This window comes from Hydrogenobacter hydrogenophilus, from assembly GCF_900215655.1.
GTDB lineage: Bacteria > Aquificota > Aquificia > Aquificales > Aquificaceae > Hydrogenobacter > Hydrogenobacter hydrogenophilus.
Genome location: NZ_OBEN01000001.1, coordinates 333378 through 445695, shown reverse-complemented (window position 1 = coordinate 445695; position 112318 = coordinate 333378). Strand labels below are relative to the sequence as shown.

Annotated in this window: 118 protein-coding genes and 4 tRNA genes (2 of these 122 only partly in view); 86 read left to right on the top strand and 36 right to left on the bottom strand. The window is 41.6% G+C overall.

Going from position 1 to position 112318, the window contains the following annotated elements:
• The 21 genes from CP948_RS02460 to CP948_RS02360 form a co-directional block, all read left to right on the top strand.
• Positions 1–776, top strand: the final stretch of a protein-coding gene (locus CP948_RS02460; protein WP_096600704.1) for a molybdopterin-dependent oxidoreductase family protein. It extends 811 nt beyond the left edge of the window; only the last 776 of its 1587 coding nucleotides appear in the window; the start codon falls outside the window, past its left edge; the stop codon is at positions 774–776.
• A complete protein-coding gene (locus tag CP948_RS02455; protein WP_096600702.1) occupies positions 773–1453 on the top strand; it encodes a CinA family protein in 681 nt (226 codons plus the stop codon). The genes CP948_RS02460 and CP948_RS02455 overlap by 4 nt, the downstream gene beginning before the upstream one ends.
• Positions 1446–2240, top strand: coding sequence for an acyl-ACP--UDP-N-acetylglucosamine O-acyltransferase (gene lpxA, locus CP948_RS02450; RefSeq protein WP_096600700.1), 795 nt, complete (start codon positions 1446–1448; stop codon positions 2238–2240). Before CP948_RS02455 ends, lpxA begins: the two co-directional genes overlap by 8 nt.
• The gene (gene glmU / locus CP948_RS02445) at positions 2237–3619 is read left to right on the top strand and encodes a bifunctional UDP-N-acetylglucosamine diphosphorylase/glucosamine-1-phosphate N-acetyltransferase GlmU (protein WP_096600698.1); all 1383 of its coding nucleotides are present in this window, start codon (positions 2237–2239) and stop codon (positions 3617–3619) included. Before lpxA ends, glmU begins: the two co-directional genes overlap by 4 nt.
• Positions 3616–4449, top strand: a complete 834-nt coding sequence (gene mtnP, locus CP948_RS02440; protein ID WP_096600695.1) for an S-methyl-5'-thioadenosine phosphorylase — start codon at positions 3616–3618, stop codon at positions 4447–4449. Before glmU ends, mtnP begins: the two co-directional genes overlap by 4 nt.
• A gap of 10 nt (positions 4450–4459) precedes the next feature.
• Positions 4460–4777 (top strand): 30S ribosome-binding factor RbfA, encoded by a 318-nt coding sequence (gene rbfA / locus CP948_RS02435; RefSeq protein ID WP_096600692.1) that lies wholly within the window; start codon positions 4460–4462, stop codon positions 4775–4777.
• Positions 4762–6987 (top strand): DEAD/DEAH box helicase, encoded by a 2226-nt coding sequence (locus CP948_RS02430; RefSeq protein WP_096600690.1) that lies wholly within the window; start codon positions 4762–4764, stop codon positions 6985–6987. The genes rbfA and CP948_RS02430 overlap by 16 nt, the downstream gene beginning before the upstream one ends.
• A gap of 40 nt (positions 6988–7027) precedes the next feature.
• Entirely contained in the window at positions 7028–7291 is a 264-nt protein-coding gene (locus CP948_RS02425) for a hypothetical protein (RefSeq protein ID WP_096600688.1), read from the top strand.
• Between the two features lie 2 nt (positions 7292–7293).
• Entirely contained in the window at positions 7294–11052 is a 3759-nt protein-coding gene (locus CP948_RS02420) for a pilus assembly protein (RefSeq protein WP_096600686.1), read from the top strand.
• On the top strand, positions 11037–11516 hold the full coding sequence (locus CP948_RS02415; RefSeq protein ID WP_096600684.1) for a GspH/FimT family pseudopilin: 480 nt from the start codon (positions 11037–11039) through the stop codon (positions 11514–11516). Before CP948_RS02420 ends, CP948_RS02415 begins: the two co-directional genes overlap by 16 nt.
• Entirely contained in the window at positions 11503–12096 is a 594-nt protein-coding gene (locus tag CP948_RS02410) for a prepilin-type N-terminal cleavage/methylation domain-containing protein (RefSeq protein WP_096600682.1), read from the top strand. The genes CP948_RS02415 and CP948_RS02410 overlap by 14 nt, the downstream gene beginning before the upstream one ends.
• Positions 12093–13007 carry a prepilin-type N-terminal cleavage/methylation domain-containing protein gene (locus CP948_RS02405; protein ID WP_096600680.1) on the top strand — a complete coding sequence of 305 codons (915 nt, stop codon included), beginning with the start codon at positions 12093–12095 and terminating at the stop codon, positions 13005–13007. Before CP948_RS02410 ends, CP948_RS02405 begins: the two co-directional genes overlap by 4 nt.
• Entirely contained in the window at positions 12953–13492 is a 540-nt protein-coding gene (locus CP948_RS02400) for a hypothetical protein (RefSeq protein WP_096600678.1), read from the top strand. The genes CP948_RS02405 and CP948_RS02400 overlap by 55 nt, the downstream gene beginning before the upstream one ends.
• A 20-nt stretch (positions 13493–13512) precedes the next feature.
• Positions 13513–13821, top strand: coding sequence for a dephospho-CoA kinase (locus tag CP948_RS02395; RefSeq protein ID WP_096600676.1), 309 nt, complete (start codon positions 13513–13515; stop codon positions 13819–13821).
• Between the two features lie 31 nt (positions 13822–13852).
• The gene (gene rpsO, locus CP948_RS02390) at positions 13853–14125 is read left to right on the top strand and encodes a 30S ribosomal protein S15 (RefSeq protein ID WP_096600674.1); all 273 of its coding nucleotides are present in this window, start codon (positions 13853–13855) and stop codon (positions 14123–14125) included.
• Positions 14122–16242, top strand: a complete 2121-nt coding sequence (locus tag CP948_RS02385) for a polyribonucleotide nucleotidyltransferase (protein WP_096600845.1) — start codon at positions 14122–14124, stop codon at positions 16240–16242. The genes rpsO and CP948_RS02385 overlap by 4 nt, the downstream gene beginning before the upstream one ends.
• Positions 16199–16270, top strand: a tRNA-Thr gene (locus CP948_RS02380). Before CP948_RS02385 ends, CP948_RS02380 begins: the two co-directional genes overlap by 44 nt.
• An 11-nt stretch (positions 16271–16281) precedes the next feature.
• The gene (gene dut, locus CP948_RS02375) at positions 16282–16722 is read left to right on the top strand and encodes a dUTP diphosphatase (protein ID WP_096600672.1); all 441 of its coding nucleotides are present in this window, start codon (positions 16282–16284) and stop codon (positions 16720–16722) included.
• A 1-nt stretch (position 16723) separates the two neighbouring features.
• Complete coding sequence (locus CP948_RS02370; protein ID WP_096600670.1) at positions 16724–16987, top strand: cupin domain-containing protein; 264 nt, start codon at positions 16724–16726, stop codon at positions 16985–16987.
• 13 nt (positions 16988–17000) lie between these two features.
• Positions 17001–17288 carry an isoamylase early set domain-containing protein gene (locus CP948_RS02365; RefSeq protein ID WP_096600843.1) on the top strand — a complete coding sequence of 96 codons (288 nt, stop codon included), beginning with the start codon at positions 17001–17003 and terminating at the stop codon, positions 17286–17288.
• On the top strand, positions 17282–17839 hold the full coding sequence (locus CP948_RS02360) for a diacylglycerol/polyprenol kinase family protein (RefSeq protein ID WP_096600668.1): 558 nt from the start codon (positions 17282–17284) through the stop codon (positions 17837–17839). Before CP948_RS02365 ends, CP948_RS02360 begins: the two co-directional genes overlap by 7 nt.
• Here the strand turns inward: CP948_RS02360 and CP948_RS02355 are convergent.
• Positions 17831–20014 (bottom strand): lipoyl protein ligase domain-containing protein, encoded by a 2184-nt coding sequence (locus tag CP948_RS02355; protein WP_096600666.1) that lies wholly within the window; start codon positions 20012–20014, stop codon positions 17831–17833. The genes CP948_RS02360 and CP948_RS02355 overlap by 9 nt on opposite strands.
• 93 nt (positions 20015–20107) lie before the next feature.
• On the opposite strand from CP948_RS02355, the gene rfaE2 reads away from it, so the two are divergent.
• Positions 20108–20590, top strand: coding sequence for a D-glycero-beta-D-manno-heptose 1-phosphate adenylyltransferase (gene rfaE2 / locus CP948_RS02350; protein ID WP_096600664.1), 483 nt, complete (start codon positions 20108–20110; stop codon positions 20588–20590).
• Here the strand turns inward: rfaE2 and CP948_RS02345 are convergent.
• Positions 20569–21138: a hypothetical protein gene (locus CP948_RS02345; RefSeq protein ID WP_096600662.1), complete on the bottom strand. Its 570-nt coding sequence runs from the start codon at positions 21136–21138 to the stop codon at positions 20569–20571. The two genes, rfaE2 and CP948_RS02345, sit on opposite strands and share 22 nt — an antisense overlap.
• A 35-nt stretch (positions 21139–21173) precedes the next feature.
• On the opposite strand from CP948_RS02345, the gene panC reads away from it, so the two are divergent.
• From panC to nusB, 3 genes are read left to right on the top strand one after another with little or no spacing between them, the layout of a single operon-like run.
• Complete coding sequence (gene panC / locus CP948_RS02340; RefSeq protein WP_096600660.1) at positions 21174–22043, top strand: pantoate--beta-alanine ligase; 870 nt, start codon at positions 21174–21176, stop codon at positions 22041–22043.
• The gene (gene ribH / locus CP948_RS02335; protein ID WP_096600658.1) at positions 22030–22494 is read left to right on the top strand and encodes a 6,7-dimethyl-8-ribityllumazine synthase; all 465 of its coding nucleotides are present in this window, start codon (positions 22030–22032) and stop codon (positions 22492–22494) included. Before panC ends, ribH begins: the two co-directional genes overlap by 14 nt.
• On the top strand, positions 22491–22904 hold the full coding sequence (gene nusB / locus CP948_RS02330) for a transcription antitermination factor NusB (protein WP_096600656.1): 414 nt from the start codon (positions 22491–22493) through the stop codon (positions 22902–22904). Before ribH ends, nusB begins: the two co-directional genes overlap by 4 nt.
• Here the strand turns inward: nusB and hisA are convergent.
• From hisA to CP948_RS02315, 3 genes are read right to left on the bottom strand one after another with little or no spacing between them, the layout of a single operon-like run.
• A complete protein-coding gene (gene hisA, locus CP948_RS02325) occupies positions 22891–23598 on the bottom strand; it encodes a 1-(5-phosphoribosyl)-5-[(5-phosphoribosylamino)methylideneamino]imidazole-4-carboxamide isomerase (protein ID WP_096600654.1) in 708 nt (235 codons plus the stop codon). The genes nusB and hisA overlap by 14 nt on opposite strands.
• Positions 23599–23607: 9 nt before the next feature.
• Positions 23608–24735 (bottom strand): aspartate aminotransferase family protein, encoded by a 1128-nt coding sequence (locus CP948_RS02320; RefSeq protein WP_096600652.1) that lies wholly within the window; start codon positions 24733–24735, stop codon positions 23608–23610.
• Positions 24736–24737: 2 nt separating this feature from the next.
• Complete coding sequence (locus CP948_RS02315) at positions 24738–26435, bottom strand: NAD+ synthase (protein WP_096600650.1); 1698 nt, start codon at positions 26433–26435, stop codon at positions 24738–24740.
• A 41-nt stretch (positions 26436–26476) separates the two neighbouring features.
• Between CP948_RS02315 and CP948_RS02310 the strand changes: the two genes are divergently transcribed.
• The 4 genes from CP948_RS02310 to pyrH all read left to right on the top strand — a co-directional run bounded on the left by CP948_RS02310 (position 26477) and on the right by pyrH (position 29831).
• The gene (locus CP948_RS02310; RefSeq protein WP_096600648.1) at positions 26477–27322 is read left to right on the top strand and encodes an Hsp33 family molecular chaperone HslO; all 846 of its coding nucleotides are present in this window, start codon (positions 26477–26479) and stop codon (positions 27320–27322) included.
• 84 nt (positions 27323–27406) lie between these two features.
• On the top strand, positions 27407–28237 hold the full coding sequence (rpsB, locus tag CP948_RS02305; RefSeq protein WP_096600646.1) for a 30S ribosomal protein S2: 831 nt from the start codon (positions 27407–27409) through the stop codon (positions 28235–28237).
• A gap of 14 nt (positions 28238–28251) precedes the next feature.
• Entirely contained in the window at positions 28252–29115 is an 864-nt protein-coding gene (tsf, locus tag CP948_RS02300) for a translation elongation factor Ts (protein WP_096600644.1), read from the top strand.
• On the top strand, positions 29115–29831 hold the full coding sequence (pyrH, locus tag CP948_RS02295; RefSeq protein WP_096600642.1) for a UMP kinase: 717 nt from the start codon (positions 29115–29117) through the stop codon (positions 29829–29831). The genes tsf and pyrH overlap by 1 nt, the downstream gene beginning before the upstream one ends.
• Before the next feature lie 12 nt (positions 29832–29843).
• On the opposite strand, the gene CP948_RS02290 is transcribed toward pyrH, so the two are convergent.
• Both CP948_RS02290 and CP948_RS02285 read right to left on the bottom strand, forming a co-directional pair.
• Positions 29844–30824 carry a sensor histidine kinase gene (locus tag CP948_RS02290; RefSeq protein WP_096600640.1) on the bottom strand — a complete coding sequence of 327 codons (981 nt, stop codon included), beginning with the start codon at positions 30822–30824 and terminating at the stop codon, positions 29844–29846.
• On the bottom strand, positions 30814–31461 hold the full coding sequence (locus tag CP948_RS02285; protein WP_096600638.1) for a response regulator transcription factor: 648 nt from the start codon (positions 31459–31461) through the stop codon (positions 30814–30816). Before CP948_RS02285 ends, CP948_RS02290 begins: the two co-directional genes overlap by 11 nt.
• A gap of 23 nt (positions 31462–31484) precedes the next feature.
• Between CP948_RS02285 and CP948_RS02280 the strand changes: the two genes are divergently transcribed.
• Complete coding sequence (locus tag CP948_RS02280; RefSeq protein ID WP_180764078.1) at positions 31485–31775, top strand: hypothetical protein; 291 nt, start codon at positions 31485–31487, stop codon at positions 31773–31775.
• On the opposite strand, the gene nadB is transcribed toward CP948_RS02280, so the two are convergent.
• Both nadB and CP948_RS02270 read right to left on the bottom strand, forming a co-directional pair.
• The gene (gene nadB, locus CP948_RS02275; RefSeq protein ID WP_096600634.1) at positions 31761–33266 is read right to left on the bottom strand and encodes an L-aspartate oxidase; all 1506 of its coding nucleotides are present in this window, start codon (positions 33264–33266) and stop codon (positions 31761–31763) included. The genes CP948_RS02280 and nadB overlap by 15 nt on opposite strands.
• Positions 33250–34227 (bottom strand): gluconeogenesis factor YvcK family protein, encoded by a 978-nt coding sequence (locus tag CP948_RS02270; protein ID WP_096600632.1) that lies wholly within the window; start codon positions 34225–34227, stop codon positions 33250–33252. Before CP948_RS02270 ends, nadB begins: the two co-directional genes overlap by 17 nt.
• 49 nt (positions 34228–34276) lie before the next feature.
• On the opposite strand from CP948_RS02270, the gene CP948_RS02265 reads away from it, so the two are divergent.
• Together CP948_RS02265 and CP948_RS02260 are read left to right on the top strand one after the other, a co-directional pair.
• Positions 34277–34762, top strand: a complete 486-nt coding sequence (locus CP948_RS02265; RefSeq protein ID WP_096600630.1) for a YceD family protein — start codon at positions 34277–34279, stop codon at positions 34760–34762.
• On the top strand, positions 34759–35280 hold the full coding sequence (locus CP948_RS02260; protein WP_096600628.1) for a CDP-alcohol phosphatidyltransferase family protein: 522 nt from the start codon (positions 34759–34761) through the stop codon (positions 35278–35280). Before CP948_RS02265 ends, CP948_RS02260 begins: the two co-directional genes overlap by 4 nt.
• On the opposite strand, the gene CP948_RS02255 is transcribed toward CP948_RS02260, so the two are convergent.
• Together CP948_RS02255 and CP948_RS02250 are read right to left on the bottom strand one after the other, a co-directional pair.
• On the bottom strand, positions 35258–38662 hold the full coding sequence (locus CP948_RS02255; RefSeq protein ID WP_096600626.1) for a translocation/assembly module TamB domain-containing protein: 3405 nt from the start codon (positions 38660–38662) through the stop codon (positions 35258–35260). The genes CP948_RS02260 and CP948_RS02255 overlap by 23 nt on opposite strands.
• Positions 38659–39294 carry a bacterio-opsin activator gene (locus CP948_RS02250; RefSeq protein ID WP_096600624.1) on the bottom strand — a complete coding sequence of 212 codons (636 nt, stop codon included), beginning with the start codon at positions 39292–39294 and terminating at the stop codon, positions 38659–38661. The genes CP948_RS02255 and CP948_RS02250 overlap by 4 nt, the downstream gene beginning before the upstream one ends.
• Positions 39295–39358: 64 nt before the next feature.
• On the opposite strand from CP948_RS02250, the gene CP948_RS02245 reads away from it, so the two are divergent.
• Positions 39359–40102: a DsbC family protein gene (locus tag CP948_RS02245; RefSeq protein ID WP_096600622.1), complete on the top strand. Its 744-nt coding sequence runs from the start codon at positions 39359–39361 to the stop codon at positions 40100–40102.
• Positions 40103–40105: 3 nt separating this feature from the next.
• Complete coding sequence (gene bioF, locus CP948_RS02240; RefSeq protein ID WP_096600620.1) at positions 40106–41233, top strand: 8-amino-7-oxononanoate synthase; 1128 nt, start codon at positions 40106–40108, stop codon at positions 41231–41233.
• On the opposite strand, the gene CP948_RS02235 is transcribed toward bioF, so the two are convergent.
• Positions 41220–44045, bottom strand: coding sequence for an AAA family ATPase (locus CP948_RS02235; RefSeq protein WP_096600618.1), 2826 nt, complete (start codon positions 44043–44045; stop codon positions 41220–41222). The two genes, bioF and CP948_RS02235, sit on opposite strands and share 14 nt — an antisense overlap.
• Before the next feature lie 52 nt (positions 44046–44097).
• On the opposite strand from CP948_RS02235, the gene CP948_RS02230 reads away from it, so the two are divergent.
• Genes CP948_RS02230 through CP948_RS02215 form a run of 4 tightly spaced genes read left to right on the top strand, consistent with a single transcriptional unit; the run spans position 44098 to position 51104 of the window.
• Positions 44098–45414 (top strand): UDP-N-acetylmuramoyl-tripeptide--D-alanyl-D-alanine ligase, encoded by a 1317-nt coding sequence (locus tag CP948_RS02230; protein ID WP_096600616.1) that lies wholly within the window; start codon positions 44098–44100, stop codon positions 45412–45414.
• Between the two features lie 26 nt (positions 45415–45440).
• Positions 45441–46754 carry a TolC family protein gene (locus tag CP948_RS02225; protein WP_096600841.1) on the top strand — a complete coding sequence of 438 codons (1314 nt, stop codon included), beginning with the start codon at positions 45441–45443 and terminating at the stop codon, positions 46752–46754.
• Positions 46751–47866 (top strand): efflux RND transporter periplasmic adaptor subunit, encoded by a 1116-nt coding sequence (locus tag CP948_RS02220; protein ID WP_096600614.1) that lies wholly within the window; start codon positions 46751–46753, stop codon positions 47864–47866. The genes CP948_RS02225 and CP948_RS02220 overlap by 4 nt, the downstream gene beginning before the upstream one ends.
• A gap of 1 nt (position 47867) precedes the next feature.
• Positions 47868–51104, top strand: a complete 3237-nt coding sequence (locus CP948_RS02215; protein WP_096600612.1) for an efflux RND transporter permease subunit — start codon at positions 47868–47870, stop codon at positions 51102–51104.
• A 1-nt stretch (position 51105) separates the two neighbouring features.
• Here the strand turns inward: CP948_RS02215 and CP948_RS02210 are convergent, their stop codons facing one another.
• Both CP948_RS02210 and CP948_RS02205 read right to left on the bottom strand, forming a co-directional pair.
• On the bottom strand, positions 51106–51495 hold the full coding sequence (locus CP948_RS02210) for a hypothetical protein (RefSeq protein ID WP_096600610.1): 390 nt from the start codon (positions 51493–51495) through the stop codon (positions 51106–51108).
• Entirely contained in the window at positions 51470–52015 is a 546-nt protein-coding gene (locus CP948_RS02205; RefSeq protein WP_096600609.1) for an RNA polymerase sigma factor, read from the bottom strand. Before CP948_RS02205 ends, CP948_RS02210 begins: the two co-directional genes overlap by 26 nt.
• A 64-nt stretch (positions 52016–52079) precedes the next feature.
• Here CP948_RS02205 and CP948_RS02200 point away from each other — a divergent pair, with 64 nt between their 5' ends.
• The 12 genes from CP948_RS02200 to CP948_RS02145 all read left to right on the top strand — a co-directional run bounded on the left by CP948_RS02200 (position 52080) and on the right by CP948_RS02145 (position 64926).
• Positions 52080–52406, top strand: a complete 327-nt coding sequence (locus tag CP948_RS02200) for a type II secretion system protein (RefSeq protein WP_096600608.1) — start codon at positions 52080–52082, stop codon at positions 52404–52406.
• Entirely contained in the window at positions 52378–54288 is a 1911-nt protein-coding gene (locus CP948_RS02195) for a motility associated factor glycosyltransferase family protein (RefSeq protein WP_096600607.1), read from the top strand. The genes CP948_RS02200 and CP948_RS02195 overlap by 29 nt, the downstream gene beginning before the upstream one ends.
• Positions 54289–54292: 4 nt before the next feature.
• Positions 54293–56269 (top strand): motility associated factor glycosyltransferase family protein, encoded by a 1977-nt coding sequence (locus CP948_RS02190; RefSeq protein ID WP_245810057.1) that lies wholly within the window; start codon positions 54293–54295, stop codon positions 56267–56269.
• Between the two features lie 81 nt (positions 56270–56350).
• The gene (locus CP948_RS02185; protein WP_096600606.1) at positions 56351–57304 is read left to right on the top strand and encodes a hypothetical protein; all 954 of its coding nucleotides are present in this window, start codon (positions 56351–56353) and stop codon (positions 57302–57304) included.
• Positions 57305–57365: 61 nt separating this feature from the next.
• Positions 57366–59129, top strand: a complete 1764-nt coding sequence (locus tag CP948_RS02180; RefSeq protein ID WP_096600605.1) for a hypothetical protein — start codon at positions 57366–57368, stop codon at positions 59127–59129.
• Positions 59084–59458 carry a prepilin-type N-terminal cleavage/methylation domain-containing protein gene (locus CP948_RS02175; RefSeq protein ID WP_096600837.1) on the top strand — a complete coding sequence of 125 codons (375 nt, stop codon included), beginning with the start codon at positions 59084–59086 and terminating at the stop codon, positions 59456–59458. The genes CP948_RS02180 and CP948_RS02175 overlap by 46 nt, the downstream gene beginning before the upstream one ends.
• Complete coding sequence (locus CP948_RS02170; protein ID WP_096600604.1) at positions 59455–60252, top strand: type II secretion system protein GspK; 798 nt, start codon at positions 59455–59457, stop codon at positions 60250–60252. The genes CP948_RS02175 and CP948_RS02170 overlap by 4 nt, the downstream gene beginning before the upstream one ends.
• Entirely contained in the window at positions 60236–60724 is a 489-nt protein-coding gene (locus CP948_RS02165) for a PulJ/GspJ family protein (RefSeq protein WP_096600603.1), read from the top strand. The genes CP948_RS02170 and CP948_RS02165 overlap by 17 nt, the downstream gene beginning before the upstream one ends.
• Positions 60725–60734: 10 nt before the next feature.
• The gene (gene mnmL / locus CP948_RS02160) at positions 60735–61676 is read left to right on the top strand and encodes a tRNA modification radical SAM protein MnmL/YtqA (protein WP_096600602.1); all 942 of its coding nucleotides are present in this window, start codon (positions 60735–60737) and stop codon (positions 61674–61676) included.
• The gene (locus tag CP948_RS02155) at positions 61673–62854 is read left to right on the top strand and encodes a cation diffusion facilitator family transporter (RefSeq protein WP_096600601.1); all 1182 of its coding nucleotides are present in this window, start codon (positions 61673–61675) and stop codon (positions 62852–62854) included. Before mnmL ends, CP948_RS02155 begins: the two co-directional genes overlap by 4 nt.
• Positions 62808–64082, top strand: coding sequence for a dihydroorotase (locus CP948_RS02150; RefSeq protein ID WP_096600600.1), 1275 nt, complete (start codon positions 62808–62810; stop codon positions 64080–64082). Before CP948_RS02155 ends, CP948_RS02150 begins: the two co-directional genes overlap by 47 nt.
• Positions 64075–64926 (top strand): prephenate dehydrogenase, encoded by an 852-nt coding sequence (locus tag CP948_RS02145; protein ID WP_096600599.1) that lies wholly within the window; start codon positions 64075–64077, stop codon positions 64924–64926. The genes CP948_RS02150 and CP948_RS02145 overlap by 8 nt, the downstream gene beginning before the upstream one ends.
• Here CP948_RS02145 and CP948_RS02140 read toward each other — a convergent pair.
• Positions 64927–65002, bottom strand: a tRNA-Ala gene (locus CP948_RS02140). It abuts the gene before it with no gap.
• A gap of 75 nt (positions 65003–65077) precedes the next feature.
• Here CP948_RS02140 and metE point away from each other — a divergent pair.
• The gene (gene metE, locus CP948_RS02135) at positions 65078–67384 is read left to right on the top strand and encodes a 5-methyltetrahydropteroyltriglutamate--homocysteine S-methyltransferase (protein ID WP_096600598.1); all 2307 of its coding nucleotides are present in this window, start codon (positions 65078–65080) and stop codon (positions 67382–67384) included.
• Positions 67385–68371 (top strand): ATP-binding protein, encoded by a 987-nt coding sequence (locus CP948_RS02130; RefSeq protein WP_096600596.1) that lies wholly within the window; start codon positions 67385–67387, stop codon positions 68369–68371. It begins immediately after the preceding gene.
• Here the strand turns inward: CP948_RS02130 and CP948_RS02125 are convergent.
• Both CP948_RS02125 and CP948_RS02120 read right to left on the bottom strand, forming a co-directional pair.
• The gene (locus CP948_RS02125) at positions 68363–69574 is read right to left on the bottom strand and encodes a bifunctional 3,4-dihydroxy-2-butanone-4-phosphate synthase/GTP cyclohydrolase II (RefSeq protein ID WP_096600594.1); all 1212 of its coding nucleotides are present in this window, start codon (positions 69572–69574) and stop codon (positions 68363–68365) included. The two genes, CP948_RS02130 and CP948_RS02125, sit on opposite strands and share 9 nt — an antisense overlap.
• A 4-nt stretch (positions 69575–69578) precedes the next feature.
• A complete protein-coding gene (locus CP948_RS02120; protein WP_096600592.1) occupies positions 69579–69788 on the bottom strand; it encodes a hypothetical protein in 210 nt (69 codons plus the stop codon).
• Between the two features lie 24 nt (positions 69789–69812).
• On the opposite strand from CP948_RS02120, the gene CP948_RS02115 reads away from it, so the two are divergent.
• Genes CP948_RS02115 through CP948_RS02100 form a run of 4 tightly spaced genes read left to right on the top strand, consistent with a single transcriptional unit; the run spans position 69813 to position 73277 of the window.
• The gene (locus CP948_RS02115; RefSeq protein WP_096600590.1) at positions 69813–71474 is read left to right on the top strand and encodes an ABC transporter ATP-binding protein; all 1662 of its coding nucleotides are present in this window, start codon (positions 69813–69815) and stop codon (positions 71472–71474) included.
• A gap of 56 nt (positions 71475–71530) precedes the next feature.
• Positions 71531–71965 (top strand): Fur family transcriptional regulator, encoded by a 435-nt coding sequence (locus tag CP948_RS02110; RefSeq protein WP_096600587.1) that lies wholly within the window; start codon positions 71531–71533, stop codon positions 71963–71965.
• The gene (locus CP948_RS02105) at positions 71944–72255 is read left to right on the top strand and encodes a 4a-hydroxytetrahydrobiopterin dehydratase (RefSeq protein WP_096600585.1); all 312 of its coding nucleotides are present in this window, start codon (positions 71944–71946) and stop codon (positions 72253–72255) included. Before CP948_RS02110 ends, CP948_RS02105 begins: the two co-directional genes overlap by 22 nt.
• On the top strand, positions 72252–73277 hold the full coding sequence (locus CP948_RS02100) for a lipoate--protein ligase (RefSeq protein ID WP_096600583.1): 1026 nt from the start codon (positions 72252–72254) through the stop codon (positions 73275–73277). Before CP948_RS02105 ends, CP948_RS02100 begins: the two co-directional genes overlap by 4 nt.
• A 28-nt stretch (positions 73278–73305) precedes the next feature.
• On the opposite strand, the gene CP948_RS09035 is transcribed toward CP948_RS02100, so the two are convergent.
• A complete protein-coding gene (locus tag CP948_RS09035; RefSeq protein WP_425479792.1) occupies positions 73306–73446 on the bottom strand; it encodes a hypothetical protein in 141 nt (46 codons plus the stop codon).
• A 487-nt stretch (positions 73447–73933) separates the two neighbouring features.
• Here CP948_RS09035 and CP948_RS02095 point away from each other — a divergent pair, with 487 nt between their 5' ends.
• The 4 genes from CP948_RS02095 to secD are packed head-to-tail and all read left to right on the top strand — an operon-like array spanning position 73934 to position 77234.
• Positions 73934–74260: a hypothetical protein gene (locus CP948_RS02095; protein ID WP_096600580.1), complete on the top strand. Its 327-nt coding sequence runs from the start codon at positions 73934–73936 to the stop codon at positions 74258–74260.
• Positions 74261–74264: 4 nt separating this feature from the next.
• Positions 74265–74711 (top strand): ribonuclease H-like YkuK family protein, encoded by a 447-nt coding sequence (locus CP948_RS02090; protein ID WP_096600578.1) that lies wholly within the window; start codon positions 74265–74267, stop codon positions 74709–74711.
• Positions 74708–75730 carry a 3-deoxy-D-manno-octulosonic acid transferase gene (locus CP948_RS02085; protein WP_096600576.1) on the top strand — a complete coding sequence of 341 codons (1023 nt, stop codon included), beginning with the start codon at positions 74708–74710 and terminating at the stop codon, positions 75728–75730. The genes CP948_RS02090 and CP948_RS02085 overlap by 4 nt, the downstream gene beginning before the upstream one ends.
• A gap of 10 nt (positions 75731–75740) precedes the next feature.
• Entirely contained in the window at positions 75741–77234 is a 1494-nt protein-coding gene (secD, locus tag CP948_RS02080; protein ID WP_096600574.1) for a protein translocase subunit SecD, read from the top strand.
• Between the two features lie 6 nt (positions 77235–77240).
• Here secD and pgeF read toward each other — a convergent pair whose 3' ends face one another.
• Together pgeF and proC are read right to left on the bottom strand one after the other, a co-directional pair.
• Positions 77241–77810, bottom strand: a complete 570-nt coding sequence (pgeF, locus tag CP948_RS02075) for a peptidoglycan editing factor PgeF (protein ID WP_245810055.1) — start codon at positions 77808–77810, stop codon at positions 77241–77243.
• Complete coding sequence (gene proC, locus CP948_RS02070) at positions 77807–78583, bottom strand: pyrroline-5-carboxylate reductase (RefSeq protein ID WP_096600570.1); 777 nt, start codon at positions 78581–78583, stop codon at positions 77807–77809. Before proC ends, pgeF begins: the two co-directional genes overlap by 4 nt.
• Before the next feature lie 43 nt (positions 78584–78626).
• Between proC and rpmB the strand changes: the two genes are divergently transcribed.
• Genes rpmB through CP948_RS02055 form a run of 3 tightly spaced genes read left to right on the top strand, consistent with a single transcriptional unit; the run spans position 78627 to position 80711 of the window.
• Positions 78627–78827 (top strand): 50S ribosomal protein L28, encoded by a 201-nt coding sequence (gene rpmB, locus CP948_RS02065; RefSeq protein ID WP_096600568.1) that lies wholly within the window; start codon positions 78627–78629, stop codon positions 78825–78827.
• Positions 78827–79990, top strand: coding sequence for a chorismate synthase (gene aroC, locus CP948_RS02060; protein ID WP_096600566.1), 1164 nt, complete (start codon positions 78827–78829; stop codon positions 79988–79990). The genes rpmB and aroC overlap by 1 nt, the downstream gene beginning before the upstream one ends.
• Complete coding sequence (locus CP948_RS02055; RefSeq protein WP_096600564.1) at positions 79974–80711, top strand: MlaE family lipid ABC transporter permease subunit; 738 nt, start codon at positions 79974–79976, stop codon at positions 80709–80711. The genes aroC and CP948_RS02055 overlap by 17 nt, the downstream gene beginning before the upstream one ends.
• Here the strand turns inward: CP948_RS02055 and mtaB are convergent.
• Genes mtaB through CP948_RS02020 form a run of 7 tightly spaced genes read right to left on the bottom strand, consistent with a single transcriptional unit; the run spans position 80708 to position 89711 of the window.
• Positions 80708–81940 carry a tRNA (N(6)-L-threonylcarbamoyladenosine(37)-C(2))-methylthiotransferase MtaB gene (gene mtaB / locus CP948_RS02050; RefSeq protein ID WP_096600562.1) on the bottom strand — a complete coding sequence of 411 codons (1233 nt, stop codon included), beginning with the start codon at positions 81938–81940 and terminating at the stop codon, positions 80708–80710. The two genes, CP948_RS02055 and mtaB, sit on opposite strands and share 4 nt — an antisense overlap.
• Entirely contained in the window at positions 81937–82134 is a 198-nt protein-coding gene (locus tag CP948_RS08970) for an Rrf2 family transcriptional regulator (protein ID WP_245810054.1), read from the bottom strand. The genes mtaB and CP948_RS08970 overlap by 4 nt, the downstream gene beginning before the upstream one ends.
• Before the next feature lie 35 nt (positions 82135–82169).
• Complete coding sequence (gene mraY / locus CP948_RS02040; RefSeq protein ID WP_096600560.1) at positions 82170–83249, bottom strand: phospho-N-acetylmuramoyl-pentapeptide-transferase; 1080 nt, start codon at positions 83247–83249, stop codon at positions 82170–82172.
• A 1-nt stretch (position 83250) separates the two neighbouring features.
• Positions 83251–83823 carry an RNA methyltransferase gene (locus tag CP948_RS02035; RefSeq protein ID WP_096600558.1) on the bottom strand — a complete coding sequence of 191 codons (573 nt, stop codon included), beginning with the start codon at positions 83821–83823 and terminating at the stop codon, positions 83251–83253.
• A gap of 42 nt (positions 83824–83865) precedes the next feature.
• Positions 83866–86901: a type I restriction endonuclease subunit R gene (locus CP948_RS02030; RefSeq protein WP_096600556.1), complete on the bottom strand. Its 3036-nt coding sequence runs from the start codon at positions 86899–86901 to the stop codon at positions 83866–83868.
• 1 nt (position 86902) lies between these two features.
• Positions 86903–88189 carry a restriction endonuclease subunit S gene (locus CP948_RS02025; protein ID WP_096600554.1) on the bottom strand — a complete coding sequence of 429 codons (1287 nt, stop codon included), beginning with the start codon at positions 88187–88189 and terminating at the stop codon, positions 86903–86905.
• A 1-nt stretch (position 88190) separates the two neighbouring features.
• Positions 88191–89711, bottom strand: a complete 1521-nt coding sequence (locus CP948_RS02020; RefSeq protein WP_096600552.1) for a class I SAM-dependent DNA methyltransferase — start codon at positions 89709–89711, stop codon at positions 88191–88193.
• A 39-nt stretch (positions 89712–89750) separates the two neighbouring features.
• Between CP948_RS02020 and CP948_RS02015 the strand changes: the two genes are divergently transcribed.
• The 7 genes from CP948_RS02015 to CP948_RS01985 all read left to right on the top strand — a co-directional run bounded on the left by CP948_RS02015 (position 89751) and on the right by CP948_RS01985 (position 94017).
• Positions 89751–90566, top strand: a complete 816-nt coding sequence (locus CP948_RS02015; protein WP_245810053.1) for a 4-(cytidine 5'-diphospho)-2-C-methyl-D-erythritol kinase — start codon at positions 89751–89753, stop codon at positions 90564–90566.
• Positions 90557–90629, top strand: a tRNA-Gln gene (locus CP948_RS02010). The genes CP948_RS02015 and CP948_RS02010 overlap by 10 nt, the downstream gene beginning before the upstream one ends.
• A gap of 26 nt (positions 90630–90655) precedes the next feature.
• The gene (locus CP948_RS02005) at positions 90656–91585 is read left to right on the top strand and encodes a ribose-phosphate diphosphokinase (RefSeq protein WP_096600549.1); all 930 of its coding nucleotides are present in this window, start codon (positions 90656–90658) and stop codon (positions 91583–91585) included.
• Positions 91586–91598: 13 nt separating this feature from the next.
• Positions 91599–92177, top strand: a complete 579-nt coding sequence (locus CP948_RS02000; protein WP_096600547.1) for a 50S ribosomal protein L25/general stress protein Ctc — start codon at positions 91599–91601, stop codon at positions 92175–92177.
• Positions 92177–92749, top strand: coding sequence for an aminoacyl-tRNA hydrolase (gene pth, locus CP948_RS01995; RefSeq protein WP_096600545.1), 573 nt, complete (start codon positions 92177–92179; stop codon positions 92747–92749). The genes CP948_RS02000 and pth overlap by 1 nt, the downstream gene beginning before the upstream one ends.
• Before the next feature lie 13 nt (positions 92750–92762).
• Positions 92763–93374 (top strand): segregation/condensation protein A, encoded by a 612-nt coding sequence (locus CP948_RS01990; protein WP_245810052.1) that lies wholly within the window; start codon positions 92763–92765, stop codon positions 93372–93374.
• 7 nt (positions 93375–93381) lie between these two features.
• The gene (locus CP948_RS01985) at positions 93382–94017 is read left to right on the top strand and encodes a class I SAM-dependent methyltransferase (protein WP_245810051.1); all 636 of its coding nucleotides are present in this window, start codon (positions 93382–93384) and stop codon (positions 94015–94017) included.
• On the opposite strand, the gene rpmA is transcribed toward CP948_RS01985, so the two are convergent.
• From rpmA to CP948_RS01970, 3 genes are read right to left on the bottom strand one after another with little or no spacing between them, the layout of a single operon-like run.
• Positions 94014–94265: a 50S ribosomal protein L27 gene (rpmA, locus tag CP948_RS01980; protein ID WP_096600543.1), complete on the bottom strand. Its 252-nt coding sequence runs from the start codon at positions 94263–94265 to the stop codon at positions 94014–94016. The two genes, CP948_RS01985 and rpmA, sit on opposite strands and share 4 nt — an antisense overlap.
• 2 nt (positions 94266–94267) lie before the next feature.
• The gene (rplU, locus tag CP948_RS01975) at positions 94268–94567 is read right to left on the bottom strand and encodes a 50S ribosomal protein L21 (RefSeq protein WP_096600541.1); all 300 of its coding nucleotides are present in this window, start codon (positions 94565–94567) and stop codon (positions 94268–94270) included.
• A gap of 49 nt (positions 94568–94616) precedes the next feature.
• Positions 94617–94850, bottom strand: a complete 234-nt coding sequence (locus CP948_RS01970) for an alpha-fetoprotein enhancer-binding protein (RefSeq protein WP_096600539.1) — start codon at positions 94848–94850, stop codon at positions 94617–94619.
• Positions 94851–94929: 79 nt separating this feature from the next.
• Between CP948_RS01970 and CP948_RS01965 the strand changes: the two genes are divergently transcribed.
• From CP948_RS01965 to CP948_RS01945, 5 genes are read left to right on the top strand one after another with little or no spacing between them, the layout of a single operon-like run.
• A complete protein-coding gene (locus tag CP948_RS01965; protein WP_096600537.1) occupies positions 94930–96309 on the top strand; it encodes a phosphoglucomutase/phosphomannomutase family protein in 1380 nt (459 codons plus the stop codon).
• Between the two features lie 3 nt (positions 96310–96312).
• Entirely contained in the window at positions 96313–96723 is a 411-nt protein-coding gene (locus CP948_RS01960; protein ID WP_096600535.1) for a molybdopterin-guanine dinucleotide biosynthesis protein B, read from the top strand.
• A gap of 9 nt (positions 96724–96732) precedes the next feature.
• Positions 96733–97917, top strand: coding sequence for a dihydropteroate synthase (gene folP / locus CP948_RS01955; RefSeq protein WP_096600532.1), 1185 nt, complete (start codon positions 96733–96735; stop codon positions 97915–97917).
• On the top strand, positions 97904–98668 hold the full coding sequence (cdaA, locus tag CP948_RS01950) for a diadenylate cyclase CdaA (RefSeq protein ID WP_096600529.1): 765 nt from the start codon (positions 97904–97906) through the stop codon (positions 98666–98668). Before folP ends, cdaA begins: the two co-directional genes overlap by 14 nt.
• Complete coding sequence (locus CP948_RS01945; RefSeq protein WP_096600526.1) at positions 98661–99047, top strand: hypothetical protein; 387 nt, start codon at positions 98661–98663, stop codon at positions 99045–99047. Before cdaA ends, CP948_RS01945 begins: the two co-directional genes overlap by 8 nt.
• Before the next feature lie 4 nt (positions 99048–99051).
• On the opposite strand, the gene CP948_RS01940 is transcribed toward CP948_RS01945, so the two are convergent.
• Positions 99052–99396: a HesB/IscA family protein gene (locus CP948_RS01940; RefSeq protein WP_096600523.1), complete on the bottom strand. Its 345-nt coding sequence runs from the start codon at positions 99394–99396 to the stop codon at positions 99052–99054.
• A 116-nt stretch (positions 99397–99512) separates the two neighbouring features.
• Here CP948_RS01940 and nuoH point away from each other — a divergent pair, with 116 nt between their 5' ends.
• Positions 99513–100523, top strand: a complete 1011-nt coding sequence (nuoH, locus tag CP948_RS01935; protein WP_096600520.1) for an NADH-quinone oxidoreductase subunit NuoH — start codon at positions 99513–99515, stop codon at positions 100521–100523.
• Here the strand turns inward: nuoH and CP948_RS01930 are convergent.
• On the bottom strand, positions 100492–101148 hold the full coding sequence (locus tag CP948_RS01930; RefSeq protein WP_096600517.1) for a lysophospholipid acyltransferase family protein: 657 nt from the start codon (positions 101146–101148) through the stop codon (positions 100492–100494). The two genes, nuoH and CP948_RS01930, sit on opposite strands and share 32 nt — an antisense overlap.
• A gap of 5 nt (positions 101149–101153) precedes the next feature.
• Positions 101154–103067 carry a threonine--tRNA ligase gene (gene thrS / locus CP948_RS01925; RefSeq protein ID WP_096600514.1) on the bottom strand — a complete coding sequence of 638 codons (1914 nt, stop codon included), beginning with the start codon at positions 103065–103067 and terminating at the stop codon, positions 101154–101156.
• A 23-nt stretch (positions 103068–103090) separates the two neighbouring features.
• Between thrS and murD the strand changes: the two genes are divergently transcribed.
• From murD to CP948_RS01890, 7 genes are all read left to right on the top strand, one after another.
• Complete coding sequence (gene murD / locus CP948_RS01920; protein ID WP_096600511.1) at positions 103091–104347, top strand: UDP-N-acetylmuramoyl-L-alanine--D-glutamate ligase; 1257 nt, start codon at positions 103091–103093, stop codon at positions 104345–104347.
• Positions 104348–104377: 30 nt separating this feature from the next.
• Entirely contained in the window at positions 104378–105532 is a 1155-nt protein-coding gene (gene sucC / locus CP948_RS01915; protein ID WP_096600508.1) for an ADP-forming succinate--CoA ligase subunit beta, read from the top strand.
• Between the two features lie 21 nt (positions 105533–105553).
• Positions 105554–106432, top strand: a complete 879-nt coding sequence (sucD, locus tag CP948_RS01910; protein WP_096600505.1) for a succinate--CoA ligase subunit alpha — start codon at positions 105554–105556, stop codon at positions 106430–106432.
• A gap of 74 nt (positions 106433–106506) precedes the next feature.
• Complete coding sequence (locus tag CP948_RS01905; RefSeq protein ID WP_096600502.1) at positions 106507–106725, top strand: ferredoxin; 219 nt, start codon at positions 106507–106509, stop codon at positions 106723–106725.
• Positions 106722–106922: a ferredoxin gene (locus tag CP948_RS01900; RefSeq protein ID WP_096600500.1), complete on the top strand. Its 201-nt coding sequence runs from the start codon at positions 106722–106724 to the stop codon at positions 106920–106922. The genes CP948_RS01905 and CP948_RS01900 overlap by 4 nt, the downstream gene beginning before the upstream one ends.
• Positions 106915–107673 carry an MBL fold metallo-hydrolase gene (locus CP948_RS01895; protein WP_096600498.1) on the top strand — a complete coding sequence of 253 codons (759 nt, stop codon included), beginning with the start codon at positions 106915–106917 and terminating at the stop codon, positions 107671–107673. The genes CP948_RS01900 and CP948_RS01895 overlap by 8 nt, the downstream gene beginning before the upstream one ends.
• A 62-nt stretch (positions 107674–107735) precedes the next feature.
• Positions 107736–108146 (top strand): YqaA family protein, encoded by a 411-nt coding sequence (locus CP948_RS01890; RefSeq protein ID WP_245810050.1) that lies wholly within the window; start codon positions 107736–107738, stop codon positions 108144–108146.
• Here the strand turns inward: CP948_RS01890 and CP948_RS01885 are convergent.
• Positions 108147–108218 (bottom strand) — tRNA-Ile (locus CP948_RS01885). It lies immediately after the preceding gene.
• A 61-nt stretch (positions 108219–108279) separates the two neighbouring features.
• On the opposite strand from CP948_RS01885, the gene CP948_RS01880 reads away from it, so the two are divergent.
• Positions 108280–108837: a Fe-S-containing hydro-lyase gene (locus CP948_RS01880; RefSeq protein ID WP_096600494.1), complete on the top strand. Its 558-nt coding sequence runs from the start codon at positions 108280–108282 to the stop codon at positions 108835–108837.
• On the opposite strand, the gene rimO is transcribed toward CP948_RS01880, so the two are convergent.
• Both rimO and CP948_RS01870 read right to left on the bottom strand, forming a co-directional pair.
• On the bottom strand, positions 108834–110096 hold the full coding sequence (rimO, locus tag CP948_RS01875; protein WP_096600492.1) for a 30S ribosomal protein S12 methylthiotransferase RimO: 1263 nt from the start codon (positions 110094–110096) through the stop codon (positions 108834–108836). The genes CP948_RS01880 and rimO overlap by 4 nt on opposite strands.
• Positions 110093–111004 carry an MBL fold metallo-hydrolase gene (locus CP948_RS01870; RefSeq protein WP_096600829.1) on the bottom strand — a complete coding sequence of 304 codons (912 nt, stop codon included), beginning with the start codon at positions 111002–111004 and terminating at the stop codon, positions 110093–110095. Before CP948_RS01870 ends, rimO begins: the two co-directional genes overlap by 4 nt.
• A 42-nt stretch (positions 111005–111046) precedes the next feature.
• On the opposite strand from CP948_RS01870, the gene CP948_RS01865 reads away from it, so the two are divergent.
• Both CP948_RS01865 and CP948_RS01855 read left to right on the top strand, forming a co-directional pair.
• Complete coding sequence (locus tag CP948_RS01865) at positions 111047–111976, top strand: histone deacetylase family protein (protein WP_096600490.1); 930 nt, start codon at positions 111047–111049, stop codon at positions 111974–111976.
• 213 nt (positions 111977–112189) lie between these two features.
• Positions 112190–112318, top strand: partial view of a lytic transglycosylase domain-containing protein gene (locus tag CP948_RS01855; RefSeq protein ID WP_096600488.1) — the 5' end (the start) only. It continues 255 nt past the right edge of the window; the window shows 129 of its 384 coding nt (coding positions 1–129); the start codon lies at positions 112190–112192; its stop codon lies off the right edge, out of view.

Sequence of the window (112318 nt, the reverse complement as noted above, 5' to 3'; positions counted from 1 at the left end):
CCATAGTGGGAGATGTGATGCCTTTTCCCTCTTACTCCCTCAAGGACCTGTGCGAAAGCATAGATGATTTTGATGCCCTTGTGGTTTTTGGCAACCCTCTGAGGCTTCTAAGAGATGAGCATTTGGAAAAGTTAAAAGATAAGTTTGTCCTTCAATTTACGCTTTTTCCTAACTTTACATCCCATCATGCTAACTTGGTCCTGCCTATGACTAACTTTACAGAAAGGGACTTTATAAATTACAGACACGGCTTTGGATTTTTAGCATATACCCCAAAGGTGCTAAACAGGCAAGAGTACATAAACCCTTACACCTTTTTGAGAGAAGTGTTTGAAAAAGATATAACTTTAGAAGAGTTTTTGAGCCATTACGGTATTGACTATCAAGAGCTTAAGACTTCTGATGAGGCCAAACTTAAACTTCCACCATTGGAAGAAGTTTTCCAGCAAGAAGAGAGAACAGAGCCGTTAAAAGAGGGCATCTATATCTACACGGACAACACACTTGTGGAAGATTTGGGACACTGGTACACATGGACTCACGACATGGAAAAGTACCAGATGGCGTATTTAAACGAAAGGACCGCAAAAAAACTCAAGGTAGAAGACAAAATCTTTATACGCGGGCATGAGTTTAAAGTTATCATCACTCCTAACATAGCGGACGATGTTGTGTTTATACCATTATCTTATGAGGAGTATCAACCTTTCCATCCGGGTGTGAGCGTAGGAAGGTTTCTAAAACATCCCTACTACAGGTTTGAGGTTTTGGAATGATAGCAACGGTTTGTAAGAAGAGAAAAGCTAAATCCTCTTACTTGCTTAGAACATTCGGGCTTGATGAGAACACCCTTAAAAGCTACAATTACAAAAAGTGGTTAGGAGGTGCGGACCTCTTTTTTCAGACCCAAGAAGAAAAGATGGTCGCTTACGAGAAGCTAAAGGACTTTGTTTATGCGGATGAGTTTTTGGAAATGGAAGAGGTGGTAGTTAGCATGCTCAAAAGGGTTGGACTCAAATTGGCAGTTGCGGAAAGCTCTTCTGGAGGGCTTTTGTCCGCAAGAATAGTGAATGTAGCAGGAAGTTCTGAGGTGTTCTTGGGTGGGTTCATTGCTTACGCAAATGACCTAAAAACTAAGCTTTTGGGTATTGATGAGAGCCTTATTAGAAAGTTTGGTGCGGTATCTAAAGAGGTGTGTAGGGCTATGTGTATAGGTGTACTTGAAGAAACAGATGCAGACGTATCTTTGGCTATAACGGGCATAGCAGGTCCAGGTGGAGGCACACAGAAAAAACCAGTGGGCTTGACTTTCATAGGCTTAGGAACGGATAGTGAGGTGATAGTGGAAGAACACAGACTAAAAGGTAGTAGGAATGAAAACAGATTCCTTTCTACACAGATAGCTCTTGATATGTTAAGAAGGTTTCTTAGGGAGAGGTACATCCGTGAGTAAGATACATCCAACAGCCATAATAGGTGAGGATGTTCGTATAGAGGAATCTGTGGAGATAGGGGCTTACAGCATTCTTGTAGGTGATGTGAGCATAGGAAAGGGTACAAAGATAGGAAACAGGGTGAGCATAAAGGGAAAGGTGAAGATAGGGCAGGACTGCAAGATATATGATGGTGTTGTCATAGGAGAAGAACCCCAGCATCTTAGGTATGCGGGAGAAGAAAGTGAGGTAATCATAGGAAATCGCGTAATAATAAGAGAGTATGCAACCATACATAGAGGAACATCCATAGGCATCATGAAAACCATTATAGAAGATGATGTAATGCTTATGGCTTACTCCCATGTAGCTCATGATTGTATTGTCAGAAGGGGCGTAATTATGGCAAACTGTGCCACCTTGGGTGGGCATGTAGAGGTGGGCGAGTATGCTTTCATAGGAGGCCTTTCTGCGGTCCATCAGTGGGCTAGGGTAGGAGCTTATGCCATGGTAGGAGGACTCTCTGGAGTTTCTTTGGACATTCCACCATACACAAGGGCATCAGGACAGCACGCACTTTTATACGGTGTGAATACTGTAGGCTTAGAAAGGAGAGGTTTCAAAAAGGAAGTTATAAAAGCCATAAAAAGAGCCTACAGAATACTATTCAGGAGTGGCATGTTAAAGAAAGAAGCCATAGAGGTCATCTTGAAAGAACTGGGAGAGTACGAAGAAATAAGGCATCTTGTAGAATTTATAAAAACCAGCAAAAGAGGAGTAGCAAGGGATGCAGGAGGCAGGTCATGAAAGCGGTTATACTTTCCGCAGGAATGGGGACCAGGCTCAAAAGCGAAAAGCCCAAAGTGCTACACACCATACTGGGAAAACCCATGCTTTGGTATGTCTTGCAGACGGTAAAAAACAGCGGTATAGAGGACATAGGCGTAGTTGTAGGTTATGGAGCTGAGGAAGTAAAAAAAGCCTTAGAAGATGAAACGGTCTCTTTTTATTACCAGAAAAACCCAAGAGGAGGCACCGCGGACGCAGTTATCTCTTCTGCAGACATGTGGAGGTCTTATGAAGGTTATGTTTTGGTCATTAACGGAGATGCACCTTTGGTAAGGTCTTCAACCCTAAAAAACATGCAAAGGTACATAAGCATGGTGGAAGAGTACGAAGGGGTAAAGCTCAGCGCACTGGTGCTCACAAGTTTTCTTCCTGATCCTACAGACTATGGAAGAGTGGTAAAAGACAGCGAGGGAAATGTAATAAAGATAGTAGAAGAAAAAGAGGCAAGTTTTGAGGAGAAAAAGATAAACGAGGTAAACGGAGGGGTTTATATTTTTTATGCACCTCACCTTCTTGAGTGTGTGTTCTCTGTAAAACCTAGCAATAGTGGAGAGCTTTACCTTACTGAAATCTTTAACCTTATGTATCAGAAAGGATACAAAACCAGAACCTTTATGGCTCAAGACCCTACAGAAATCTTGGGAGTAAACACCCGGTGGGATTTGGCAGTAGCGGAGAATGTAATAAGACTTCGGATACTTCAGCAGTGGGCAGAAAAAGGCAACACCATACACCAACCCGAAAGCGTGTGGATAGAGCCTGATGTGAGCTTAGAGGGAGATGTGGAGATACACCCAGATGTGATGCTCATAGGCAAAACAAAGATAGGCAAAAACTGTGTTATAGGAAAGGGAAGCATCATAGAAAATTCTTTGATAGAAGAAGGCGTGGTGATAGAGCCTTACTCAGTGATAAGAAACTCCAAGGTGCTCAAAAAGGCGCGCATAGGACCCTTTGCACACATAAGGGATCAAAGCACAGTAGGTGAGGAAAGTCAAATAGGCAACTTTGTGGAAGTAAAGAATTCCACAATAGAAAAAGATGTAAAAGCCAAGCACCTTGCCTACATAGGGGACGCTTACATAGGAAGTAGCTCTAACATAGGTGCAGGTGTAGTGTTTGCCAACTTTGACGGTAAGAGAAAGCACCAAACTCGTGTGGGAAGCAATGCCTTTATAGGTAGCAACTCTTTACTGATAGCACCCTTAAAGGTAGGAGACTTTGCTTTTGTGGCGGGTGGGTCTGTGGTGAACAAAGATGTGCCAGAGGGCTATCTTGCCATCTCAAGACCCGCTCTGAAGCTTTTAAAGGACAAAGGCAGGGAGAAATTAACATGATAGGCATAATAGGAGGGAGTGGTATTTATAACATAGAAGGCGCTCGCATTATAAAGGAGATAAACATCTCAACACCTTTTGGGAAACCATCTTCTCCAGTGGTAATAATGGACATAGAAGGCAGAGAGGTAGCCTTTCTCTCAAGACACGGTAGGGGACACATATACCCACCACACCTTGTGCCATATAGGGCAAACCTTTGGGCCTTTAGAGAAATAGGGGTGAGTAGGGTGCTATCCCTTTCCGCAGTGGGAGGTATAAACAGGAAGCTACAGCCAGGAGACTATGTGGTAATTAGTGACTTTATAGACTTGACCAAAAATAGAAAAAGCACCTTCTATGAGGGCATAAGGTCCATTAGGGTAGAGGGTGAGGACAAACCTGCAAAGCTACTCAGAGAAGGCAAGGTGGTGCACATAGATGTATCAGAGGCTTACTGCCCTCAGATGAAGACTGTGCTTTATAAAGTGTTAGAAGACTTAAACTTGCCCTTCCACGCAGAGGGTATATACGCATGCACGGAGGGACCAAGGTTTGAGACTCCTGCAGAGATAAGAGCTATAGAAAAGCTCGGTGGTGATGTGGTAGGTATGACAGGCTATCCAGAAGTGGTGCTCGCAAGAGAGCTCACCATGTGTTATGCATCTTTGTGCGTAGTTGCCAATCCCGCAGCTGGCATATCTGGTAAAAGACTCACCAGCCAAGAGGTGATAGAGCTTATGAAGAGCAAAGACCAAGAGATAAAGCTTCTGATAAAACGCTTTGTGTCTGAGCTTCCAGAGGAAAGAACCTGCAATTGTAAAAACGCATTAGAGGATGCAGAGGTTTAAATTAAGATAGATGAGTAGAAAAAAGGATAGACTCTCTAACCTTTTGAAGGAAGAAATAGCTTATATTCTCAAGCACGCACAGGACCCAAGGCTTGCCATGGTGGTCATCACAAGACTTGAGCTTTCTCAGGACCTAAAGCACGCAAAGGTGTACTTTACCACTATACCCGAAGGTGCGGAAAAGGAGGTAGAGAAAGCCCTTCAGTCCGCAAGGGGATACATAAAAAGCCAGCTTATGAAAAACCTAAGAATTAAGTTTGTGCCTGATTTGGTTTTCAAGTTTGATGCAGAGCTAAAAGCCTTTGAGAAGTTATGGGAAAAACTCTGATACTTCTCAAAGAGAGCCAGTATCAGCTTAAGCCACCAGGGGGAAAGCTTCTCTTTTCCACACACGAGGATCTAAAAGCGCAGGAGCTACCCCTTGTTTCCTCAGAAGAAGTGGACCACAGGATACCCTACCCACTCCTTAACCCACTACAGAGCCTTTTCTTCTACTACTACCAAAGTGGAAACGCCCTTGTGTGCGCACCCACCTCCGCAGGTAAAAGCCTCATAGCCTACCTCTTCATGAGAAACAAAGAAGGTAGAAAGGTATACACCGCACCCACCAAGTCCCTAGTGTATGAGAAGGCAGTGGAACTAAGAAGGTATTACTCTGTAGATGTCAGAACTGGTGATAGCATATTGGAGAGTTATAAAAGAGTAAAAGGGGAGGTGGTGGTGAGCACCTACGAAAACCTCGTTTATGCGCTGAGAAACTCCGCAGAGTGGGTACAAGAGATCTCCTGCATAGTCTTTGATGAGATACACCAGCTTACCAAAAGGTGGATACTGGAAGAAGCCATAGCCTACGCTTTAGACAGAGATATAAAACTACTGGGACTTTCTGCCACACTACCTTCTTACGAAGAAATAGCGGATTGGATAAGAGCGGACCTTACCATTTACAGCCATTGGAGACCTGTAGCACTCATAAGAGACACAAGACCCCTAAAAGACCTTCCCAAAACCAAAAAACACACAGATAGGGACTACCAAATAGCAGAAAGATTGCTCAGCGCCCTTTTTGAGCTTAGCAAAAGGGACGAGAAAGTCATACTCTTTGTGCCCCAAAAGAAATTAGGGTGGAAGCTCTTAGAGCTTGCCAAAGAAGAGAAGATAGGCATAATGAACAAAACCACACCCTTTGAACACCAGCAGGACAAAGAGCCCGAAATAGCCTTTCACAACGCAGATGTGCCAAAAGAAGAAAGAGAAGAGATAGAAAAAGCCTTCAGAGAGGGAAGCCTAAACAAGCTTGTGGCAACCCAAACCCTCGCCTATGGTGTAAATCTGCCCGCAGACCGTGTGATAATCTTGGTGCGCATGTTTCACGAAAGGGGAAAGCTAAGATGCATACCAGACACGCTGGACATACTCCAGATGGAAGGAAGGGCAGGAAGACTTGGCATAAAGGAAGTGGGATACTCTCACATTCTGACCTACGGAGGCACACCCGAAAAACTTGAAAAGGAAGTCTCAAAGGCACTAAAAGAACCCATACAGAGCTCCATAAATTTGGAAGCTCTTAGCCTCTTTGTGCTTCTTGGTTTTCTCTATGAAGGTGGCAATTATGAGAACTTCCTCACAAAGACCTTCTCTTACCGTAAGGTAAAAAAGGAAAACCTAAAGACGGTTATGGAATTCCTGATAAGCAAGGGCTACATAAACAAAGGAAAGCTCACCCCAAAAGCTATATACTGTGTTAGAAGCGGTATCCCACCCACACACTTTGAGGAGTTCCTAAGGAGGCTCTCTCTCAATATGGATCATCTCATCACCCTAAGACCCCTTTTGCACATGAAGAAGTTTGATTCCCTCTATGAGTTTGTCAAAAATGGCGAAAGCTTTATAGAAGACTACCATTATGTAGCTGGAAAGCTATCCCTGTGCGGTCAAAAGTGCCTTGCTGACAATACAGACCAGTTTATCTTCTACACCGAAGGATTGACCTTTAAGTATCCCAACATCTCAAGCCCACCCGGAGAGTTTTCTTACCTTGGTACTGACGCCTTGCACCTTCTTAGGATGCTCATGGAACTAAGCAAGTTGGGAGTCTGGAGGCTAAACCCTCAGGAGATGCTCTCTATAGCCCATTCAGTAAAGTACGGACTTACCATTGAGTATGCATCTCTGAGTGGTATAAAAGGCATAGGACACATAAGAGCAAACCTTCTTAAAAGAGTCTTGCAAGAAGATGGCATCCTGCCACCACCCATTGGCTCCAAAACCTCAGACCTGCTGGATCTTTTGGACATGCAGACCCTTGGCAGTAGGTTAGAGCAAATTTTACGGGAACAGAGGAAGCTTGAAAAAAACAGAGCAAAGGAAGAAGCAAAGAAAGTCATCAAACTTTTGGAAAATAACAAAAACGGCTTACTTGTAGATGACAGGATACTTCTTGCCTTTGGACTTTTCAAACTTGGAGAGAAAGCTTACAGACTCAAGAAAAAGGAACTTGCACAGATTATATTCCTTCACGAAACTTTCACGCAGTAGAGCGCAGAAAAAGATAATCTAAAAACTTAAGGAGGAGAAAATGAGAATCCTTGCCGCTTTGCTAATAGTAAGTTTTGCCTTTGCTGTAGATTACCTTTACATAGCGGTAAGGGTAGAAAGTTATGACCCAAGAACAGGCTTAATGAAAGTAACAGGAATAGCAGGCTCTTGTGAAGGGAAGTCCTTTAATCTTATAGCAAAACCCGGCATGGACCCAAAACAGATAGAAAAAAGAGAACTGCGCGTCCTCATAGACAGCGATCACTGTGAAGACAAAGCCACTTACAAAATACTGGAGAGGTAGCCATGAGGAGGCTGTTGTTTGTATTATCCTTGATCACACTGGCTTTTATAAGAAGCCCTCAGGTGAATGCAGCCAGCATGACTAACTACTGCTATGTTCCACCCTATGTGGGACAGGCGGTTTCACCAAACGTGATGCTTCTTATAGATGTAAGCGGGTCCATGTCTTGGTGCGCGTACAATCCCAAAAGTGATAAGAGTGGCTGTTGTTCCTCTTCTTCCGGCTGTGGCGGGACTTATACAGGCACAGAAGAAGGATACTTTGACCCCAGTAAAGTCTACAGATACAATTCATCACAAGGCTACTGGGAAGAAACTACAGGAACGCCAGCAGCCTGTCCAAAAACACAAAGTGGTATTGACACAAATAATATCTATCAAGGTAACTGTCTTAACTTTCTTTACATGAGTCGCATAGACCTTGTGAGGTGGGCTCTCACGGGCGGAACTCCTGATAGCTGTCCACAAGTAAATAACAAGGCACCACAGAACAATATAAAGAATTGTGATCCAGAAACTTATGGAATGCCTGGAAGTAGTGTAAGTTGCGACAGTTATGGATGCATACTTAAATCAACCACTGGTGTGAGGGTAAGAGTTCCATGGAACAGGATAAATTCTGCGCTCTTGTTCCAGCTCAAAAACCTCTCCTTCAAGCCACGCATGGGGGTTATGTTCTTCAGTGGTTATGGTGTAAGAGGAAATGCCAGCGTGTACATAGGAGACTTTACCGGAAGCAACAGCTATGATGCTCTAAATCCATACAAAAACACAATAACTGCAATAAATCAAGAATATCCCTCTGGCAGTACGCCTACAGCTCCAGCCCTATGGGATACTTATAACTATTTTGCACAACAAAATCCACAGTATGGAGGACTCAAACCTCAACAAGGTGGAGGAGATCAATGGAGAAACCCTATGTATCAATGTTTTGATTTAAACGGTGATAACCAATGTCAAGGAAGTGAGCTTAAGCTCGTTCCCTGTGCCAAAAACTTCGTGATCCTCATGACTGATGGACAGTGGAATATAGGAGGTCCACCTAACAATGTTGGTCTTGCATGCACTATAGATTATGGTTTTGAACAGTATTCTGCAGACCCCGTAGTCCCCGCTTATTGGCTTCATAAAAAGGGTTTTACCAACGCACCAACAGGTATAAACTCAAAGGTGGAAGCTATATACGGTATAGGTCTTTTCTTGGGTGGGACAGGAGAGCTGTCTTTAAAGAATGTTTCCATGTATGGCTCTTTTGACACAGCAGGACGAAATTGGCCAGATGGCTTGTCAGGATACCCACAGGGCACTTGTAATATGGATGACTGTGGCTATGGCAAGGGTAGCGGATGTACTCCTCTTCCGCCTTCTTCTCCAGATTGGGATAAAAACTCCGATGGACTTCCAGACACTTTCTACTCAGCATCGGATGCAAACCAGATAAAGAATGCCATACTTAGTGCCATACTTGATATACTCAAGCGTGTCTCTTCTGGCTCTACTGTTGCTACTCTGGCAGGAAGGTCAAGCGTGTCTCAGGTAGTGGTTCAGCCTTACTTTTTACCCAGCTATGTAAGATCTGATGGCACTCAGGTCTCTTGGCTTGGTTTTATTAAAGCCTTCTGGGTAGATACCATGCAAAATCTTCGTGAGGATACCAATCTAAACAAAGTTTTGAACCTTGCGGTAGATACCATATTCCAACTTTTCTTTGACACAAACGAAAACCAAACAAAAGCAGCTATGATAACCAACATATCCACTTGCACCACAAGTGGGACAAAGAGTATAAATGAGCTTGCCCCTGTATTTGATGGTGGATGCTACCTTGCCAACACAAATCCATCAGACAGGAACATCTATTACAACAAAGATGGAGTTCTAACCTCTTTAACCACAGGAGAGGCGAGCTACTTTGCAAACATTTGGAAAGTTTGTAGCAATGACCCTTCTGTGCTATGCAGGAATAACGGTGATTGCTCTGGTGGAGGAAGCTGTGTTTCTGCAGATGCAAGCTGTATCATAAGGTATCTGCGGGGTGAGGATAATCCCTCTGGTTGCAACTATCCATATATTCAGAGAACGAGGACCGTGAGCGTGGAAGACTTTTGCTCCGCTTTGGGAATGTCTGGCAGTAAGGTTTGGAAGCTGGGAGACATTATAAGCTCCAGCCCAGCCATTGCAGGACCAGACCCTCTTATGAACTATCACTTCAAGTACAACGACCTTAGCTACTACCAATACATAAACTCAGATCAATACAAAAGCAGACCTGTCATTGCTGCTATATCCGCCAACGATGGCATGCTCCATATCTTCAGGATAGGGTACATAAATCAGACGGGAGACCCTAACAATCCTATAAGTCTGGTAAATTCCAAAACTGATAGCAACAACAACTTGGTAGGAAAAGAGGAGTTTGCTTTTGTCCCTAAGTCCGCCATACCTTACCTTCTGTGGTATGGAAACCCCAATTACTGCCATGTGCCCACTGTGGACTACAGGATGATGATCCTTGATGCAAAGATAAACAATCAGTGGCGCACCATTCTTGTAGGTGCTATGGGTTTTGGTGGTAAATCTATAGACACTCTTGCAGGAACCTTTAGCTCCTCTGTGTTTGTGCTTGACCTAACAGACTGGCTAAACAACAACCTTAGCGGACAACCTGTTCTCCTCTGGGAAAAGCAACTCCCTGACAACACTCTTACCCTCTCCTTCCCAGCGGTGGCAAAGGTGGGCAACAACTGGTATGTGCTTGTAGGTAGTGGTCCTACAAACATAGACAGCAACACAGGGGAAACCTACATCAGCAACGCAAAGATATTTGTCTTTAACCTGAATGATGGTAGCTTGGCACGAACTGTAAATGTCCCGGTAAGCGGTGCCAGTGTAGCAATAGGAGATATCATGCCTGTGGATGTAAATAACGACTACACTGATGATGTGGCATACTTTGGGGTTTACGGCAGTGGATCTTCGGGGGGTGTGTTTGGAGCTCTCTACAGGCTAAACCTCAGCAGTTGGACAGTGAGCCAAGCCTTTAGCTTTGGCTCCTCTCCTGCACCAGTTTTTGGAGCGCCAAACTACACTCTTGATGAAAACGGAAACTTCTGGGTCTTTTTTGGTACGGGTAAGTATCTGAGCAACGCAGACAAAAATATAACCTACACCAACTACCTTGTGGGATTTAAGGACCTATACTGGAACAGCACTGGATCAACAACTCTAAGTGCACTCACTGATGTTACAGGACAAACTACGGCAATTACGCCTACATCATATAGCCAGATGTGCATATGCGACTCAAGTGGATGCGGGCTAAGAACGGTGGTGACAGATGCCCAAGGTACTATACCTCCAGAGGTTCCTGTAGGATGGTACATAAGGCTAAACAATGAGGCTATCTACTCCCAGCCTATGGTGTTTGGTGGTGTGGTAAATGTACTTTCTGCGGTGCTACCTCAGGACATGTGCGCTATGGAGGGAAGCTCAAAGCTTTATTCTCTTTACTACAAGAGTGGAACACCCTTCCCAAGACCTACTGTGCTATCTCCTTATGCGATCGTAGGTAATCAAGTACAGCAGTCTGTTGACATAGGCAGGGGTGTGCCACCCTTCGGACAGCCCTTCCAGATCACCGCAGGCTCTGGTAAAGAGTTCCAAGCCTTCCTGCAAGTCTCTACGGGTGTTATAGTTAAAGTTCCCCAACAAGCAACTTCAAATTACGAAGGTAGGTTCTTGCTATGGATAGAAAAGTAAAAGGCTTTACTCTTACGGAACTTCTTATAACCATAGTAATCCTTCTGATACTCTCTGGCTTTGCCTTTTTGTGGCTAAGAAACTTGGTCCTAAACCAGCGACTAAAAGCCACAACAGATGGTCTTATGAGCGCTTACGAAACTGCACGTTTATACGCTATGACAGGAAGGGGACAGAGGACTTGGGGTGTTTTTATCTCGGGTAATACTTACACGCTTTTTAGAGATGATAATTATAACTGCCAGTTTGACGCAGGTGAAGGGATTAGGGTCTTCAATGCGGAACCCGGGGTGAGCCTTCTGCCTGCAAGCGGTTGCAACACTATCACCTTTGATAAAAAGGGCTATCCGAGAAATTCAACCTGCGGCCTTGGTATGTGCTCGGTAGTTTTGCAAAACAGTGCGGGAAGCAAAAGGACAGTATACATTGACAGGTTTGGGAGGATAAGGTATGAAACCCAATAAGGGCTTTAGCCTTATAGAGCTTCTCATAGCTATGCTGATCCTGATGTTTGTGATGATAGGCTTTCTGGCTGGGCTTATCAAGTACATACAGTTCTCTATAGATGCGAGGATGAAGGACCTTATGGACAAAGCGGTGAAAGACTGGAGTGGATACTTGGAAAGCCTGCCTTATAATGCTTCGTGCTCACCTGTGGGATACTCTTTTGGAAGTGCGGTATGCGATCTTTCCACTAATCAGTGTAGTTTTGAAAACATAGACAGTGATGGCGATGGCATACCCGACTTTTACGATCCTTACAGCGGAAATAACAATAACTACAGCAGTGCTCCTTTGAGCACCGCAAGTTGGCTTTGGGTAGGACCAACCATAGCAAACTTAACCTGCAATAACTATCCGCATCCTACCACCTACAGCCTTGTGGGTAATAGAAGGGTTTATACCGCTTTAACCGTGGCAACCATTACCGCTACGGGTGGTGCGGAAATGGGCAGAGCTTACGGAATAACCGCATGGTACTTTAGCCCTATAGACAGGCGCTACAAGTACGAAAGCAGTCTTCTTATAAAGAGGAAGCCATGAGGAAAGGATTTACCCTTGTGGAGCTTTTAATAGGCATTGCCATACTCCTTATTATCTCAGGGGGAGTTTTTTATGCCTTCAGGGACATATTCCAAAAGGGCACATCTCAGGCATTAGTAGCAAAGCAAGAGCAAGATGTGCAGTTCATAGTCTCTAACTTGGTGATGGAGCTCTCAACGGTGGGTTTTGGTATAGATAGAAGCAGGCTCGTAGTTTTAAATAACGGCACAAATCTCTCTGATGTCCGAAACTCCAACGCAGTCGTAGCAATAAACGGTAGTGAAATAGACTTTCTTAGCCTTGCCACAAGACAGGACACTTCCATAGGATGTTGGGGAATAACAGACCAAAACAAAAACATCACCACACAGGCAAGAGATTATCTTTTTAGACCTTGCTCAAGCGCAAACTGGGGGCTACCCACAGACACCTCAAAAGTTATCTGTCTTGAACCCATATCAAAAAGAGACATAACCTCAGACTGTGCCAGTGCTCTGGTATTTTATGTAGATGTGTATAACTATCCTGCAGACTTTGTCACGCGGTATTACCTTAACACAAGCTCCAACGCGTCCAAGCTATGCGCTAACGGAACACTTACCCTTTTTAAGGGGGTTGGTTCGGACTCGCCTCAACCCCTCGTGGATTGCGTAGGAGCTTTTAGGGTAAGGTACATAACAAGCCAAGGTTATTTGGACTACGTACCTAATTCTGACATAAATAACCTTTATGGTATAAGACTCTGCATAATGATGCAGGTGGGTTCAAGACAAAGCACTCAGGCAAACATAAACAACTTTGGCGCAAATTGTGGAGGACCCGTACCCATTCCATCAGCAGATTGGAGGTATTACAGATGGTCAACGGTAGAGGTGGACATACCATTGAAAAACATAAGGTACATAAGGTAAGAGGTGTAGCCCTTATATCCGCACTTATAACTGCGGTTATAGTGCTAATTGTTTTGGGTGGTTTGTACTTTATGCTAACAAGACTCTTTGAAAGCGCTGAAGCGGTAAGAACTTATTCCTCCGCAAGGGAAGCTGCCATATCTGGGGTAAACTACGCCATAACCAGCGATGTTTTTGACAGGATAGTTTACAATCAGTCCTGTCCCGATGGAACTCCACCATGTCCTTCTTCCGGGTCTTTAACCTACAACTGTTGTTGTAATATACGCCTTCAATTTAGGCTAAAGGGCTATTCGGGTGTGTTTAACAATAATGTAAGAGTGTGCTTTGCGGGTTATAGACCACCTTCTGGTTATGCCATCACAGGTGTGGCTTACAGCAAACTGCCACCCGGCAACAAAGGTTTCATATTCTCCATAATATCGGAAGTAAATGATCCACAAGGTCTGCATAACGCACGCATAGAGGCGGTCTATACACCATAAAAAGGTGTAAAATAAAATCTATGAAAAACTGGCGAGAATATGAGCAAAAACTTAAGGAACTTAAAGACTACTTTGAAAACAGCTACAGCACTAATCCTGACATTGAGGTGAACGTGATCCTGCCAGGTGAGCCCAACTTCCATCACGAAAAAGAGATACCTTATGTGCTTATAAGATACTACATAAATGATGAGCACTTTCACGAAAGAAAGATAGAACTTTTTGAGTATTACTTAGATAAAGACATAAAAGAAGTGGCAAGCATGATAACTGCCATGATAGAAGAGTTTACTACAGAGATAGAGCAGTCAGAATACGGTGGTGGTTGATATATAATATTAAGTTTGAAGGAGGTAAAAGATGGCATTGCCAAAAGAGAAGAAGCAAGAGATCATAAAGAGTTTTCAGAGACACGAAAAAGACACAGGTTCTCCAGAAGTGCAGATAGCGGTACTTACCGAGAGAATAAACAGACTCACAGAACATCTGAAGAAAAACAAAAAAGATGTCCATTCAAGGAGAGGACTTATTGCCATGATACACGCAAGGAGGAGACACTTAGAGTACCTTAAAGCTACTGACTACAAAAGGTATTTGGAGATTGTCCAAAAGCTTGGTCTAAAGGTGAGATGATGCACAGAGTTATCGCTAAGCTGGAGGAAGACAAAGACCCACTGATTATAGAAACAGGCCATTATGCCAAGTTATCAGACGGAGCGGTGGTTGTAAGGCAAGGGGGAACTGCTGTATTAGTTACTGCAGTAGTTTCCGAAGAACCACAGCAAAACATAGACTTTATGCCTCTTTCTGTTGATTACAGAGAACAAGCTTCTGCATGGGGCAAAATTCCCGGAGGTTTTGTAAAACGCGAGGGCAAACCTACAGAAAGGGAAATTCTCGTCTCAAGGGTAATAGACAGGCCTATAAGACCTCTTTTTCCCGAAGGGTTTTTTCACGATGTTGTAATAACCGCTCTTACTCTGTCTGCAGATGACAAGTATGATCCTGATGCACTTGCAATAACAGGTGCATCCGCTGCTCTTCACATATCAAGAATACCCTTTGATGGTCCTATAGCTGGGCTCAGAATCTGTAGGGTAGATGGGAAGTTCGTCGCAAACCCCACCTACGAAGAGAGACAAAAGGCGGATATGGAAATTCTTTTAGCGGTAAGCAAAGACAGTATAGTTATGGTAGAAGGTGGTGCAAAGGAAGTAGATGAGGAAACCTTCGCTAATGCTCTCTACTTTGGTCTTGATATAGGTCAGTCCCTTATATCAGCTCAGGAAGAGCTAAGGAGCAAAGCGGGTGTAGAAAAGATGACTTTTGAGGGGATTGAGATACCTCAAGACATAAAGAAACTTTTGGAAGAATACTGCACTAAGCTCTTACTTGAAACCTTTGAAATACAAGACAAAAGGCAGAGAAAAGAAAGAACCTCCGCCATACTGAAAGAGTTCATAGAACTGCACCAGATACCTGAGGAACTTCACTTCAAGCTCTCATACCACTACAAGAAGCTTATTAGCAGGCTTATGAGACAGATGGTTCTAAAGGAAGGTAGAAGAATAGACGGCAGAAAGCCTGACGAGATAAGACCTATTAGCATAGAAATAAGACCTTTTGAAAGGCCTCACGGAAGTGCCATATTTACAAGGGGTCAAACGCAAGCCTTTGCAACGGTTACGCTTGGTTCTCCACAAGAAGCTCAGCTTGTAGAGAGTATTTACGAAGGAGAAGTTTTCAAGAGGTTTATGCTTCACTACAACTTTCCTCCCTTCTCTACGGGAGAGGCAAGACCGTGGGGTCCCCCAAGGAGGAGGGAAATAGGACACGGAGCTTTGGCGGAAAGGGCTATAGAACCCCTAATACCTTCAGAGGAAGACTTCCCCTACATCATAAGGGTAGTATCCAACATACTTGAGTCAAACGGTTCCACATCTATGGCTACTGTGTGTGCAGCTTCTTTAGCCCTTTTTGATGCGGGCGTACCCATAAAAAAGCATGTGGCAGGCATAGCCATGGGTCTTATAATGGAAGGTGATAGCTATGTGATCCTTTCGGACATATTGGGGGATGAAGACCAGCTTGGAGACATGGACTTTAAGGTAGCTGGCACAAAGGACGGTATCACCAGCGTACAGATGGACATAAAGATAAAGGGACTCAAAAAGGAGATAATGAAAGAAGCTCTTATGCAAGCAAAAGCGGGAAGACTTTACATCTTAGAAAAGATGTATCAAGCTATACCAGAGCCAAGAAAAGAGCTACCACCCAACGCACCCAGGATAGAGATCATAACAGTACCTGAAGAGAAAACCATGCTCATCATAGGTCCTGGTGGTAAAACTGTCAAGGAAATAAAAGAAAAAACAGGTACCACCGTATGGGTGCTTGAGGGTGGAAAGGTTTCACTCACTGCACCATCCAAGTCTGCCATAGATTCCGCAAAGGAGATGATAGAAAACCTCATAAAGGATGTAGAGGTAGGAAAGGTTTACGAAGGAAAGATAACCAGGGTGGAACCTTACGGTGTTTTTGTGGAGCTAATGCCGGGTAAGATAGGGCTTTTGCATGTTAGCAAGATGGAAGGCTATGTAAAAGACGTAAGAACAGCTTTCAGTGTAGGGGATACTATAAAGGTAAAGGTGCTGGAAGTGGATGAGCAAGGAAGGGCAAAGCTAACCAATATAGGTTTAGATGAAAGCCGGCGTAGCTCAGTGGCAGAGCGAGGCACTCGTAATGCCTAGGTCGTGGGTTCAAGTCCCACCGCCGGCTTGAGGGATGATATGAAGGTGAGGATAAAGAGATTACCACACGCAAAGGACCTTCCTCTACCTTACTACGCAACAGAGTACGCCTCGGGGTTTGACCTTATGGCTGCTGTTGAAGAGCCAGTCATCATAAAACCCATGGAAAGGAAAGCCATACCTACGGGTATAGCCATAGAACTACCAGAAGGTTTTGAAGCTCAAATAAGACCAAGGAGTGGTTTAGCTCTGAAATACGGCATTACCCTTCTTAACTCTCCGGGTACAGTGGATGCGGACTACAGGGGAGAGATAAAGGTAGTGCTTATAAACTTAGGCCAGGAAGAATTTGTCGTAAGGCGAGGAGACAGGATAGCTCAGATGGTGATATGTCCAGTGGTCAGGGTCCTGCTGGAAGAGGTGCAGGAACTGACACCCACGGAAAGGGGTCCTAACGGTTTTGGCTCAACGGGTGTGTGAGATGCTACAAGATGCAAAAAGGAAACTCAAAGAATTGGGCTACAAGAACATATACCTGTGGGAAGATCCCCCAGGGACCTACTATGGTTGGCACACACATCAGGAGGATGAGGTAAGGCTTGTCCTTGAAGGCTCCATAATCATAGGCACAGAAAAGGGAGTCTATCACCTAAAAGCTGGTGATATGTTAGAAGTTCCAGCAGGGACGCGCCACTGGGCAAAAACAGAGGAGGGTGTAAAATACCTCTGTGGAAGTAGAAAATAAGGAGGTTCATGCCATGATCAAGAAAACTTACTTGGAAAAACAGGGGGTTTGTGTAGTGACCTTCAATGTCAAGTTTGAGAAAGCGAGCAAGGTGGAGATTGTAGGAGAGTGGAACAACTGGACTCCAGAAACCATGAAAAGTAAAAGAGATGGCAGTTTTTGGATAACTAAGAGACTAAAAAAAGGCAGAGAGTATAGGTTTAAGTATCTTATAGACGGTCATATATGGGAAAATGATCCGCAAGCGGACCGCTATGTACCAAACCCCTATGGCTCCACTGACAGTGTGGTTATATGCTGAACCTTGAAATTAGGAGGAAAATTTTTCACCTTTTAGCCATAAGCTTGTGGCTTATACCCTTGAAGTTCTTCCCTACATGGCTTGTTATTCTTAGCTTCTTGATGGTCATCATCCTAAACCTGCTTTTGGTCAACAGAATAGGAATAAAGTTTTTTTCCACGCTTTATCGCATCGTGTTTTACTTTGAAAGAGAAAAGAACCTACAAAAGCCGGGTATTCAGGCTCTGTGGGCTAACTTGGGCATTGCTCTTAGCTTTTTACTATTTGGAAGAGAGTGTGCTATTATAGGTGTGCTACTTCTTGCGGTGGGTGATGCCTTTTCCAGTCTTATAGGTACTAAAATGGGAAGGATAATGCTCTGGGGAAAAACCTTAGAAGGTTCTTTAGCTTTTTTCTTTTCTACTCTCTTAGTGCTTTACTTTCTTCTTGGGGTTGAAAGGGCTCTGGTAGTTTCTTTAGTAGGTGCTACAGTAGAGCTCCTTCCTTTGAGGTTAGATGACAACTTTACACTACCTATTGCAGGAAGTTTTGTGTGCTTTGTATTAAAGTAGCTTGAGGATCTCTTCAAGCTTTTGTGCATCTGTAAAGCTTGTGGAGAGGTCCGCGGATGGATGTCCATAAAGACCGCATAGGGCAACTACCTTTGTATCAGTGTGCTTTTTTAGGAGCCTTATTACAAAGTCAGTTCTGTAGCAATGAACTCCTACCAATATGGTAAGGTCGTGCTTTCCGTGAAGTATTGCGTGATGAGGATTAGGCGGATCCATTTCTACTGAAGGGTCGTACTTTTTAAGCTTGGGTCTGTAATCTGGGAGCACTTTCACATTAAACCTTCCCACCTTCTCTATGATCTCTCTTAGCACTCTGCCTTTCTGTAGTAGTTCTTCTTCCTGCCAATCCCAAAAGAGCAGAGGACCTATCACCACAGTGGGGTTTTCTGCAGACTTTATCCACTTGACGAGCAATTCCACCGCAGACCTAAAAGACACAGACTGATCACCGATGGTGGCTTCACCTTTGAATACTTCCTTTTGCATGGAGGTTCTTGTCATGTCCTCTTCAGGTGTAGGCACCGCCTTAGGTTTCTTGTAATAAGAAGGCTTGAAATCCACAAAGTTTGGAGAAAAGTCAAAGTTTCTTCTTTTTACCTTTTGGGTCTGAGTATCCACATCTGGCTTTAGGGACATTACCCTGTACATATCTTCCTTTATCAAATCCAGTTCAACGGTAAATTCTCCGTGATAAGCCTTTTCTTCTTCTTCTACACCCAAGCTGTAGCAAGTAGTACCTACTATGTCAAAGAGAACACCATTAGCACCTTGCTCAGAAGCCTTGGAAAATATCTCGTACCTCTTTTCGTAAAACTCATAACAGCAATGGCCTATGTATGTGTAGCCGTTTTGTGCACACCACAAAAGAGTGTCTCTTAGAAGCTCAAAGGATGTTATAGTTATGGGTATCATACCCTTCTGATAAGCTAACCTGTAAGCATCTCCTACACTGCATCCCCCACACTCTCCACAATCATCAAGGTGTCTATAATCGCACCATCTGGGCTTAGCACAGTAAGGAAGGAGCATGACCTTAGCTTTTTGCAGATTTTCTTTTAGCCCACCACCTATACTGGCTATTATGTTATTGAGCCTTTTTTTTTCAAGACCTAAATCCAAGCCTTCTGCTTTCCTAATGGGAAACATTACAGCATTTATAAAATCATCCACAGTTAGGTTCAAAGCTTCCCAATCCCTTCCTTCAAAAAACTCTCTTATCCTTTTCTCCACATCTTGCAGTGGCGTGTGTTTCAGATAAGCTTCAAGGTCGTAGATGAGTCTCTGAGGTTTTACGAAAAAGTCTCCGTTTATGATGACTTGCTCTAATACCTTAGTCTTTGTATCTAACTTTACGGATACCCTAAAAGTACCACCCGGACATCTGTGTATACCAAAGAGCACATCACTGTCCTTTGCAGAGGACTTCACATGGTATATCCACTCTTCGCTGGCAAAGTAATCCCTTTTTTCCTCCATGAGCTTTAGCTCCTCATCTGTAAGATCCCCCCAGCTGTAAGTGATTCCCAGCTCCTCAGCAAGACCTTGCAGTATAGCAGAAAAGACTTCCTCCTTTGGGGGAATGTATCCCAAAAGGCGCTTGACCCACTCTATCCTGTCCTCTGCTGATTTTATGCCTTTGGATGTTAGCTTTTCAACAGGTATTTGAAGAGATTTAAGCATTCTCTCTACATTCATGTCCACAAGCAGTGTCCCCTGATAAAGGAAGGCACTTCCTTCAAAAACACCACCCGTTCCTGATATCTTTCTACCTTCTACTTCTATGTCGTTCCTGGGTCTGAAGCTTGCGTTTATTCCCAGCTTTCTGAGTCCCCTTGCCACACCATTGCATATTTTTGCTGTGATCTCCTCAAAGCTACCCCCTTTTATGTCCCTTCTGTCCGCTATAACTTCCCAACCTATCTGAAGCTCATCAAAGTATATGGCTCCTCCTCCTGTTATTCTCCTTCCAACCTGTATACCCTCTCTTTGGGTATACTCTGTCCTTACCTCCTCCTCTACTGACTGATGGAAACCTACAAGGACGCACTCGGGTTTGAATTGCAAAAACCTTATAGTGTTAGGTATTTTCCCCTCAGCCTTTAGATCAAGCATAACCCTGTCAAGGGCTATATTTTCGTAGTGGGGCCTTTGTCCTGTATATACAACTCTCCACATATTGCATACCTCCTGCCGTAAAATCAAATTTTATAAAGTATTTTTTAAAGTCTTTATGATTAGTCTCATTTTTGTGATAGCATATTCAACACTATGATACTAAGTTTGGAAGAGCTTTTAGAGGTAATTGAAAACGAGAAAAAGAAGGGAAAGAAGATAGTTTTCACTAACGGCTGTTTTGACATTTTGCATGCGGGACACGCCTACTACCTAAGAAGAGCCAAAGAGTTGGGAGATGTGTTGGTGGTAGGCATAAATTCCGACCAATCTGTTAAGAGGATAAAAGGAGAGAAAAGACCCATTATCCCAGAAAGTATGAGGGCATATCTTTTGGACAGTTTAAAACCAGTTGACTATGTAGTAATCTTTCATGAAGATACACCCGAGAAGATCATAAAACTTATAAAACCCCACATTTTAGTGAAGGGCTCTGATTGGAAAACAGAAGAAATAGTAGGAGCGGATACGGTGTTGTCTTACGGAGGAAGGGTGGAGAGAATAGAGTTTTTCTTCAACGTATCCACAAGTAAGATAATAGACAGGATACTATCCTCCTACAGAGAATGTTCCAGATGAGTTTCTATAGCACTGTCTATCTTCTGCGCTATACCTTTGCTTAGTTTTATTCTTTCCAAGAGAATCCAAGAACCTTCTGCAATAGTTTTGACTGCTTGTCTTATGTCTTTTTCAAAAATGATGTCTTTATAAAGTCCCATAGCTTTGAGAATCTCCAGTTTAAATTTCAGAAAAAATACGCTCTTGTTTGTGACTTTAGCGGATAGGTAGGTAAGGAATATGTTAAACAACTGCTGGTCATAATGCCTTATCCACCTGAGGAAAAAGTTTGTAAGACCACACATCCAGACATACCTTTCGTAGTCTTCTAAGGCTAAATAAGATAAGTACTCCACACTGCCTACGTCCAGGGGAACTACTATTTCTCCTGACTGTTTGTATGTAAGTTCAAGCAGGTTAAAAGGTTCAAACACACCTAAGTAATTGCCTACAGCGCCGTCTTTTACGAATAGGTTCATGATTCCACCCCAACCGTAAATTTTTACAAGGAGGTCCTCATCGCTCACGATTAGCCTTTTGAGTACTATTACTTTACCTTTTGAAAACATGTGTTATAATTTTACTCCCTCAAAGGAGAGATGGAATGCCTACACTATTCAGAAAAGTCAAGGATGTAAAAAATTTTATAAGAGATATAAAAAATTCTGCGGGAAATGCCCATAGTATAGGACTTGTTCCTACTATGGGATATTTGCACGAAGGACACATGGAACTTATAAAGAAGTCCAAGCTACAAAATGAAATTACTGTTGTTAGTATCTATGTAAACCCACTTCAGTTTGGTCCCGAGGAGGATTACCAACGCTATCCGAGAGACTTAGAAAGGGACTTAGCCATGTGTGAAGAAGCAGGAGTGGATGTAGTGTTTGCCCCCACTGACGAAGAGATGTATCCAGAAAAACCAAAAGTAAGAATAGAGGTTGAAGGAATAAGCGATGTACTTGAAGGTGCCTTTCGTCCTGGGCATTTTAGCGGTGTTGCTTTGGTTGTGCTTAAACTTCTTAACATAGTACATCCCGACAGGGCTTATTTTGGAGAGAAGGACTTTCAGCAGCTGAAACTTATCCAGAGATTGGTCAAAGACTTATCTTATCCAGTAGAGATCGTGCCTGTGGCTACAGTGAGAGACAAAGATGGACTCGCTCTAAGTTCAAGGAACACTTATCTGAAAGAGAACGAAAGGGAATCTGCTCTTTCCATATATAGGTCTTTTCTTATAGCACAAAAACTCTTTAAAGCAGGAAACACCAACGCCAACGATCTAAAACAGGCAATAAGGGAGTACATAAGTAAGCATCCTCATGTGAAGAAAATAGACTATGTGGAAATAGTAGATGAGGATTTCAATATAAAGGAAGGTGAGGTTTCTCAGGGAGATAGAATACTGGTAGCGGTATGGATAGGGAATACGAGATTAATAGATAACTGGAGGCTCAGTTATGAAGAAGTATGAAGGTATGCTCAGCGCAGAAGGCATAAGGTTTGGTATAGTTGCCAGTAGGTTTAATCACCTTTTGGTAGACAGACTTATTGAGTCCGCTGTAGATTGCATCGTCAGACACGGAGGTTCACAGGATAATATACATATTGCAAGAGTGCCAGGGTCTTGGGAAATACCTCTTATTGCCAAAGAGATGGCTCTAAAACAAGACATAGATGCAGTCATAGCTCTGGGTGTTCTTATAAGGGGGCAGACACCGCACTTTGATTACATAGCCAGCGAGGTTTCCAAAGGTCTGGCTCTTATTAGCCTTGAGGTGAGGAAACCTGTATCTTTTGGGATCATTACCGCAGATTCGTTGGAGCAAGCTATAGAGAGAGCAGGAACGAAGCACGGAAACAAAGGTTGGGAGGCAGCACTCTCTGCCATAGAGATGGCAAACCTTTTGAAAAGTCTTAGATGATATACAAACAGAAAGCAAGGAGAGACGCTTTTCTAATACTGTATCAGTGGGATATAAAGGGGGATAACTTAGAACAGCTTATGGAAGAATACATACAATCTAACAACATAAAACATCCAGAACACAGGAGGTATATAAGGAAATTGGTAAGGACTTACATACAAAAAGCGAAGGAAATAGATAGCGTAATATCTCAGTTCAGCGAAGAATGGGATATAGACAGGCTGGGATACATAGAGAGAAACATACTTCGCGTAGCTATTGCAGAGATCCTTTTTATAGGTACAAAAAAACTTAACCTAACCATTTATGACTATGTAAAGCTTACACTAAAGTATGCAGGTAAAGAGCCTGCAAAGTTTGTAAACGGCATCCTAGGTAAGGTGGCAAAACTTTCTAAAGAGTCGTAAGGTCTATTTTGCCCTCATAAAGAGCCTTTCCTATAACGACGCCGTCTGCAACACCCAAGAGCTTCTTTACATCTTCTAAGGATGAAACGCCACCAGATGCCAAAAGGGGTTTTTTCGCAAACCTTTTGAAACTTATGTATATTCCTGGGTCTACACCTTCAAGGCTTCCATCTTTGTCTATGTTAGTGTAGAGATATCCCCACAGAGATGTGTTTTCGTAGCGCTTAGCAAGTTCTTCAGGGCTCAGCGGTGTATTATCTTTCCATCCACCTATGGCAACTTTACCACCCTTTGCATCTACAGACAGAATCACTCTGCCGGGAAAGGTGCTTACCATCTTCTCAAAAACTTCTGGCTCTCTTACTGCAACAGTCCCCACAACAAAGAGGTCTATACCTTCTTCATCAAGCAATCTACAAGTGTCTGTGTTTCTTATGCCTCCGCCTACCTGTATAATTCCGGAAAATACCTTCCTTAACTTTCTTATAGTCCGAAGATTTTGGGGAACTCCCTCAAGGGTTCCGTCTAAGTCCACCAAGTGCAGTTTTTTAAAACCCGCTTCTTCAAAGAGCCTTCCTGCATCTTCAGGTGAAAGTCCGTATTCCTTTGACTTCTCAAAGTCTCCCTTGAAAAGCCTTACCAATTTACCATCTTTTATGTCTATAGCAGGGATAATAAAAGCTTTCAGATCCACAGCAATATTTTACACCAACTTATCAAGCACAAAGAGTGCTCTATCTATGTGCTCTTTCTGTATAATCAGGGGAGGAACAAATCTCAAAACGCTTCCTGCTGTGCAGTTAATTACAAGTCCTAAGTCTAAGGCTCTTTTTACTATAGGCCCGCAGTCTCTTTCCAAGTCCAATCCCAACATGAGCCCCATACCTCTCACCTTTCCTCTGTTTAAGTTTTCAAGACCCTTCTTAAAGTATGCTCCTGTGTCTTTTACATGGTCTAAAAGCGTAGATACTTTGTTTATAACTACCTTTGCACACGCACACGCCAAGGGGTTTCCTCCGAAGGTTGAACCGTGAGAACCTACAGAAAAGGCTTCTGCCACCTTTTCGCGCGCTATAAGAGCACCTATGGGAAAGCCACCCCCCAGACCTTTTGCAAGAGTGACTATGTCAGGCTTTAAGTCAAAGTGTTCGTATGCAAAAAAACTACCAGTCCTACCCATGCCCGTTTGTACCTCATCCACTATAAGAAGCAAACCTTCTTCCTTGCACAGCTGTTGGATCTTTTGAAGGAATTCATAGTGTGCAACTCTTACACCACCTTCTCCTTGAATTATTTCCACCATAATACCCGCAGTAGCTTTATTGAGCAAGTTAATAACAGAATCAAAGTTGTTGTAAATGGCGTAATCAAAACCATCAAGTAGTGGCTCAAACCCTTTGTGCACTTTTTCCTGAGCAGTTGCTGACATGCTTCCGTAAGTCCTTCCGTGAAAGCTGTTATAAAAAGTTATGATCCTGTAGCGACTTTCACCTCTTTCTCTGAAGTACTTTCTTACGAGTTTTATCGCAGCTTCGTTAGCTTCTGTACCGCTGTTGCAGAAAAAGACTCTTCCCTTTGTCCAGAACCTTTCAACAAGAAGCCTGCCTACCTCTTCTTGCCACGGGTTTTCAAAAAGATTAGATACGTGTATAAGCTTTTGGGACTGCTCGCATATGGCATTTATAAGGTCTTGGTCTGAATAACCAAGCACATTAACCGCTATACCTCCTACCAAGTCAATATACTTATTACCCTCCTTATCAAAAAGGTACACTCCTTCACCCCTTACGAAACTTATAGGAAGCCTTGCGTAAGTTTGCATCACATACATGCTTATTCTCTCCACAGGTTAGTTATAGGCATTCTCCAGTCCTTACCAAAAGCTCTTTGTGTGATCTTTATACCCACTGGTGCCTGCCTTCTTTTGTACTCTGCAAGTTTTACCATATTTATAACCCTTTTTACCGTTTGCACGTCCATGCCCTTTTTCACTATCTCTTCTTGGGAAAGTCCTTCTTCGATGTAAAGCGTGAGAATACGGTCTAAAAGATCGTAAGGTGGTAAGGTGTCTTGGTCTGTTTGTCCATGTCTGAGTTCAGCAGAAGGGGGTTTTTCAAAAACTCTTCTTGGTATGTCTTCTTTTATGGAGTTTCTGTAGAAAGCCAGCTTATAAACAAGGGTTTTGTAAATGTCCTTTAAAGGAGCAAAGCCACCTGCCATGTCCCCATAAATGGTAGTGTATCCTACGGACACCTCGCTTTTGTTAGAAGTAGCCAAAACGAGCCACCCGTATTTATTGGAAAGGTAAAAGAGTAAATTTGCCCTTATGCGCGCCTGAAGGTTTTCATCTGCTACACTAAAGTCATCAACTTTTAGAACTTCCCTGAACTTTTTAAAGATACTGTCTATGGGAAACTCGTAAAGCTCTATACCTAAATTTTCAGCAAGCTCCAAAACATCTTCCTTGCTTTCTTGTGATGTAAATGCCGATGGCATAAAAACACCTACTACTTTATCCTTTCCCAACGCATCCACAGCTAAACAAGCGGTCAAGGAGGAGTCTATGCCACCAGAAAGCCCTATAACTGCCTTGTTAAAGTGGTTTTTTGTAAAATAAGCTTTTAAGCCAGTCTTCAAGGCGGTATATATTTCTTCCTCACCTTGGGGACTTTTTTCTACCCTTGGAGTGTAAAAAGGGCACCTTTTGGACATTTCTATAGGGTAAGAAATCACATGGTAATGCGCTTTTTGTTCCCTGAGTCTCACATCCAAAAGTCTTTTTCTACTCACCTTTTTAGGCTCAAAACTGACTGTAAGCACATCCTCTTCAAAAGCTTTTGCCCTTGCATATATCAAACCAGTGGGATCAATTACCAAACTTCTACCGTCAAAGACAAGTTCGTCCTGGCCTCCTACCATATTTACATAAACTACATAACAAAGATTGTCCTCTGCCCTCGCCTTCAAGAAAGCTTCCTTATATGCGTATTTACCCGCGTGGTAAGGTGAAGCGTTAATATTGACAAGAATGTGCACCCCCGCAAGAGCGTATGTCCTTTCAACACCATCTGGATACCATATGTCTTCACAAATGGACAGTCCTATCTTCGCCCCATTTAGCTCTAAGATAACACCCTCATCTCCTTTTTTAAAGTACCTTTTCTCGTCAAAAACTGAGTAATTGGGTAAAAAGTGCTTGTGATAAACACATAGCATGCGACCACCCTTTATAACCACTGCGGAATTGTAGAGATCACCATCGTAAAAAGGAGTCCCTATTATTCCAACTGCTTTGAACTTCTTAGAAGCATTTACTATAAATTCAAGCTGTCTTCTGCATTCCTGCAAAAAATCCCACCTTAAAAGCATGTCTTCGGGAGGATATCCGGACAGAGCCAGTTCAGGAAATACTACTATATGAGAATTTTCATCTACTGCATCCCACACTTCTAGTATCTTTTTTGCGTTTAGCTCCAAATCGCCTACTGTAGTCTCGATTTGTGCCAAAGTGATGTTTATGTGATCTTCCATAAAGACACTATTATAGCCAAATTTAAATTATTATTAAATTCATGGTCTATAAAGAGCTAAACCAACAGACTTTGGAAGACATCAAAAGATACTTCCAGGATAGAGATTATATGGTTATAGCAGTTCCCAGACTTGAAGCCCTAAGGGTATATACAGTAAGAGCTACAAAGAGCGTGCAGACAGCAACAAGGATACATGGTCTTGATAAAGAAAGTGCGCAGGCTTTGGGATCTCTCCTTGTATCTGCTCTTTTGCTTACTTCTTCCCTTAAGCACGCCACAAACCAGAAGGTGCTCGTAAAACTAAACCTTCAGGATGGGGTTATGGTTGCAGAAGCGGACGCCACCGGAAAGGTAAGGGGATTTGTTGAAGGAAGCTTGCAGAGACCTTGGACGGGCACTCTTACCGTGGTAAAAGAGCTAAGGCTTGGCACACCTTATACAAGCATAGTTCCCATAGTGAGCGATAACCTAAAGGACAACCTGCTTTACTACTTTGAACAGTCTGAACAGGTAAAAACTGCCTTGGACATCTTTGTAGATTTTGACCAAGAAGGAGTTGTAAGAACCGCAAGTGGATATCTCGTGCAAGTATTAGGTGGGGCAGAAGAAGAATCCATCAGGTTTGTGGAAGAAATAATTAAAAGAACCATTAACATGCATGCACGCCCAGAAGATATGGCGTGCGATATGCTTGAAGGCAAAGAACCAAGACTCATAGGACTTAAAGAGGTAGAGTATTATTGTCCTTGCAACGAAGAAATAGCCAGGTCAACCTTGTTTTTGCTTGAAGAAGAAGAGCTTGAAGAAATCTTCAGCGAAGGTCCTGCGGAGGTAGTCTGTAAGTTCTGTGGTAGGATTTATCGCTTTACCAAAGACATGCTATAATACTTAGGATAAGACCGCACCTTTTCCATTTGGGTTGCCCGAAAGGGTACGGAAAAGGGTGGCAAAACCCAAGGAGGTTATAGTATGGCAGTGATTTCTATGAGAGACCTGCTTGAGGCAGGAGTACACTTTGGACATTCCAAAGGTAGGTGGAATCCCAAGATGGCACCTTTTCTTTACGGTGTCAGGAACGGAATACACATAATTGACCTTAACAAGACGGTAGTCTATCTGGAACAAGCTTATAACTTTGTTGCGGACAGAGTAGCAGAAGGTGCAGAGATCCTGTTTTTGGGCACAAAAAAACAGGCAAAGGACGTTATAAAAGAGGAGGCAGAAAGAGCGGGAGTACCTTATGTAAACGAAAGGTGGGTAGGTGGACTTCTTACTAACTTCAGGACAGTCAAGAAAAGTATTCTAAAACTGAAAACTCTTGAAAGGATGGAAGCGGAAGGGGTTTTTGATGTTTTGCCCAAAAAGGAAGTTCGCGTAATGAAGAGAAAGATGGAGCGTTTACGCAAACTATACGGTGGCATCCTAAATATGGAAAGAATTCCAGACATCATTTGGATAGTTGATACAGTAAGGGAACACATAGCCTTGCAAGAAGCCAAAAAACTGGGCATTACAGTAGTAGCCATAGCAGACTCCAACTGCGATCCTGATGTGATAGACTATCCAGTGCCGGGCAACGATGATGCCATAAAATCTATAAAGCTTCTTACTTCCAAGATAGCGGATGCTGTTATTGAAGGAAAACAAAGGAGAGAAAGACTTGGAGAGGAAGTACCCACAGAAGCGGTAAGAAGAAGAGTTATCACCATAGAGGAAGAAGAAAAAGCACTCTTTGAAAAAGCCATGGAAATGTCCGAAAAGTACGAATACATAGATAAGGGTGCGGAAGAAGTAGAATAACGGAGGTAAGAACTATGATAAGTGCAGAAATGGTAAAAGCTCTTAGAGAAATGACTGGTGCAGGGATGCTTGAGTGTAAAAAAGCCCTTGAAGAAGCTGAAGGAGACATTGAGAAAGCAAAAGAGATACTTAGAATAAAAGGTTTGGCAAAAGCAGAAAAAAAAGCAGGTAGAGAAACCAAGGAAGGGATAATACAAACATATGTATCAGATGACAGAAAGGTGGGCGTAATACTTGAGCTAAACTGCGAAACGGACTTTGTTGCAAGGAACGAACAGTTTAACGAGCTTGCTTTGAACATAGCAAAACACATAGCGAGCCTTTCAGAAAACGCCAACAAAGAGGGAAGTGCAGAAGACATACTCAATCAGCCGTACTTCCAGGATCCTTCTAAAACTTTACAGGAAGTAATAAAGTCCGCTATAGCTAAAATAGGAGAGAACATACAGATAAGAAGGTTTGCAAGGTTTGACACAGACGGATACATACACGCTTATGTGCACGGTGTAGGAAGGATAGGTGTGCTTATAGATTACCAGGCGGATAAGTTAGATGACCAAGTTTTAAGGGTGGTTCAGGACATAGCCATGCAGATAGCAGCTATGAAACCTGAATTTGTGGATGTAAATTCTGTGCCTTCTGATGTTTTAGAAAGAGAGAAAAGAATACTCACAGAGCAAGCGAGACAGGAAGGTAAGTCAGAAAACATAATAGAAAAGGTGGTAGAAGGAAGGCTCAAAAAGTTCTATCAAGAAAAGGTACTCCTTGAACAGCCTTTTATAAAGGATGAGAAAAAAACGGTGGGGCAGTATATAAAAGAAAGCCAGCCTCACCTTGTGATAAGGAGGTTTGTAAGGTACGAGCTTGGTGGAGTCTGATGGGAGTTGCCTACAGCAGAGTGCTTCTTAAACTTTCTGGAGAAGCCTTTGCGGGAAACTACGGTTATGGCATAGACCCAGGCTTTCTTGAGTATATATCCCACCAAATAAAAGAGGTTTACGACCTTGGTGTGCAGATAGCTATCGTAATAGGTGGAGGAAACATATTCAGGGGATTTCAGGGAGAAGAGATAGGTATAGACAGAGCTACTGCGGACTACATGGGTATGCTTGCAACAGTTATAAACGCTTTAGCCCTTCAGTCCGCTTTGGAAAGACATACCCAGATACCCACAAGGGTACTCTCTGCTATAGAGATGAGACAGGTAGCGGAACCTTACATAAGAAGGAGAGCGGTAAGGCATTTAGAAAAGGGTAGGGTAGTGATCTTTGCAGGGGGAACAGGAAATCCTTTTTTTTCTACGGACACCGCGGGGGCACTCAGAGCTGCGGAAATAAACGCAGAAGTTTTAATAAAGGCAACTAAGGTAGGAGGCATTTACGATAAAGACCCAAAAAAACATCCTGATGCGGTCTTAATAAAGGAGATATCCTATCTTGAAGTCATAAATAGAGGATTACAGGTAATGGACCATACTGCATTAACTCTATGCAAAGAAAACCAGATACCTGTAATAGTCCTAAACATATCAGAAAAGGGAAACCTCAAAAAGGCTATTCTTGGGGAGAACATAGGTTCAATAGTGAAGGGATAAGATTGGCTGACCTTATTTTAAGAAGTAAATTACTACTGTATAAGACTTTTTTATCCGTATGTGCATTTTGCCCCCATGTCTTTTAACCACGCTTTCTACAAGTTTGGTACCAACACCAAGTCCATGAGCTTGAGGATCTCCCATGTCATTTCTAAATACAAGACAGATTCCTTTCTGGGTTCTGTAGATTTTTATGTGGATGATGCTCTTTGAATACCTAATGGCATTGCTTATTATGTTGTAAAGTATGTCCATCATGTCTACTTGGTCTGCATATACATAAGTTTCTGTAGGTTTGAATATAACCTTTTTTTCCTGAAGGTCCTCTTGAAAATCTCTTAATATCTCAAGTATGAGCTTATCAATTCTGATCCACTCTCTTTTTATGTGTTTCTCTTCTCGGAGCAAGTGAATTATAAGGTTCATATCCTTTTCAACTTTTAAAATACTCTTCTCTAACCTATTTAGCGCGCTCTGGTCTTTCAACTTAGTTTTTAGAACAGCAAGGTTTACCTTTTGAATAGAAAGAAAGTTTCCGAACTTGTGTGCCACTGATGCTACAAGGCTTTTAGTCCACTCTTCTTGCTCTTTTAATTTATCAAGGGTTTTACTTATGATAAGCTCAAACACCAACAAGAAGAAAAATACGACTCCGAACTCTATAAGCAGAAGGCTTTTAAAAAAATCTTCTATAATGGACATGGCATAATTGGGCTTTACACTCACGTATATGTACCCATCAGGGTTAGCAGGGTCCTTGAAGGCGTAGCTTAAGGTTTTTTCTTTGTATTTTTCACCTACCCAAAAGTTCTCATCGCCTCTGTATGTTCTTTCAGATAGCAGGTAAGCCATGTAATGAGTGTAGGCTTGTTGATAAATGCTTAGCTCTACGAACCCTTTTAGCTTATAAAACAGGAGGATGTTCAAGATGGCAAGAGCTACAGTGATGGTAAGAGCAAAGTAAAACAAAAATTTAAGGTTTTCAAGCTTCAACCTTGTATCCCCTTCCCTTCATGGAGATGATAAAACCTTCTGGCAGTAATTTTCTGAGATTTTTTATGTGAGCCCTTACCACCTCATCACCTACAGCTTGTCCTCCCCATACATAGTTAAGTATCTCCTCAGAGGATACAAACCTACCCCTATTCTCTACGAGAAACTTGAAAAGTAGCCAGTCCTTCTTTGATAAGTTTATTGGTTTACCGCTTACCCACACTTTTTCCTTCTCAAAATCTACATCAACTGAGCCTATTCTCAAAAGGGTATTCCCAACCTTCCTTTTGTAGAGAGCCTTCAGTCGCAAGAGAAGTTCCTTTGGTTCAAAAGGTTTTACTATGTAGTCATCTGCTCCTGCGTTAAAACAGTTCTCCTTATCCTCTATACGGCTCTTTGCGGTAAGGACTAGTATGGGTGTTTTCTTATCTACTGTTCTTAGATCCCTTAGAAGCTTTTCCCCTGGTATGTGAGGCATTATAAGATCTAAAACTATCACATCGTAAATGGAAAACTCCAGCAATCCAAAAACTTCCCTTGGATCGTAGATGTGATCCACTTGGATTCCATGCTCTTGAAGGTATACTTTAAGCGACTCCCCCAGAAGTTTGTCATCTTCCACAAGAAGCACTTTCACAACTTTATATTATAATAACTCATGTGAGGTATTTGTTGGTTATTGTCCTTTTATTATTTGCGTGTGCAAGCATGACTAAAAAGCTTGATCCAAAGGCAAGAGTTCTATACTCGGAGGGCTATCAAGGTGAAAGAGACTTTAAGGTGCTTTTGCAAGATGCAGACTGTCAAGATGAAATAAAAAAGAGGTATAAGGTAAAAGTGATTCAAGGGAAGGTGATGGTTTTAACTCTTACACATTCCCAACTTGAAAGTTTGTTGAGTAATGATTGTGTTGTGTACATATCACCTGTGCAGAAGTTAGAGTTCAAGTAATTCTTCAATTCCTATTATGCTATCCTTTCTTAGCTCTTCCCTCTCGTAAGGATAGTCTCTTCTAAAATGCACACCTCTGCTTTCCCTTCTTCTGAGAGCACCTTTGAGAGTGGAAAGGGCAACAAGGCTTATGTCAAAAAGCTCTCTGTTTTCTATAGTATCATCCCAGTTTTGATAGCCTTTTAGCCATTCTGTTAATGTTTTTATAGCTTGGGATAACTCCTCCTCTTCCCTTTCTAAACCGCAGGCGTCCCACATGAGTTTTCTGAGGTCAAAAAATTGGTAGGAAGGTCTTTGAGAAACTTTTCGCTCACTTCTAAAGTGGGATCTGCTAAAAGAAAGGAATTTCATATCGTGGTAAATTCTGTAGGCGGTTCTATAACCAAAAACTACACCTTCCAGTAGCGAATTGGATGCTAACCTGTTAGCTCCGTGAACTCCTGTGCATGCACACTCCCCAATTGCATAAACTCCCGCAATAGATGTCCTTCCGTAAAGGTCTACCTCTATACCACCTATAAAGTAGTGCGCTGCGGGAACTACAGGGATAAGGTCTTTTGTTGGATCAAGCCCTCTCTCCTTTAAAAAGTCCGTTATAGTAGGAAACCTATGGTAAAACTTTTCCCCCATGTGTCTGGCATCTAAAAAAACTTTCCTCCCTTCTTTTAGCTTCTTGTATATGGCTCTTGCTACTACATCTCTTGGTTCAAGTTCGTTTATAAACCTCTCTCCTTTATCATCTATTAGCAAAGCACCTTCTCCCCTTACAGCTTCTGATATAAGCAGGTTAGTTCCTTCTACAACAGTAGGATGAAACTGGACGAACTCTGGGTTTTTAATGTTTATGCCACACCTTATGGCTATACCTATGGCGTCCCCTCTGACTTTTACAGGGTTTGATGTGTAAAGGAACATGCTTGATGCTCCTCCAGTAGCAAGTACCAAAGCTTTTACTCTTAAAAATTTCAAACCATCATGATAATAAAGAACACCTTGCACTTTATCTTCTGCAATGATCTCTTGTAATTCACCGGTAATTACCCTAATGCCTAAGGTTTCCACTTTTTTGTAAAGGGCTGAGTATATGGCTCTTCCCGTGTAGTCTCTTACTTTTAGCACTCTCGGAAAGGAATGTCCACCTTCTACGGTTGTATCCGCGTCAAAACTTACCCCCCACCTTTCTAAATCGCATATTCTCTGAATACCTTCATCAACAAGCACGGAAAGAGCTTTTTCATCACATAAACCTCTGCCCGCTCTTTGAGTATCTATAAAATGCAAAAAGGGACTATCCTGGGGATGCACACAAGCCGCTATTCCACCTTGAGAGTAGTAAGTGTTTCCCCTACCTCTTGTAAGGATAACAGGTTTTATCCCCAGCTCTGTCAAGGTTATGGCCGTAGTAAGCCCAGCGATCCCACTACCACATACTAAAACATCTACGCTCTCCTCAGGTAGTTTTGATGTATCAAAATTAAGAAAGAAGCGCATAGTTGTAATATACTCTCATAAGAAGGTCCGCCAACCTGTCTGGGTCATGCCTTACAAAATCCTCTTTATCACCTATGAGGTCCTCTGCAAAAACATTAAAGCCTTCTTTAGCTATTTTTGCTATATCGGGAATTACTGGTTCTTGTCCTTCTTCTAAATATCTTTTAAGTATAGAATTTGACGGCATCTTGGTGTTTACTATGACCGTATCCACTTTTTTTATGCCAGAGTGTTCCAGAAAAGTTGCAAGATGGTCATAAGCGGTAAAGCCATCCGTTTCCCCAGGTTGTGTCATGGCGTTGACTACAAAAACTTTTAAAGCGTTTGATCTTTCAACAGCCTGTCTTATATCTTTTATCAGAAGATTAGGTATTATGCTCGTATAAAGACTTCCAGGACCAAAAACTATCATGTCCGCAGACTCTATCCTACCTATTGCTTCTATGGGTGTAAGGGTATTCTCCGGTTCTATCCATATCTTCTTAATTCTCGCTTTTTTCTCTTTACCGTAGTTGGTTATCTCTTCCTCACCTACCACTATCTTTCCATCAGAAAACTCTGCGCACAGATGTATGTTATCAAGGGTTGCTGGGATAATGTCTCCCTTGGTTCTTAGGATCTGAGAGGCTATCTTTATAGCAGTCATAAAGCTACCTGTAATGTCAGATAGAGCTACCAAAAATAAGTTTCCAAAAGCGTGTCCTTCTAACTCTTCCCCTTTAAACCTATATTGAAAGAGCTGTTGCATAACTTCCTCGCTTTCTGATAGTGCAGTTATACAGTTTCTTATGTCCCCAGGTGCCGGCAGATGGTAAGCCTTTCTGAGTCTTCCTGTACTTCCGCCACTATCTGCAACGGTAACTATAGCGGACAGATTTTTTATCCTTTCCCCCACCTCCTTTTTGAGCCCCCTCAGAAGACTGGAAAGTCCAGTACCTCCACCTATAGCCACTACATTCATCAAAGAACCTCCTTGAAATTTTTCTCCCGCAGAAGTATTTTAAACTATTATGGTTGTATTGAACCTCAAAGAGATATTCAAAAGGAGAAGCAAATTTACAGGTTTTTACAGGTTGTCTCCTAAGGAGGTGCGTCTGCCTGCAGATATGGGAGAGCTGATAGAACCTATAGATGTGTTTGTAGAAATCACAAAAGAAAAGGGTGGATACAGAGTGCATATGAATATAGAAGGAAGTATAACCCTTGAATGTAGCAGGTGTCTGTCTGTGTTTAACAAAGACATGAACATTTCCGAAAACATAAAAATTGAACCTTACCCTACGAGGGATGTGATCCAAATAAAACCTAAGGATCTTGAAGTCTCTTTTTTTGAAGATGAGGAGAACTTTAATCTTGTAGACCTAGTAAGAGAGCAGATTATACTAAGTATACCCATAAAGCCTCTGTGCGACCCTGAGTGTAGAGGTATCCCAGTAGAGGAAGAGACAAAAGGGGATCATAGGTTTTCTGTACTTAAAAAACTCCTTTATAAATGATAAGTAATCTTCCTAACCTTATATCCCTACTGCGACTTGTGCTTGCACCTATCATGCTTCACATAGACTACAAATATCTTCCTCTGTTTTTCTTTTCCTTAGCTTTGACTGACGCCTTGGATGGTTTTTTGGCGAGAAGATGGCATGTAGAGACAAAAGTAGGAAAGGTCTTAGATCCGCTCGCAGACAAAGTTTTTTTGCTCACAGCCTTTTACTTGTGCAGTTTTGAACTTAAAAGACTAAATCCTTTTGTGTTCCTTAGCTTGCTTGCTCGGGACTTTTTCATAATTTTTGGTGCTTTAGTGCTTTGGTTAAGATTCAAAAGCGTACCTTCTCCAAGCCCTATTGGAAAGATGACCACCTTAGCTTTATCTTTGAGTGTTTTATTGTGTATACTTTACGAGTCTAATACTTTTAACCTTTTCCTTTCGGAGGTTTGTCTTCTTTTTGTGTTCCTGTCTTGGATAGACTATGGTTTTAGAGGTATAAAGGCACTCAAAAATCAAACTTCTTTCTGAACCTTATTTTGTATTCTTGCGCATTGTTAGAGTAAATCCTTACTCCTGTAGATGTGTTAGGAGTTATCCGCAGATTTGCACTCCCGTAAGTTTCTTTTGGGTCTTTTATGGTACTTTGCTGATATTCTATGTTCAGTCTGTTGGTAATATCCTTTGAAACCTTCGTGCTTATAGCAGCCTCACCTGTGGAACTGGTAGTGGGTGAGATGTTTATTTTAACATCAGTTCCTACTGCACTCCTTACACCCTCTAAAAGTTTACTAAACTCAGGAAACCTTGCTATCAAAGCAGAAGAAAGGGAAAATAAGCCTTCACCTACTCCACCACCGAGTATTAAGCTCGTAAGCACCTCTTTGGTATCCCTTGGAGGTTCAGACCTTACAAAGGCTTTGGGATTGTTGATATCTCCTTTTATGTCTATAATAATGTTGTAATCAGGTGTTGGTGATAGCAGGGTGACATTCAGGCTATTTTCTTTAGGGCTTAATAATACACTTCCTTCTCTTAGGTTAAACTCTTTGTTAAAGTACACTAAGCTGCCACCCATTAGGTTGAGTTTTATATGGTAATCAGGCTCGTAAAGGTTTCCTCCTAAGTTGCCCTCTGCGTAAGTGTATAAGTATCCTTCTGGAAGATGGACCTTCAAAGGCTCAGGAGTAGAAAGCTTTATGTCTAAAGTAATGAGTTTGTAGGCTTGGGGTTTGTCCTGCTCCTTACTTTCAAGCTTTTTTATGTTAAGATTTCCCCATATGTCCACATTAGCCTTTATGTTCACACTCCTATAATTGGTAGTTATGTTCCCCTCAGCCCTTGTAAAGCCGTTGAATCTCACGTTTTCTGACCTATATAGTACAGGTATCTGCTGTGTGCTAAAGCCAACGCTTAGCAACTTGCCATCACCAAAAAGGGTGAGCTTTATATCCCCTCCATCACCCTTAAAGTGGGCAAAACCCTTTCCTACTTTGTTGTCATATGTAGCATACATCTGACCTTTCAAAGGTAAGGCTAAAAAACGAGAACGCAGCTCCACATCTTCTTGGGAAAAAACCTTTACCAATAGGCTATCTGTGCTTTTCTCAAAGGTGTAGCTGAGCCTTCCTTTTGCATATGCAAGTAATCTGCTCTTTACAAGTCCAGAAATTCGGTCTAAGTCTATATCCCCGTGCGAAGATACTTTTAATTCACCCTTTTGGTAAGATAAACTTATCACGCCTCTGAGTGCTCCGTCAATGTTTATATTGGGTATAACTACGCTTCTGTTCTTTATATCCACTTGCCCTTCGGAGCTTTGAAAAGTTATGATTTTTTCAGAATTAACCCTTACAGACAGTCCTCCCAATTTCAAAATTCCTCTGTCTTCTGAACCCTTTAGAAGACTATCTGAAAAGCTTACATTAAAAAGCCCTATCTTCAAAGAAAAGCCTTTGAGCTCTCCCTTTAGCTCTTCTTGAGACTTTTCAAAGCTAAGATGGACAGGAAAAATATAGGTTTTGTAGGTGCCCTGACCTGTCAGACCCAAGACCAAGTTGTCTGCTCTCTTGGCAAGATGGTAATTTCCCATCAAGGAAAAGTCTCCCTTCTGAAAGGTCAATCTTCCCAAAGAACTCAAAGATCCGTCCACTAAGTAATACTTTAAAGTGCCTTTTGCATACTTGAAAGAGTATTCTGCTTTAAGCAAATTTCCTTCCACATAGCCCTTTATATCTCCGCTGGGTATGTAAAGCTGACCTTTCTTTATGTCTTCAAAGTTAACAGAAAACTGACCATTCCATGTGTCCCTTTTGAGAAGGTCAAACCGCACTTTTACATGAGCAATTAAGTCTTCTTTTCTTACACTTCCTTGCAAATGCCCTGTTATTAAAAGGTTAGAAGGTAAAGCTTTAATCCGCATCTCACCTTCTATGTCCTCTCCAAAAGCACCAGCATAACTTACAGAGTACCCGTTGAAAGATAAGGTGCCCGTAAAACTTTTATCCTTGATGGATCCCTCTCCCTCTCCTTTCAAACCTTTTGAAAAAAACTCAATGCGGTAGTCATTACCGCCTAAGTTCAAGTTAAAGGATAAATCCCCTAAAGGTGTACTCTTGTATACGGGACTTATAAGCTTTCCAACACCCGAGCTGTAAAAAAAACCTCTAACATACCTTAAGCTTCCTGCATAGTTTAAGTAAGTGGAAAAACTTCCATAAGAGTAAGGAAACATGTAAGTTTGTATGTTTCCATCAAAATCTTTTCCTGCAAAAGAACCAAAGATGCTTATCCTTGTAGGGTAGCTAACGGAAAGCTCTACCTTGCCTACCTGTTTGTTGTAATCAAGGGAGAGGTCTATGTGGAAACCCTTAAAGTTTCTATCAATAAAAAAAAGGTCGTCAGAAAAACCCCTAAGAGAAAGACTCTTTTTGTTTGGGTAAACCACTGCAAAACCTGACAGATTTGAGCTAAGGGGGATCTGAGTTTTTAGCATGTTATTGTCCAAGGGAAAGTTGGTAAATCTCACTTGAAGAATCTTTTCTGGATACATGGTGTAGTTAAAACTCACGTAGGTTTCTCCTGCTGTAAAATGACCTTTGAGTTTTTTGCTTTCTTTAAAAGTCTGAGTGAAGACACCTGATCCAAAGAGTTTACCCAAACTCCTGCCTTTAACCAGAAGGTAAGGAGCACTTGCGGTAAAGTTTGTATTGATAGAAACGTAGTTTAAATTTCCAGATGCGAACACCTGAAGATCAGGAAGTATCAAGTCCTTACCCTCATAGCCTTTTATGTAGCCAGTAGCGTTAAAGTACCCTTTTTTGCCCTTCCACTGCGCACTAAGGCTAAAAGCGTAAGAAGAGCTCAAAACATGAGCTTGATCTATGTAGAAAATCCCGTCCTTCGCGTGAGCCTCTTTCAAAAATACATAAAGCTCGTGATAATGCGATCCTTCCATATAAACAGCTTTTGCCCCTCCGTAGGACCTTAAAACAGCATTTTTTAGCTCTGCATCTTTCACGAACACAGTAACGCTTTCATTATAAGGAAGGGAGTTTATGGAAACATAAACCTTCCCAACACGAAGGTTTACTCTCTCAGCAAGCTTTACCAAGTTAGTAAAATCGTAATCAAAAGGCTCTTTTGAAATCTCTTTGCTTACCTCAATCACGCTTACTTCACCTACACGGACTTCTTGTGGATTTAAATTCAATGATCCTATATACACAAAAATAGAACTGTTGTGCACCTTTGGTATGTAGATTAAAAAACTGTCAATAACAAAACTCCTTTTTTTAATGTCCCAATGCAAGCCTTTTGTTTCTACATGCACACCCTTTAGTAAAAGGTAAGGCTTTACCAAAGAAAAGTAAATTAGCAAAAGTAAAAGCAGGAAATACCCTACATATTTCATTCAATACCGTGCATCTTCAGATTCTCCTTTATCTTGTGGAGAAGCTCTGCAGGATTCTTAATGGGATACTCTATCTGAGAGATTACCTCTTCTGCAGGTCTTCCCTTTATGAATACGCCAGAAAGTTTTTCCTTTATTCCTTCAGGTGAGTTTATGGGAAAGTCCACACCCTTTAGTCTTCTTAGTGTCATGTAAGCCCACGGTATGTCAAGAGCGTGAGCTACTCTTTCACAGTAATCCATAAAGATCTTGGACTCTTCTTGACCCTCCTTTATAAGCTTGTAGGCTAACTTGGCAAGCCCTCCAGCTGTATGCACTTTCATCTCCTTTTTTTCCTCTTGAACAAGCTCCTCAAGTCTTTTTATCTTTTCCATGGTGATAGTAGGGTCCGCTCTTAGTATGTTCCTCACTGTCTGCCCTGTTAGTCCAACTATCTGTGCTATCTCCTGCTCTGTCTTTAGGTATTCTTCTCTTAGCACTACCGCATAAGACGCTCTGACCAACGATGGTAGCCATGTGAGTGTTCTGTATTCCACGAGCTTTGAAAAACCACCAAGCAGGTCAATGGCTTTCAGAAAGACCCTTGACACGAGAGCTTCCAGATCTTGTTCTACAGGCTTTACTTCTATCATGTTTTTCCCTCCTGTTATTTATTATATTACCTGTTATAATTTTACACAAGGAGGAACAAACAGTATGATAAAAAAATTTGGCTTTTTAGCGCTGGGTGTGTTAGCGGTTATGTCTGCACAAGGGTGTGGCACAGGGTCTGCAAAGTGCCCCAGCAAAGACACAGTGAAAAATGCGGTAAAGGATCTCATACCTCAGGACTTTACTGTTGAATCCGTCTCAAACGTGAGTAATATAAGTGGTCTTTGTGAGGTGGTGGTAAAGGTTGGTGCTCAACCTATAGTGTTTTACACAGACAGCAACGCTCAATATGTCATAGCGGGAAATCTCATAAGTATTAAAGACAAGAAGAATATTACAAGAGAAAGACAGCAGGAGTTTATGAAGGTCTCCAATGACTTACTCAAAGAGCTTGAAAAACATGTAAACTTTACCTACGGACAGGGCAGTAAGTTCATATACTACATAACAGACCCAGACTGTCCCTTCTGTAAGAAGAGTGAACCCATCATAGAGGAGTGGGCAAAGAAGAACAATGTGCAGGTAAAAGTGATCCTGTTTCCTCTTCCCATACATCCAGACGCTTTTGGAAAGTCTGTCGCTCTTGTTTGTGATAAGAAGGGTTGGAACGAGCTTGTAAAAGGCTATGATTCAAAAAACCAGTGTGAGGATGGCAAAAAGAAGGTCAGTGAAAACCTCCAATTCTTGAGCCAGCTTGGAGTAAACGGAACACCCACTTTTATAGGAATGAACGGGAAGATGCAATCTGGCGTGCCTACGGAGGAGGATCTTAACAAACTTATAAACTAATTTATGGATTGGATAAAACAAGAGCTTGAGAAGATAAAACACACCCACCTTTACAGAGTAAGAAAGTTAAAAGAGGGACTTTTGGACCTTTGTTCCAACGACTATTTGGCTCTGAGAGATCACCCCCAAGTGATATCAGCGGTAGCACAAGTTCTAAAAGAGTATGGAGTAGGCTCTGGAGCGTCTCAGCTTGTCTCTGGCTACACTAAATACCATCTGCGTCTGGAAGAAAAGCTCGCAGAGTTTAAAAAAGTTCCCAAGTGTGTGCTTTTTGGCTCTGGATACCTTGCCAATTTGGGTGTGATTCCATCTTTGGCAGGAGAAGGTGATCTTATCCTAAGTGATGAGCTAAACCATGCCAGTCTTATAGATGCTTGCAGGCTTTCAAAAGCCAAGGTTCTCATATTCAAACATAGGGATTACGAGCATTTGGAGAATTTACTTAGAGTAAACAGAGGCAATTTTCATAAGTGTCTTATAGTGAGCGATACCGTCTTTAGTATGGATGGAGATGTTGCTGATATAAGGCTTCTCAAAAAAATGGCAAAGGACTATGAGTGTATGCTCTATCTTGATGAAGCTCATGCCACTGGTGTTTTGGGAGCTACAGGAAGAGGGGGCTTGGAAGAATTTTCCGAAAGCTGGGAAGAGTTTATGATTATCATGGGCACCCTTTCAAAGGCGCTTGGTTCTTACGGTGCCTTTGTGTGTGGTTCTGAGGTGCTCTGTGAGTACCTGATAAACAAGGCAAGAAGTCTCATATTCTCCACTTCCCTGCCTCCTTGCTTGTGCGCAGGCGCAGAAAAATCTATAGAGATTATACAAAAAGAACCCCAAAGGGTAAGACACCTTAGAAATTTTGCGCAACTTATATTTGAAAACCTAAAGGAAGTAGGCTTAGAAGTGAGCTTTCACCACACTCCCATAATACCTCTGATGGTTTATGATGAGAAAAGGGCTGTAAAGTTAAGAGATTACCTTCTTGAAAGGGGCATACTCCTTCAGGCTATCAGGTATCCCACAGTTCCCTTAGGTAAGGCACGGCTCAGGCTTACGGTGAGCTTAAGGTATTCCCAGAGTGATCTTGAATTCTTTTTCTCCCAACTTAGAGAAGCACTCAAACACTGCTGACTGTTCTGTCCACTATGTCCTTTATGATTTCCCTTTCAAGGGGAGAGCTAACCTTGGGAAGTATGGTTTCCAGGACCGCTTTTTTGGCACTTTTGTATCTTTCAATCCTTCTTGCACACCTTATGGTATCCCTGATGGAAAAAACGAACTCTACAGGCTCTTCAGACTTTTGTGTTTGATAGGCTCTATAAGCGTTCCTTATGGCATTGGCTATGCTGAGAAGCTCAAAAAGCATGCGCACCTTTTCTTCCCTATCTGGACTCAGGACTTTTTCTCCAAGCTCCGTTTTTACAGCATTCACTACATAGTACCAAAGGTAAGTAAATTCCTCAGTGGATAAACTTTGTAGACCCTCCACGTGATCCTTTAGTATCAGAGCTTCGTCTGGATAGTAGAAACCTCCTTCTCCTTCAAAAGGAGGATAGTCTATGTAAAGCACATCAGCCCTGGACTTTATATCCTGAGGTAGCTCAGAAACTCCTAAGTAATTTTGAGGGTTCATGCCACCTATAAGTAAAACATCGTGCCTTGCTTTTATTACTTCTCCAGATGAGAGCACCATGTACCTCCTGTAGTCAAACAGAGGATTAAACATCTTTACAAGAGACGCAGGAAGAGTGTTTATTTCGTCAAAGTAAATGACTGCACCGGGTGTTTGTAGAGCCTTCACAAGGTCTGAATAAACCTTTTTAGTTCCTCTTTTGGGATCAAACTCGTACATAAAGGTTATGTCTTCTCGTTCCATCTTGGAGTTGCAGGGAATTATGTATAGAGGTCTGCCCGTAAGCGCAGAAAAAACCTCTACGAGAAAGTTCTTTCCTACACCAGCATCTCCCTCTAATATCAAGATACCTTCTTGATATTTGAGCTGTTCTTTTACAAGAGCAGTAAACTTCTCAAGGTTTTGGACAAACCAAGGTGTTTCCTCATATGCCACAAAGAGGGGCAATCTATACTCCTGATAGGAGAAAAGTCCGTTTAGGTGTCTTAGGTAAGACCTCACCCATGCTGGTGGATGCTTGAGTTCTTCCGCTCTTATTATGTTGGAATACCTCTTGGGCTCTCTCACTATCCCGTCTGATCTTTCAAAAACTATTCTTACATAAGCCTGTCCCTCTGAATAGTACTTTTCTTCTGCCTGGATTTTCCAAGGTAGCTTTCTTCTTTCTCCTGTGAATTTTTCTATCTTTTCACTACCGAAAAATACATACTGATCCTCTACTCTTAACCTATATCTCAAAAGCCTGCTTTTTAGGACACTTTCCTGAAGGATCTTGGTGAGCTCTTCCTGTGCCTGTCTTTGTATGTCCCTTGGTAGGCGCAAAAAGTACTCTCTGGCTTTCTTTACTTGCGGTATGCCTTCCGCAAAAGCCAAATCCGTAATTTCAACATCCTTTAGGGCAGAGGATACCTCTTTAAGATGATCTCTTACCGTTCTGTTGAAATGTTCCAGTATTTCTTGTTTTAGGGCTTCGAGCTTTTGTCTTTCTTCTCCTTCGTAATTCTTTATCCACTCTTCCGTATCTTTGAGGTCTTTCTCTTCCAACTCTCCCTTTGAGAGCTTTTCTTTTAAGGTTTTTATAAAAAGATTTACCTTTGCCCTTTTTATGTCTTCTTCTGCCCTGTTTATTATCTCCCTTACCTCTCTTATGGGTGCATCAAAGGACAGAAGTTCCTTATACTCTTTGAGATTTTCTATACCATCCTCGTTGCTCAAAGAAGCTAACCTTTTCTGAAGGTTTTTGTAAGAGCTCTCCGCATTTTTTATGATCTGTTTTTTCCTGTCCTCAGTGTAGTAAAAGTCCGAAAGGTTAGAAGATAGCTTAACAAGGTAATAAAACCTCTTTTCTCCGTCATCTTGATAAGCGCAGGTGTATATGCTTCCATCGGGACTGACCCTTACAACAGAGTAGCCAAAACCCTCAACGGTTTGAAGATAAGAGAATGTATCAGTATCAAGTATGCCAAGCTTGTTTTCTTCCGCATCTGCTATGAACAAAAACCTTCCGTCAGGAGAAAGGTCCAACTGGGAAGGTTTTAGAGGAACTTCCACTTTTTCTTTTTCCTTATACTCCGTAAGGTCATAAAAAATAATGCTATTTTCGTATCCTATGATGGCTGTACTGCCTTTGAGACACAGGGCTTTTTTTGCGGAATAGGGTAAGACCTTTAGAAGATTGCCACCTTTGTCGTACAGAGCTAAGGCAGAACTTCCAGATAACAGAAATCTACCATCTTCTAGTATCTTTATAACCTCAAGCTGTCCTATATTAGCAGAGCTATAACTGAATGTGCCGGCAAATTCTATAGTTTCTAAACTCATGTCCCCTGTAAGCTCTATGGTGTATATTCTCTCACCAACAACACCAAAGGCTAAGAGGTTTCTTCTGATGTCAAGTCCAGAAGAAGGTCTTATGCCTTCCTGAGAGAGCTTTATGCTTTTCCAAGTTTCTGGCTTCCTTTTGTCTGTCATGTAGTATATGAGCAGATAGGGAGGTGTAAGAAGTGCCAGGTAATTACCTTTAAAAACTATATCTGTAATTACCTGTGCGGGAGGTCTTGCTGGCAGTCTGTGTAGCTTGCCTTTCCAGTCATAAAACTGTATTATGCCATGCCTTCTGCCTACAAGAACCCAGTAGCCATCTTCTGACACACCTATAGTCTCTATCCAAAACTCCTCTACGCGTGCATCCGCATCTCTCTCCAAAAGGTCATCTCTGGAAAGTACGAGCTCTTTATCGGGCAGTTTTATTCTAATATCTGTTTCCTTCTTATCCTTTTTCACCTGAAAGATCTTTTCAAAAAACTTCATTCTTTAAATAATAACACCTACGCGGTTAGCTTTAAAGTTATATTACTCATATATGAAGCCTTTGACCGCAAAAGAGCTTGCCTATGTGTGTGGTGGAAAACTCTACGGAGAAGATAGGGCTTTTGTGGGCTTTTGTACAGACAGTAGAGAAATAAAAGAGGGTGAGGTTTTTGTTGCTTTGCGAGGAAGCAAACATGATGGCCATGACTTTATACACCATGCCTTTTCAAAAGGGGCGGTGGGTGTAATAACTTGCAAAGAGATAGATGTTCCTAAAGGGAAGTTCACTGTGCTTGTAGAGGATACCTTCCTTGCTCTTAGAAAAATAGCGGAATACAAAAGGAAGCATTTTAAAGGCAAAGTTATAGGAGTAGTAGGTTCTGCTGGTAAGACTACCACAAAGGAGATGGTAGCCTTTGTGCTTTCTAAAAAGGGTAAAGTGTGCAAAACGCCTAAGAATTATAACTCTCAGGTAGGTGTTCCTCTATCTATGGCAAACTTCCAAGAGGACTGCCATTTTTGGGTTATAGAGATGGGAGCAAGCCAAAAGGGTGATGTCAAAAACCTTGTAGAGTTGGTAAAGCCTCATGTAAGGGTCATAACCGCAATAGGTGAAGAGCACCTTGAGACTTTTGGCTGTTTGGACGATGTGATCTTGGGCAACGGTGAGGTTTTTGAAGGTATGACCCAAGAGGATTGGGCTGTGATCCCCAAGTATGTGCAACACTGCTACCAACTTACAAAGGTAATAACCTTTGGAGAAGGAGGAGACATACAGGCAAAGGATATTTATCTCACAGAGGAAAAAATAAGCTTTAGTGTAGAAGGGATCAAGATTGAGCTTTCTGTTCCAAGCCTTGCTTTGATGGAAAATGCCCTCTGCACTATTGGTGTTTTGAAAGCCTTAGGATACGACTGGAAGGAGCTATCCTCACACCTGGCAGAGTTTAAACCTGTAGAGCAACGCTTTAACCTCATAAAAAAGGATGGGCTTCTCATCATAGATGACACATACAACGCAAATCCCCTATCTGTCAGAAAGGCTCTTGAGTCCTTATCCATGTTCCAAGGCTACAAAATAGCGCTCTTGGGAGATATGTTGGAGTTGGGTGAGTTCTCTAAAAAGCATCACGCAGAGGTAGGAAGGTGGTGTGCTGAGTTGAACATAGATGAGTGCCTGTTTTACGGAAATGAAATGCTTTTTGCCTACCAAGAGTGCCTGCAATATGGCAAAAACTGTTATCATAGCTTTTCAAAGGAAGATATCATAAAATACTTAAAAAGTAAGCTAAAGGAGGGAACTGTTTTGCTTATAAAAGGTTCAAGAGGTATGAAGATGGAGGAGTTTTTGCGATGGTTGACGGATTAAGAAGATTAGAATATAATGAATTCCTAATGAAAGTCCTTCTTCTAATGCTTGCCTTAATAGGCGGAGCTTTTGCAAAGGAGCTGACCCTTGAGTCTGCCATTAGTATAGCTTTGGAAAACAACCTTGAAATAAGAGCCTTTAAAAGCGATATAAAGGCAAAGGAATTAGAACTCAAATCGGTCAAAGGTAGCTACTTTCCTAAGATAAAGTTAGAAGAGATCTTTACAAGAACTGACATACCTGTTTATGCTTTTATGAGTAAGTTAAACCAAGAGCGCTTTGGAATAGAAGATTTCCAACCTTCCAAGCTTAACAACCCACCAGCCATAAACAACTTTGAAACCAAGCTCAGCATAGAGGTACCCCTGTGGCTCGGTGGAAAGATTCAGGCTATGGAAAAGACCGCCTTTCATAACCTTTCCGCTGTAAAGGAAGATTATGAGAGGAAGAAGGATGAGGTAGTCCTGAAGGTTTATCACGCTTACATGGATGCAGTTTTGGCAAAGAACTCTGTAGAGGTAAGCCATCAGGTACTAAAAGACGCTCAGGAACATGTAAGGCTTGCAGAGAGCATGTACAAAGTAGGAACAGCTCTGTTGTCTGATGTTCTAAGGGCAAGGGTTTACCTCTCAAAGGCGGAAGAAAACCTAAAAGCTTCTGAAAACAACTACCGTGTGTCCAAAAAAGCCATTGAGCTCATAACTAACACAGAACTTGGTGATTTTGATGTAGTCAGTGTGGAGACCTGCCCTGCTGTCAGTGTGGAAAAGTTAAAAGATATGGCTCTTGAAAGAAGGCAGGACATAAAGGCTCTGCAGGAAAGGATAAAAGTCTTAGAAGGTATGTATGGAGTAGTTCTTTCTGACAACTTACCTCAAGTTTATGCCTTTGGTTCTTACTCTCTTTACAGCAAGAGTGCACCTTTTGGCTCTGACGGTAGTGGTTATATGGTGGGTGCTGGTATTTCTTGGAGTTTTGACACGGGCCTTTCCACACTCAGGAGAGCTCAGTCATACCTTGAGACGAAAAGAGCCTTAGAGGAAAGACTCAAACTTTTAAAGGCATCTGTGTTTTTTGAAATAGATAAAGCTTACGCTGACTACCAGAATGCTCTCTACTCTCTGAGATCCGCAGAGGAGAGGATAAAACAGAGCCAAGAGGTGGTCAGAACCATGGAACTAAGATACAAAACAGGGCTTGCTCGTATTGTGGATCTCTTAGATGCACAAACAGAACTTGACAGAGCAAGATTTGAAAAGCTTCAGGCACTGAATAACTGTCAGAAAGCTTACGCCAACTTGCTTTACTCTGCAGGGCTCATAAGGGAGGTAGAAAGATGAGAAGGTATCTCAAATATATAGGCTTTTTGGTGGTCATATCCTTGGTAGTGCTGTGGCTTGCGGGGGTCTTTACTCACAAGGAGAAAAGTGGGCAAGTAGAAAGGGAGCAAAAGCTAATAAGCGGTTTAAAAATAGGCAAAGCGGAAAAAGTGCAGGAAGTTTTTGTGGGTTATGTGGGTAATGTGGTTGCAGACAATACCGCAGAGATATCCACAAGAGTGGCAGGAAGGATAACGAGCGTAAGGGTCAAAGAAGGACAAATGGTCAAAAGGGGACAAGTGCTTTTGACCATAGATGCTTCTGACATACTGGCTCAGGCTAATGCGGTAGGTGAGCAGGTAAAACAGGCTGAGTATGCCTATAGGTCCGCGCTTGCCAATTACGAAGCGGTTAAAAAAACTTACGAAAGATACCAATCCCTTCTTAAGGAAAACGCTATAACACAACAGGAGTTTGACCAAATAAAGGCACAGTATGAGTCTGCAAAGGCTCAGTTGGAACAGGCAAAGGCAGGTATAAGTGCAGCACAATTTCAGAAGAAAGCTGTCCTTTCTGCTCTTGAGTACACCACTATAAGAGCTCCTTTTGACGGGTATGTGTCCCAAAAGAGAGTGGATGTAGGAGATCTTGCAACTCCGGGCACTCCACTGCTAATAGTAGAAAAACCACCTTACAAACTCGAAGTTAATCTACCAGAAAAGTACATGTCAAGGGTGCGCATTGGAGACACATACGACGTCTATGTGGAAGCCTTAAACAAGACTGTACAAGGCAGGGTTTCTGAGGTCTCTCCCTCTGTTGATCCAGCAACAAGGACCTTTAGAGTAAAGCTAACACTCAGCGATAACAACCTAAAGAGCGGTATGTATGCCAAACTGCTAATGCCAGAATCACTAAGCGCGGTGCTTGTGCCAGAAAGCGCTATATTGAGGAGGTTTGACTTTACTGGAGTGTGGGTGGTAAAACCGGACAAAACCTTAGAGCTCAGATTTGTAAAGCTCGGCGAAAAAAGAGGAAATATGGTGGAAGTCTTGTCTGGCTTAAGCGGTGGCGAAGATATAGTGATAGAAGGTGTAGAAAGAGCTTGCGATGGGTGTAAGGTAGGAGGGTAAGATGTACGGGCTTGCGGGAAGACTTGCCAACTACTTTATAGACTCCAAGCTAACACCCATACTCATATTGGTCTCCTTAGCCTTAGGCTTTTTTGCGGTAATAACCACACCAAAAGAGGAAGAGCCACAGATAGTGGTGCCTATGATAGATATATTCATAAGCTATCCGGGTGCATCTCCCGAAGAAGTAGAAAGAAGGGTAGTTATACCTCTTGAGAAAAAGCTTTGGGAGCTCAAAGACATTGAGTACATATATTCTGCATCCTCAGAAGGTGGTGCCATAGTCACCGCAAGGTTCTATGTGGGTACAGACCCAGTGAAGGCTCTGGTGGACCTAAACACCAAGATGATGTCCGCCATGGACCTGGCACCCCCCGGAGTTGTGCTCCCACCTCTTATAAAACCCAAGTCCATAGACGATGTACCCATACTCACCCTCACCCTGTGGGGAAAATCTTACGACTGGTACAGTCTCAGAAGGATAGCGTCAACAGTAGAGAACGAGATAAAAAAGGTAAGCAATGTAGCGGATGTCTTTTTGGTGGGAGGAAAGCCAAGAGAAATAAGGGTGATCCTTGACCCTGCGAGAATGTTAGCTTATGGTGTCTCACCTTTATACATAGCTCAGGTGATAAAAACTGCCAACGCGCAAGAGGTGAGCGGGAACATACTGCAGGCAGGAAAGGTTTATAAGATAAGAACGGGCGAGTTCCTAAGGTCAAAGGAAGATGTGGAAAACCTGCTTGTAAGCGTAGTTAATGGCAAACCTGTTTATCTCAAAGATGTGGCAACGGTAGTGGATGGTCCATCTGAGATAAAAGACTATGTGCTCATGGGATTTGGACCCAAGGCAGGGGAGAAGGGCATAAAGGACGCAAAGGAAGGAGAACTCTACCCTGCAGTCACTATAGCAGTGTCCAAAAGGAAGGGTACTAATGCGGTAAATGTAGCAGAAGAGGTTTTGAACCTTGTTGACCACCTAAAGGGAAGGATCATACCCAAAGATGTAAACATTACCATCACAAGAAACTACGGTGAGACCGCAAAGGAAAAGGCGGATGAACTTCTAGAACACCTCTTTATTGCTACTTTTTCTGTGATCTTACTTATAGCGGTTGCTTTGGGTGTGAGAGACGCTCTGGTGGTAGGTATAGCGGTGCCTATAACCCTTGCCATAGCTCTGTTTTTGAGCGAGATGTATGGCTTTACTCTCAACAGGGTAACTCTATTTGCTCTCATATTCGCTATAGGTATTCTCGTAGATGACGCCATAGTAGTTGTAGAAAACATACACAGATGGTTTGAGCTAAAGCTTGCAAAAACACCAAGAGAGGCTGTGGTAAGAGCTACCGACGAGGTAGGAAACCCTACCATACTGGCTACATTCACTGTCATATCCGCTCTTATGCCCATGGCTTTTGTGAGCGGTCTTATGGGACCCTACATGAGACCCATACCCATAAACGCATCTGTTGCCATGTTCTTTTCCCTTCTGGTTGCCTTTATAGTAACCCCTTGGGCTTCTTACAGATTTTTAAAACACCATCAAGAACACCAAAAGCAAGAAGTGGACATAAGACAAACCACCTTTTGGAAGGTTTACTCCAAGATCATGGTGCCTTTGATCACAAGCAAACCCAAAAGGTACGCCTTTTACCTCTTCACCTTGTCCTTGCTTATGCTGTCTATTGGCCTCTTTATCACCAAGGCTGTAGTAGTCAAGATGCTACCCTACGACAACAAGAGTGAACTCCAGATAGTCCTTGATATGCCGGAAGGCACACCCTTAGAGAAGACCTTAGAGGTTGCCAAAGCCATAGGTGATTACATATCAAAACAGAGCATCGTTACAGACTACCAGATATATGTGGGTACATCATCTCCCTTTAACTTCAACGGCCTTGTAAGACACTACTATCTAAGACAGAGCAGTAATATGGCGGACTTGCAGGTAAACCTAATAAACAAGCACGAAAGGTCTGAGCAGTCTCACGACTTTGCAAAAAGAATAAGACCAGCGGTACATGAGATAGCACAAAAATACGGTGCTAAGTATGTGGCGGTGGTAGAAGTGCCACCTGGTCCCCCAGTGCTCTCACCCATAGTGGCTGAAATATACGGTCCAGACCTAAAGGAGCAAGAAAAGTTCGCAAGAGAGGTCCTGAAAGTCTTTAAAGAAACCCCGTCTATAACAGACCAAGGCATATACTTAGAAGACCCTGCACCTATGATAAGGCTTGTAGCCAAGGAAGACAAACTCAAGCTCGCAGGTCTAAATAAAGAAGAGCTTGTCTACACACTAAAAGCCATTATAGGTGGATATCAGGTGGGAATACTTCAAAACACAGACACGGAGCACGTGCCCATAGTGATAAGGTTTGACGAGCGCTACAGGACTATGGACATACTCAAAAACCTAAAGATACCCACAAGAGATGGCAGGCTTGTGCCCCTTTCTGAATTAGTTGAAATAAAAGAGGATACGGTGCCAAAAACCATATACCATAAAAACCTCAGAAGGGTGGTCTATGTGATAGGTGATGTGGCAGGAAGAGAGGAAGCACCCTTTTATGGCATACTTGATGTAAGAAACAAGATTTTGAACCTTCCCAACCCCTACGGTAGTGTAAAAGAGCTTTGGATGTCTTTGCCCCTCATAGAGGACGGTATATACGTAAAGTGGGACGGTGAGATGCACATAACATTAGAAGTATTTAGGGACCTGGGACTTGCCTTTGGAGTTGCCCTCTTTGTGATGTATGTGCTTATTTTGGGATGGTTCAAAGACTTTAAGATCCCCGGTATCATCATGGCACCCATTCCTCTTACCCTTGTGGGTATAGTGCCCGGACACTTACTGCTTGGTGCTTTCTTTACCGCCACCTCCATGATAGGCTTTATAGCCCTTGCAGGTATAATAGTGAGAAATTCCATACTTCTCGTGGATTTTGCGGAAGAGAGAATAAGAGACGGTGTAGCGCCACATCTTGCAGTAGTCGAAGCGGGAGTCATAAGGACGCGCCCCATACTACTTACCGCCATTGCAGTCATAGTAGGTGCCTTTGTGATACTCTTTGACCCCATCTTCAACGGCCTTGCCATATCTCTCATCTTTGGCACCATAGGTTCCACAACACTGACGCTTGTGCTTATCCCAGTCATGTATTACGCATCAAAGGTCAAAAAGCTTGCTGTGATCCCCTCCGCAGAAGAAGTTCAAAGGGACATATTCAGATGATTCAATCAAGGCTCTTTAGGTAGTCCGCCCTTCTTAAAAAGTTCTGCACATCTTCCTCTCTTCCTTTGAGTAAAAAGACTCTATCCGCGTAGGGACCTTCTATTTTTAAGCTTGCGGTTTCAAGGTCCTGAGAAACCTTTAAAAAACTCACATCTTTTATCAGTTTAACTTGAACTCCTTGCAAACCCATAGTAGTGTATTCCGCAGGCTTTAGCTTTTCATACACAAAAAAAGACAGAAGAAGGAAAAGAAAGACAGACTCTAAAGCCAAAATCCTAAAAAGCCTCTTCCTTTTATATCTCTCCATCTTCAAAAGTGTTGCATACTCAAGCTCCCTGGGTGGTTCTACATCTTTGTAAAGCTCCTCAAAAGCTCTTTTTAAGTTCTTCATCCCTGATCTCCTTTATAAGTTCTAAAAGTTTTTTCTTTGCGTAAAACACGCGCGTCTTTACAGTTCCCACAGGCACACCCAGTACTTGGGATATCTCCTCGTAAGAAAGCTCCTCGTAGAAGGCAAGGTGCAAAACCTCCCTGTGAGCGGGTGAAAGCCTTTCTAAAGCCTTCTTTAGCACCTCCACATCTTCGGGTTCCCAAGGGTCATTCTCATAAACTGCGTCATGCTCCATAATCTCCACAGTCTTTACTTCCTTTGTCCTCTTTCTTAGCATGTTTCTCATCACATTTCTGGTGATGCCAAAGAGCCAAGTGCTCACCTTAGAATCCCCCCTGAAGTTCTTGGCAGACCTCCAGACCTGAAAGAAGGTTTCCGATACCGCCTCCTGCGCATCTTCGTAATCCCTCAAAATTCCATAAGCGTAGTAAAAAAGCCTTGCTTTATAAATGTTTATGAGCTCCCTAAGAGCTTCCTGGTCCCCCTTGGCTATGCGCTTAATAAGCTGTGTATCACTCATACAGAGTATTCTAATAGGTATGTGTGAAGAAACCTGACAATAGTTCAGTTATAATACACTTTATATGAAAGGCTTTACTTTGCTGGAGGTTATACTGGTTATAACCATAACTGCATTATTAACTTTGGTAATTCTGCCTGTAATTCAAAGAAACCTGTTTGGAGAAAAAGATCTGCTAAAAGCTTTCATACTCAAAAATCTAAATTTGTCAATGAAAAAAAACAAGGTCATACAGCTTATAGGCGATGGTAAGACGATAAGGTCTTCTATAGGAGAAAGCGTAGAGCTTCCTTTTCAAGGAGGATGCTATATATATCCAAACGGAGAGCTAAGAGAATGTTGGTTTGGGAGAGGAGAAAACCATGAATATTACACAATTCTTGACTTCTGATTATGATATAGAAGGCATAAAGCGTAAAAATTTGGAATACCTTCAAAAAGTCTCACCCCATTTTTATAACTTTCTTAACCTTAAAGGTCAAGTAGACTGCAGGGTAATTTATCAAAAAGGCAAGTGGGAGCTTTTAGTGAATGGAAAGCCCATCTATGGAGGTGATGCTTACACAAATACCAAAAGGCAGTTTGAAGAATACCTACAAAAACCTAACAGCTTTAGCACACCTTTCCATTTGTACGAATTTCCTGAAGATACCATAGATGGCTGGTTTTCCCAAAAGCTAAAACAGAGTCTTACATCAATAAACTTGTCAGAGAGTTGTAAGACTCAGAAAAGCATAGGAACTGTACTTGTTTTTGGTGTGGGACTTGGATTTCATATAGATTTTTTTACTCAACATTACGATATAAAACAGCTGATACTTGTAGAAACAGATGTGGAACTTATAAAGCCTACTTTATACACACTTGACTGGGAGAAGATCCTAAACGTATACGATGGGAAAGAGAGGATAATAAGTTTCTACTTACATAAAGACCCAGAGTTATTGGCTGCAGGTCTTCTTGATCACCTGGCAGTTTACTATAACCCTGCTTTGCTTACTCACTTCCATATATACCTTCACAGGTACGATCATATCTTATTGGAAGGATCTAAAAAGTTTTGGGAATCCAACAAGTCACCCATAGCAGGGTTTGGCTACTTCCAAGACGAGCTGTGGTCTTTGGAGTACACAATAGAGAACATAAAGAGAGAGTTACCGCTCTTTTACGGCAAAAAACCAGTGCCTTCAGACGCAGTAGCATTTGTCATAGGTGCAGGTCCATCCCTTGAATACGCCCTTGACTTCATCAAACAAAACCAACACAGAGCGGTAATATTTTCCTGTGGAAGCTCCATAGGAACCCTCTACGAGGAGGGTATAAAGCCAGACTTCCATGTGGAAATAGAAAGAACCAAGATGACATACGATGCCCTCATCAAAAGTGCAAGCACGGACTACCTAAAAGAGCTAACCGCCATGTACAACAACCCCATGTATCCACCCGTTGCGGACCTTTTCAAAGAGAGCCTCATGTGGCTAAAGCCCAACGACGCTGGAAGTAGTCTTTTTCCACCTGACATACCAAGGATAGGCTACTCTAACCCTACCGTGGTAAATGGTGGGTTATCTTTGGCAATACACATGGGATTCAAAGAGATATACCTATTTGGCACGGACATGGGTTATAAGGACCCCAAGAAGCACCACGCGAGGGGGAACGTGGCGCTCAAAGAAGGCACTGAGTTTTACAAGGAGAAGGAAGTGCAGGAGTACGAGCTTGAGGGGAACTTTGGAGGGAAGGTGTACACTAACGGTTTGCTTTTGTGGGCGAGGTCTATGATACAGGACCTTTTGAAAATGACAAAAGGTGTTAAGGTTTACAACACTTCTGACGGTGCGAAGATAGAGGGGACTATACCCATAAAGGTAGGTGAGATAACTCTCAGGAACTTCAAAAAAACTGAAGCTATAAAGCTTATTAACTCTAACTTCTCAAAGGATTACCTAAAGGGTATAAACATAGACCAGAAGATAAAAAAACTCTTAGACCAATCACGAGCCTACTTAGAGTTTCTCAAAGGCTTTGAGGTGAAAAACAGCGATGACTTTTACCGCTTTGTTTCTCAAGTGGGTTTGGAACAGTGGAGGTATGCAGGCTCTCCCTTTATGAACCTTTTCAGACCAGCCTTTTTGAACTTCTCTTACTCTTTGTTGTCCGCAGTGTGCAGGATGCCGGAAAACCAAGCTATAGAAAAGGGCAAAGAGCTACTAAATCTTTACACACAATTTGTAGAAAGATGCATCGAAAGGCTAAAGGAGATAAAATACTAAAGCCATGATAAAAGACCAACGGCTCCAGATAGAGCTTATGAGAAGAAGAAAAGATAAAAACTTAATAGCTATACAGCGCTACGCACCCCATCTGATGGACTTAGTAAACAGGAAAGGAAAAATAAAGTGCGGTATATATGTAGGACAGAACGGCGAGATAGACTTAGTGATGGAAGGAAGCAGGGTCTATAACGCAGACCCACGCGCCGTAGCACAGATACAGCTTGAGAACTTTAAAAAACAGAAAGAAGGCTTTTACCTGATACCTTCTACAAACAGAGAAAACCCTGAGAAGATACTGGACCATAAATACAAGGGCAAAATTATTGACCTTTTTGGGGTAGAACCACAGCTAGACAAGCTCAGAGATATGGTATCACAGGAGCTAAAAGATGGACAGCACATAGGAGCTCTCTTTAGTGTAGGGTTAGGTTTTGGATACCACTTGGAGCTTCTTACAGATACTTATGACATAAAGTACCTCTTTGTGGTGGAAAAAGACCCTGAGGTCTTCAAAACCAGCCTCTACACCGCAAACTGGGAAAAGCTCTTAGCCCATTACTCCTGCGAAGGAAGGGCCATAGTGCTTTTTGTAGGAGATGACCCAGAAGAGCTTGCCAAGCACATGGTCTACAGCATAGGATACCTCTACAACACTCCCCTCCTTTACTGGAGCCCCGTATTCATACACCTCTTTGGTCCTTTTTACGAGCAGGTGGGCAAAGCCTTCAGCGATCGCATACAAGAGATATCTATGGGTTGGGGGTTCTTCCAAGACGAGCTGTGGTCTTTGGAGTACACAATAGAGAACATAAAGAGAGAGCTACCGCTCTTTTACGGTAAAAAAACAGTGCCTTCAGACGCAGTAGCATTTGTCATAGGTGCAGGTCCATCCCTTGAATACGCCCTTGACTTTATCAAACAAAGCCAACACAGAGCGGTAATATTTTCCTGTGGAAGCTCCATAGGAACCCTCTACGAGGAGGGTATAAAGCCAGACTTCCATGTGGAAATAGAAAGAACCAAGATGACATACGATGCCCTCATCAAAAGTGCAAGCACGGACTACCTAAAAGAGCTAACCGCCATGTACAACAACCCCATGTATCCACCCGTTGCGGACCTTTTCAAAGAGAGCCTCATGTGGCTAAAGCCCAACGACGCTGGAAGTAGTCTTTTTCCACCTGACATACCAAGGATAGGCTACTCTAACCCTACCGTGGTAAATGGTGGGTTATCTTTGGCAATACACATGGGATTCAAAGAGATATACCTATTTGGCACGGACATGGGTTATAAGGACCCCAAGAAGCACCACGCGAGGGGGAACGTGGCGCTCAAAGAAGGCACTGAGTTTTACAAGGAGAAGGAAGTGCAGGAGTACGAGCTTGAGGGGAACTTTGGAGGGAAGGTGTACACTAACGGTTTGCTTTTGTGGGCGAGGTCTATGATACAGGACCTTTTGAAAATGACAAAAGGTGTTAAGGTTTACAACACTTCTGACGGTGCGAAGATAGAGGGGACTATACCCATAAAGGTAGGTGAGATAACTCTCAGGAACTTCAAAAAAACTGAAGCTATAAAGCTTATTAACTCTAACTTCTCAAAGGATTACCTAAAAGACAACACAATACATCAAAAAGCTTACACTCTACTTAAAGAAGCTCAAGAACTCCAAAAAGTAGCGCACGAATTTCTTTCAAAACAGCCCAGGGACCTACATGAGCTTGCCTACACCCTAAACGCGGTCTTTGTGTGGCTTTACGAAAGAAGAGATGTTAGCCCCCTTTGGAGTATGCTAAGGGGTGGATACCTCCAGCTGGAGCACTTGGTGCTGTTTTTGGCACATCAAGAAGGTAAGGTGCCAGAAGGCATACACGAAGTGATAAGGGATTACCTAAAAGAGTGCGCACAGAAATTAAGCCAGGTCCTTGAACCTTTTTTGGAAAATAGCACACATATCATTATGAAAGGAAAATGAAAAAAAAGGAAAAACTCTTGACAAGCCCAAAAAGGTAAGTTATAATGGTAAGCAACTAAAATTTTTAAGGAGGTGGAAATCATGAGAGCTGACAAAAAGCTCGCAGCAGCAACACTGGCAAGTATGGCCCTTTTTGGTGCCCAGCAGGTCGCTCAGGCAAAGGCAGTTATGATCCCTTTCATAGCAGTAGGCAACGGTTGGCAAACTATAGTTAGCTATGTATACGACGGCGGTACACTTAATACCCTTCACATAGCCTACAACCTCAAGCCTGCAGTTACCACTGGAGCATGCCTGCATACAGACGGTATTGTGTCGACCTCTCCAAACGACCTTACCAGCTTTTTCGTTGACGGCACTACCAACACCCCTGGTACTATCTACGGTGACACTACGGGGGGTGCATACGCTCCAGTTGTGGGTGCAACCACCTACTTTGGCTTTATGGCGGTAGCAACAGAAAGTGCAGCTGCTGTTTCTCTTGGTACAGCAGGGCTTGCGGTAGAAACCATATCTTACAACGCAGGGCTTAGGTTCCTCTACGCCCAGAGGTCCATTGACCTCAACCATACCGCTCTAAATAGTGCTGTTGCTTTTCTTAATACCGGACTAGTCCCCGGCCAAACCACTAAGTTTATGAGCTTTGCTAACCCCGACAGCAACCCCTATGTTTACGCAGTGGGTGTAAACACCATTAATAGTGTGTTTGACGCACCCTACAGTGTGTTCATAACCCTGAACAAAACTAATAATGCATGGTGGGACAGGATAGAGCGCCAATTTAGCGACAATATAAGTCTGAGCGACCAGTGTGTGACGCTGTGGCCCGTATGTGCGCCTTCTTCTGCTCCTACCACAGGTTTTATATCCAACCTCAACTGCCAAGCAGGCACTATATTTGCTAAACAGGGTGGATGGTTCCACTTAGTGAATAGTGATCCCTTTAATAATGCTATAGTCTTTAAGGTAGAGTCCAACCCCAATTACGGTTATGCGGTAACACCTCTTCATCCTCTGCAGTACACCACCGAATAAAACCTTTCTGCTGGAGGGGTCTTCCCCTCCTCCGCTTTAAAACCCTTGAGGTTATAATTTCATGAAAAGACTTTACATTTTTGTATTATTTTTGGCTTTACTCTCCGGCTGTGTAAAAAAAGAGTATGTATTAAAAACGCAAGATTTCAAAGAGCTAAACATCCCTTTCAATATACCTCTAAACCAATTTTTACCAATAAAGGAGCTTAACAAAGAGGGCTCTTATGCCTTTTTATACTACGGCGGGGACGGATACATACACCTCTACGCAGACGGATCAGACAAGGTCATCAACAAGCCTATAGTGGATAGGTTCAAAGGTGGTGCCTTTGACGGGCTTGATTACAAGATAGAGGGAGATACTCTTTATGTAGCCCAGTGGGTGAGGTACCTTGGAGAGCCAAGGACTAAGAAGGTAATACTCATAAAAACCAACCTAAAGGGGGAAAACCCTCAGTACACCCTCGTGTCCTCCACCAACGAATCCATAGGAAAGCCTATGATAGAGACGGATGGGAAAAGGAGTGTGCTTTTGGTTTGGTCTGACGAGAGCAACGGTTATGGTGTTGCCTACGCCCTTTCTACTGACGGAGGAAAAACCTTTCCACAGGAAACCATCCTCAGGCCCGCTAACATAGCAGCAAACCTTGATGTATATACGCCCTTCTATGACCCTAAAAACGGCTTTTCTGTTATTTACACTACGGATAAAGAGGTCAGGGCAAGGAGGCTAAAGGACAACGCAGAGGTGGTCCTTTTTAAGTTTGAGGAAGGCTACCAGTACACGCCCTATGTGGAAAAGACAGATGGAAAGCTTTACCTTTTCATGTGGAGGCTTCCCAAAAACAACCCTGCGGATGTTTACGGAAAGTACAAGCTCACCTTTTTGGCTTACAAAGACCCTTTTGAAAAACCTTACGCAACTGTAGAAAAGGAATACGAACGCGTATACACATACATACAGCCAGCGGTGGTAAACGAGAAGGTGCCTGTTTTCTTCTCCGTAAACCTCCCTCCCAAGGGGCAAGATGTTTATAAGGCAGATGGGGAAGAGCTCAGCAAGCGTATAAACCTTGTTTACTCTTGGGACGGCGGTGAGCTTAAAAAAGCTGTGGAAGACAAAGACAACGACTACATATATGCACAGATATTCTCCTCTGCGGCTGTCTCAGAAGATGGCGTGCTTGATGTCTTTGTTGATCGCAGATACCTCCTACCCCAGCTCTGGGCTGTTTATGTAAAGGATGGAAAAACGGTTTCCTTTGGTCCTTTGGAAGAGCCTTGGGTAGAAACCTCTTACTTTAGCAAGGCGCTGTATCTGGGCAAGGGTATCTTTAGGGTTTACTATTTGGTAAAAGATGACAAGAAGGGAACTTGGTTTTTGAGAGCAAGGGACATAAAGGCGGATGCCTTGAACAACCCTTACAAGATAGAAGATAAAGGAGAAAAACAGGATAGGCTTGAAAAGGCTCTGAAGAAGTTTGCAGAGTGTCAGGTAAAGGACGACCTTGACTGCGTGTATTCCTTCTTTGACCCAGTGGGACAAAAGCAATACTCTTTGGATGTTTTCAAGAAGAACGCCGAAACACTTAAGATAAAGTTCAAGGATTATAAGTGCAGTGGTAAGGTGGTAGGAAACACCAACATAGCTGTTGTCTACTGCGACTACACCTACACGCTACCACCTGCAATAGGTAATGTACCGGTACCAGAGGGTAAAAGACAGATAACGGAGAAGAAAGTAAGAAGCTATTGGGTTTACATCAAGGGTAATTGGAAGTGGGCTATAGAAACCGTCCCGGGCCGAACGGCGCTTCAGTGGTAAGAGGTTTCACGCTGGTGGAGGTCCTCGTGGCCTTCACCATATCCATCTTAGCCATAGGTTTCATACAGCAGAGCCTATCTCTCATAACACAGAGAATTTACGCTATGAAGAGACAAGAAAGAGACTTGGAGCTGGTCTCACAGATACAGAGTATAGCCTTTGCTCAGAGGACTAACTCTGCGGTGCTTCAGGATAGAAGGTCTGTGGAGAACTACACCTGCGACCTTATGTCCTACGCTGGGTTTAACTATTATGCATGTTCACAGGATTTGGGACTCTGGCGCATATACCTAATGAACGGCTACAGCTTTATGCTGTCTCCCAGATGAGGGGGAGTATTATCGTATATGTGCTCTGGATGGTCACTTTGCTTTCTGGCTTAGTCTTCTTTACCCTTTACCAGCTCAGATACAGCTACATGAGAACTTCCCACTTTGTGGACAACTGGACTTTTCTTTATGAGGCAAGAGCTTTGGCGGTGTTGGGTGTGAACACTGTCCAAAAGAACCCGTCTCTACTAAGGATAAAAAGTCCCATACCATACTACATCTCAAACCGCAAGTACAGGATATATATATACCCAGAGGAAGCTAAGATAAGTCTGCCTCTTGCCAACTCAGAAATTCTTAAAAGCCTTATGATGCGTTTAGGTGTAGAGGAAAAGAGGGCTGTAGAGCTTTCCCAGAACATTATGGCTTTTTTGGGTAGGGGTGTGTCTAAGCAAGGAACACCAGCACCTTACAGAGATGTGTTTTCCATCACGGAGCTTTTCTATGTGGATGGTATGGACAGAAACACCTACGAAAAACTCCAAAATTACCTAACACCAGTGGCAACCCTTACCAACATAAACTACGCGCCTGAGCCTGTGCTGTTGGCTCTTGGTCTTACGGAGAGCGAGGCTAAGTCTGTGGAAGAGCAGATAAAGGTAGTGGGCTACATAAACCCCGAGTGGCTCCAGAACCTCTTGGGTCCTTCAAGGCTCTACATATCCCTCAGGTTTGTGTACACACCACTGCCTATGTATTATCGCGTAAAGGTAGTAAAGTACGAGCCTTATTACGACGAGATGGACTTTATAGTTACCTCTTACGGCGAGGTGCTGGATGCTTGGCAGGAATAATGCCTTCACCCTGATAGAGCTTCTCATATCCGTGGCTATATCCACTTTGGTGGTGCTTGGCCTGGTGTCTGTTTATGGGTCTGTGCAGGAGGTAAGAAAGAGGTTTGAGGAATACGACCAGAAGAGGAGGCTTTATGAGCTTGTTTTCTTACTTCAGAAGGAGCTCAGCAACTGCAGAGAGTTAGAACTACAGGGAGATACGCTCCGCTACTACACTACCTTTGGGATTTCCGCTCCTTATGTGATGGTTAGCTTGCAAGCACAGAAAGATGCCATAACCTACACAGAGTCCAACCCCTACGACCCTTCTATCGTATACTTAAAAAGACACTTGCGTGCGCCTGGAAGCCCAGAGCTGAGGTTTGACAGCGCGAAAAACATTGTGAGTCTGTTTTACGATGGAAAACGCATAGACTTGCTGGTGCAATACAACAGGGTCCCCACCTCTTCCATATTTTTGAGACCTTTTTAAATTATTTACTATGCAAACTTTGGAAAGAAGCTTTTACTTTTCTCTGAAGGACTACCTAAAAGAGCGCTATGGCAAAAGGGTGCAGAAGATAACGGTGGCTCTGCCCTTTACCTGTCCCAATATAGATGGCACTAAGGCTGTGGGGGGTTGTACCTACTGCTTTTCGGGTACAAGGCCTGCACACTTAGAACCCCATGTTCCTCTGCGCCAGCAAATAGAGGAGGGTATAAAGAGAGCCAAGGAGCGCTATGGCAGAAACATACTATTTTTCGTGTATTACCAGTCTTACTCCAACACTTACGGAGAGAAGGATTACCTGAAATCCATCTACGATACCGCTCTTGAGTTTGATGAGGTGGTGGGTATAGATGTGGGGACGCGCCCAGACTGTGCGCCCGAGTGGGTGCTGGATCTTTTAGAGAGCTATATCCTGAAGGGTTTAGAAGTTTGGGTAGAATACGGCTTGCAAAGCGCCAACTTTAGGACTCTGAGGTTCATAAACAGAGCTCATGGAATTTCTGACTTTGTGGATGCGGTCCTTAGGACCAAAAGAAGAAACCTCAAAGTGTGCGCTCACATCATATTGGGTCTTCCCTTTGAGGACCAAGAGGACATGTTGGAAACAGGAAAGCTTTTGGCAAGCCTTCCAATAGACGGTGTGAAAATACATCCCCTACATATCATAAAGAACACCAAGATGGCAGAGCAGTACCTAAGGGGTGAGTTTGGTGTGCTGAGCCTTGAGGAGTATGCAAAAAGAGCGGTAGATGTGATAGAGATCCTACCGCCTCATGTGGTGATCCATCGCTTAACGGGAGAGGTGGAACCAGAAAGGCTTATAGCTCCAGAATACTGCACTTATGCTAAAAAACAAGAAGTTATAAATGCCATAATAGAAGAACTAAAAAGGCGAAATACCCATCAAGGTGCTAAAATACCCTTTAACAGATGAAAAAGGAGCATTGGGCTTTATTATCACTGGGTATAAACACGCTTCAAGCCTTAGCAAAGATCATAGCAGGTTTGCTAACAGGCAGTCTATCTATGATAGGTGAATCGTTTCATTCCCTTTCGGACTCCTTTGCCTCTGTGATCACCTACCTTACCCTCAGGTTTTCTGAGAAAAAGAGTGAGAAATTTCCTTACGGTCTTTACAAGCTGGAAAATGTGGGTTCTATTGTTATAGCCATCTTTTTGCTTCTTGCAAGTGTGGAGATATTCAAGAGAGCCTTTGGCTCACAGGTAGTTATAAGAAAAGAGTATATGGCTGTGGGGCTTGGTGTCATAAGCTTTTCTCTTCTTAGCTCTTTAATTCTTTCCTTTTTAGAAAGAAGGGCAGGCAAAAAGCTAAACTCTCCTGTGCTTGTTGCAGACTCTTATCATACGCTCACTGATGCCTTTGGTTCTTCTTTGGTGCTTATGAGCTTTCTGAGTTCTTACGCTGGATATGAGCTGGACAGGTATTTTGCGTTAGGAGTTTCTGCCCTCATAGCTTACACCGCTCTTGGCATACTCAAAAAAGAAGTTTCTGTGCTTTTAGACATTTCTGCAGACCAAAATACCCTGAGCAAGATAAGGGAGATCATTCTGAGCTTTGATGAGGTGCTGGAGATAAAGCATCTATTTGTTAGGTCCTCTGGTGGCAGGCTCTTTGCAGATATTACCTTAGTGGTTTCAGGGAGGGACTTTTTACAGATGCACAGTATTGTAGATAGAATAGAAGAGAAGCTAAAGGCAGAGGTACCACAGCTTGAGATGGTTTTCATTCATTACGAACCTAAGCAAGAGACTACCCTGGGAGTGCTTTTAAACGAGAAGGGGGAAGTGAGTGAAAGCTTTAGTGCTCAAAAACTCATGCTCTTCAAAAAAGGTGAAAAGCTCCAGCTCATAAAAGACCTTCCACAAAACGAACAGAAACTCGCACAGTTCCTTATGGAAAAGGGTGTTTCCATAATACTCTGTGGGCATCATCCAGAAAGTAAAGAAGCCAAATGGATCATAAGCAGGTGCGGTGCCTTTGTTTGGGAAACCCAAGAGAAAAACCCGTACTTGGCTATATCCGAGGTAGCTTATAATTTTAGCGATGTCCAAACTGCTCATAAAGAGAGGAAGGATCATAGACCCATCTGATAACATTGACATTATAGGAGACATTCTTGTAGAAAAGGGAAAGGTAAAGGCTATAGGTGAGGATCTTTTTGAGCTTGAAGCTCAGGTGATAGACGCATCTGGACTAATTGTGTGTCCTTCCTTTATAGACCTGCATGTGCATCTTAGAGACCCAGGACAAACTTACAAAGAAGACATAGAGAGTGGAAGCAAGTGCGCGGTGGCAGGAGGATATACCACTGTGGTGTGTATGCCCAACACAAATCCACCCATAGATAGGCCAGAGGTCGCTCAGTACATAATAAGCAAGGCAAGGACTGTTGGTCTGTGCTTAGTTTTACCTTCTGGAACTCTTACAAAGGGTAGGAAAGGGAAAGAGCTCTCTGACTTTTACGCTCTTAAGTCTGCGGGGTGCGTTGCCCTCACAGATGATGGAAGTCCCCTTATGGACAGCAAACTCATGAAGAGAGCTTTAGAACTTGCAGGACAGTTGGGACTTATTGTTATGAACCACTGCGAAGATGACAGTCTTGCATATGGACACATAAACGAAGGGTATGTGAGCGCTCTTTTAGGTATCTCTTCAAGACCTCCCGAGGCAGAAGATATACTTGTGGCAAGAGACCTGATACTCTCTTACCATACAGGCTCTCACATTCACATACAGCATCTTAGTAGTGCTCTAAGCGTGGAACTAATAAGGTACTTTAAAGAGAAGGGTGCTAAAGTCTCTTGCGAAGTGAACCCTTACCATCTTGTATTTACAGAGGAGGAGATCCTAAAGTCAGGCTCTTCTGCTAAGGTGAACCCACCCTTGAGAAGAAAAGAAGACAGAGATGCTCTCATATCCGCTTTAAAAGAGGGTATAATAGACTGCATAGCAACAGATCACGCACCCCATGCGAGTTGGGAAAAAAGACAGATAGAGAATGCAAAACCAGGCATGATAGGTTTGCAGACCGCTTTACCTATGGCTTTGGAGCTGGTAAGACAAGGACACATAACCTTAAAAGATGTGATAAATCTAATGTCATGCAGACCTGCACAGATACTCAAATTAGAAGGATGCGGAACTCTAAAGGTGGGTTCAAAAGCCAACATAACCATATTTGATCCAGAAAGAGAGTGGATTCTTGACGAAAAGACAAACCATTCTAAGTCCAAAAACACACCCCTGTGGAAAAAGACCCTCAAAGGGAAAGTGCTTTACACCATCTTTGAAGGGAAGGTAGTTTATCAAGATGTTTAAAAGGTTGTGTGTAATAGGTGTGGGCTTTATGGGAGGATCTTTTGCTTTGGCTTTTAGGGAATCTTTTCCCAACTGTGAGATCTTGGGAATTGACATAAACCCGTATGCCATTGATAAAGCTATCCAGCTCGGTGTTATAGATAAAGGAAGCGTGCAGATGAATAACCTTCTTCTCTTTAAACCTGACCTTATAATGCTCGCCACACCTGTGGGAACTTTTGAAAGCATTGCAAAGGAGCTTTCTTCTCTTGACCTAAAGGATAGTCTTATAACAGACCTCGGAAGCGTAAAGGGTAGGTTGGTTTATATGCTGGAAGAGTATTTGGGGGAAAACTTTGTAGGGGGCCATCCCATCGCAGGCACGGAAAAGTCAGGTGTAGAAAACAGCAACAAGGACCTTTTCAAGGGTAAAAGATGTATTCTGACACCAACACAGAGGACATCACCCAAAGCTTTGGAGAAGATAAAAAACATGTGGGTGTCTCTTGGTGCGTTGGTAGAAGAGATGGACCCATTTCTGCATGACTATGTGTTTGGAGCGGTATCTCACCTTCCCCATGCGGTTGCCTTTGCCCTCATAGATGCCATCAAAAACTTGAGCAAAGATAGTGTGGACCTTTTTAAGTACCCAGGTGGAGGCTTTAAAGACTTTACACGTATAGCGGGATCAGACCCTATCATGTGGAGAGACATATTCTTAGAAAACAGGGAAAATGTTCTAAAAGCCATAGAAGCTTTTGAAATGTCCCTTAAAAACCTCAAGGAGCTCATAAAAAGCGGAAATTTACAAGAACTCACAGATTATCTACTTAGTGCCAAGAACTGTAGAGAAAAGATAAACTAATGGTGGAGCGGAGGGGACTTGAACCCCCGACCTCCTACACGCCAAGCAGGCGCTCTCCCAACTGAGCTACCGCCCCTACAGCTTTCAATACTTATATTATCTTAAAAGCTTTTTTTAGTCAAGCTATAATATTTGATAGGAGGTTTAATTGATGGAGACTTTGGCTTATGGGTTTCCTAAGCTGGGAGAAAAGAGAGAGTTCAAAAACCTTTTAGAAAACTATTGGAAGGGGAAAATCTCTGAAGAGGACCTTATAAAGGGAATTAATGCACTCAGAGACTGGATGGTGGGACTATACAAAGACACTGTGGACCTTTTTCCTTCCAACGAGCTTTCTTACTATGACTTTATGTTAGATACCGCTATAATGGTAGGAGCTGTCCCTTCAAGATTTGGAGAGTTCAAAGGCCTCAGTACATACTTTGAGATGGCGCGTGGATCTCAAGCGTTGGAGATGACCAAATACTTCAACACCAACTATCACTACCTGGTGCCAGAACTTGAAGGTACAGACTTTAAACTCTTGAAAAACTACCCTCTTGAAGAATATCTTTACTTCAAAAGCAAAGGCATAGAAACCCTGCCCAAGATCATCTCACCCTACACCTTTTTGAAGCTTTCCAAAGCATTAGTCAAAGGATCTTCACCTCTTCCTGTATATCACCTTTCCAAGATAGAAAGGTTTGAGGATCTGGAGCGTTATCTTTTGGCACTACTGCCCGTTTATGAGGAAGTTTTAAAACAGCTAAGGCAGGAGGGAGCAAAGGTAGTACTCTTTGAAGACCCCGCACTATGCTACGAAATGGAAAGCCAGGAGTGGGACCTTGTGCATGAGATGTACAAAAGACTGAGTGAGCATGCGGACATATATGTAATGACTTACTACGATAGCGTATCTGATTACAAAAGGTTCGTAGACCTGCCAGTTAAGGCTCTTGGTCTTGATCTTGTATCCAACAGAGAGAATTTGGAAAATATAAGAAAGCACGGATTTCCTTCTGACAAAAAGCTCATAGCGGGTATAATAAACGGCAGGCAGGTTTGGAGAGCAAGCCTTACGGAAAAGATAAGGCTCGCTGAGGAGCTCTTAAAATATGCCCAGCATTTAATCATATCCAACTCCTGTCCCCTCTTTCATCTGCCAGTTAGCACACAGCCCGAGGAAGACCTTCCTGTGCATCAGGTTCAGATAGAAGGTTTGACTTCGCTCAGTTTAAAAGAGCGTCTGGCTTTTGCCAAAGAGAAACTTCAGGAGCTAAACCTCATAAAAAGAGCTATAGAGGGAGACCAGCAAGCCCGTATGATGGTAGAAAAAGTAGAAAACATAGTGAGTGTGCCTTTTGGAGTGAACCAAGAGGTAAGAAGAAGAGTAAACGCCCTTACAGAAAGAGACTTTCAGAGGGAGTTAGATTACAAAGAGAGGATAAAGCTCCAACAGGAGATTCTGCGCCTGCCTACATTTCCAACCACCACTATAGGTTCCTTCCCCCAGACGGAAGAAGTGAGAAAGATAAGGGCTTCCTATACCGCCGGCAAGGTGTCTCCAAAAGAGTACGAAGAGTTTATTAAGAAACAGATACAGCATGTAATAAGAGTTCAAGAAGAGATAGGTCTTGATGTGTTGGTTCACGGTGAGTTTGAAAGAACAGACATGGTGGAGTTCTTTGCCCAGAAGTTAGAAGGTATAGCAACCACCAAACACGGATGGGTACTCTCTTACGGTTCACGGGTGTATAGGCCTCCCATCATCTACGGAGATGTGTATAGACCCTCACCTATGACTCTGAATGAGATCACCTACGCTCAGTCTTTGACGGAAAAACCCGTAAAAGGTATGCTCACAGGACCCGTAACCATACTCAACTGGAGCTATTACAGAGAAGACATTCCCAAAAAAGAGATAGCCTATCAGATAGCCTTGGCTCTTCTTGAAGAAGTTAAAGACCTTGAAAGGGCAGGCATTAAGATCATACAGATAGATGAACCTGCCTTCAGAGAGGGTGCACCCATAAAGAGGAAGGACTGGGACGAGTACTTTGATTGGGCGGTAAAGGCTTTCAGACTGTGCTCCAGAGCAAATCCACAAACCCAGATACACACTCACATGTGCTACAGCGAGTTTAACGATGTTATGGAGTACATATACCAAATGGATTTTGATGTCATATCCATAGAGGCTTCAAGGAGCAAAGGTGAGATCATATCAGCCTTTGAAAAATTCAAAGGATGGGACAGGCAGATAGGTATAGGTGTGTATGATATACACTCTCCAGCTGTACCTACAAAGGAAAGCATAAGGTCTGTTTTAGAAAGAGCTATGAAGGTGCTTCCAAAAGAGCTCCTTTGGGTGAACCCAGACTGTGGTCTAAAGACAAGAAGGTGGGAAGAGGTAGTGCCATCTTTGAAAAATATGGTGGAGGTGGCACAGGAGCTAAGGGAAAAGTACGCTACTGTGTAAATGAGCATTCTCAGTGATTTCCTAAGAGAAGTAGATGAAGGCTATGCGGTCATAAACATATCCGGAAGGGTAGTTTATGCCAATGACTTTATGATAAAGAGAGGCATACTTAAAAAGGATTGGGAGGGAAAGCCATATTACGAGTGTTTCAATATGCTTTCCTTTGTGTCCGCCATAGCGGAATGCATAGCGGAAAAGAAAAGGATAAAGACATTGGTGGAACACGAAGATGTAGGGTATTCAGTGGACTTGTTTCCTGCAAAGGACGGCATACTCTTAAGGATAACGGACATCACACAGCTTAAAAGATACGAAAGATCAAAAAAGGAGTTTATAGCCAATGTGTCGCACGAGCTCAAAACACCCATAACCATAATAAAGAGCATTCTTGAAACTCTCATAGAGGAAGAGCAAGACGAGAAAAAGAAGAACATGTTAGAAAGAGCCTTGCGAAGGTCCGAGGATATGAAGAGCTTAGTGGAAGACCTTTTAATCATTACAAAACTTGAATCAGGAGAAGAAAAGCTTGGAAAAGAAAGTGTAAATCTGTGGGAGGTAGTTGAGCTTGTATTTGATGACATTATGGAAATGGCACAGGATAAAAAAGTCCAACTTATAAACCGTGTGGATAAAAGCTTTAAAGTTTATGCGGATCAAGAAAAGCTAACTCTTCTACTTTTGAACCTTGTGGATAATGGGGTAAAGTACAACAAAATGAACGGTGAAGTGGTAGTAAATGCTTACATACAAGATACCTATGCTGTTATAGAAGTTTCCGATACAGGTATAGGTATACCAAAGGAACATTTACCTTTTGTGTTTGAGCGGTTTTACAGAGTGGACAGCTCTAGGTCAAAGGAGGTGGGAGGCACAGGTTTGGGTCTTTCTATAGTTAAGCACATAGCGCTCTCACACGGCGGAAAGGTGCAGGTGGAGAGTAAAGAAGGAGAAGGTAGCAGGTTCAGGGTTTTCTTACCCTTAAAGTAGATGCCCAAGTTTGGACTTTTTGGTTTCTAAGTATTTTTGGTTGTGTTCACAAGGGTCTATTTTTAGAGGGACTCTTTCTACTACCTCAAGCCCGTATCCTTCTAAAGCTACTATCTTTCTGGGATTATTGGTCAAAAGGCGCATCTTTCTTACACCTAAGTCTAAAAGGATCTGAACCCCCACACCGTAGTCTCTTAAGTCCGCTGGGTAGCCTACCTTTTCGTTGGCTTCCACCGTATCATAACCCATGTCCTGTAGCTGGTAAGCCTTTATCTTATTGACTATACCTATGCCTCTTCCTTCGTGTCCCATTATATATACCAAAACACCTTTACCCTCTTTGGCTATGATCTCCATAGCGGTCTCAAGCTGAGACCTACAATCACACCTTAGAGACTTAAAGACATCACCTGTAAGACATTCTGAATGCACGCGCACAAGCACTGGCTCATCTTCTTTCCACTCCCCCATGGTAAGAGCTATCTGTTCCTCTCCAGTAAGCATATGCCTGTATGCGTGTATTTTGAAAAATCCGTACCTTGTGGGAAGGTTTGCGGTAGCTTCTCTGACAACCAACCTCTCTCTCTTAAGTCTGTATCTTATGAGATCCGCTATGGTTATTATCTTGAGCCCAAACCTTTTTGCAAACTTTATAAGGTCTGGTAGCCTTGCCATAGTTCCGTCTTCGTTCATAATCTCGCATATTACTCCTGCAGGATAAAGGCCAGCAAGCTTTGCTAAGTCTACAGATGCTTCTGTGTGCCCTGCTCTCTCCAACACGCCACCGGGTTTTGCCTTCAAAGGAAACACATGTCCCGGACGGATAAAATCAGATGGCTTTGCATCTGGGCTTATTGCAAGTTTTATGGTGATGGCTCTGTCGTAAGCGGATATGCCTGTAGTGGTACCAAATCTTGGATGAGCGTCAATAGATACACAGAAGTATGTACCTTTAGGGTCTGTGTTCCTTGTAGCCATAGGGTAAAGATCAAGCTCTTCGCATCTTTCTGGTGTTAGAGTAAGGCACACAAGACCTCGCCCATACTTGGTCATAAAGTTTATGGCTTCTGGAGTTATCTTCTCAGCAGCCATTACAAGGTCCCCCTCGTTCTCCCTGCTTGGATCATCAACCACTATAACCATCTTGCCTTCCCTTATGTCTTCTATTGCCTCCTCAACACTGCTAAACTTAAAATCCTCCATAGCCTTACCTCCTGCTTAGCTTTTCTTTTAATTCTATAAGTTTATCCCAAGCGTTGTCCAAAATACTCTTCTTATCTTGACCTTCTTCCACCACCTTTGTCTCTTTACCTGCAAGTTCAGAGGCTATTGAGTTTATTATCTTGGGACCAAAGTGAGTCCATACATGATCTATAATAAGAAAAGACAAAAGTAGGTATACTATATACTTTACCATGTTTAAATTAAAATATTTCCGCTAATGGATAATGTAAAGTGGCTTCTTCTAAGATTGAAGTCCTATTGGTATCTTATTCTTTTTGCGCTTTTGGGATCACTGCTTGAGTCTGCCGGGACTACAGGTATAAGTTTGGTAGTAAAAAACCTTGTCAATAACGTATTTTTAGTTAAAAACTACCAAGAGCTTATTAAGGTAGTTCTTTTCTTGCTGGCCTTTGCCTTTTTAAACCAGCTGGGAAACTTTCTTGCTTCTATATTTATAAACCTTTACTCAGAGCTTGAAGTAAAGAAAACCAGAAAGGAGGTTTTTAATAGGCTTCTAAAAGCGCAGTACGGTGTTCTTTCCAAAAACTCTTCAGGAGACATAATAACCAGGTTCATCTCGGATATGCAAGCTTACAGATCTCTATTGGGAGACCACCTTCCTAAGCTTTTTAGAGATCCTATTACAGTAGTAGCACTACTTGGTGTGCTTTTCTACAGAGATTGGCTACTCACAACCCTATTGGGAGTTTTACTACCCCTTTTGGCTTTTGCTGTAAGATACTTTGGTCATAAGAAAGGCAAATACATAAGACGGCTTCAGGAAAATGTAGGTATGATGACACAGAGTCTGACAAATGTTTTGAAGGGTTACGAAAACATTAAAACCTTCTCCTCCGAACAAAGGTTTCTCAGATGGTTTGAAGATTTTAATGAAAGAGTTTTTAAGGCAGGTATGAAGTCTACACTATACTCCACTACCAACTCAGTTTTTAACTTTGCTCTGGGTTACCTTGTTGTTTCCGTTATAATCCTTTACGGTGGAGTCAGAGTAATACAGGGAGATCTTACTCCCGGCGACTTTGTATCTTACATAACCGCGCTGTTTTTAATACATCAACCTCTCACAGAAGTTCAAAAGGGCTTGATGGAGGTCAAAGCAAGCATACCCATACTAACAAGAATAAGGGAGCTTTTGCACATACCTCAGGAAACTTCCGGGGACATTACCTTCCAAGGTTTAAAGGAAGGTATAAACATAAGAGACTTGAGGATAAAACTTGGACCAGAGATATTGCTAAAAGGTATAAATTTAGAGATCAAAAAGGGAGAAAAAATAGGTATTATAGGTCATACAGGCTCTGGAAAAACCACCTTTTTGAGAGCTCTTGCAGGACTATTGCTCTACGAGGGAAGTATAAAGTACGACGAGGTTGAACTAAAAGAGATAAATAAGGAAAGCTTTAGAAGACGCATAGGCTTTTTTACGCAACAGCCTTTTATCTTTGCAGGTAGTGTAAGAGAAAACCTATTGATAGCAAAACCTGACGCTAACGACCAGGAGATAAAAAGGGCTCTTGAGCTTTCTGCATGTGATTTTGTAAAGAGTCTTGATGAGCCTCTGGAAGAAGGTGGTAGGAATCTTTCGGGTGGAGAAATGCAGAGACTTACCCTTGCACGGCTGTTTTTAAAAAACCCTGATATTATCTTCCTTGATGAAGCCACTTCTGCTATGGATGTCAAAACGGAGCAAATAGTTCTAAAAAACATTTTTGAGTTTTTCAAAGATAAAACCATCATCTTGGTAGCTCATAGGTTTTCTAACATACTCTTGTGTGATCGCGTGCTTGCCTTCAAGGATGGTAAAATAATGGCTCAGGGTAATCCTCAGCAGGTAATACAGTTCTTTCTACAGCAGTAGCAAGAATCTTCTATCTGTTGCAAATTTTTTTTAAATGCTCTATATTATAACATACTATGGTAAAGGATGTAAGAAGAGAGCTTGAGAGGTTCGTAGATAAGTGCAAGAGCATGGGGCTCAAGATTACACCCCAAAGGGTTGCAGTTTACGAAGTGCTTTTAAATAGAGAGGATCATCCCACAGTTGAAGAGGTTTACAACGAGATAAAAAAAAGATATCCTTTTGTATCACTTGCTACAGTTTACAGAACTGTTGAAACCTTAGAAGACCTCGGTTTTGTCAAGAGGGTAGCCTATTGGGGAGGCTCTGTTAGATACGATGCAAATGTAGAAGACCATCACCACCTTATATGCACTAAGTGTGGTGCTATAAAAGATATCCAATTAGACATAAACTGGCAGGCACCTGAGCATTTAGAAGGCTACAAAGTGGAAAAGTACTCTCTACACATATACGGAGTGTGTCCCGCGTGTCAGAAGAAAGAGAATTAAAAACCTACACACCTGCACAGATATTGTCCAAACTCAGTCAAGAGCTTCCCCTTTGGCAATACCAAGAAGGCTATATAGTAAGAGAGTTCCATACCAAAAATTGGAAGGAGACTATTTTTCTCGCTAATGCCATAGCTTACTTAGCGGAAGTTTATTGGCATCATCCCGACTTGGAGCTGTCTTTTAAAAAACTCAAAGTAAAGCTCAAAACACACGAAGCAGACGGTATTACAGATAGAGACTTCAATTTGGCAAAGGAGATAGAAAGGATATCTAAAAAGCCAGAATGAAAATATACAGACTGGGTAAGCAGGGAAATCTAAGATCCATAACTCTTTTTCACGCTATGGCACGCCTTGGATACAGAGGTCTTGTTATCACAGAACCGGCGGACACATATGTGAGCGTTGGGTACTTTGATAAGACAGAGGATATAATAGACTACGAAAGGTGCAAAAGCTTGAACATACCCATCATTAGGCGAGAAGTGGGAGGTGGAGCGGTCCTGCTATCCCAAGGGCAGGTTTTTTATCAGCTTATACTTCCCAAAAAACAGGCACCTTTTAAAGTAGAGGACGCTTACAGAAAATTCTCTAAGCCAGTTATAGAAACCTACAGAAGGCTTGGAGTAGAGGTATTCTACAGACCCATAAACGACCTTGTAGTCAAAAGCGGTAAAAAAATAAGCGGTCAGGGTGCAGCCGATATAGGTGATAGCTTTGTTTTTGTAGGGAATGTTCTTTTGCAGTTTAATACCAAACTTATGTCAGAACTTTTCAAAGTTCAGGAGGAAAAATTCAGAGATAAACTTTATAAGAGTCTTGAAGAAAATATCACATGGGTGGAAAAGGAAACACATAAAAGCTTTTCCTACCAAGAGGTGGAAAACATACTGGTAGAAGAGTTTTCCAAGCTTATAGAATTTGAAGGCGAAGGAGAAATAAACAACCAAGTTTTGCACCTTGCGGATGAGCTGATGCAACATCTAACCTCAGAAAATGTTCTTTTTGAAGATACGGGCAGAAAGCACAAATTTTTAAAGATAAGAGAGGGAGTTTATGTAAAAAATGCAGTTAAGAAAGTGAAAGGCGGATTAATAAAAGCAGAAGTTTACATCAAAGAAAATATAATAGAAGATGTTAGCATATACGGAGATTTCACTCTTGTGCCGAAAAATGCCATCAAGGATCTTGAGAAAGAGTTAAAGGGTGCAAGTTTAGACCAAGTAAGATATAAGATAGAAGAGTTTTTAAAGAAGGCAGACATGCCAGGCGTTCATGTAGAAGACCTACTTGAGCTTTTACTCTTTTAACCTTTCTTTCATGTCAACTCTACTCTTTTCAATTCCCCACTTTCAATTCCACACGGTACATTAGAAACATACAACATGATTTTCTCTCGCTACAAAGACAGAGCCTTTCAATTCCACACGGTACATTAGAAACACCCAAAACTTTTGCTATCAGTTCCGTTATATCCATCTTTCAATTCCACACGGTACATTAGAAACAGGAAAAAGTGGTCTGAGATAAACATCTAAAAACTTCTTTCAATTCCACACGGTACATTAGAAACCCCAAAAGGGTATTTTAGAAAAACATTATACATCAACACTTTGCTAAAAGGGGTACCCTTTTCAAATGAAGTTAATTTTCGGAAATCTTCAGTTCCCAAAAAGGGGCTGAAAAGTTGCCATTTCTAACCATTGAAACTCAATTATCCCAAAAGCGCCTCATCAAAACATCAAAACACCAAAATGTTTTGATGAAGGTATCTAAGGTATATCACCCCTATAATCTTACAAATACAAGTCCTTATTCAACTGTCAAGATGACAAGGGGCTTATAAAACCCCTCAATCCTTTTTTTTGATTTTAACCCTTAGAGAGAGAAATTGCTTATGATATAGATCATAATTATGTATATAAATTTATTGGCTATGTTTTTGTATGTGTATAATTTTTTACTGATGAAGATAAGGGAGCTTACAAACCAGCAGAAGGATTTTCTTAAAAGAATACTTGAGGTGGAGGACCTGCCAGAAGGTGAGGATATTTCTGCTTTCCTTCAGTTAAAAGGCTACACCCTTTATGAGTGTATTAACTGTGGAAAACTTATCTTCCACGACAACTACGAGTTTTGGAATCTAAGCGAGTGTTGTGATGATAACTCCAAGTTAACGGATAAGGGGCTTATCTGTGAGGTGTGTTATTCAAAAAGCTTTGAAAACCTAAAGGATTGGGTATTTTTTAGACCTACTTGGATAAAAGATGTAGATTTTGGTAAAGGGGTCTGAACTTATGCCTATGATAAAGGATGTGGAGGAGGTAAAGGAATTTATAAAAAGTACATCGGAAAATACTTCCATTTATGTAGGTTGTGATTCAAGACAGGTAAGGGAAAAAACTGTTTTTGTTACAGTTGTAGTGGTACACATAGATTCGTGTAGGGGAGCAAAGATCTTCTGGCGCGTGGAAAAAGTAAACAGGATTAGGTCTTTAAGACAGAGACTTATGGAAGAGGTCAGCAGGGCGGTCTTTATGGCTCTTGAGATATCCAATGTGGTTGGGAAAAGACCCTTTGAGGTGCACTTAGATATAAACCCTAACCCTGAACATAACTCTAGCGTGATCCTCAAAGAAGCCATAGGTTATGTGTTAGCACAGGGACTAAAACCTGTGGTAAAACCTCGGTCAGTTGCAGCAACCACAGTGGCGGATTACATAACAAGTATGAACTTTGCATGAAAACCCTTTGGTTTCATGTAGCCAGTGTGGGAGAGTTCAACACACTAAAACCTATTCTCAAAGAACTCATCAAAGAACACATTATAGTCCTTACCTACTTTTCACCAAGGGCTAAAAACTACTTAAGTCAGCAAACCCAATACTATCATACTTTAGAAAGACTACCTTTAGATACACCTTTTACCGTAAGGTTCTTTGAGAAACGCATATCTGCACAAGTACTTTTGATAATGGAAAGGGAGTTTTGGCCCTTTCTTATCTATTTTACAAAAACTAAAAAAGTTTTACTTAACGCTTACGCAAAGGGTGGCATATATGAGCGATTTATAAGCAAAAAGTTTGACCTTATCATTACCAAAACACAAAAGGACAAAGAGAAGTTTGAGTCCTACGGATGCAAACAAGTGGTAAATTGCGGTAATCTAAAGTTTATCCTTGAAGATCTGCAGGAAAAACACTTGGATATTCAGAAAAGTCGCTCTAAATTCTTTGTTGCTGGCAGCACTCATAGAGGAGAGGAAGAGATCCTTCTTGAAGCCTTTGTAGAATTAAAAAAGCTCTTTCCTGATCTTAAGCTTTTGATAGCTCCTCGCCACATTTCAAGAGCCAATGAGGTAATGCAAAAGTTTAAAGGTTTTAAGTGTGCTCTTAAAACCAGTAATAAAGAAGAATGGGATGTACTGGTGATTGATACCTTAGGAGAACTGTTTGAGATATACTCTTTTGCGGATGTAGCTTTTGTAGGTGGGACACTTGTGAATGTAGGAGGACATAATCTTTTAGAGCCTGCTTATCACCGCAAACCTGTGCTATTTGGACCCTTCTTGGAAAAAGTAAAGGACATGGCTGATTATCTGATAGAAAGAAATGCCGGTTTTCTGGTAAGAAACTCAAAAGATATTGTTAGAGTTGTGGAGAATATTTTGACAGGCAAAAGGTTGTGGAACCCTGTGGACATAAAAGCAAATGCAGAAAGAATAAAGTCTTGTTATCTTAGAAACATAAGGAACATGCTATAATGTTGGTAGTATGAGGAACTTCTACTTTAACCTTTTTACCCTTTTGTTTCTTGTGGTACTTTCTTTGACTGTGTCTTTTTTTAAACCTGTGAATTTAGGTTTGGACTTAAAGGGTGGTATATCCATGCTCTTAGAACCAGATATGGACTATGCACTTAGCCAAGAGTACGAAAGGTACGCAAAGGATATAGAGGAAAAGGTAAGGACCGCAGGTGTAAATGTGCTTGATATAGTGGTGCAAAAAGATGGCATAAAGGTAGAAACTCTTGACCAGAAAGATGCTCAGAAGGTGTTTCAGATTATACAAAAGGACTTTCCGAGATTTGTAGTGGTAAGCACCAACAAAGGCGAACCTTTAATAAGGCTCAAAGAGGAAGAAATAAATAAGCTAAAGGAAAGTATAGTAGGACAGACGGTTGAGGTGTTGAGAAAAAGGATAGACGAGCTTGGTGTAGTTCAGCCTGTTATAACCAAGGTGGGTCAAGACAGAGTGCTTGTAGAGCTTCCAGGAGTTTTGGACATAGAAAAGGCAAAGTCCATAATAGGAAGGACTGCCCTTCTTGAACTTAAGCTTGTGGTAGACAGTGGTTCCAAAGAGGAGCTTGAAAAAAAGCTCACCAAAGATACGGAACTTTTACCTTCTAAGAATCCCAACGAGTGGTTTTTGGTGGAAAAGTTGCCCGTGATCACTGGCGCAGACCTCAAAACGGCATACACAAGCACGGATGAATTTGGTGCTCCCGCAGTGACTTTTGAGCTTACAGACAGAGGAGCAAAGCTTTTTGGTGATGCAACGGAGAAAAACATAGGTAAGCGCCTTGCTATAGTTCTTGACAAAAAAGTTATGTCCGCTCCTGTAATAAGAAGTAGGATATCAGACAGAGGACAGATAACAGGACAGTTTACTCCCGAAGAAGCCAAAGAACTTGCCATAGTTCTCAGAGCAGGTGCTTTACCAACCGCCGTAAAGTTCCTTCAAGAAACAGTGGTGGGTCCATCTTTGGGAAGGGATGCCATACAGCAGAGCATAAAGGGTGGCATAGTAGCTTTTGTTCTCTTAGTTATTTTACTCTTAGCAAGATACAAAATAGCAGGAATAACAGCAAACCTATCCATAATTTTAAACGCATTGCTTTTGTGGGCAGGTCTTGTGCTTATTGGTGCAACACTTACTCTACCGGGTATAGCAGGTATACTGCTAAACATGGGTATAGCGGTTGACTCTAACGTACTTATATTTGAAAGGGTAAAGGAGGAATTACGAGCAGGAAGTACCTTCAGAAAAGCTGTAGAGCTTGGATATAGAAGATCTCTCAGCGTTGTATGGGATACACACATAACCTTGCTCATTGCTGCTCTGATCCTTTTCCAGTTTGGAAGTGGGCCTGTCAAAGGTTTTGCTACAACCCTTACCATAGGCAGTATAGCATCTTTTATATCAAACGTTTACTTTGCTAAGTTCTTCCTTGACCTTTTGGTAAAGTTAAAACTGCTCAAGATATGAAGAGGATCATCCTATCTGCGCGTAAGTGAAAAGTCTTTCCTTGGTCTTATTCCTTCTGTAAGACGGATATTTGGTATTACATATACTGCATGAACTTAGCTTTATAAATCTCCTAATGCCTAAACTTTTGAGCTTGGTGATGGCTTCCTCTTGGGTGTCCAAAAAGAAAGAACCGTTTTTATAGTGAATGCATATAAAATGTTCTTTAAACTCCTCTCCTACCTGATAACAGCAAGCCTTTGCAGAAGGTCCTACAAAGGCTGTTAGCTCGTCTATTTTTTCAAAATTTTTAAGCATTTCTATGGTGTTCTCAATTATTTTACCTTTTAGACCTCTCCAACCTGCGTGTATAACACCCACAGTGTGTTTTCCCAAAAGGGCTATGGGCACGCAGTCTGCAGTCTTTACACCTATTTTTACTCCTCTTAGCTGAGTGATTATGGCATCACCTTCTGCGAGTTCTTGGGTGAGCCTTTCCAGAAGATAAACTTTATCCGAATGGGTCTGTTTTAGAGTAAATATTCCCTCTGAGTTCTTTGTGATGCCTGCGTAGATGTTTCCCACTTTTATCTTCAACAGAGTTTCTTGGCTTTCTCTCGCGTTTTCTCTATGCATTCTATTACTATGCCAGAAAAAGCTCTATCTTCCAACACCTTTATACCTTCTACGGTAGTCCCACCGGGAGAGGCAACCCTTGTTATCCATTCTTCTGGATGTCCTCCAAGAGCCTTTAGAAGCTCACAGCTACCCAGCACCGTGTCTATAGCTATACCCCTTGAAACCTCATAAGAAAAACCTTCTCTGATGCCTGCGGTGATGAGAGCGGAGATAAACTTAAACACAAAAGCGGGACCAGAACCTGCCAGCGCAGTAAAGGCATCTATCAGGTCTTCTGCTATCTGGTAAAGACTACCGCATGCAGAAAAAACTATTACAAACTCCTCCTTATCCTGCTCACTCACTTTATCGTTGCACGCATAAGCTATTACACCTTTTTGAACCACCACATTTATGTTAGGCATAGCTCTAATGATCTTTTTCTTTCCCAGCAGGCTCTCTATGTTGCCAATGCTCAGCCCAGCCACTATGCTCAAAAGCACCCTTTCCCCAAGCAAGTCCCTCAAGCTTTCCAACACTGCTTTTGCGTCTTTTGGCTTTACCGCCAGCATTATCAAGTCTGAGCTTTTGACGAGAAAGCTAAGGTCTTTTGCAGTGCCAAAACCTTCCTCTAAAGCTTTTTTTAGCTTTTCTTCACTAACATCAAAAACCACTATATTACTCACCCTTTCTTTTAGTCCCTTTGCAAAACTACTTCCCATATTCCCATAACCGATTATTCCCACATTCATGTCATTACACATTATAATACTTACTCTTAGCAGGAGGTGAAAGATGGCAAGGTGTTATGTGTGCGGAAAGACTACTAAGTTTGGAAAGAGTGTGACCTTCTCTGCTGAGCAGAACTCAAGAACTTTCAAGGCAAACCTTCACAAAATGAGAATACTGCTGAGTGATGGGAGTGTGAAAAGGGTCTATGTTTGCACCAAGTGTCTAAAAGCTGGCAAGGTCATTAAAGCGGTAAAAACTACCTGATGCCCATAAGGTTTTTAACTGCAGGTGAATCCCACGGAAAGGCTATAGTTTGCATACTTGAGGGAATACCTGCTAATCTTGAGATCTCTTCCGAGTACATAAACAAAGAGTTAGAAAGAAGACAGAGGGGATACGGGAGAGGAGGAAGGATGAAGATAGAGAAGGATCAGGTGGAGATCCTTTCGGGTGTGCGCTTTGGCAAAACCTTGGGAAGTCCTATAGCCATGATCATTCCCAATAGAGATTGGGAAAACTGGTCTGAAAAAATGGCTGTGGAAGGAGAAAGGCCCCAAAGCGCTGTACCTTTTACAAGGCCAAGACCCGGTCATGCAGACTTAGTGGGAGGTATAAAGTACAACCAGAGAGATCTGAGAAACATATTAGAAAGAGCTTCCGCAAGAGAAACCACTGCCAGAGTGGCGGTTGGTGCAGTTTGCAAAAGATTTTTAGAAGAGCTGGGTATAAAGATAGGTAGTTATGTGGTAAGCATAGGTACATGTAGCCCACCCATAGAAGAGCGGGACCTTATAAGAAGGCAGGAGCTTGCAGAAGAGTCTGTGGTGAGATTTCCAGATCCATCAAAGGACGAGGAATTCATAAAGGTAATAGATAAAGCACGAGAAATGGGTGAGAGTTTGGGGGGTGTGTTTGAGGTCTTTGCTGTGGGTGTGCCTCCGGGACTTGGCAGTCATATACAGTGGGACAAAAGGATAGATGGTAGAATAGCGCAGGCTATTTTGAGCATACACGCCATAAAAGGTGTGGAGTTTGGAATGGGTTTTGAGGCGGGAAGGAGGTTTGGCTCTGAGGTGCATGATGAGATAGCATGGTCCAAAGAAAAAGGCTACTTTAGGTATTCTAATAACTTAGGGGGTACAGAAGGTGGTATGACAAACGGCATGCCTTTATTGGTTCGTGCGGTTATGAAGCCCATTCCTACGCTTACAAAGCCCTTAAGGAGCGTTGATATAGAAACAAAAGAGGAGGTAAAGGCAGGTAAAGAGAGGAGCGATGTGGTAGCAGTCCCTGCTGCATCTGTTGTAGCAGAGGCTATGCTGGCAATAGTTATCGCAGACGCTTTGCTTGAAAAACTTGGTGGGGATTTTATGGAAGAGGTAAAGCAAAGGTACGAAGCGTACTTAAGACATGTTGAGAGTTATTGAAGAAATAGGAAGGGGTGTCATACTTACCCTTATGGGTGTGTACTTCATGTTTTTACGTCCACCCAAAAGGGTGCACTTTATAAAACAGCTTGCCTACCTTGGAGCTGAAACGGTTCCCGTTGTAGTCATTACTTCCATATTCTCTGGTGGTGTGATAGCTTTGCAAACTTACAGTACCTTTCACAGGTTTAATGCGGAGTTCCTAATAGGTGCTGTGGTTGCCATATCCATGGGAAGAGAGTTAGGACCCGTTTTAGCATCTCTGATGGTAGTTGCTCGCGTGGGTTCCGCTATGACAGCCAACATAGGTACCATGAGAATAACCGAGCAGATAGATGCCTTAGAGGTTATGGGTATAAACCCTGTGAGCTACCTTATAAGTCCGAGAATTTTTGCTGGGGTTGTAGGTGTGCCTATGCTTGTTCTCTTAGCAGACATTTCGGGAATATTCGGAGGATGGTTCGTAGCGGTAAAGCTCTTTGGAGTTAACGATTACCTCTTTTGGGAGAAAATGAAGGACCTTACAGAACTTTACGACTTTATAGGAGGGCTTTACAAGGCATTGTTCTTTGGTTTTATAATATCCGCGGTTAGCTGTTATTTTGGATTTTATACAAGCGGCGGAACGGAAGGCGTTGGACGTGCAACTACAAACAGTGTGGTAGTATCTTCCATGCTAATCCTAATTTCTGATTACTTCCTGACAGCGATCATATTTTAAACCCTTATCCTTACAAGCTCGCCCACAGCGTTATAACCTTCTCTTCGTAGTTTTATATAGTTCTCTGTCAAAAGCTCGTTTTCCTCTATTATTAAAGCCCTCAGCTCTTTGCCTGCATTTTTCCTAATAAACTCTTCCCTCTTTGCGCTATCAAGGGTTTTGAGTATATCCACCCTTTCCCTTTTTACCTTTTCACTGACCTTTTCCTTCATAGCAGAAGCTTTGGTTCTTTCTCTGTCTGAATAGGGAAACACATGCATGTAGTATATGGGTAGATCTTGCAATAACTGGTATGTAAGTTGGAAATCCTCCTCTCCTTCGGAGGGAAAGCCCACTATAACATCTGTGCCTATAGCAGACAAAGGTCTGTTCTTAACTATCCTCTCAACTAAACTTACATAGTCTTTTACTTGGTAGTCCCTTTTCATAAGCTTTAGTATCCTATCAGAACCACTCTGAAGGGGTATGTGAAAGTGGGGTGCTATCTTTTCCTCCGTAAGTAAAAGGTTAAGCAGATCGCTACTTATTTCCGAAGGATACACAGAAGAAAGTCTTATCAGCTCTATTCCCTTTATTTTAAGTAAGTCCTTTAATAGCTCATACAGACTCGTTCCTATATCCAAACCGTACTGAGTGAGTTGAGTTCCCGTAAGGACTATCTCTTTAAAGCCCTTATCCGCAAGAAGCTCTACCTCCTTTATTATCTTTTCCTTGGGAACACTCCTTGACTTACCTCTGGCAAAGGGAATGATACAAAAAGTGCAAAACCTGTTGCATCCTTCCTGAACCTTCACGAAAGGTCTAACCTTCTCAAAATATGTGATCACATCAAAGCTTTCTACCTCTTTTTGCTTGAATATGTTGCCCACGTGAACCCTTTCCTCTCTACCTTCCAAATACTCCTCCACTATTCTAAGAATATCCTTCTTGTGAGTGTTGCCCACAACAATGTCTACCTCTTTGAGTTTGGCAAGAAACTGTGGGTTTGTCTGAGCGTAGCACCCTGTAACCACCACTACCGCTGAAGGGTTCGTTCTTTTGGACCTATACACAAATTGACGGGAAGACCTTTCTGCTCCAGAGGTGACACTACATGTGTTTATTATGTATATGTCCGCAGGTTCATCAATTACCACCTTATAACCTCTCTGTCTGAAATTATGAGCCATAAAGTGGGTGTCAAACTCGTTGCTCCTACAACCTATGGTAATGAAAGCTACTTTCTTCATAGTATTACCCGTGCTTTTCTTCTACTTGTGCTAACTGCGCTATGGTAATTAAGATAGTCAAGGATAACCTCTCTCAAAGGTTTGGGAATTTTTTGAGCTTCTGCTATCTTTTTAACTTTCACAAGCCTGTATTTGTTCAGTGCCAAGTAAGACAAAGCCAGCAAAGCGTACTTGACCGTTTTTGAGTATATCATAATGTTATAATTATAGTGCGGAAATTAAAAAGGTTTCATCTGAGTTTTAGGGTAGATACCGCCAGTATGCCAAGAAGCATGGACACTATCCACATCCTTACAACTATCTTAGGCTCTGGTATACCCGAAAGTTCCAAGTGGTGGTGAAAGGGAGCCATTCTGAAGAGCCTTTTGCCCTTTGTAAGCTTAAAGTAAGCTACCTGAAGAATAACGCTCAAAGTTTCAAAAACAAAGACTCCACCCGCTATGGGAAGCAAAAGTTCTGACTTGGAAATGAGGGCTATCACTCCTATGGTTGCACCCAAAGATAAGGCACCCACATCACCCATAAAAAGCTGTGCAGGATAAGAGTTAAACCATAAAAAGCCTAATCCTGCACCTACTATGGCAAAACAAAGCACTGTAAGATCTCCTGCATAAGGCACATAAGGTATGTTTAAGTACTTAGATAGGGTAGAATGCCCTACTGCGTAAGCTACTATACCCAGTGATGCACATGTAGTCATAACTGGACCTATCGCCAAGCCATCAAGCCCATCTGTAAGATTTACTGCATTAGAAGTAGCAACTATCACAAACACCGCAAAGGGTATGTAAAAGAGCCCAAGGTCTATCTGAAGGTTCTTAAAAAGGGGAAAGTAAAGCTTGGTGTTTACTTCCGTATAGGTATGTATTAGCATCACGGTAATAAAGGCAACAACAACTTGAGCGGTAAATTTAAGTTTTGCAGATATACCTTTTTTGTTTTTGAGCTTAATGTAGTCATCAGCAAAACCTATTAGTGCAAAACCCAAAGTACAAAAGACAATGATCCAAAAGTACGCCAAGTCAAGCCTCATAAGAAGAAAGGAAGAAAGAGTAAAGGAAAGAACTATGACAGAACCACCCATAGTGGGTACATACTTTTTGACCGTATGACCCTCAGGTGTGTACTCCCTGACATAGCCTTTAAAGAGCCTCTGAAGGGCTTTCATCTTCTTGAGAAATACAGGAGTGATTATCAAAGTGATCACAAAGGCAAGTATAACTGCAAAGAGGGCTCTAAAAGTAATGTACTTAAAGACATTAAAAACAAACAGGTAGTCCTTAAGCCAAAAAGATATGTGGTAAAGCATATTAGCACCTGTTCCTGCTAAAAAGCCTATCCAATATGATGGCTACTGCGTTTCTAACCGAAAGGTGGTTCCAATCTCCCGCACCGTAAATGGGTTCAAGGATGTAATCAAAGGTAGCCATAAGGTCTGGTGGTATGCCATACCCCGTCCCAAAAACTATCAAAAAATCCCTTTCCCTCTTTTTGATCTCCTCTCTGAGAAACTCGTAAGACACCTTGTTAGGATAATCCCTTGCGTCTGTGCCTACCAACATGGGCTTATTTCCTCTCGTACTTTGAATGTCCTCTATTACCTCATCAAGAGTGTATACAAGTTTGACCATCTTTACTATCTCATTCCTCGTAGGATTTGTTTTTAATCCTTCTTCAGAAAGCCAATAATCTAACTGCCTTTTTATTACCGCACGCTGTCCATCAACAGGCTGAACTATGTAATATGTATTTATCTCATAAGCTCTTGCAGGTCTTGCTATATCGTGCAGATCCATAGTTGTAAAAGAAGTGACCACAATCTTTCCGTGTTTGTCCAAAGCAGGATAATGAAGAAGAGCTATAAAAACATTATGATTTATCATAAGTTCTCTATTATACACCAAATGCTCAGTAAAGAAACTGTATCATGCAAAGATCAATTCCGCTTGCTCTAAAATCTCATTAACGATTTTATCAAGATAATCATAGTTATTTATCTTTTTCATTAGGACATCTTTCAAAGTTTTTCGGATTTTTGCCTTAATGCTTTCTTTTTTATTCCAATCAGCAATTTTTACATAATATCCTAATCTTTGACTTATTTCTTTTGCTATTTCCTTTACTTCTTGCTCATTTTTAAAAATCCCTTCATTTAGCAACATATCATAAAAGGCAAGTTCTTCCTCTGTCAAATCTAAATTTTTCCCTTCCACTATCTTTTCTTTTAATTCTTTTGCAATTTCTATAAGTTTTACGATTACATCTGTTGTTTCGATTAGTTTTATGTTGTATTTTTCGAGCAGGTCTTTTAATCTATCGTATAATGATTGGTATCTACTTTTATTTTTTCTGACTCTAACCTTAATTTCATCGTTTATTAATTTTGCTAACAATTCAATAGCATAGTTTTTATACTCCATATCTTTTATCTGATTTAGAAAATCTTCGCTAAAAATGGATATATCTGGCTTTTCCTTATTAATTAATGAAAATATATCCACAGGTTCTTGGGCTGATATGCTTTTAGATATAAGTTGGTTCATTTCATATTCTAAATTCCTTGCTATTTCCCTTGATGTTCTGGTAGAGTACTTTATTATCATCTTTTTAACCATTTCAAAAAACTTAAGGTCATCTTTTATCTTTATAGTCTCTGGTTGCGGGCTTGCAAGAGCATATAGTTTTTTCAGGGCTATAAAGTTTTTTATGAAATTTCTCTTTTTATCCTCGCTTTCCAAGCGGTTATACGCAGAAACAGTAAGAAGGGAAAGTTCTTCTGGACTTAAATTTTTCCAATTCTTATAATCAGTACCATAAAAGAAGGAAGATACTATATCGTACTTTTCTTTCATTTGATTTATAACTTTATTGATGTCTGTTAGGGCTTGTTCTATGGTTTCAAGAGTGTATTTACTTAAAGATTTTCTTAAATCATCAGCAATCCCTATGTAATCAACTATAAGACCCCCGGGTTTGTCTTTATAAACCCTATTAACTCTCGCTATTGCTTGTAGCAGATTATGATTCTTCATAGGTTTGTCTATATACATAGTATGAAGACATGGCACATCAAAACCTGTCAGTAGCATATCAACCACAATTACCATTTTAGGATCTTTATCCGGATTTTTGAAATTGTTTAATAGTTCTTCCATTTGATGTTTGTTTCTTATATGTGGATGGAATTCTTCTGGATCTTTTTGTTTACTTCCTGATATTACAATCTCTATTGATGGGGCATCTGGTATTTTTCTAATAGCATTGTATAGTTCAACTGCTACTTTTCTTGATATAACAACTACCATTGCCTTTCCTTCAAATTCTTGTACTCTTTTGTTAAAATGCTCTACAATATCCCTTGCTATTTTCTCTATTCTTTCTGGATTTAAAATTAATTGCTCAAGTCTTGCGTATTTTCTTTTTAGGTTTTCCTTCATTTCGGGTGCTAATCCTTCAGAAATTTCTTCAAATTCTTCATCTATAAATTCGTTTGTTAAATGAAGTTCAACAAGCCTTGCTTCATAATAAATGGGTACAACTACGCCGTCTTTTAGTGCTTTATCTATTGAGTAAATACTTACAGGTTCTCCAAAAACTAAATAAGTGTCCCTATCTTCAAGTTCAATGGGTGTTGCTGTGAATCCTAAAAAAGATGCGTTTGGTATGGCTTTTCTTAGATTTCTTGCAAGTTCCCTGTATTGGCTTCTGTGTGCCTCGTCTGCTATAACGATAATGTCTTTTCTTTCTGTTAGGACTGGGTATTCTTCGTTTTTTTCACTAAACTTTTGTATGGTTGAAAATATTATCCCACCTGCGGTATTTTTGATTGTTTCTTGTAAATCCTTTATGCTTTCTGCTTGTTTTGAAATGGGCATTTGGGAAAATAAACTATAAAGTTGTTCGTCAAGTTCCTTTCTGTCGGTAATAAAAATTAAAAGGGGATTTCCAAGTTCTTTTAAAATTTTTCTTGCGTAAAATAGCATAGTTAATGATTTTCCGGAACCTTGTGTATGCCATATAACACCTACTCTCCTATCTTCTGGGGTTTTTCCTTCTAAAACACACTTTTTAGTCCTTTCTATTGCTTTCTTAACTGCGTAAAATTGATGATAAGCCGCTATTTTCTTTATATAGTTCTCACCTGACTTTTCGTAGAAGACAAAATCGTTTATAAACTCCGTTATGTGCTCTTTTCTAAAAAGCCCTTTTATTAAGATTTCAAGGGAGGTTAATTCCTTTCCGTTGTAAAAATATCTATAAGAACCTTCCATTATTTCTTCCTTCTTCACGTCATCATCACTAAAAATCCCTTCCCAGTTAAAGAACCTTTCCCAATCACTTATAGGTGAGCCGTATTTTGTCTCGTATCCGTCAGATACCGCTATAATTAGTGAGTATAAATAAAGCTGTGGAATATCTTTCATTTTTACTCTGTGGTCGTGGTAAGCATCTTTTGCGGTTTGATTGGAATTGAAATTTTTAAACTCAAAAACAGCAATTGGCAAACCGTTTATGAAAACCACAAGGTCAGGTATCCTGTAAGCGCGATCTTCGTAATAGCACCCCACTTTAAACTGGTTAGCTATTAAGAATTCGTTGTTTTCCGGATTTTCAAAATCCACAAGCTTTACAATTCTTGTTTTTTCTTCTTTACCTTCTCTGTAAGTTAGTTTTAATCCTTCTGTTAAGTATTCGTAAAAAGTTTTACTCTTTATAATAAAATCTGGATGATCTATGTTTTTAACTTTTTTATAAACTTCTTCTGCCAAATTCTCATTAAGAAATGGATTTATTTTTTTTACCGCTTGGATAAATCTTTTCTTTAAGATAACATCTCTATATGTTTCTCTTTCGTTATTATCAGGAGTCAGCTCAGAACCATGAATGTAATTATATCCAATTTCTTTAAACCAATTGATAGCTGAATTTTCAACCATGTAGTTTTCTGTAAGGTACGCCATATTACAACTCTTCTATTCTTAACTTTCCAAAAACAAGCAAAGGCAAAAGTGTATCTCTAACTTTCTTTAAGGTCATAATTTGCTTTTGGTTGATGATGATTTTTTGAAATAGAGGTTCTACGAGGGAGTGGAAGTGTTGTAGGATAGAGGGGGGAGGAATTAATATAAATTTATTAGCTTTAAATAAATCTAATTTCAAATGTAATACATTTACTCCACCTGCAAATGTAGAATTTTCTTCTTGAGTATATTTCAAATACAAGTAAATGTAAAATTTCAAATAATCGTTATTTAATTTTATTTTGGCACAATCTAATGAAATAATCCCTTTTTCATAGCCATATGGTAAAATCACAATGGCAGGAGCACCAACAACTTGCGCTAATGGTGTCATATCAGTAAGTGCAATTATTAGGTCTCCGTTTTTTACAATATGATTTTCTTTAGCCCTTGTTCCAATATAATAACTATATTCAGATTTAAAACCACCACCTCTTAAAAAGTTATTTAATGTTATGAATACTTCACCTTCTGAATTAGAGCTAATATCAGGTGTGTTATATGATACTCCTTTAATTATTTCTGCCACTTCCCCCAATCTCTTCACTTCCCACCCCTTTGGAATTTCCTTTCCCAACTCTTCATTATAAACAAACTCTTGGTCTTTAAATGGTTCAAAGTCAATAAACCAATTTTTAAAAATTGCCATTGCGGTTTTTTCTAAAATCTCATTTTGTTTTTTCTTGTTTTCTATCAAATCATCAAAATACGAAAGAACTTGGGCTATTCGGGATTGTTCGGATAGAGGGGAAAGAAAGATTTTCAAATGAGGAATACTATCACCTGCATGAGCTATAGTAGTTTTTTCATCAGAGAAACCGAAAATCTGATTTTTAAGAGTTGATTTAAAAAACCAATATAAAAATTTATAATTTAATTTTTTTTGACTTTGTTCCTTAACTTTTATTTTCCTTATTCCCGATGAGAAAACACCTTCTAATCCCATTTTCACTATTCCCACTGTTCCATCAAAGGAAATTAAAATGTCATCTTTATTGGCTATTTTTTCATTTTCAACCTCAATGTCTATAAAAACTTCTTCATTTCTTTCACCACTCAAATTTCCAACTCTTATAAATTTATACTTCCCAAAATTCTTATAAAATTTACTTCCCGGTTCTATACCTCTAATAAATTCTATATGTTCAATTGCTTTACTCACTTCCCAATCCTTTGGTATCTCTCCAATCTCCGTTTCTTTAAATTCAGTTTCCCAGCGAAATTTCATTTTAAATCTCCCATCCCAAAGCCTTAAAAACTTCCTTAACTTTTTCTGTTAAATCTTTTTCTTCTGCCAACAATTTAGAAAGCTCTTGTGAGTATCTTTTCATCTTCTCTTCAAAAGGTTCGTCTTCTTCATCAATTTTTATTCCAACATATCTCCCCGGTGTTAAAACATAACCATTTTTAGCAACTTCTTCGATTGTAGCAACTTTTGCAAATCCTACCTCGTTTATCTCTTCTTCAGGTGCTCCTTCTTCAAACATTCTAAATTTCTCAACAATTTTTTCAATATGTTCATCTGTAAATATATTTTGTTTCCTTGATATTTGTTTATATAGGTTTTTTGCATAAATAAAAAGAATTTTACCTTTCATATGTTCTGGTTTAGTTTTTCTCAAAAACCACAAAGAAGCTGGAAGGGAAACTGTATAAAACATTTTTGGTGGTGTTGCAACGATGCCGTAAATTAAATCATCTTCAATTATTTTTTTCCTAATCTCTCCCTCAATTCCACCTACTGACAAGGCACCATTTGCCATAACAAAGCCTGCTTTTCCTTCTGGTGAAAGGTGATATATATAATGTTGAATCCATACATAGTTGGCGTTATTTTCCGGTGGTAGTCCATACTTAAACCTTGGATCGTTAGGTTTAACTTTATCTCTTCCCCATTCACTATCATTAAAAGGTGGATTTGAAACCACATAATCCGCTCTTAAATCAAAAAACTTATCATCGTGATAAGAATCTCCCCATCTTATATCTCCCTCTGCACCTCTTATTGCCAAATTCATTTTACACATCTTCCATACAAATTCCTTTGATTCTTGCCCATAAATTGATAATCTTTCTCTCCCTATTCCATCTTTTTGAAGCTTTTCTAATGCAGAAACAAAAAATCCACCTGAACCACAAGCAGGATCAAAAATCCTTCCCTCTTTCACATCAAGAATTTCAACAATAAGTCTTGTTAATGAACGAGGCGTATAAAATTCTCCTCCTTTTTTCCCTTCCGATTCTGTAAATTTTCCCAAAAAATACTCATAAATCCTTCCGAAAATGTCTTTGCCTTTATGGTCATTATCAAATTCTATTTGTGAAAAAAGATTTATAAGATATGAAAGGTCATGATGGTCTAAATTTGCTTTTGTATATACCTTGGGAATAACATCTCCTAATTGTTTTGGATATTCTTTTTCAAGTGATTCAATAGCATTATCAATTATTTCTCCAATATTAGGTTTGTTTGCATTATTTTTTATATAATCCCACCTTGCCTCTTTCGGAACATATAAGACTCCTTCTGAAAGATAATAATCTTTATCTTCAAGTATCTTTTCTAAATTTGGATTATCCTTATATTCTTTTTTTAGTTGTTCTCTAACTTCTTCAAAGGCAAAGGAGATGTATCTTAAAAATAAAAGACCCAAAACTATGTACTTATACTCGTGAACTTCAACTTTTTTTCTTAACTTATCAGCTGCCTTCCAAAGCTTGTCCTCAAAAGTTAAATCTCTATCTCTCATTGAAGGAACGTATTATTATTATACCAAATGAGTAAATTTGTGATAAAACTTCTCTCCCCTGCGAAGGTGAATCTTGGGCTGTGGCTTTTGGGAAAGAGGGATGATGGCTACCATGAGATATTCACTATATATCATACTGTTTCCTTATTTGACGAGGTGTTTATAAAAGAAGGTCCTTTAAAGGTTGAAACGAGCAATAACATACCGCAAGAGGAAAATCTTGTGTATAAGGCTCTTAGGCTTATGGAAAGGCGTTTGGGTAAAGAGCTTGAGTTCAGCGTGTACATCCATAAAAACATACCACAGGGTGCTGGATTAGGTGGTGGATCGTCCAACTGCGCTTTGGTACTGAAGGCTATAAACAGTTTATTGGGTGAGCCCTTAAGCATAGAAGAGCTAAAAGAGATAGCCCAAAGTGTATCTTCCGACGCTGTATTTTTCTTATACGGTGGTACTGCAGTGGGTAGAGGTAGAGGGGAAGCAGTAGAACCTATAAGACATGTGGATTTAAAGATCACGCTCATATACCCAAATCTTCAGGTAAGCACGCGCAGAGTGTATTCCATGGTCAGTCATACATCGTTGACACCTAACTTGGATAGTGATAAAATAATACAGAGTGTATTAGAAGGCAGGTTTGAAGTTTTGGAAAACCGTTTGGGAGAACTTGCTATGGAGCTTTTTCCTGAGATGAGAGAGGTTTATAGATTTGTTGAGTACTTAGGATACAGGCCTATGATAAGTGGAAGCGGTTCTTGCATATTTTATATAGGCGAGGCTTCACAAGAGGTAAAAAAAGGTGCGCTTTTGCGTGGATGGAAGCTTTACCAAGTTAGAAGCTATGATGGGGTGTAGCTCAACTGGCAGAGCACCGGACTTTGGATCCGGGGGTTCCTGGTTCGAGTCCAGGCACCCCAGCTTTAACAACTTTATAAGGTAGAACTATGAACATAAAGCTACTTACTGGCAACAGTAATCCTAAGCTTGCAAGAGAAGTGGCAGAACACTTAGGCATACCTATATCAGATATGATAGTATCGCGCTTTAGTGATGGTGAGATAAGAGTCCAGATAAACGAATCTATGAGAGGAGAAGATGTTTTTATACTTCAGTCTCTTTGTTCACCTGTGAACGAACACATAATGGAACTTCTTTTGATCCTTGACGCTCTTAAAAGAGCTTCCGCAGGAAGAATAACTGCGGTTGTTCCCTACTATGCTTACGCAAGGCAGGATAGAAAGGACAAACCAAGGGTACCCATAAGTGCAAGGCTCTTGGCAGACCTGATAACTACTGCTGGAGCACAAAGGTTGGTAGTAGTAGATTTGCACTCTCCCCAGATACAGGGCTTTTTTAACATTCCCGTTGATAACCTTTACGCTCTTAATGTCCTTTACGAATACCTCAGGGATAAGGTGAACGAAAATACCGTAGTTGTTTCACCCGATGCTGGAGGTGTAGAAAGAGCAAGAAGGCTTGCCAACAAGCTTGGATGTGGTATAGCCATCATATACAAGAGAAGACCTGAACCCAACGTGGCGGAGGTGCTTGACCTAATAGGTGATGTGGAAGGGAAAAAGGCTATAATAATTGACGACATGATAGATACCGCAGGTACTGTGGTCTCGGCTACCAACTTGCTAATTTCAAAAGGTGCGGTAAGTGTATCCGTTGTGGCAACACACCCTGTTCTTTCCGGTCCAGCCATAGAAAGGATAAACACATCTCCCATTTCGGAAGTTGTAGTTACCAACACTATACCCACGGATAATAAGCCCTGTGATAAACTCAGAGTAGTTTCCGTAGCAGGGCTTATAGCAGAGTCCATAAAGAGAATACACGAAGGTGAATCTGTAAGCTCTCTCTTTACATAAAAGGAGGTAAGTTATGAAAAAAGTGCCACTAAAACTCATCCCAAGAAAGTTAGGGAGCAAAAGTGAGTTAAAAAGGATGAGAAAACAAGGTTATATACCCGTAGAAGTCTACGGTAAGGAAGTAGAAAACAGGCATGCTTATGTTAGCCTAAAGGACCTTATGAACTTACCTTACGGAGAAACCTTTTTAATAGAAGCGGATTTGGATGGGGAAAAAAGGGTATGTTTGCTCAAAGATATTCAGAGGGGTTATTTAGGGGATGACGCCCTTCATGTGGATTTGTACGATATATCTCACACAAGGGAAATAGAAGTGGAGGTGCCATTGGAATTTGTGGGTACCCCTGCGGGTGTAAGCTTGGGTGGAACCTTTGAAGTTATGATGCACACACTGACTATAAAAGCACCTGTGGATAATATTCCCGATAAAGTATCCGTTGATGTTAGCAGTATGGGTTTAGGGGATGTGCTTCACGTGAGGGACATACAACCTCCTGCGGGTTGTATAATAATGGATTCGCCTGAAGAGGTTGTTGCGGTAGTGCTTGAACCGGAGGTAGAGGAAACACCTACAGAAGAAACTGCATCTTGATGATAAAACTTCTGGTAGGTCTTGGAAATCCGGGTAAAAAGTACGAAAAGACTCGCCATAATGTAGGTTTTATGGTGATTGATCAGCTGGCAAAAAAGCTAAAGCTAAAAGATTACCAAGAGGAGTGTCTGTCGCATGTCTATAAGGCAAGGATAGGAGGAAGGGAGGTCCTTTTGGCAAAACCTCAGACCTACATGAATAACTCAGGCATAGCGGTAGTTAATCTTCTTGAGGAGTACGATATATCACCTGAGGAGATGATAGTTATATACGATGATATTGATCTACCTTTGGGAAGATTGAGGTTAAAGCTTGAAGGCAGTAGCGGAGGACATCACGGCGTTGAATCCATCATAAAGGAAATAAAAACAGAAAAGTTCCCAAGACTGAAAGTTGGTATAGGTAGGCCTAAAGACAAAAATCAAGTGGTTAACTATGTACTATCGCCTTTCAGCAAAGAGGAGGAGCAGATTCTTTACGCTGTTCTTGAACGCTCAAGAGAGTGCCTAATGAGGTGTATTGAATTTTCTCCAGAATACGCTATGAACTTTTGCAATGCACCCATCACTTAAAGTATCATAATAAATGATGTTAGCCTTTGAAGAAGAACACCCCTTTGCCTTAGCATATAGGTTAGTGGAGGAGGGCAGGATAGATCCTTGGAATGTAGATATAGTAGAACTTGCCAATGCATACCTTGAAGAGATAAGAAAGATTCAAGTGTTAGACATGCGTATACCCGCAAGAGCCCTAATGGCTGCCTCTTTTCTCCTGAAAAAGAAAGTAGAGGTGCTCTTTCCAGAACCAAAAAAGGCTCGCGAAAAAAAGAAAAGTTATACTCTTGAAGAAATAGTTCAGGAATTTGAGGAAAAAAAGGAAAGTTTTTTAGAACTTCCGCAACAAGTGGAAAGGGAAGAGATAAAAGAGAGAAGGTCTGTTAAAAGACAAGCGAAAAACAGGCAAAAAAAAGTGAGCATAATTCCCATACACATATCAAAATTTGAGGAAGTTTTAGAGGATATACACAGACTTATGTCTCAGGGTGTTAAGAGGTTTTCCTTGTTTGAGCTTTTTTTAGGGAAAAATTTAGCACCTTATATTATGGCTCTTATGACCCTTTACAACGATGAAAAAATAGAGCTTTATCAAGATGAGCCTTATGGTGATCTGATAGTTGAGGTTGTCAGTGGTGAGTAAAAAACTCATGAGCCAGATATTTGATGAAGTGAGCAAGCTCTATGATCCCTTTCTAAAGGCTATAACCTTTGGTGGCATAGACAGGTGGCAAAAAGCCCTCATTGAGTTTCTTGATAAAGAAGGAAATCGCCTTGATGTGGGCACTGGCACAGGAGAAGTGCTAAAAAAGTCCACAAACCGAGGACTAAAGGTAGGTATAGACTTATCTATGGGTATGCTCAAAAAGGCAAAGGATAAGTGTCCTTACTGCTATTTTTTGTTAGCTGACGCGGAAAACATGCCTTTCAAAGAACTTTCCTTCAGAACAATAACCTTATCACTGGTTTTTAGGCATATAGAAGACAAAAGGGCATTTCTCAAGGAGGCTTACAGAGTGCTTGAAGAGGGTGGACAGATAGGCATCCTTGATATAAATAAGTTTGCCGGTACCAAACTGCTGAGCTTTTTGATGAGATACCCTTTGAAACCTTTGGGGCTTTTACTGTTTGGCAGAGAAAGATGGGACTTTTTCTTACATTCCTTAGAAAACAGCCTTAGCACTCTTGAAGTAAAAAGGTATTTAGAAGGGGAGGGTTTTAGAGTTTCCCGACTTAACAGATACATGTTGGGTATTGTTTATGTACTCAGAGCTGACAAAACTTAGACAGGTATAACGCTGACGAACTTCTTGTTCCTTCTGTCTTCAAACTTCACTATGCCGTCTTTTAGCGCAAAGAGGGTAAAGTCAGACCCCATACCCACATTAATGCCTGGGTAGATCTTGGTGCCCCTCTGCCTAACTATGATACTGCCGGCTTTTACAAACTGACCGCCGTACCTTTTCACACCTAATCTTTTGGAATGACTATCTCTACCGTTCCTTGTTGAACCACCACTCGCCTTAGAAGCCATTTTTAAACCTCCTTTATCTCTTTTATAAGTATTTCAGTGAAGGGTTGTCTGTGTCCTTTCCACCTTTTGTAGTTTTTCTTAGCTCTGAACTTGAAGACTATAACCTTTTTATGTTTACCCTTCCTTAATACTTCTGCAATCACCTTTCCTTTGTAAAATTCTACGCTTCCGTCTTCTTTTTTCACCATAAGAGGTTCAAACTCTACGAGCTCTCCTTCGGAAGCCTTTATGTTCTCTATCTTCAAACGTGTACCTTCCTTTACCAAATACTGCTTTCCACCTGTTTGTATAACAGCGTACATGAGAACCTCCTTTAATAAAAACAAAGGGGGAGGTTATCCCCCGTCAGACTTACTTTTTCTCGCCAGCTGGAGGTTGTGCAGGTTGCTGTTGCTGTTGTTGCTGTTGTTCACCAGATGGTTGGGAAGGCTGCTCAGGTTGTGCTGGCTGAGCTGGTTGTGCTGGCTGAGCAGGCTGTGCTGGCTGTTCTGGCTGTGCAGGCTGTTCTGCTGGTTGTTGTTCCTTCTTCTGGCAGGATGCAAGTAATGCTACGCCAAGAACTCCGAGAGCTAAAAGCTTCCTCATTTTACTACCTCCTTTAAATTTTTATGATAGAATTATAAAATGCATTCCAATAAAAAGTCAAGATGGATATAATTAAACTATGCCTGTGAAGTTTGGTACTGATGGGTGGAGGGCTATAATAGGGGAGGACTTTACTTTTGATAATGTCAGGAAGGTAGCTTTTGCTCACGCTAAGGTTTTGGAGCGTCAGGGAAAAACAAAGGTGATCGTAGGCTACGATCACAGATTCATGTCTGAAAGGTTTGCTCAGGAGGTGTGCGGTGTTTTCAAACAGATGGGTTTTGAGGCATATATGACCAACAGGGCATGTACCACACCCATGGTTTCTTTTGCGGTCAAGTACATGGGATTTGACAATGGGGTTATGATAACTGCTTCTCACAACCCTCCTGAGTATAACGGTTATAAGATAAAGGACAGCTTTGGAGGTTCGGCAACCACTGAGTTTATAAAAGAGGTGGAGAAGGAATTTGAAAAAGCAAAAGATGTAAAAATCCAAGGTGTGAATGTAGACTACATAAATGTGTGGGGAGAGTACATAAGGAAGGTAAAAGAGCTTATAAGCCAAGAGCTTTTAAATGAAGGGGAAATACTTTTGGTGCATGATGCTATGTATGGCTCTTCTGTGAACACATACGCGCAAGTGCTTGCTGGTACTAAAGTTAGCGTGCTTCCCATAAGAGCCTACAGAGACCCTCTCTTTGGTGGTCATGCACCCGAGCCTATAGAAGAAAACCTCACTCCTCTGATGGAAAAGGTAAGGGCGGTGTCTGCAAGTTTGGGAATAGCCAACGACGGTGATGGGGATAGGATAGCTCTTGTGGACGAAAGAGGAAAATTTGTAAACTCTCAGATGGTGTATGTGCTTTTACTTTACCATTTGCTCAAGAATAAGGGCATAAGGGACGGTATAGTGGTAAAGACTGTATCCACCACTTACCTTGCGGATAGAATATGCAAAGAAGAGGGCATACAGTTAAAGGAAGTTGCGGTGGGATTTAAGAACATAAACGAGATTATTCTTAGAGAAAAAGTCATATTTGGCGGTGAAGAAAGCGGAGGATACGGAATAATAAGCTTTCTACCTGAAAGAGATGGTCTCTTTTCGGGTCTTAACATACTTGAGCTTCTGCAAATAAGCGGAAGGACACTATCAGAAATGATAGAGGAGATATTTAAAAGATACGGTAGAGCCTATTACAAAAGGTATGACCTACACGCACAAGAAGACAAGAAGAAAAAACTCTCTTGGTTGATAGATCACCCACCAGAAAAGCTACTGAGCTACAAAGTCAGAGAAATAAACACCACCGATGGGCTAAAGCTCATTTTTGAAAATGACGGATGGATACTCTTTAGGGCATCGGGTACGGAGCCTCTTATAAGAGTCTATGCGGAAATGCCAGAAGAAGATCAAACCCAAAAAGTGCTTGAAGAGGGCATAAAGCTTTTGGAATAGATCATGCCGATAGTTGTCTTTATTGCAGGCTATCACAACACGGGTAAAACCACTTTGACTGAAAAACTCTCAAAGGAACTAACCCTCAGAGGCTATCGCGTAGGCTACATAAAGCACGATCCCAAAGGTCATGGTATAACAGACAAGGAAGGGAGTGATTCCTACAGACTTTTTCAAATTCTTGATAGAGTGGCTCTTTTGGGTGCAGGCAAACTTACTCTGTGGGAGAAAACAGAAGATGATCCGCTAAAAGCGGTAGAAAGGTACTTTTCTGATTTTGATGTGGTACTGTTGGAAGGTTGGAAGTCCATAAAAGGGTTTAAAAAACTTGTGCTTGGTGATCTTGATGTGGAAGGTTTTCGCATAGATGAAAAGGTCAGTCTTGAGGAAATAATAAACTACATCTTAACTTAAACTATTATCATGCTGATAAAAAGCTTTACCGACAGAGATGCCTTTTACAGGTTTCTCAAAGAGAAGGTGGGTGTGTTCTTTAAAGAGGCAGACAGTAGAGCCTTTGAAGGGGTGTTTCGTGTTATATACTTTGAGGAAAAGAACTTAAACCCTTCTGTTATCTTTGAGTGTGCAAGGAAGTCCTGTGTTTCTGTGTTCTACAACGAAGATAGGTACGCTTTATGTGGTAGCGAGTCCAAGATAAAGGACTTTTGCTCCTGCATTGTTAAAGAAAAAAAAGATTTAGCTTTTAAAATACTTGAAAACCTCATAAACTACAGGAAAAAGTCTTTTAAACTCCAATACAACGGAAAGATACTTCCGTTGGGCATAAAAACAGCGGTAATGGGCATCCTAAACATCACACCAGACTCCTTTTCTGATGGTGGTTTGTATATGGAAGTTTCACAAGCAGTCAAGAGAGGCATTCAGATGGCTCAGGAGGGTGCGGAGATAATAGACATAGGAGGAGAATCCACAAGACCAGGCTCAGAAAGGATCAGTGCAGAAGAAGAGCTAAGGCGTATCCTTCCGGTGCTCAAAGAACTCAGAAAAGAGCTAAGCCATGTGTGGATCTCTGTAGACACATACAAAGCTAAGGTGGCACAGGTGTGTTTGGAAGAAGGTGCGGACATGATAAACGACATAAGCGGTGGCACATTTGATGAAAATATGTTTGATGTAATAGCTAAGTATAACTGCCCCTATGTGCTGGGACACACAAAAGGCAGACCAGAAGAGTGGAAAAGCATGCATATAACTTATGAGGATGTAATGGAAGAACTTATCAACTACTTTCAAGAAAGGATACAAAAGCTAAAGCAAAGGAACTATAAAGGTGATATAATAATAGACCCGTGTATAGGGTTTGGTAAGCTTCCTGAGCATAATATAGAAATACTAAAGAGATTCAGAGAGCTAAGAAGTTTTGGACGCCCCCTTTTGGTAGGAGTTTCAAGAAAGTCCTTTGTAGGACTAATAATAGAGGGGCTTTTAAGAACAAAGACAGAGCCTTGGGAGAGGCTTTACGGAAGCCTTGGTGCTATTGCATATCCGGTGATAGAAGGTGCCAACATAGTGAGGGTGCATGACGTGAAAGAAACGAAAGAATTTCTTGCTCTTCTTGATACGGTAAGAACTTATGGTGAATTTTGACTTTTTAAGATTTTTTTCCTTCAGGGATATTATTGACATATTAAGTGTCTCTTTTTTTATATATGTAGTCATACACTTTCTGAGGATAACCAAAGGTTTTCAGATACTCAAAGGTCTTGCGTTTATAGGTTTTTTCTGGGTGTTTGCAGAACTTCTCGGACTTAGGACCCTTTCGTGGATCTTTGACAAGTTTTGGACTGTAGGGCTTTTTTCCCTCGTGGTCATTTTCCAACCTGAGATAAGGAAGGCTCTATCAAGGTTAGGTCAAAAAACTCATGTAGTTAGTATAAGGTTTGTTGAAGAAAGGGTGGTGGAAAAGATAGTAAGAGCATGCAGTTTTCTGTCCGAAAGACAGATAGGAGCTTTGATAGTTATAGAAAGAGGTCAGAACATTGAAGGACTTATTGAGGGTTGTGTTGCCATAGACAGCGTAGTATCTGTTGAGCTTTTGATAACCATATTTGATCCTTTGACACCACTGCATGATGGAGCGGTGGTGATAAAGGGTGACAGAATAGCTTTTGCGTCCTGCATATTACCTCTTTCTAAATCTCCAGACCTTCCAAAAAAGTACGGAACGCGCCACAGAGCAGCTCTTGGTATAGCAGAAGAGAGCGATGCCATAGCCATAGTTGTTTCTGAAGAAACAGGAGAGATATCCGTTGCAGTGAACGAAAAGTTTTACAGAAACTTAGACCCAGAAGGGCTAAAAAACTTACTCTTTAAGGAGCTTGGTATAAACAATGCTTAAGAGGGTAATTTTGAATAATTGGCAGTACAAACTGCTGGCACTTTTCATAGGCTTTTCTCTGTGGCTTGTGGTGAATTTGGGAGTGAGAGTGCCTATAGTGGTAGAGAGGAGTATAGAAGTTATCAATGAAGATCCCAATTATACATACAAGCTTGAGAGGAAAAGGGTAAGAATAAAACTTCTGGTCATTGAGAGACTTAGCCTCAATGAGAGCATTGAAGGGGTTAAAGCACAAGTTGATGTAAAAGGCCTTGGCGAGGGAGAGTATGTGTTAAAAGTGCATGTAGAGAGTCCCTTTAAAGTTTTTGTATACCCGTCAAGTGTTGAACCAGAATATGTAAAGGTTTATGTAAGGAGAAAACCGCCACAGGGGCGGTAAGGTTTCATCCGCAGGAGAAGGAGCTTCCGCAACCGCAGGAGCCACTGACATTGGGATTCTTAATGGTAAAACCACCACCCATAAAGTCCATTACATAATCCAGCTCAGCGTTGTTCACATAGGGCATGGAGAACTGGTCTATGACCACTTTGAGCCCACCGTACTCAAACACGTGATCACCTTCTTCTATAGTGTCATCAAAGCCCATTGCGTATTGGAAGCCTGAACATCCACCTGGCACCACTCTTATCCTAAGAATGGGTTCGGTGATGTTATTTTCCTGAGCTATTCTTAGCACCTCTTGAGATGCCTTCTCTGTCACAAAGAAATTTACAGCGCTCTGTTGCATCTTACTACCTCCTACAATTTTGTTGAAGTTTTAAGATATGCAGGTTATAAAAGATTGGCAATGTGATTTACATCATTCTAAAGTGCGTGTATAATGTTTAGTAGAAGGAGTGTAGGATGATAGAGCTGTGGATAAATCTTGCAATAACATTCATAAAAGTCCTTCTTATTCTGGGTATCTTCTTAGGTTTGGGGGCGTATCTTACGTGGTTTGAAAGAAAGCTTGCAGGACATATCCAAGCTCGTATAGGACCAAAACTCGTTGGTCCTTTTGGCCTTTTACAGCCTTTGGCGGACGGTATAAAACTGCTCACCAAAGAGTCCATTATCCCAAGAAATGCAGACAAACCCGTTTATTACCTGGCTATAGTTTTATCCCTTGCACCTTCCCTTTTGCTGTTTTCTGTGATACCCTTTGGTCCAGGCTTTAGTATCTTCGGTTATGAGATAAAGCCTGTAGTGGCTGATGTGAACATAGCTCTCATATTTCTCTTTGCTATGGGATCTCTTGCAGTATACGGTACCATCTTTTCAGGGTGGGCGTCCAACTCTAAATACGCCTTTATAGGCTCTCTTAGAAAGAGTGCTGTGATGATAGCTTATGAGGTAATACTGGGCTTTTCTGTCCTTGGAGTGGTGCTTCTTGCAGGAACTATGAGTACTGTAGGTATAGTGGAGGCTCAAATAAAGAGCGGTGTTTGGTACATACTCTACCAGCCTGTTGCTTTTGTGCTCTTTCTCTTTTGTATGCTTGCAGAGTCGGGTCGTGTGCCTTTTGACATACAAGAGGCAGAAGCGGAATTAGTAACAGGCTACAATGTAGAATACGGAGGTATGCGTTTTGGTGTGTTTCCCTTAGCAGAATGGTATCTTAATGTGATGGCTCTTTCAGCCCTTGCTGTAGTGCTATTTTTGGGGGGTTGGTCAGGTCCTAACATCTTTGGTCCTTTTTCTCCCTACTTATGGTTTGTGCTGAAGATGTTCTCTTTGGTTTTCTTTGTGCTCTGGCTACACTGGACGCTACCGAGGTTTCAGGCAAGAGACATAACAGAAATAGCTTGGAAAATATTACTACCCATAGCCCTTCTTAATGTGGTTATAACAGCGGTGGTTCTGTACTTTGTTTAGATAGCTTTTTTATTTCTTCCATTATCATGTTTGACGCTACTTTGTAGCCTTTTGGATTATCTTCCAAAAAGTCGTACCTTTTGGGTTTTCCTATGAATACCCTTATGGTGTGTCCTATAGAGGGTATCTTTTTACCCCTTGGTAGAACTTTGTCTGTACCATCTATATAAACGGGTAGGACTGGTTTTTTGCTTTTAACAGCCAGCAACCCTATACCCAACTTGGGTTTTAAAAACTCACCTGGTTTTGCTCTTGTGCCTTCTGGAAATACACATAACCTACATCCTGCATGCAGAAGTTCAAGGGCAAGCTTAAGTGTCTGTAAATCTCCTACACCTCTCTTTATGGGTATGGTGGACATGTGTGGTAAAAGAATTCCTAAGATGGGTGCGCGGAATAACTCTTCTTTGGCTATAAAAGTCAGGTGTTTGGGAAAGACTGCGTTAAGCACTGGCGGATCAAGGTAGCTTCTGTGGTTGGGCGCCACTAAGTAGCTGTCTTCTGGAATGTTCTCCAAGCCGTAAGCTTTAACCTTAAAAAAGCTTCTGAATAGTGGCTTTATTACATGACAGAGAGGTACTATAAAGAGTTTTGAAAATCTGCTTAAATAACAATCGTTCTTCATGTTATCTATGGTGCTTTATTCCTTATCCTTTCTTTTAAATGTTGTATAAAATCTTCAAGGCTGATGCTACCTAAGTTCCCTTCTTTTTTACTCCTCACTGAAAGCTTGCCTTCTTGAACCTCTTTGTCTCCTATAACAACTATGTAGGGTATTTTTTGAAGTTCTGCATCTCTTACTTTGGCGTTTAGCCGTTCCTGTCTGCCATCTATCTCCACTCTCAAACCTTCTGACCTTAGTTTTACCTCAAGCTCCTTTGAATAAGGTAGGTGTTTTTCGGATATGGGTATGATCCTTACTTGCACTGGGGAGAGCCATACAGGAAGCGCACCTGCATAGTGTTCCAAAAGCACACCTGTGAACCTTTCTATAGATCCAAGGAGTGCCCTATGTATCATGTAGGGTCTGTGCCTTTTGTTATCTGGACCTACATAAGTCATGTCAAAGCGCTCAGGAAGATTAAAGTCAAACTGTATTGTAGAACACTGCCAAAGTCTCCCTATAGCGTCTCTTATCTTAACATCTATCTTAGGACCATAAAAGGCTCCTCCTCCTTCATCTATCTCGTAATCAAGATCCATAGATTCTACCGCTTTTTTGAGCGAGTTTTCTGCAAGTTCCCACTGTTCCTGTGAGCCTATGGCATCAACAGGCTTTGTGGATATGTAAACTTTAAATTCCCTAAAACCAAAGTCTCTTAGCATACAAACTGCAAACTCAAGGGTTTCGTGTATTACATCTTCTACTTGCTCTGGTGTGCATATTATGTGAGCATCGTCTTGAGTGAAGCCCCTTACCCTCATAAGTCCGTGCAAAACTCCAGACATTTCGTACCTGTAAACTGTACCAAGTTCTGCAAGCTTAATGGGTAGTTCTTTATAACTTCTAACCTTGCTTTTGTAAATGGCTATGTGGAAGGGACAGTTCATGGGTTTGACAAAGTACTCTTCGTGTTCCACCTGCATAGGTGGAAACATATTTGGTTTGTAATAGTCAAGGTGGCCACTTATTTCCCAAAGTTTTGCGTTTCCTATGTGTGGTGTATATACAAACTGATAGCCTCTTTTTTCGTGTTCTTCTTTCCAATAATCTTCAAGTACCTTTCTGTAAGTACCTCCTTTTGGTAGCCATAGGACAAGTCCCGGACCTACTGTCTCGTCTATTAGAAATATTTCAAGTTCTCTGCCGAGCTTTCTGTGATCTCTTTTCTTTGCTTCTTCGTAGAACTTCAGACGCTCTTCTAACTCTTTGTGATCCCAAAAGGCTATACCGTATATTCTCTGTAGCATGGGTCTTTTGGCATCTCCCATCCAATAAGCACCACTTATGTGGGTTAGCTTAAAAGCACCTGCCATACCTGTAGAAGGTATGTGGGGACCTCTGCAAAGGTCTACAAAATCGTCCTGCTCATATACAGATATAACATCATCTGGGCTTATACGCTGGATTATTTCTAATTTGTACTTTTCTTTAAGCTTTTCAAAGAGCTTTTTGGCTTCTTCTCTGTCTATCTCCCTTCTAAGTATGGGATAATTTTTTTGTATTATCTCCTTCATCTTCTCCTCTATCTTTGGAAGGTCATCCTCGCTGAGTCTTATACCCTCTATCTCTACATCGTAATAGAACCCTTCTTCTGTAGTAGGTCCAACTCCCAAATGAACCTTATCTTTTCCGTAAATTTCCTTAAGAGCCTGAGCCATGATGTGTGCCAAGGAATGTCTGAGGATCTCTAAGCTTTCCGGATCACCTTTATAAATGGGGATTATTTTGGCTGAGCTTCTTATGGGTGTCTGGAGGTCGTATATTTTACCGTTTACTTTACCGCCTATGGCACCTTCTATTTGTGCCATCTTGTATATATCACCTAATGTGGTCCCTTCTTCAACCTGAAAAACCTTACCTTCTACTTCTACGCTTATCATGGTAATATAGTATACACAAACTTATGAAACGTGTGCTCGTATGGGGACTTGGTGTAAGCGGAAGATCTGCTGTAGAACTTCTCAAAGCTAAAAACTACGAAGTCTACGCAGGTGATGATAAAGATGGTACGGATTTTAGGCAGTATCTTGATCTGGTAGATACCGTAGTGCTATCACCGGGCATACCTCCACACCATCCCCTTTGGTTGTCAGCTCAGAAAAGGAATATAGAAGTTATAGGTGAACTTGAGCTGGCTTATAGATTCTTTAAAGGAAAAGCTATTGCTATTACAGGCACTGATGGAAAATCAACCACCACAAGGATGACATACCTTATACTCAAAGAACATTTGGGAAATGTATGTGAAGGAGGTAATATAGGAACACCCTTTTCCCAGATAGTTTTAAAAAATCCATCGTGCCTTGCTGTGCTTGAAGTATCCTCCTTTCAGGGTAAAACTCTAAAGACCTTCAGACCGCACGGTGGAGCCTTTTTAAACTTTTCTCGGGATCACTTAGATTGGCACAAAGACCTTGAGGACTACCTTCAGAGTAAGTACAACATCTTTAGGAATCAGCAAAAGGAAGACTTTATCGCGCTTTATTCAGAACAGAAACAGGTGCTCAGCACTCCCACAAGGGCAAAAAAGTATCTTTTTGGTTCAGAAGATGCACACGGTTTTATAAAAGACGGTAAAGCTTATTTCATGGATGAAGAGCTTTTTGAAGTAAGTAAGTTAAAAGTCTTTGGATATCACAACTATATGAACGCTCTTGCAAGTGCCATCATGTGCAGGCTTATGGGTGTGCCTACTGATACCATAAGAAAAGTTCTTTACGAGTTTTCTGGATTACCTTTCAGGCTTGAGTTTTTGGGAGAGTGGAAAGGTGTTAAGGTTTTTAACGATTCAAAAGCTACAACTGTAAACGCTTTGAGATCTGCATTAAGAAACATGCCAGACAAAAGGGTCATACTTATAGCAGGTGGGAAAGATAAAGGAGGAGACTTTGAAAGCCTTTATCATCTTGTTGCTCAAAAGGTAAAGATAGCTGTACTTATAGGTGAAGCAAAAGACAAGATATTTCAAGCTTGGAAAGGAGCTGTTAAGATTGAGAAGGCAGATAGCTTAGAAACTGCGGTAAAAATGGCAAAGGCTTACTCTCAGAGTGGTGATGTTATCCTTTTTTCTCCCGCCTGCGCTTCCTTTGATATGTTCAGGGACTATGTGGAGAGGGGGGAGAGGTTTAAAGAATTGGTCCATTCTCTGTTTTCTGTATAATTTTTTCTTAAACTTGACGGAGGTTTGTGGATGAAACTGCACGAACATCAGGCAAAGGAGCTTCTAAAAAAGTATGGGCTTCCTGTTCCAGAAGGAAGGGTAGCCTTTTCTTTAGAAGAAGCCATACAGAGCGCAGAAGAGCTTGGAGAGTATCCTTTAGTGGTAAAGGCTCAAGTGCATTGTGGAGGGAGAGGTAAAGCGGGAGGTGTAAAGCTCGTAAGAAATCAGGAGGAGCTAAAGCAGGCAGTAGAAGGTATGTTGGGAAAAGTATTAAAAACCTTCCAGTGTCCAGAAGGAAAGCTCGTGAGCAGAGTTTGGATAGAAAAAGCAACTAACATACAAAAAGAGTATTACCTTTCTATAACCCTTGACAGAGCGCTGTCAAAACCAGTTCTTATGGCTTCTGCGGAAGGTGGTATGGAGATAGAAGAGGTGGCAAAGGAAAAACCAGAAGCCATACACATGCTCCACATAGACCCTGCTTTGGGGCTTATGCCTTCTCAGGCAAGAAGGATAGCCTTCAAGCTGGGACTTCCTGTGAATGAATTTGTCAAGATAGCGTTAGCCTTATATAGAGCTTACATGGACTTAGATGCAAGCCTTGTGGAGATAAACCCTCTGGTGCTCACAAAAGAAGGAAACCTTATCTTGCTTGACGCAAAGGTAGAAATAGATGACAACGCTCTAATAAGACACAAAGACCTGGAAGAGTTAGAGGACCTTACACAGCTTGATCCCCTTGAAGTAGAAGCCAAACGCTACAGTCTCAACTACATAAAACTTGAAGGCAACATAGGATGTATGGTAAACGGTGCTGGTCTTGCCATGACTACTATGGACATAATAAAGCTGGCAGGTGGAGAGCCTGCTAATTTTCTTGATGTGGGAGGTGGAGCTAATGTGGAGCAGATAGCCAACGCTTTTAGGATACTCATGGCAGACCAGAATGTAAAGGCTGTATTTATAAACATATTTGGTGGCATACTCAGATGTGACAGACTGGCTCAGGGGCTTATAGAGGCAGCAAAGATGGTGCAAATAAAAGTACCGGTAGTTGTCCGAATGGAAGGTACAAATGTGGAAGAAGGTAGAAGACTTCTTGCTCAGTCAGGTCTTAACTTCATTAACGCTGAAGATATGTGGGACGGAGCTAAGAAAGCTGTAGAACTGGCAAGCAGGAGTTAAATCAAGGATTGGAGGTATAACATGTCTATATTGGTAAACAAAGATACAAAAGTGGTAGTTCAGGGTATCACTGGAAAGGAAGGGTCTTTTCACGCTCTGCAATGTAAAGCTTACGGTACAAAAGTTGTGGCTGGCGTCACACCGGGCAAAGGCGGTCAGAAGGTAGAGGACATACCTGTCTTTAACACTGTAGAAGAAGCGGTAAAAGAGACAGGTGCTAACTGCTCTTTGATATTTGTACCTCCTGTCTTTGCAGGTGATGCCATAGTGGAAGCCTTAGATGCAGGCATAGAGCTTGTAGTTTGTATCACAGAAGGTATTCCCGTCAAGGACATGATGCAGGTAAAGGACTACATGAAAAAGAACTATCCTAACGCAAGGCTGATAGGTCCCAACTGCCCTGGAGTTATAACTCCTGATGAAGCCAAAGTAGGCATAATGCCTGGACACATATTCAAAAGAGGTAGCATAGGTATAGTATCAAGGAGTGGAACTCTGACTTACGAAGCTTCTTATCAGCTCACACGCTACGGACTTGGTCAGTCCACTGCGGTAGGAATAGGTGGAGACCCAGTGCATGGGCTCTCTCACAAGGATGTTATAGCTATGTTCAATGAGGACCCAGAAACAGAAGCCATTCTCATGATAGGGGAAATAGGTGGCACTGCAGAGGAAGAAGCGGCTGAGTATATAAAAAACCATGTGAGGAAACCAGTATTTGCATACATAGCGGGTATTACCGCACCACCCGGCAGGAGGATGGGACACGCAGGAGCTATAATAAGTGGAGGCAAGGGAACAGCTCAGGCTAAGATGTCTGCATTAAAAGATGCAGGAGTAAATGTTATAGAGAACCCTGCCTTCATAGGCAAAACTGTGTACGAGTTTTTGCGCACATGATTTAGGATATATTGATGTTTTAAATATGTGTTATATTTTAATAACCTAAAACTTTGTTTAAGGAGGTAAGTAGTATGGCACTTAAAACAAGAGTTGATCCAGATACTTGCACTGCTTGCGAGCTATGCTACGATAGAGTTCCTGAGGTTTACAAAAACAGGGGCGATGGCATAGCGGAAGTTGTAAGCCCTGGACCTGACGGTTGGATGATAGTCCCTGCAGAGTTGGAGCAGGAAGTTAAAGAAGTCACAGACGAATGCCCCAGCGGTTCCATCATAACAGAGGAAGCATGAGAATCCTTATTGATATAGATACATGCACAGCCTGTAGGTTGTGCTACGATATGCTACCGCAAGTATTTGCTGATAGAGGTGATGGCATACCCATAGTCTGGCTTAGGGTTAAGATAGATGATCCTTTGAAATCCTCTCTACGGGAGGTAGCAGAAAGCTGTCCCAGTAGCTCCATACAGTTAGAAGAGGTTGGATAAGATACTTTTCTTAGGAACCGCAGGAGGTAGAGCAAGCACTTTTAGAAGGATAAGAAGGTCTGGTGGTATGCTAATGCACCTATCGGGAAGGTGGGTGCATGTAGACCCCGGACCTGGCGCTTTTGTTTACCTTCACGAGAGAGGATTTGACCCAAGAGCTTTGGATTTGATAGTACTATCACACATACACTTAGATCACTCTGCGGATGTAAATTCCCTCATAGAAGCGTCAACAGATGGTGGAAAAAGAATTCACATAGCTCTATTTGCACCAAGATCTGCTTTTGAAGGAGAAGACAGAGTAATTCTGCCTTACTTGAGGAAGAGACTTGCCTTTGAGGCTTTTCTTGAAGAAGGCAGAACCTTTGAGTATATGGGTATAAAAGTAAAAGCGGTTATGAAACATAGGCATCACAACACAGAAACTTACGCTCTTTTGCTCAATGACAAAGTGCTTTATGTATCGTGCGCTATGTTTGAGGACAAGATGCTGAGCCTATACCCAAGAAATGTACAGGTCATGATCATAAACACTACCCTTTACAACAAAAGGGAAAACATAGAACACCTTTCTGTAGAAGATGCTATTAAACTTATAAGAGGCTTGCATCCTCAAAAAGCTATCCTTACCCACTTTGGTTATGAATTCCTAAAAAATCATGATCCTCAGGAGGTGGCAGACTACATAACCTCGTTAACAGGTGTAAACACCGTATCCGCTTTTGACAATATGGAGGTTTATTTACATTGATAGAGCAATTTTTCCCTGAGCTTAAACGGTACGCTCAAGAGTTTGTTAGCCAATATGGGTATATGGCTATATTTCTTATATCCTTTACTGAATCTCTGTTTCAACCCATACCTCCGTATCCCTTTATTGTAAGCGCACCCCTGTTTAAGCTAAATACATATGTGGCAGGTTTTGTAGCTTTCGCAGGAAATATTCTTGGTGCTTTGGTGGCTTACTATCTTGCGAGTTTCTTTGGAGAGGCTTTTGTAAAACGCCTTTTGGGCGAGAAGCTTTACCTAAAGGGAGAGAGCATATTCAATAAGTACGGGTTTTTTGCGGTCATAGTAGGAGAACCTTATAAGCTAGTCTGTTGGCTTTCTGGCATATTCAAGATGCCTGTAATGACTTTCCTTATTGCAAGCGCCATAGCAAGAAGTTTAAGGATCTCTGCTTTTGTCTTTTTTGGAAATCTTTTGGAAAAGTTCCTTCATTAGTGGGCGCGGGAGGACTCGAACCCCCAACCGGGCGGTTATGAGCCGCCCGCTCTGCCATTGAGCTACGCGCCCTAACAATCTAATATTATAAAACATTTTTGGCATTTTGCAGGGTTTATAATACAATAATGTTATGGAAAAAAGGCTCTTTACTCCTTTAACGGACCAAGTTATAGAAGAGCTCAGGGCAGGTGATAAAGTACTGCTAAACGGCTACATATATACCGCAAGAGATGCAGCTCACAAAAGGATGGTTGAGGCTATAAGCAGAGGAGAAATGCCACCTTTTGATATGAAGGGACAAGTTATATACTATGTGGGACCTACCCCACCCAAACCCGGACAAGTGATAGGGTCAGCAGGACCCACCACAGCCATTAGAATGGACAAGTATGTGGAACCTCTTTTAAAGTTAGGACTAAAGGGTATGATAGGCAAAGGATACAGAAGCCCGCAGGTAAAGGAGCTTCTCAAAAAATACAAAGCGGTTTACTTTGCTGCTGTTGGTGGTGTTGCTGTTCTGCTGGCAAAAAGTATAAAGTCCTCTGAGGTAATAGCGTATGAGGACTTAGGCACAGAAGCTATAAGGAGGCTCTATGTAGAAGACTTTCCTGTGATAGTGGCTAACGACATATACGGCGGAGATGTGTTTGAGGAAGGAAGAAAAAAGTTCGCTCGTATTGATATCTAAAGGCACTGCGCTACAAGGTCGTAATCCTTAGCTTGAGTGATCTTTACCGTGATTACCTCTCCAGGCTTTAGCTGTTTTTCTGCCTCTATGTAAGTAATGCCGTCAACTTCAGGAGCCTGTGCGTAAATCCTCCCTACTGGCACTATGCCAAGCTCTTCGTCAAAGCCATCTACTAAAAGGTCAAGGGTTTTCCCTACAAGGTCAAGATTCTTTTTGTAAGTTATATCTTTCTGTACCCTTAAAAGCTCTTCCTTTCTGTTTTCTTTCTCTTGCATGGGTATAGGATCTCCCAAGGCATAGGCATGAGTATTCTCCTCCTGATAGTAAGTGAATACCCCCACCCAATGGAAGTGTCCTTCCTGCACAAAATCCAAAAGCTTTTGAAAGTCCTGCGCAGTTTCAGAAGGGTAGCCCACTATGAAGGTAGTTCTCAAAACAGCATGGGGTAATACCTTCATCACCTTATCTAAGAATTTCCTTACAAAGTTCTCATCGTAGCCTCTTCTCATGCTCTTTAGCACATCTGTGGATATGTGTTGAAGGGGAATATCCAGGTAAGGAATTACCTTTTCCGAATCTGCCATGTAATAAAGAAGCCCATCTTCTACCTCTGTGGGGTAAAGATAGAGCAATCTTATCCACTTTACGCCTTGTACTTTCTCAAGCTCCTGCAGAAGTTTTATAAGATGAGCTTTACCGTATATGTCCCTGCCGTAGTAAGCAGTATCCTGAGAAACTATGCATAACTCTTTTACACCTTGGTCTGCCAGATATTTGGCTTCCTCAACGATCTCTTCTATGGGTCTTGATCTGTGCCTTCCTCTTATGATGGGTATTGCACAAAAAGAGCAGAGCCTGTTGCATCCCTCAGATATTTTAAGGTATGCATAAGATTTTGGCGTGGTAAGGATTCTTTTGATATCCTCTTTTGGCTTGAGCCTTAGAAACTCTAATATGGAATCCCAGCTTTCTGTGCCAAAGTAAGCGCTAACCTCTGGTATCTCCTTTTGGAGCTCCTCCTTGTACCTTTGGACTAAGCAACCCATTACTATCACCTTCTTCTTTTCCGCAAACTCCAGTATGGTGTCTATGGATTCTGCTTTTGCCGGCTCTATAAAACTGCAGGTGTTTATGATGATCACATCTGCCTTTTTGGGATCACTTACAATAACAGCACCGCTTGATTTGAGCTTACCAAGGAGAACCTCTGTATCTACAAGGTTCTTGGCACATCCTAAGCTTATTACACCTACTTTCATGGCTCTAAATCCAGTTCGCTATCTACTTTAAATATGTTGGCGTTATGAAACTGCCCATACATAGCGTCTGACTTGTAAGGAGAATCTTGCAAGGCAGTTTTTATCTCATCTATGAACTTGCCCTCTTCCTTCATCTTCTTTATGTTTTGCCTAAGATATGTAATGTAGCCCAAGGTATAGTCTATAGCGCTTTTGTCCATGGGATCGTTATGTCCTCCTAAGATAATTCTTATGTCCATGTTCTTCATCTTTTTCAATGCCTCTTCCCACCCTTTGGAGCTTGCATTTCTATCTGCCATAAAGGGTATGCGCTTCTGATACACCAGATCGCCAGCAAACAGCACCTTCCTTTTTGGCATATACACCACTATATCACTGTTGGTATGCGCGGGTGTCATGGAGATAATTTCAAATTCCTCACTGCCCACCTTTAGCTTTTTATAGTCATCTACCACTATGTCTGGTTCTACTAGCAAGACACTTTTATACAACCCCCCAAAGTTTTTGTTTGCCTCCTCAAGTATGGACTTTGCCATCCCGCTTTTGTAAAGCTCATAAAGTCCTCTGTGTGCTATAATTTTTGCACCAACATCTTTAAAAGTTTGAGCTCCGTACCAATGATCAGGGTGGTAGTGGGTTATGATGGCATACTTGACAGGAGCTTTCTTTACCCTGTACATCTGCTCAAGTAATTTTTTGGAAAGCTCGGGTGTGGAGAGAGTGTCTATTACTACCCATCCCTCTTTTGTCAGGATTGCGTATGCGTTGGACACAAAACCCTTATTTTCCAAAGATGGTAGCTCATCCACACCCCTGACCATGTAGATGTTGTCTTCTACCTTTTTGAGGTTCATCTCCTTAGACAATCCAAAAACAAAAAGTAAAAGCAAAAACGCTAAAGCCCTCATACCTTCATAATATAGCACAGGATCTTGTATAATCTTTTTCCTATGAGGACAGGTTTTGTTTACGATGACATATACCTCAGACACAACTGGAAAAACCATCCAGAAAACATGGACAGACTCATAAGCATAATTCAAGAGCTGGACAGAAATAACTTGTTCAAAAGCTTAAAAAAGATAAAACCCAGGAGGGCAAAGGTAGAAGAAGTGGCTCTAAATCACGACCTTGCTTACATACAGGAGGTGCATGACTTTTGTCAAGCTGGCGGGGGTTATCTGGACCCTGACACTTACGCAGTCCCTGATTCTTACGAAACCGCTCTTTACGCAGTGGGAGGGGTTCTTGAAGGTATAGATAAACTCATTGAAGGTGAGGTAGATACGGTGTTTTGTGCCATAAGACCTCCAGGTCATCATGCGGAGCGTGCAAAGGCTATGGGCTTTTGCCTTTTTAACAACATAGCTGTAGGTGGATGGTATCTTCTCCAAAAGGGGTTCAAAAGGGTGTTCATCATAGATTTTGATGCTCATCACGGAAATGGCACACAAAAGAGCTTTTACGAAGAGGACAGGGTTTTTTACTTTTCCACTCACGAGTATCCTTTTTATCCCGGCACTGGTTCTGACAAGGAAAGAGGTGCAGGCAAAGGACTGGGCTACACTTACAATGTACCTCTCAGCGCAGGTGCTGGTGATGATGAGTACAAAGAGATATACGGAAAACTTCTGCCTGACCTTGTCAAACAGTTTAACCCCGAGTTTGTGCTAGTATCAGCCGGTTATGACATACACAGAGATGACCCTTTGACCTATCTAAATGTTAGCACAGAAGGAGTGAGGAACATAGTCAGAAGCATTCTCAATGTATGCAAAGAGCTAAAAGTCCCATCTTTGTTTGCTCTTGAAGGAGGATACCATCTTAAGGCACTTGCAGAGTGTGTTAGAATAACCTTGGAGACTATGTTGGAGGTTTAATTTGGCGTGTTAAGCAAACTGTGGCAAGTTTTTTCTTTCCTTTTAGTGGTTTATGGCTTTTATCTTCTCTTTCTTTTCTTGCTTGACACATTCTTGAGGATAAACAAGGTTATAGCACTGCCTGCATCTGCGTTTATTACTCTGTTGCTGGTTGCCTTTGTTATCATCTTTTGGATAAAGAAGAGACGATTACCGTTATAGAATAGTACCCAGATGTTTGAGCTGTCTGTTTGTTTTGACAAAGCTTCTCAAGAAATGCAGGTAAATAAAAAACTGCTTGTAGTAATAGCTTACGTGGAAAGTGGGTTAAGGCATAACGCACTAAATAGGAATTCCAACGGA

What these genes read in the sequence shown, in the direction of transcription:
- CP948_RS02215 (WP_096600612.1), top strand. Translation starts at nt 47,868, where the DNA reads ATGTACGGGCTTGCGGGAAGACTTGCCAACTACTTTATAGACTCCAAG.
- CP948_RS02030 (WP_096600556.1), bottom strand. Translation starts at nt 86,901, where the DNA reads ATGGCGTACCTTACAGAAAACTACATGGTTGAAAATTCAGCTATCAAT.
- CP948_RS02125 (WP_096600594.1), bottom strand. Translation starts at nt 69,574, where the DNA reads ATGGAGGATTTTAAGTTTAGCAGTGTTGAGGAGGCAATAGAAGACATA.
- CP948_RS02035 (WP_096600558.1), bottom strand. Translation starts at nt 83,823, where the DNA reads ATGATAAATCATAATGTTTTTATAGCTCTTCTTCATTATCCTGCTTTG.
- CP948_RS02365 (WP_096600843.1), top strand. Translation starts at nt 17,001, where the DNA reads ATGATCAAGAAAACTTACTTGGAAAAACAGGGGGTTTGTGTAGTGACC.
- CP948_RS02315 (WP_096600650.1), bottom strand. Translation starts at nt 26,435, where the DNA reads ATGGAAGATCACATAAACATCACTTTGGCACAAATCGAGACTACAGTA.
- CP948_RS02055 (WP_096600564.1), top strand. Translation starts at nt 79,974, where the DNA reads ATGTTGAGAGTTATTGAAGAAATAGGAAGGGGTGTCATACTTACCCTT.
- CP948_RS02180 (WP_096600605.1), top strand. Translation starts at nt 57,366, where the DNA reads ATGAAAAGACTTTACATTTTTGTATTATTTTTGGCTTTACTCTCCGGC.
- CP948_RS08970 (WP_245810054.1), bottom strand. Translation starts at nt 82,134, where the DNA reads ATGATATACTCAAAAACGGTCAAGTACGCTTTGCTGGCTTTGTCTTAC.
- CP948_RS02400 (WP_096600678.1), top strand. Translation starts at nt 12,953, where the DNA reads ATGGTCAACGGTAGAGGTGGACATACCATTGAAAAACATAAGGTACAT.
- CP948_RS02410 (WP_096600682.1), top strand. Translation starts at nt 11,503, where the DNA reads ATGAAACCCAATAAGGGCTTTAGCCTTATAGAGCTTCTCATAGCTATG.
- CP948_RS02225 (WP_096600841.1), top strand. Translation starts at nt 45,441, where the DNA reads ATGAAAGTCCTTCTTCTAATGCTTGCCTTAATAGGCGGAGCTTTTGCA.
- CP948_RS02205 (WP_096600609.1), bottom strand. Translation starts at nt 52,015, where the DNA reads ATGAGTGATACACAGCTTATTAAGCGCATAGCCAAGGGGGACCAGGAA.
- CP948_RS02210 (WP_096600610.1), bottom strand. Translation starts at nt 51,495, where the DNA reads ATGAAGAACTTAAAAAGAGCTTTTGAGGAGCTTTACAAAGATGTAGAA.
- CP948_RS01930 (WP_096600517.1), bottom strand. Translation starts at nt 101,148, where the DNA reads ATGAAGAACGATTGTTATTTAAGCAGATTTTCAAAACTCTTTATAGTA.
- CP948_RS02110 (WP_096600587.1), top strand. Translation starts at nt 71,531, where the DNA reads ATGGTAAAGGATGTAAGAAGAGAGCTTGAGAGGTTCGTAGATAAGTGC.
- CP948_RS02130 (WP_096600596.1), top strand. Translation starts at nt 67,385, where the DNA reads ATGAGCATTCTCAGTGATTTCCTAAGAGAAGTAGATGAAGGCTATGCG.
- CP948_RS01970 (WP_096600539.1), bottom strand. Translation starts at nt 94,850, where the DNA reads ATGAGGAAGCTTTTAGCTCTCGGAGTTCTTGGCGTAGCATTACTTGCA.
- CP948_RS01865 (WP_096600490.1), top strand. Translation starts at nt 111,047, where the DNA reads ATGAGGACAGGTTTTGTTTACGATGACATATACCTCAGACACAACTGG.
- CP948_RS02395 (WP_096600676.1), top strand. Translation starts at nt 13,513, where the DNA reads ATGAAAAACTGGCGAGAATATGAGCAAAAACTTAAGGAACTTAAAGAC.
- CP948_RS02170 (WP_096600604.1), top strand. Translation starts at nt 59,455, where the DNA reads ATGAGGGGGAGTATTATCGTATATGTGCTCTGGATGGTCACTTTGCTT.
- CP948_RS02005 (WP_096600549.1), top strand. Translation starts at nt 90,656, where the DNA reads ATGAACATAAAGCTACTTACTGGCAACAGTAATCCTAAGCTTGCAAGA.
- CP948_RS02145 (WP_096600599.1), top strand. Translation starts at nt 64,075, where the DNA reads ATGTTTAAAAGGTTGTGTGTAATAGGTGTGGGCTTTATGGGAGGATCT.
- CP948_RS02185 (WP_096600606.1), top strand. Translation starts at nt 56,351, where the DNA reads ATGAGAGCTGACAAAAAGCTCGCAGCAGCAACACTGGCAAGTATGGCC.
- CP948_RS02100 (WP_096600583.1), top strand. Translation starts at nt 72,252, where the DNA reads ATGAAAATATACAGACTGGGTAAGCAGGGAAATCTAAGATCCATAACT.
- ribH (WP_096600658.1), top strand. Translation starts at nt 22,030, where the DNA reads ATGAAGAAGTATGAAGGTATGCTCAGCGCAGAAGGCATAAGGTTTGGT.
- nadB (WP_096600634.1), bottom strand. Translation starts at nt 33,266, where the DNA reads ATGCGCTTCTTTCTTAATTTTGATACATCAAAACTACCTGAGGAGAGC.
- rfaE2 (WP_096600664.1), top strand. Translation starts at nt 20,108, where the DNA reads ATGATACTAAGTTTGGAAGAGCTTTTAGAGGTAATTGAAAACGAGAAA.
- mtnP (WP_096600695.1), top strand. Translation starts at nt 3,616, where the DNA reads ATGATAGGCATAATAGGAGGGAGTGGTATTTATAACATAGAAGGCGCT.
- CP948_RS02025 (WP_096600554.1), bottom strand. Translation starts at nt 88,189, where the DNA reads ATGAAATTTCGCTGGGAAACTGAATTTAAAGAAACGGAGATTGGAGAG.
- CP948_RS02320 (WP_096600652.1), bottom strand. Translation starts at nt 24,735, where the DNA reads ATGTATGTGATGCAAACTTACGCAAGGCTTCCTATAAGTTTCGTAAGG.
- rplU (WP_096600541.1), bottom strand. Translation starts at nt 94,567, where the DNA reads ATGTACGCTGTTATACAAACAGGTGGAAAGCAGTATTTGGTAAAGGAA.
- CP948_RS02405 (WP_096600680.1), top strand. Translation starts at nt 12,093, where the DNA reads ATGAGGAAAGGATTTACCCTTGTGGAGCTTTTAATAGGCATTGCCATA.
- mtaB (WP_096600562.1), bottom strand. Translation starts at nt 81,940, where the DNA reads ATGAAGAAAGTAGCTTTCATTACCATAGGTTGTAGGAGCAACGAGTTT.
- CP948_RS01985 (WP_245810051.1), top strand. Translation starts at nt 93,382, where the DNA reads ATGAGCCAGATATTTGATGAAGTGAGCAAGCTCTATGATCCCTTTCTA.
- CP948_RS02255 (WP_096600626.1), bottom strand. Translation starts at nt 38,662, where the DNA reads ATGAAATATGTAGGGTATTTCCTGCTTTTACTTTTGCTAATTTACTTT.
- CP948_RS01900 (WP_096600500.1), top strand. Translation starts at nt 106,722, where the DNA reads ATGAGAATCCTTATTGATATAGATACATGCACAGCCTGTAGGTTGTGC.
- murD (WP_096600511.1), top strand. Translation starts at nt 103,091, where the DNA reads ATGAAACGTGTGCTCGTATGGGGACTTGGTGTAAGCGGAAGATCTGCT.
- proC (WP_096600570.1), bottom strand. Translation starts at nt 78,583, where the DNA reads ATGAATGTGGGAATAATCGGTTATGGGAATATGGGAAGTAGTTTTGCA.
- CP948_RS01905 (WP_096600502.1), top strand. Translation starts at nt 106,507, where the DNA reads ATGGCACTTAAAACAAGAGTTGATCCAGATACTTGCACTGCTTGCGAG.
- CP948_RS02385 (WP_096600845.1), top strand. Translation starts at nt 14,122, where the DNA reads ATGATGCACAGAGTTATCGCTAAGCTGGAGGAAGACAAAGACCCACTG.
- rpsO (WP_096600674.1), top strand. Translation starts at nt 13,853, where the DNA reads ATGGCATTGCCAAAAGAGAAGAAGCAAGAGATCATAAAGAGTTTTCAG.
- cdaA (WP_096600529.1), top strand. Translation starts at nt 97,904, where the DNA reads ATGGTGAATTTTGACTTTTTAAGATTTTTTTCCTTCAGGGATATTATT.
- rpsB (WP_096600646.1), top strand. Translation starts at nt 27,407, where the DNA reads ATGGCAGTGATTTCTATGAGAGACCTGCTTGAGGCAGGAGTACACTTT.
- pyrH (WP_096600642.1), top strand. Translation starts at nt 29,115, where the DNA reads ATGGGAGTTGCCTACAGCAGAGTGCTTCTTAAACTTTCTGGAGAAGCC.
- panC (WP_096600660.1), top strand. Translation starts at nt 21,174, where the DNA reads ATGCCTACACTATTCAGAAAAGTCAAGGATGTAAAAAATTTTATAAGA.
- CP948_RS02235 (WP_096600618.1), bottom strand. Translation starts at nt 44,045, where the DNA reads ATGAAGTTTTTTGAAAAGATCTTTCAGGTGAAAAAGGATAAGAAGGAA.
- CP948_RS02265 (WP_096600630.1), top strand. Translation starts at nt 34,277, where the DNA reads ATGGTTGTATTGAACCTCAAAGAGATATTCAAAAGGAGAAGCAAATTT.
- CP948_RS02190 (WP_245810057.1), top strand. Translation starts at nt 54,293, where the DNA reads ATGATAAAAGACCAACGGCTCCAGATAGAGCTTATGAGAAGAAGAAAA.
- mraY (WP_096600560.1), bottom strand. Translation starts at nt 83,249, where the DNA reads ATGCTTTACCACATATCTTTTTGGCTTAAGGACTACCTGTTTGTTTTT.
- glmU (WP_096600698.1), top strand. Translation starts at nt 2,237, where the DNA reads ATGAAAGCGGTTATACTTTCCGCAGGAATGGGGACCAGGCTCAAAAGC.
- CP948_RS02245 (WP_096600622.1), top strand. Translation starts at nt 39,359, where the DNA reads ATGATAAAAAAATTTGGCTTTTTAGCGCTGGGTGTGTTAGCGGTTATG.
- dut (WP_096600672.1), top strand. Translation starts at nt 16,282, where the DNA reads ATGAAGGTGAGGATAAAGAGATTACCACACGCAAAGGACCTTCCTCTA.
- CP948_RS02430 (WP_096600690.1), top strand. Translation starts at nt 4,762, where the DNA reads ATGGGAAAAACTCTGATACTTCTCAAAGAGAGCCAGTATCAGCTTAAG.
- CP948_RS01990 (WP_245810052.1), top strand. Translation starts at nt 92,763, where the DNA reads ATGATGTTAGCCTTTGAAGAAGAACACCCCTTTGCCTTAGCATATAGG.
- sucC (WP_096600508.1), top strand. Translation starts at nt 104,378, where the DNA reads ATGAAACTGCACGAACATCAGGCAAAGGAGCTTCTAAAAAAGTATGGG.
- CP948_RS01870 (WP_096600829.1), bottom strand. Translation starts at nt 111,004, where the DNA reads ATGAGGGCTTTAGCGTTTTTGCTTTTACTTTTTGTTTTTGGATTGTCT.
- sucD (WP_096600505.1), top strand. Translation starts at nt 105,554, where the DNA reads ATGTCTATATTGGTAAACAAAGATACAAAAGTGGTAGTTCAGGGTATC.
- rimO (WP_096600492.1), bottom strand. Translation starts at nt 110,096, where the DNA reads ATGAAAGTAGGTGTAATAAGCTTAGGATGTGCCAAGAACCTTGTAGAT.
- CP948_RS02115 (WP_096600590.1), top strand. Translation starts at nt 69,813, where the DNA reads ATGGATAATGTAAAGTGGCTTCTTCTAAGATTGAAGTCCTATTGGTAT.
- CP948_RS02195 (WP_096600607.1), top strand. Translation starts at nt 52,378, where the DNA reads ATGAATATTACACAATTCTTGACTTCTGATTATGATATAGAAGGCATA.
- CP948_RS02090 (WP_096600578.1), top strand. Translation starts at nt 74,265, where the DNA reads ATGCCTATGATAAAGGATGTGGAGGAGGTAAAGGAATTTATAAAAAGT.
- CP948_RS02155 (WP_096600601.1), top strand. Translation starts at nt 61,673, where the DNA reads ATGAAAAAGGAGCATTGGGCTTTATTATCACTGGGTATAAACACGCTT.
- rbfA (WP_096600692.1), top strand. Translation starts at nt 4,460, where the DNA reads ATGAGTAGAAAAAAGGATAGACTCTCTAACCTTTTGAAGGAAGAAATA.
- CP948_RS02150 (WP_096600600.1), top strand. Translation starts at nt 62,808, where the DNA reads ATGTCCAAACTGCTCATAAAGAGAGGAAGGATCATAGACCCATCTGAT.
- CP948_RS01960 (WP_096600535.1), top strand. Translation starts at nt 96,313, where the DNA reads ATGCCGATAGTTGTCTTTATTGCAGGCTATCACAACACGGGTAAAACC.
- CP948_RS02310 (WP_096600648.1), top strand. Translation starts at nt 26,477, where the DNA reads ATGGTCTATAAAGAGCTAAACCAACAGACTTTGGAAGACATCAAAAGA.
- CP948_RS02000 (WP_096600547.1), top strand. Translation starts at nt 91,599, where the DNA reads ATGAAAAAAGTGCCACTAAAACTCATCCCAAGAAAGTTAGGGAGCAAA.
- secD (WP_096600574.1), top strand. Translation starts at nt 75,741, where the DNA reads ATGAGGAACTTCTACTTTAACCTTTTTACCCTTTTGTTTCTTGTGGTA.
- CP948_RS02220 (WP_096600614.1), top strand. Translation starts at nt 46,751, where the DNA reads ATGAGAAGGTATCTCAAATATATAGGCTTTTTGGTGGTCATATCCTTG.
- CP948_RS02120 (WP_096600592.1), bottom strand. Translation starts at nt 69,788, where the DNA reads ATGGTAAAGTATATAGTATACCTACTTTTGTCTTTTCTTATTATAGAT.
- nusB (WP_096600656.1), top strand. Translation starts at nt 22,491, where the DNA reads ATGATATACAAACAGAAAGCAAGGAGAGACGCTTTTCTAATACTGTAT.
- CP948_RS02165 (WP_096600603.1), top strand. Translation starts at nt 60,236, where the DNA reads ATGCTTGGCAGGAATAATGCCTTCACCCTGATAGAGCTTCTCATATCC.
- CP948_RS01945 (WP_096600526.1), top strand. Translation starts at nt 98,661, where the DNA reads ATGCTTAAGAGGGTAATTTTGAATAATTGGCAGTACAAACTGCTGGCA.
- pth (WP_096600545.1), top strand. Translation starts at nt 92,177, where the DNA reads ATGATAAAACTTCTGGTAGGTCTTGGAAATCCGGGTAAAAAGTACGAA.
- nuoH (WP_096600520.1), top strand. Translation starts at nt 99,513, where the DNA reads ATGATAGAGCTGTGGATAAATCTTGCAATAACATTCATAAAAGTCCTT.
- folP (WP_096600532.1), top strand. Translation starts at nt 96,733, where the DNA reads ATGCTGATAAAAAGCTTTACCGACAGAGATGCCTTTTACAGGTTTCTC.
- CP948_RS02360 (WP_096600668.1), top strand. Translation starts at nt 17,282, where the DNA reads ATGCTGAACCTTGAAATTAGGAGGAAAATTTTTCACCTTTTAGCCATA.
- CP948_RS02455 (WP_096600702.1), top strand. Translation starts at nt 773, where the DNA reads ATGATAGCAACGGTTTGTAAGAAGAGAAAAGCTAAATCCTCTTACTTG.
- CP948_RS02415 (WP_096600684.1), top strand. Translation starts at nt 11,037, where the DNA reads ATGGATAGAAAAGTAAAAGGCTTTACTCTTACGGAACTTCTTATAACC.
- thrS (WP_096600514.1), bottom strand. Translation starts at nt 103,067, where the DNA reads ATGATAAGCGTAGAAGTAGAAGGTAAGGTTTTTCAGGTTGAAGAAGGG.
- CP948_RS02345 (WP_096600662.1), bottom strand. Translation starts at nt 21,138, where the DNA reads ATGTTTTCAAAAGGTAAAGTAATAGTACTCAAAAGGCTAATCGTGAGC.
- metE (WP_096600598.1), top strand. Translation starts at nt 65,078, where the DNA reads ATGGAGACTTTGGCTTATGGGTTTCCTAAGCTGGGAGAAAAGAGAGAG.
- tsf (WP_096600644.1), top strand. Translation starts at nt 28,252, where the DNA reads ATGATAAGTGCAGAAATGGTAAAAGCTCTTAGAGAAATGACTGGTGCA.
- CP948_RS02270 (WP_096600632.1), bottom strand. Translation starts at nt 34,227, where the DNA reads ATGAATGTAGTGGCTATAGGTGGAGGTACTGGACTTTCCAGTCTTCTG.
- CP948_RS02370 (WP_096600670.1), top strand. Translation starts at nt 16,724, where the DNA reads ATGCTACAAGATGCAAAAAGGAAACTCAAAGAATTGGGCTACAAGAAC.
- rpmB (WP_096600568.1), top strand. Translation starts at nt 78,627, where the DNA reads ATGGCAAGGTGTTATGTGTGCGGAAAGACTACTAAGTTTGGAAAGAGT.
- CP948_RS02355 (WP_096600666.1), bottom strand. Translation starts at nt 20,014, where the DNA reads ATGTGGAGAGTTGTATATACAGGACAAAGGCCCCACTACGAAAATATA.
- CP948_RS02420 (WP_096600686.1), top strand. Translation starts at nt 7,294, where the DNA reads ATGAGGAGGCTGTTGTTTGTATTATCCTTGATCACACTGGCTTTTATA.
- CP948_RS02085 (WP_096600576.1), top strand. Translation starts at nt 74,708, where the DNA reads ATGAAAACCCTTTGGTTTCATGTAGCCAGTGTGGGAGAGTTCAACACA.
- CP948_RS02250 (WP_096600624.1), bottom strand. Translation starts at nt 39,294, where the DNA reads ATGATAGAAGTAAAGCCTGTAGAACAAGATCTGGAAGCTCTCGTGTCA.
- CP948_RS01965 (WP_096600537.1), top strand. Translation starts at nt 94,930, where the DNA reads ATGCCTGTGAAGTTTGGTACTGATGGGTGGAGGGCTATAATAGGGGAG.
- rpmA (WP_096600543.1), bottom strand. Translation starts at nt 94,265, where the DNA reads ATGGCTTCTAAGGCGAGTGGTGGTTCAACAAGGAACGGTAGAGATAGT.
- bioF (WP_096600620.1), top strand. Translation starts at nt 40,106, where the DNA reads ATGGATTGGATAAAACAAGAGCTTGAGAAGATAAAACACACCCACCTT.
- CP948_RS01880 (WP_096600494.1), top strand. Translation starts at nt 108,280, where the DNA reads ATGGAAAAAAGGCTCTTTACTCCTTTAACGGACCAAGTTATAGAAGAG.
- CP948_RS02230 (WP_096600616.1), top strand. Translation starts at nt 44,098, where the DNA reads ATGAAGCCTTTGACCGCAAAAGAGCTTGCCTATGTGTGTGGTGGAAAA.
- CP948_RS02095 (WP_096600580.1), top strand. Translation starts at nt 73,934, where the DNA reads ATGAAGATAAGGGAGCTTACAAACCAGCAGAAGGATTTTCTTAAAAGA.
- CP948_RS02425 (WP_096600688.1), top strand. Translation starts at nt 7,028, where the DNA reads ATGAGAATCCTTGCCGCTTTGCTAATAGTAAGTTTTGCCTTTGCTGTA.
- aroC (WP_096600566.1), top strand. Translation starts at nt 78,827, where the DNA reads ATGCCCATAAGGTTTTTAACTGCAGGTGAATCCCACGGAAAGGCTATA.
- CP948_RS02200 (WP_096600608.1), top strand. Translation starts at nt 52,080, where the DNA reads ATGAAAGGCTTTACTTTGCTGGAGGTTATACTGGTTATAACCATAACT.
- CP948_RS02020 (WP_096600552.1), bottom strand. Translation starts at nt 89,711, where the DNA reads ATGAGAGATAGAGATTTAACTTTTGAGGACAAGCTTTGGAAGGCAGCT.
- CP948_RS02260 (WP_096600628.1), top strand. Translation starts at nt 34,759, where the DNA reads ATGATAAGTAATCTTCCTAACCTTATATCCCTACTGCGACTTGTGCTT.
- CP948_RS01890 (WP_245810050.1), top strand. Translation starts at nt 107,736, where the DNA reads ATGGCTATATTTCTTATATCCTTTACTGAATCTCTGTTTCAACCCATA.
- CP948_RS09035 (WP_425479792.1), bottom strand. Translation starts at nt 73,446, where the DNA reads ATGGATATAACGGAACTGATAGCAAAAGTTTTGGGTGTTTCTAATGTA.
- mnmL (WP_096600602.1), top strand. Translation starts at nt 60,735, where the DNA reads ATGCAAACTTTGGAAAGAAGCTTTTACTTTTCTCTGAAGGACTACCTA.
- CP948_RS01940 (WP_096600523.1), bottom strand. Translation starts at nt 99,396, where the DNA reads ATGCAACAGAGCGCTGTAAATTTCTTTGTGACAGAGAAGGCATCTCAA.